We start from the raw sequence: 106,053 nt of genomic DNA on the forward strand, positions 1-106,053 counted from the left end.
TCGTGACGGACGGGCGGTACGCCTTCGCCCCGTACGTGCGGTGCGACTGGCTGGACTTCCAGGAGCTGTACCAGGAGGGCATGCACGCCCGGGGCGCCGCGGCCGACACCGCGCTGGCGCGGGCGCTCTCGCTGGTCCGGGGCACCCCGTTCGCGGGGACCAACCCGCGCAACTACCTGTGGGCGGACACCATGTTCCACGACATCGTGTCGTCGGTCGTGGACGTCGCCCACGAGCTGGCGGAGCGGTGCCTGGCGGCCGGTGACCTCACCGGCGCCGTCGCGGCGGCCACGCGCGGCCTGGTCGCGTCGCCGGAGAGCGAACTGCTCACCCGGGACCTCTTCCGGGCCCACGCGGCACGCGGCGACCGGTCCGCCGTCATCGAGGCGGCGGACCGGCTCAACCGGCTCAACGAGGAGCTGGGGACCGACGCGGAGGACGAGACGATCGACCTGCTCCGCGACATCCTGAAGGCCCTCCCCGACACGCCCGCCGTGGGGGCCACCTCGGCCGCCTAGAGCGGTTCGTACGTGAACCAGTCGAAGTGCACCGTGCCGCTCGCCGCGTACAGGCCGATCACCCGGCCCGTGAAGCCGCCGGTCACCTCCGTGGAGAGGTAGCGCCCGTCGAGGGAGCCGAGCGCGGTGAACGTGCCGTCCGGCTCCTCGACGCCCAGGGTCACCGTGTCCGGTCCCGTGCACGGGTCGAGCGGGGCCCGGGTGGGCACGATGTCGATCCCGAGCACCACCGGTCCGGCGGGCGCCGGGCGGGACGCGACGACCGTGCGGAGCGGGCCGATCCGGGCGATGAGCCGGATCTCGCCGCCGCCCGCCTCGACCGCGTAGTGATGCGCCTCGTCGAGCCGGACCGCGAGCCCGCCGTGCCCGTCCGCCGCGTCCACCGACGTGCGGGCACGGCAGGCCAGGTGCTGCTGGCGGCGGCCGGTGAACACCGCGTCCGGGTCGTCCAGCGTGCCGCCCCGCCCGTGCAGGGTCAGCCAGCCGGGGCGCTCCTTCGTCCCGGCCCGCCCGGCGGTCGAGCGGCGGGGCGAGATCCAGTACGGGCGCGGCTCGGCCTCCTCGAAGTCGTCCCGGGCCGGGGCGTCGGGTACGGGCGTCAACGCCCAGGGCAGCACGGGGAGTTCGAGGGACACCTCGCCGACGACGGGCCAGCCGTCCACCCAGGTCACCGGCGCGAGGAAGGTCTCCCGGCCGAGCACGTGCCAGCCGGGGGTGCCGCCGCCCGGCCGCACACCGAGGTGCACCAGCCACCAGGAGCCGTCCGGCCCCTGCACCAGGTCGCCGTGGCCGGTGTTCTGGACGGGGTGCTCGCGGCCCCGGTGGGTGAGCACGGGGTTGTCCGGGCACGGCTCGAACGGCCCGGCGGGCGAGGGCCCGCGCGCGACGGAGACGGCGTGCCCGCGCTCGGTGCCGCCCTCCGCGATGACCAGGTACCAGTGGTCGCCGATCCGGTAGAGGTGCGGAGCCTCCGGCGCCTTCGCCCCGGGCGCCCCGGACCAGATGCGGCGCGGTTCGCCGAAGGTCTCGCCGGTGTGCGGGTCGATGCGGACCTGGGAGACCCCGGCCACGGTGCACCAGCAGCTGCCGTCCTCGTCCCAGGCGAGGTCCGGGTCGATGCCGGGGACGCCGGGCAGCGGGACCGGGTCGGACCAGGGGCCGGCCGGGTCGGTGGTGGTGAACAGCAGGTTGCCCACCTCGACATTGGTGACGACGAGCCAGAACCGGCCGTCGTGGTGCCGGAGCGTCGGCGCGTAGATGCCGCCGGAAGCCCGGGTCCCCGGGGTCAGGTGCAACTGCTCGGGACGGTCGAGGACGTTGCCGATCTGCGTCCAGTGGACCAGGTCGCGGCTGTGGAAGAGCGGGATGCCCGGGAAGTACTCGAAGCTGGAGCACGCCAGGTAGTAGTCGTCGCCCACGCGGCAGACGCTGGGGTCGGGGTGGAACCCGGGGATCACCGGGTTGCTGACGGTGGTGCCCGTCTGGTTGCGGACTGGCATGGCATCCGTTCCTGTACGTCGCGCGTGCTGCCGGAGGGGGCGTCGAGGCGTGTCTGTCGAAGCGCTTCGACACCGAGGCGACCCTAATGACCGGGTGGGCGCGCGACAAGGGGTGCAGTGGGTCTACGCGGCTCCGCCGTTGCTCTTGAGCAGCTGGCCGTTGACCCACTGGCCCTGCGGTGAGCACAGGAAGTCCACCAGGTGCGCGGTGTCCTGCGGGGTGCCGAGCCGGCCCAGCGGGGTGCCCAGGCGCAGCTCCTCCGCCAGCTCCTCCGTCATCCACCCGGTGTCCACGGGCCCGGGGTTGATGACGTTGGCGGTGACCCCGAGGTGCGCCAGTTCGCGCGCGGCGGCCAGGGTGATGCGGTCCAGGGCGCCCTTGCTGGCCCCGTACGGCAGGTTGCCGACCGTGTGGTCGCTGGTGAGCGCGACGATCCGGCCGGTACCGGCGGGGGCGCGGAAGCGCAGCGCGTACTCCCGTATCAGCAACCAGGTGGCGCGGGCGTTCACCGCGAAGTGGCGGTCGAAACTGGCGAGGGTGGTGTCCAGGAGCCCGGAGTCCACGGATTCGGCGTGGCTCAGCACGAGCGCGGTGACCGGCCCGATCCGGCGCTCGGCCTCGTCGAAGATCCGGGTGGGCGCGTCCGGGTCGATCAGGTCCGCCTCGATCGCGGCGGTGCGGGCGCCGTGCGCGGCGAGCGACGCCTCGATGGCCGCGGTCGCCCCGCGCTCCTCGCCCCAGGTCATGCGGCGGTCGTAGGGCGTCCAGTAGGTGAACGCGATGTCCCAGCCGGACGAGGCGAGTTGCCGGGCGATCCCGGCACCGATGCCGACCGTGCGGCCGACCCCGGTGATCAGCGCGAGGGGGCGGGGCGGGACGGCGGGCGAGGGCGTTTCGGTGGTGGTCACGGGGTCCGATCCTGCTCGACAACCCGGGCCCCGGGCAATGGGATTCGGGGCCGTACCCCTGGCCGTCCGAGGGGCCCGTACGGGCAGTACGGACGGGCAGGCCCACGGACCATGCCGGGCCGGGCAGCCCGAAGAGGGAGCTGCCGGGGCGGCGGCGGGAGCGGCAGGCTGAAGGCATCGCACCGCTCCCCTTCCCTTCTGCTCCGAGGAGTCCTCCCATGGCACTGACCGCCGACCGGCCCACCGCGACGCAGGACACGACGGGCCCGCGGGCCACCGGCCGGCCGGACCTCGCCGTCCGCTCCCGGCTCGCCGCGCTCAACGCGTTCCTGATGAGCGGGCTCACCCTGTGGCTGGGCCTCGTCACGCTCAACAACCTCAACGACTTCGGCACCAACAAGGCGCTCATCGCCTCGATGCTGACCATGCGCGACCTGGTGAAGGACCCGATACGGGGCAACGGCCTGGAGTGGCGCGCGATGCCCGAGTCCATGGCCACGCCCGCGCTGATCGGCGTCATCGTCTACGAGCTGCTGATCGTGGCCCTGCTGGCCCGGGCGGCGTACGGGCTGTGGCGCAGGGCGCGCGGTCTGGAGACCGGGATCGTGGTGACGCAGCGCGCCAACATCGCGCTGGGCGCCTTCGCCGGGCTGTTCCTGCTGTTCCTCTCGGGCGGCATGTTCTTCGGCTACTGGATCTACATCGGCGCCGCCCAGCAGGTCCACTTCACCGGCCTCATCATCGGCCTGCTCGCCGCCCTGCTGGTCAACCTGCCCTCGGTGACGGGCGCCCAGCGAGAGAACTGACGCCACGTCAACTTGCTTGACTCCACTGCCCCGTCGGCGGTCCTTCCGATACGGCCCCTTCCCCAAAAGGGGTATCGGAACGCCCGCCGATGGGGCATGTGTGTGTCCGGGGCCCGTCATTAATGTCCCTGGTCATGGGGGCATACACCGCACAGATCAATTCCGGGACACCGACTTCCACCCTGCGGATCGCAGGTACGGCACGCGCCGCCGTCCTCTTCCTCGAAGAGGCGCGCGTCAGCGTGCAGATCGTCTTTCTGATGCGTTTCCTGGCCGCGGCCGCGGTCACCGCCGGGGGCGGGCTCGCGGGGGCGGCGCCCGGGCTGGTCGCCCCGGCGGTCAGCTGGGTCCTGGCGACCCTCTTCACGTACGGCATCAACGGGGTGTCGGACGTCCAGGAGGACCGGCTGAACCGGACCGGGCGGCCGATCGCCCGGGGCGACCTCTCGCCGACGGCGGCCGCCCGGCTGACCTGGCTCTCCGCGGCCGGATCGGTCATCATCGCGCTGGCCTGCAACAACATCCTGCTGATCACGTTCGTGCTGGCGTTCCTCTTCCTCGGTTACGCCTACTCCGCGGCGCCCTTCCAGCTCAAGCGCAGCGCCGCCGGCACCTCGGGGTCCGTCCTGCTGATGGGCCTGCTGACGTACGCGGCGGGCTGGACGGCCGCGGGGGAGGGCAGGCCGCCGGGCGCGATGCTCGTCCTGGCCGCCGCGATGTCGCTGTGGATGTGCGCGGTGGGCGCCGTGACCAAGGACTTCTCGCACGTCCGGGGCGACGCCGCGGCCGGCCGCCGTACGTCGGTGACCGCCTGGGGCGACACCACCGCCCGGCTGGTGGGCGGGGCGGGCGCCCTCCTGACCGGCGGGGGTTTCCTGGCCGCCGCGCTGACCGGCTGGCCGACGCTGCTGGGCCCGGCGGCCGCGGTCCTGGCGGGCGGGTCCCTGGTGGTGGCGGTGCTCTGCTGGTCGACGCGGGGCGACGCGGCCCGGGGCCGTACCCCGTACCGCGCCTTCATGGTGACGCAGCACCTGGTCCATCTCACCCTGTTCGCCGGGCTGTTCGTCACCGCCTGACCCTGCCGTCCGCACCCGCCCCGCACACGCCTCGTGTGCGGGGCCGAGCCGTTCTCAGAAGCGGCGGCGGGGCTGTTCGGGCTGGGGGAGCAGGCCGCGCTCCACGGCCTTGTTCACGGCGTCGATGCGGGAGACGGCGTCGAGCTTGGTGAAGATGTTCCGCATGTGCCGCTTGATGGTCCCCTCGGCGATGCCGAGCTTCACCGCGATCTGACGGTTGCTCATGGCCTGGGCCACCAGGGCCAGTACCTCCGCCTCGCGTTCGGAGAGGCCGCCCGCGCCGTCGGGTGCGGGCTGCGGGGCGCGCAGGCTGTCGGGCGAGACGGAGACGGTCACGGTGCGCAGCTCGCCGCCCTCGCGGGAGCGGACGGCGGAGATCAGGGTCTCGCGGCCGGTGCTCTTGTGCAGATAGCCGCTGATGCCGAGCTGCAGCAGCTCCTGCACCAGCTGCTGGCCGTCGTACATGCTCAGCACGATGATCCGGAGGCCCGGATCGCCCTGGAGCAGTCTGCGGACGGTGGCCGGGGGGTCGTTGCGCGGCATCTCGATGTCGAGCAGGACGACGTCGGGGCGGTGCGCGGCGGCGAGCCGGATCGCGTCCTCGCCGTTGCCGGCCTGGGCCACGATCTCGAAGCCGGGCTCGGAGCGCAGCAGGTCGCACAGGGCCTCGCGCAGCAGCGTGTGGTCGTCGGCGACGAGGATGCGGACGGATTCGGGGGCGGTCTCGTTCATCGGAGAGCCCGGTCCTCCTTGATCGGTATCCACATGGTGACGTGCGTGCCCCGCCCGGCCGACGAGCCGATGTGCAGGGTGCCGCCGAGCAGGTCGGTGCGTTCCTGGAGGCCGGTGAGGCCGTTGGTGCGGTCCCCGGCGAGGACCTGCTCCACGTCGAAGCCGAGGCCGTCGTCGATGATCTCGCTCTGGATCTCGTGCGGGGCGATGTCGATGTGGACGACGATGTTGCCCGCCTCCGCGTGCCGGAAGGCGTTGCGCAGGCACTCGCGGACCATGACGAAGACCTCCTCCGCCACGGGCGCCGGAATCCACTCGTCCAGGCCCCGCACCCACAGCTGTACGGGGACGCCCTCGTCCCCCATGGAGGCGACGAAGTCGGCGAGCGCCGCCTCCAGGCAGCCCGTGATGGCGGGGCGGCGCAGTTCGGTGACCAGTTCCCGGGTGTGCGCGAGGGTCTCCAGGATGGCGTCCTGGGCGGCCCGCACCTCCTTGGGCACATCGGCGTTCTGCCGGGCCACCTGGAGCTCGTACAGCTCCAGCTGGCGCATGGCGAGGCTGAGGGAGTTGCCGATCTGGTCGTGGATCTCGCGGGCCAGCTTGCGGTGGCCCTTGTCGTGCACCTCGCGGACCCGGGCGAGCATGAACGAGTCGTACGCGATCGAGCCGACCTCCAGGCGCCTGCCGATGCCCTGCTGCAGGGCCCGGATGGCGGCCGCGTAGGCCCGGTCGGCGCCCTCGACGCCCACGGTGCACTCCAGCAGGCGTTCCAGGACGGTGTCGAAGAGGATCACCCCGGCCCGCACCGAGTGCGTGAGGTGGACGCCCTGCTGGACCCGGGCGCTGCCGAGGTCCACGACCTCGGCGATGTGGCTGTCGGAGACCTCCGTCAGGCCGGCCTCCAGGCTGTCGGCGCAGTCACGGAAGACCCGGCGGCCCTGTAACTCGCACTGCGCCCAGACCTCGTCGTCGGCGGCGAGCGGACTGCTGATCCCGCGGAGCCGGGCGTGGTAGAGGGCGATGACCTCGTCCTCGTACGCCCTGAAGCGTTTCACGGGCGGGCCGCCCTGGCGGCTGCCGAGGCGGCTCTGCGCCGGTTCTCTCATCACGCTCTCCTCCCCCGGTGCTCAACTGCTTCTCTAGCGCTGAACCGGTGCAGGATAAGCCGATTTGCGGACTGCGTGGCGGTGATGGCTGGAATCAGCCATTGCCGCACGGCTCAGCCGCGGCGGCGCAGGACGGCGGCGCGGACCTTCAGGAGGTTCGGCACCAGCGTGTACACGACCGCCGGCACGACGATCCCGGTGATCACCAGGGTGCGCAGAAGCATCGGGAAGCCCTTGACGTACGGGCCGACGAGCAGCTGCACCACGGTCAGGGCGGAGAAGACCGCGATCCAGGTGAGCAGGGCACGCATGTGGACGGAGGGCAGCGCGGCCGGCTGGGCCGGGGCGGCGGAGCGGGGCTGATTCCGGTCGGCGGCGGAGGTGGCGGAAGCGGCGGCGGGGCGGGCGACGGTGGTCATGAGAAGTCCCATCCAGGTAGGTGTGCGGTGCGTACGGAAGGCGGTACGGGCAGTGCTGTCGCTGGTCCTGTCCTGGGGCCTGGGCGGTGGTGCTGCCCTCGGCGACGTGTTCCACTCTGCCAACCAACTAGTTGGATGTCAACCATCCAGTTGGTTGGCATCTGCGGGAAGCCGTTCTACGCTGGTGGCATGACCTCGGACACGACCCACACCAAGGAACGGCTCCTCGCTGCGGCGAAGGAGGAATTCGCAGCTCACGGCATTGCCGGGGCGCGCGTCGACCGCATCGCGGAGCTGGCCGGCGTGAACAAGGAACGGATCTACGGCTACTTCGGCAACAAGCAGAAGCTGTTCGACGCCGTCGTGGGACGCGCGCTGGACGAGCTGGCCGCGGCCGTCCCGCTGAAGGGCGGCGACGACCCCGCCGAGTACGTGGGCCGGGTGTACGACTTCCACCGTGACAACCCGGTCCTCGTCCGGCTCTTCTTCTGGGAGGGCCTGCACTACCGCGACGGCGTCCTGCCCAACGAGGAGGGCCGCCGCAGCCACTACGAGGAGAAGATCGCCGCCCTCGCGGAGAGCTTCGGGACCGAGGCGTCGCCGCAGGTCGCGGCCTGTCTGCTGAGCCTGATCGGGCTCGCCGCCTGGCCGAATGCGGTGCCGCAGCTGGCCCGCCTGATCATCGGCCCCGACGCGGAGGCGGCCGGCGGCCTCGACCTGCGCGCCCACGTCGTGGCCTTCGCCCGCCAGGCCCTCTCCGACGTCCCGCTCGCGGCCCCGGCGGCTTGAGGAGCAGCCCCCCAGCGGCCGGATACCCCCGAGGTATCCGGCTACTACTTTCGGTCCGCGGCCACCCGGACTAGGAGGCAGTGACGGCCTCCGCGGCCCTTCGCGCGTCTAGCGTTCCTTGCATACGGGTGGCCCCAGCGGTCACCGACAAGGACCCCTGGGGGTAAGGGCAATGTCGCAGAACCGCGCGGCTCTCGCAGTCGCCGCTCCGCCGGTACGTTCCACCTCGCCGCTGGTCCCGCAGCAGGCGACCGATGTCATCCTCTCCGTCCGCGACGACCTTCAGCGCTACGGCCTGGAGCGCATGCTCGGTGCCGTGGACGCGGTCGGGAGCTGCCGCGCCTTTCCGGAGCTTTCGGCGGCCGTGGACGCGGTCGGCGACCCGGCGACCGATGTGCTGCTCATCGTGCCGGAGCCGGCCGACCTGGACGGCGACTCCGTGCTGCACCGCGTCGCCGCGTACGGCGTGCGGGTGCTCCTGCTGCTGCCGGACACCCGGTCCTTCGACCTCGACCGGGTCGCCTCCGTGGCGGGCGCCTCGCTGCTGTTCTCCGACGGCCTCGACGCGGCGGCCCTCGGCGACGTGCTGGGCGCGATGCGGGCGGGCGAGGCGCGCATACCGGCCGCCCTGACCCGGCCCCTCCTCGAACTCGCCGGGCGCGGCGCCCGCGAGGTCCCGGCCGCGCCCCGGCTCACGCCGCGCGAACGCGAGGCCCTGACGCTCGTCGTGGACGGCCTCAGCAACAAGCAGATCGGGCGCCGGCTGCGGATCTCCGAGCACGGCGCGAAGCGGCTGGTCGCCAACATCCTGGCCAAGCTCAACTGCCCCAACCGCACGCTCGCCGCCGCCCGCGCCCTGCGCGAGGGCCTGTGCGGCCCCGCCCCGCAGGCCGCCGCCCACGCGCCGGCCTCCCCCTACGGAACCGGCTGGTGAACGACATGACGAATCCCGCGCACGCCACCCGCGCCGCCTTCTTCGACGTCGACGAGACGCTGATCAACACCAAGAGCATGTTCCACTTCCTGCGGTTCTGGATGGCCCGCCACGGCGACGACGGCTCAGGGCACGCCGCCGTGATGGCGGGCGTCCGCGAGGCCGCCGCCTCCGGCGTGCACCGCTCGGAGATCAACCGCCGCTACTACCGCCGGTTCGCCGGGGTCCCGATGGAGGAGCTGCGCACCGCCGGGCGGGAGTGGTACGAGGAGTACCGGCGCGGGCCCGCCGCCGTCACCGTCGCCACCTGGGCCGCCGCGAGCCGGCACCGGGAGGCGGGGGACCTGGTGGTGCTGGTCTCCGGCTCGTTCCGGGGCTGCCTGGACCCGCTCGCCGAGGACCTGGGCGCCGACCTCATCCTCTGCTCGGAGCCGGTCGTCGGCCCCGACGGACTGCTCACCGGTGAGGTGGAGCGCCCGATGATCGGCTCCGTGAAGGCCGACGCGGTCCGCGAGACCCTCGCCCGACTCGGCCTGGACGCCGGGGAGTCGAGCTGTTACGGGGACCACGCGAGCGACCTGGACATGCTCCTCGCGGTCGGCCGCCCCGTGGTCGTCGGCGGCACCGACCGGGTCCTGATGGAGCACGCCCAGCGCCTCGACTGGCCGGTCCTCCCGTCGGCCCCGGGCCAGTTGCGTACGGCGGGCGCCTGGGCGGCGGCGGAGCTGACGGGCCTCGCGGACCGGTCCACGCTCACCGCCGCCCTCACCGCCCCCGCCGCAGCGCGATCGCGGTGAGCACCAGCCCCTCGCGCACCGCCCAGTGGCCGGTGAACCAGCCCAGGCGGGCGCCGTCCACCACCGGCCCCGGCACCATCAGCCGGGCCCGGAAGGTGCCCGCCTCCGGGTCGAACGCGAGCCGGGCGTCCCGGAAGCCGAGCCAGCGCCCGGTGAGCGGGAACCACGTCTTGTAGACGGCCTCCTTCGCGCTGAACATCACCGTGGGCCAGTGCACTTCGGGCCTGGCCCGGGCCAGCGCGGCCAGGTGCTCGCGCTCGGCGTCCACGGAGATGTGCCGCACCATCCGCTCCTCCAGGGGCGCGTGGCGCTCCGCGTCGATCCCGACGCTGTGGAACCGGTCGCTGCGGGTCAGCGCCGCCGCCCGGTAGCCGTCGCAGTGGGTCATGCTGCCGGTCACCCCGGCCGGCCAGCGCGGTTCGCCCTTGGCGCCCGGGAGGACCGGGGCGGGGGCGACCCCGAGCGCCGACATGGCGCGGCGGGCGCAGTGCCGGGTGGTGGTGAACTCCCGGCGCCGCTGCTCCACGCACTTCGCGAGCAACGGCTCCTCCTCCGGCAGGACTTGGGCTCCCGGCAGGTCGGCGGTGGTGTCGGCGCAGGCGACGGCGGACGGCAGGATCTGCTGGATCACTTCTGCTCCTGGGGGCGAACGCGCCGGAGAACCGGCGCACCGGGGCCGGCCGGATTCGGCGGCCCGCTGCCATCCCAGGACAGGTCACGGCAGTCGTGCGTTACGCCTCCGAGCATGCGCCGTCGATGCCTCTTCCGCTACATGCCCTTTCGGCTACCCCGTACCCCTGCCCGAAGGGGCGCACCGAATGGCCACCCCGCACGACCGCCCCGTACGAGGGCTCATAAAAGCCATATTGAGCGGCGAATTGCCGCGTACTAGCTTCGAGTCATCGAGATCCGAAATCCTTCGAAATCCAGGAGAAAGCAATGCCTCACCCTTTTCTGGCCCGACTGGAATCCTTCCGGGATTCCGAGGCCGTCGCCTTCGAGGGCCGCAGTTACCGCTACGAGGACCTGCTGAGGCTCGTGGACGAGTGGCGCGGCTTCCTCGACCGCCACCAGGTCCGCCCCGGCGAGGTCGTGACGCTGGAGGGGGCGTACTCCCCGCAGGCGTGCGCCGGTCTGCTGGCGCTCATCGAGCGCGGGGTCGTCGTCGTCCCGCTCACCGTCCTGCCCGCCGCCAAGCGCGCCGAGTTCCTGGACGTGGCCGAGGTCGAGGTCGTCGTCCGGGTGGACGAGGGCGGCGTGCACCGCTGCGAGCGCACCGGCCGCCGCGCGGACCACGCCCTCTACGGCGAGCTGCGGGACGCCGGCCGGCCCGGCCTGGTGCTGTTCAGCTCGGGCACCACCGGCCGCAGCAAGGCGTCCGTGCTCGACTTCGACAAGGTCCTGGCCCGCTACGGCGAGCCGACCCGCCCCTCGCGCATCCTGTCCTTCCTCAGCCTGGACCACATCGGCGGCGTCAACACCCTGCTGCACACGCTCAGCCAGGGCGGCACCGTGGTGACCGTCGCGGAGCGCACCCCGGAGGCCGTCTTCGCGGCGATCGCCGAGCACCGGGTGCAGATCCTGCCGACCACGCCCACCTTCCTGAACATGGTGCTGATCTCCGGCGCCCACGAGCGGTACGCCACGGACTCGCTGAAGCTCGTCACGTACGGCACCGAGCCCATGCCGCTCCAGACGCTGCGGCGGCTCGGCGAGGCGCTGCCGGGCGTCCGGCTCAAGCAGACGTACGGGCTGTCCGAGCTGGGCATCCTGCCGACCCGGTCGCGCGGCGACGACACCCTGTGGGTGAAGCTCGGCACGGCCGGATTCGAGCACCGGATCATCGACAACATCCTGTGGATCCGCTCCGAGATGGCCATGCTCGGCTACCTCAACGCGCCCGCGCCCTTCGACGAGGACGGGTTCTTCAACACCCAGGACGTGGTCGAGGTCGACGGCGACTGGGTGCGCATCCTGGGCCGCAACTCCGAGATCATCAACGTCGGCGGCGAGAAGGTCTACCCCAGCGAGGTCGAGAGCGTCCTGCTGGAGGTCGAGAACATCGCGGAGGCCACCGTCAGCGGCCGCCCGAGCCCGGTCACCGGCATGGTCGTCAAGGCCACCGTGCAGCTGGTCGAGGACGAGGACCGGCGCTCCGTCACCCGCAGGGTCCGCGAGTACTGCGGCCGGCGCCTGGAGGCGTACAAGGTCCCGGTGCTCGTGGAGGTCTCCGCCGCCCCGCAGCACTCGGAGCGGTACAAGAAGATCCGGAGCGCGGCATGAGCGCCGGGGAGGCCCAGGAGGCCCCCGGGGAGGACCGGGTCGCCCTGGTCAGCGGCGGCAGCCGCGGGCTCGGCCGGCTCCTGGTCGAGCGGCTGCTCGCCGAGGGGTGGCGGGTCGCGACCTTCAGCCGGTCGGCCAACGACTTCGTCAAGGACCTCCAGGCCGAGCGGGGCGACCGCTTCCTCTGGGAGGCCGCCGACCTCGGGGACCCGGACGCGCTGCGCGGGGTCGTCCGCACGGTGGTCCGCCGCTTCGGCCGGGTCGACCTGCTCGTCAACAACGCGGCCGTGCTCCACCAGGAACTCTTCCTCACCACCTCCCGCAAGCAGACCGAGACGCTGATCGCGAGCAATCTGCTCGCCCCGATCACCCTCGCCCAGGCGTGCGCCCGCGCGATGACGCGCCAGGGCGGCGGCCAGATCCTCAACATCTCGTCCATCAACGCCATCCGCGGCTACCGGGGCGTGGCGGTCTACGCCGCCACCAAGGCCGGGCTCGACGGATTCAGCCGCAGCCTGGCCCGGGAACTCGGGGCCTTCAACATCCGGGTGAATTCGCTGGTGCCCGGATTCTTCGACAGTGACATGACCGAGGAAGTCACCGAGAAGAACCGGGAACGCATTCAGCGCCGCACCCCGCTCGGCCGGCTCGGCACCATGAACGAAATCGCCGACGCCGTTCTCTATCTCATTTCGCCCGCCTCTTCATTCATCACCGGACAGTCGATCGTCGTAGACGGAGGAATCACATGCTGATCGCAGCCGACATCACCGCCCTGGTCCACCAGGAGATCAACGCCCTGCTCGCCGAGGCCGAGCGCCCGACGCACCCCACGCTCACCGGCTCGGAGTTCCTGCACGAGCTGGGGCTCAACTCCCTGCTGCTGGCCCGCCTCGTCATCCAGCTGGAGATGGAGCTCGGCGTCGACCCCTTCGAGGAGGAGTACGTCATCTCCGACGTCCGCACGGTCGGCGCCCTGTCCGACGCGTACGTCCGCACCGTCGAGCAGCTGGCGGCCACCGCCGTCTGAAACGCACCGCACCCGCCCGCACCAGCCCCACATCCTGGAGGGATCGACATGTCGCACGAAGCACTCATCGCCGTCGGGGACCGTTTCGAGGACTTCCTCGCCAACCGGGGGACCGTCCCCGTCTCCGAGCTGATCGCCCGGCTGCGTGCCGGGGAGCTGGCCGAGAGCCTGTCGGTGAGCATCGGCCAGGGCCTCAGCGCCGGCCAGCTCGCCGAGATACGCGCCCTGGCCGAGGCGCACGGACCGGCCGTCTCGCTGGGCAAGGGCGGGGTCCCGGAACCGGCCGACCAGCGGCTCACCCACAAGCACGACGCCAAGAACGTCCTGATCGGCCCGGTCGGCCAGACCGGTGAGAAGCGCTTCGTCGCCGATCTCGTCATCGACGAGCGCGTCGAGGTCCTGGAGGACCACCTCACCGGGCAGCACATTCCGGCCATCACCCTGCTGGAAGCGGCCCGCCAGATGTGGACGGTCGTCACCGAGCAGTTCTTCGTCACCGGCCCGGAGAAGACCCGCTTCGTGATCGGCTCGGTCAACTCCGAGTTCCACAGCTTCGTCTTCCCGCTGCCCGCCACCGCCCAGTACGAGTTGCTCGAACACACCCGCAGTCCGGTCGGCTCGGTCTTCCGGTGCCGGATCGGCTTCCACCACGGCGAGAAGCTCGCCAGCGTGGTCGAGGCCGAGTACCGGGTCATCCCCGAGCGGTTCTCCGTCAAGCAGGAGAAGCTCGCCGCCCGCCAGGCCGTCGTCAGCGAACTGACCCGGCTCCGCGAGCAGTCGGCCCCCGCCATCAGCGCCGAACGCGCCGCCTGAGCGGGCCCCCCGCACGACCGACGGAAGGAGAAGGACATGTTGTGGGCGATCCACTGCCTGGACGCACCGGACACCGCGGAGCTGCGCGCCGCCCAGCGCCCGGCCCACTCGGCGCGGCTGCGGGAGGCGAGCGTACGACCCGTGCTGTACGGGCCGTTGACGGCCGCCGACGGCACCACCGCGGTCGGCAGCCTGATCGTGGTCGAGGCCGCCACCCGGGAGGAGGCGGAGGAGTTCGCCACCGGTGACCCGTTCGCCGTCTCCGGGGTCTGGGAGCGCATCGACGTCCAGGCGTTCGTGCCCTCGGAGCGGTCCCCGGTCCGGATCGGGGCAGGCACGCCGTGAAGGTCCGCCGGCTCCCGCCCGGGGTGGACGGCCGGGACTTCACCCGGGCCCTGGCCGCCTTCCGGGTGGCTCTGGGCCCGCGGTGGGTCCTGACCGAGGGCGCGGTCGGCCTCCCCGGCTACACCGACCCCCAACCCGTCCTGGAAGAGGGCCACTTCGGGGCCTCCGCCGCCCTGATGCCCGCCACCGTCGAGGACGTACGGGCGGTGGTGCGCATCGCCGGGGCGTTCGGGGTGCCGCTCTCGCCGGTGCTGCCCGGTCGGGACCCCAGCTTCGGCGGCCCGGCACCCCGGCTCCCGGGCGCGGTCGCGGTCGACCTCGCCCGGATGAACCGGGTGGTCGAGGTGGACCCGGCGGGCGGATACGCGGTCGTGGAGCCCGGGGTCACCTTCCACGACCTCGCGGGGCGCATCGCTGAACTCGGCCTGGACCAGCGGGTGGACCTCGAAGGCCCGCGCTGGGGCAGCGTCCTCGGCGAGGTCCTGGAACGCTCCACCGGCGGCCCCGGCTACGAGGGCGCCGACGCGGCCCCGTACGGCATGGAGGTCGTGCTCGCCGACGGGGAGGTGGTGCGCACCGGGGCGGCCGCCCTGACCGGCCCCGGGCCCTGGGCGCCCTACGGCTGCGGTCCGGCCCTCGGCGCGATGTTCGCCCGGTCCGCGTTCGGGATCGTCACCAAGCTCGGGGTGCGGCTGCGCCCCGAACCTGCGGCGCGCCGGGCCTACGCGGTCGCCGTCCCGGCCGAGGACGGCCTCGGGCCCCTGGTCGACGCCCTGCGCCCGCTGCTCAGGGACCGCACCGTCACCGGCACGCCGACCGTCCGCAGCGTGCTCCTCGACGCGGCGGCGGCCGGCAGCCGCGCCACGTACCACCAGGGCCCCGGGCCGGTCCCGGACAGCGTCGTCCGCACGCTGATGGCGGACCTCGGCATCGGCCGCTGGAACCTGTACGGGGAACTGGCCGGGGCGCCCGCCGTGATCGACGCCCAGTGGTCCGTCCTCCGGGACGCGCTCGCCGCCGTCCCCGGCGCCCGGTTCTCCCGCGCCGGGGCGGCGGGCGGCGAGGCGGGACACGTACGCCCGGCGGACGAGGCCGACGGCTGGCTGCCGTACGCGGGGCGCCTCGACCTCACCCCCGTGTCGCCGGTGACCGGCGCGGACGCCCTCGCGCAGTACGCGCTGGCCAGGGACCTCGCGCACGCCCACGGCACGGACTACCTGGGCGCCTTCGCGGTCGGGGCGCGGGCCCTGCACCACCGGGTCACCGCCGTCTTCGACACCCGGGACGCGGACGACCGGGCGCGCGCCCTGGCGCTGTGCGAGGCACTGGTCCGGGGCGCGGCGGAGGCCGGTTACGGCGTCCAGCGCGCCCATCCCGCGCTGATGGACCGGGTCGCCGCGACCTACGGCTTCAACGACCACGCCGTGCGCAGGCTCGGCGAACGCATCAAGGACGCACTCGACGCGGAGGGCATTCTCGCCCCCGGCAAGCACGGCATCTGGCCGCGCCGCTACCGCGGCCTCGGCCTCTGAAACGGCTGAGCAGACAAGGGAGTCGAACCGTGGAAACCCAGACACTGGCCGAGCTGGAGGAGGAGTTCGCGGCGCCCGCCGCGGTGCTCTCGCTCCGCACCCGCACCGCCGAACTGAACGGCCTGCACGCCACCGTGGCCACCGGGGACGCCGCCGCCACCGAACGCCAGCACGCCAAGGGCAAGCTCACCGCCCGCGAACGCATCGAGCTGCTGCTCGACCCGGGCACCTTCCAGGAGGTCGAGCAGCTGCGACGGCACCGCGCGACCGGCTTCGGCCTGGAGGACCGGCGCCCGCACACCGACGGCGTCGTCGGCGGCTGGGGCACCGTCGAGGGCCGCACGGTCTTCGTCTACGCCCACGACTTCCGGATCTTCGGCGGGGCGCTCGGTGAGGCGCACGCTGCGAAGATCCACAAGGTGATGGATCTGGCCCTCGCGGCCGGCGCCCCGCTCGTCTCGCTCAACGACGGCGCGGGCGCCCGCATCCAGGAGGGCGTCACCGCGCTCGCCGGATACGGCGGGATCTTCCAGCGCAACACCCGCGCCTCCGGGGTCATCCCGCAGATCAGCGTCATGCTCGGCCCCTGCGCGGGCGGCGCCGCCTACTCCCCGGCGCTCACCGACTTCGTGTTCATGGTCCGCGAGACCTCCCAGATGTTCATCACCGGCCCCGACGTCATCCAGGCCGTCACCGGCGAACAGGTCACGCAGAACGGCCTCGGCGGCGCCGACGTCCACGCGGGCACCTCGGGCGTCGCGCACTTCGCGTACGACGACGAGGAGACCTGCCTGGACGAGGTCCGCCACCTGATCACCCTGCTCCCGGCCAACAGCACCGAGGAACCGCCCGCCGCGCCCTGCGACGACCCGGCCGACCGCCCCGGCGACACCCTGCTCGACCTGGTCCCGGCCGACCCGCAACGCCCGTACGACATGCGCCAGGTGGTCCGCGAACTCCTGGACGACGAGGACCTGATGGAGGTCCACGAGCACTGGGCGGGCAACGTCATCTGCGCGCTCGGCCGGATCGACGGGCGCACGGTCGGCGTCGTCGCCAACCAGCCCATGGTGCTGGCCGGGGTGCTCGACATCCACGCCTCCGAGAAGGCCGCCCGCTTCGTGCAGCTCTGCGACGCCTTCAACATCCCGCTCGTCACGCTGGTCGACGTGCCCGGCTTCCTGCCCGGCGTGGACCAGGAGCACGGCGGCATCATCCGGCACGGCGCGAAGCTGCTGTACGCGTACTGCAACGCGACCGTGCCCCGCATCCAGGTCATCCTGCGCAAGGCGTACGGCGGCGCGTACATCGTCATGGACTCCCGGTCCATCGGCGCGGACCTCTCCTACGCCTGGCCCGCCAACGAGATCGCGGTCATGGGCGCGGAGGGCGCCGCCAACGTCGTCTTCCGCCGCCAGATCGCGGCGTCGGACGACCCGGAGGCCACCCGGCAGCAGCTCGTCAAGGAGTACAAGGCGGAGCTCATGCATCCGTACTACGCGGCCGAGCGCGGGCTCGTGGACGACGTCATCGACCCCGCGCACACCCGGGCCGTCCTCGCGGCCGGTCTCGCCATGCTCCGGACCAAGACGGTGGCCCTGCCGCACCGCAAGCACGGGAACCAGCCGGCATGACCATCCGCCTCCTGTCCGGAGACCCCACCCCCGAGGAACTGGCCGCCGTCCTCACCGTCCTGCACGCCTTGGCCTCCCACCGCGCCGAGGCCCTGCCCGCCGACGTGGTCCGCCCGGCCCCGTGGGCGCGCGCGGGCCGCCGCGTCCGGCCCGGCGGCCGCGGCGAGGCCGGCTGGGCGCGCAGGTCCGGAGGGGTCAGCCCCTGAGGTACGCGAGCACCGCGAGCACCCGGCGATTGGTGGTGTCGTCCACGGACAGGTCCAGCTTGCCGAGGATGGAGCCGAAGTGCTTGCTCACCGTGCCCTCGCTCACCGAAAGGGCCGCCGCGACCGAGGCGTTGGACTTGCCCTCCGCCATCAGGGCCAGCACCTCCAGCTCGCGCGCGCTCAGCCGGGACAGCGGGTCCCGGCGGTGCCGGATCAGCTGCCGGACCACCTCCGGGTCCACCACGGTGTCCCCGGCGGCGACCCGGGCGAGGGCGTCCACGAACTCCTCCACGTGGCCGATGCGTTCCTTGAGGAGATAGCCGACGCCCCGCCCGTCCGCCGAGTCGAGCAGATCCTCCGCGTAGGTGCGCTGCACGTACTGGCTGAGCACGAGCACCGGCAACCCGGGCTGCTTCGCGCGCAGTTCGAGCGCGGCACGCAGGCCCTCGTCGGAGAAGCCGGGCGGCATGCGGACATCGGTCACCACGATGTCCGGGCCGTGCTCGGCGACCGCTGCGATCAGCTCTTCCGCCGTCCCCGCGCCCGCCACCACCTGGTGGCCGAACCGTTCGAGGAGACCGACGAGCCCTTCGCGCAGGAGCACGCTGTCCTCGGCCAGTACGATCCGCACGCTCAGGGCCTCCCGCTCGCGCCCGGTACGGGGACTTCCAGGCGGAACACCGTGGGCCCGCCGGGGGGACTGGACAGTACCAAACGGCCGTCCAGCACCGAGAGACGGTCGGAGACGCCCTGGAGCCCCGTCCCGTCCCCGGCCGAGGCGCCGCCGTGCCCGTCGTCCGCCACCTCCACCACCAGCCGCCCGCGCGCCACCTGCCCGGACACCCGGACCCGCTCCGCCCCACTGTGTCTGGCCGCGTTCGCCAACGCCTCGCACACCGCGAAGTACACCCCGCTCTCCACGGCCCCCGGCAGCCGCTCCGGCAGTTCCAGCTCCACATCGACCGGTATCACCGAGCGGTCCGCGACGTCCTCCACGGCTGCTTCCAGCCCCCGGTCGGTGAGGACCTGGGGGTGGATGCCCCGGATCAGCTCCCGGATCTCCACCAGCGCGGTGTCCGCCTCGCCGTGCGCCTTGGCCAGCAGCCCGGCCAGCGGCTCCGGCGGGCCCTCCAGCCGGGCCAGTCCGAGCGTCATCGACAGGGCCACCAGCCGCTGCTGCGCCCCGTCGTGCAGATCGCGCTCGATGCGCCGCCGCTCCGCCTCGAAGGCGACCACCAGCCGGGTGCGCGACCGGTCCAGCTCCCGCAGCCGTGCCCCGGCTTCGGAGTCCGCGAGCAGCGCCCGGGCCAGCGTCGCGCGCCAGGCCGCCAGCACCCCCACCGGATACGCGAACACCGGGAGCAGCACCAGCCCGGCGAGCAGCGTCCCGAAGGCGGCCGGATAGGAGTGGACGATCCACAGCTTCAGCACCCGGGCCTCCTCGCCGCCGCTCACGGCCAGCACCACGGGCGCCGCGATCAGCCCGCCGCACACCGTGAGCGCCGCCCCCACGGTCACCGCTTCCAGCGGCCACAGGACGACCGCGGTGAGCAGCGCGTACCCCAGCTCCCGCCAGGTCGCCCGCTCCCGCAGCCGGGTCCGCAGCCAGGCGGTGAGCCCGGTGCCGTCCGGTTCGCCGTGGACCGGGGCGAGCCGGCGGGGGTCCACCAGCCGCAGCCTGCGTCGCTCCAGGGCGGCGAGCGGGATGCCGGAGAGGGCCAGGGTGAGCAGGAGCGGGAGGCCGACGAGGAGCACGGCGAGCGCGCCGCCCGCGACCGCGAGCAGCAGGAGGACGGCGAACGCCAGGACGCCGACGAGTGTGCCGGTCAGCAGGTAGAGCGCCGCCCGCCACGGCCAGGGGCCGCGCAGGTAGCGCCGCTGCCACAGGGCCTGGTGGAGGCCGGAGGACGAGGACATGGGGGAACCGTAGGCGCCGCCCACGGACCCGGACCACCCAGCGGTTTCCACTTCTGAGGTAGAGGTAGCTCCACCTCAGAAGTGGAAACCGCTGCGATGTGCCGGGCGGCCGACGGCGGTTGGCTGAAGGCATGAATCACGCAGCCGTCCGACTCCGCTCGGTCACCCGGTCCTACGCCGGGAAGTCCGGTGCCGTCACCGCGCTCGACGCGATCAGCCTGGACATCCCCCGGGGCTCCTTCACCGCCGTCATGGGCCCCTCCGGCTCCGGCAAGTCCACCCTGCTCCAGTGCACCGCCGGGCTCGACCGGCCCACCGCGGGGCAGGTGTTCCTCGGCGACACGGAGCTGACCGGGCTGAGCGAACGCCGGCTGACCCTCCTCCGCCGCAGCCGCATAGGCTTCGTCTTCCAGGCGTTCAACCTGCTCCCCGCCCTCACCGCCGAACAGAACGTCGCCCTCCCGCTGAGACTCGCGGGCCGCCGCCCGAAGCGCGCCGACGTCCTCGGCGTCCTGGACCGGGTGGGCCTCGGCGGGCGGGCCGGGCACCGCCCCGGTGAGCTGTCGGGCGGCCAGCAGCAGCGGGTGGCGCTCGCCCGCGCCCTGGTCACCCGGCCCGACGTCCTGTTCGGCGACGAGCCGACCGGCGCCCTGGACTCCACGACCGGCCGCGAGGTGCTGACGCTGCTCCGGACCATGGCGGACGACGGCCAGACCGTGATCATGGTGACCCACGACCCGGTCGCCGCCTCCTACGCGGACCGGGTGCTGTTCCTCGCGGACGGCAGGGTGCGCGACGAGCTGCACGCCCCGGCGGCCGAGGAGATCGCGGCCCGGATGACCCGGATGGGAGCCGTCCCGTGCTGAAGCTCGTCCTTCAGGGCATACGGACCCGCTGGGTCACCCTCGCCGGCTCCTTCCTCGCGCTGGCCCTCGGCGTGGGGATCATCGCCACGACGGGGCTGGCCCTCGCCGCCACCTTCGCCGGACCGGACCAGGCACCGGAGCGGTTCGCCGCCGCGCCGGTGGTGGTGCGGGGCGCGGACCAGGTGCGCGTACGCACCCCGATCGGCGTCCGTACGCAGAAGCTCACCCATCCCCGGCCCGTTCCGGCCGAGGTGGCCGAGCGGCTGGCGGGGCTGGGGCGGACCGCGGTGGACCGTACGTTCCCCGTGGCGGCGGGGGACGGGTCCGGCGAGGCGGCCGGGCACCCCTGGCCCGTCGCCGCTGCGGCCCCGTACCGGTTGCTCTGCGGCCGTCCGCCCGCCGCGTCCGGCGAGGTCGTGGTCGCGGCGGGGGAGGGGGCCGTGGGGGACCGGATCACCCTCACCACGCCGGCGGGCAAGGGGCGTTGGACGGTGACCGGGACCGTGCGCCCCGCCCCCGTCGAGCGCGCGGTGTTCTTCGGCGAGGCGGAGGCCGCCCGGCTCTCCCCGGACATCGACGCCGTCGTGGTGCACGCCGACCCGGCCGCCGTGCGCGCCGCCGTCGGCCCGGGCCTGGACGTCCTCACGGGCGACGACCGGCGCAGGGCCGACCCCGACCCGGACCGGGACGCCGAGGCCCTGGTCTCCGTGAACGCCCTGCTGGGCACCGCCGCCGGGATCACCGCCTTCGTCTCCGTGTTCGTCGTCGCCTCGACGTTCTCCTTCGCCGTGGCCCAGCGCCGCCGTGAGTTCGGCCTGCTGCGCATGGCGGGTGCGACGCCCGGGCAGGTGCGCCGCCTGGTGTACGCGGAGGCCGTGCTCGTCGGCGTCATCGCCTCGGCGGCGGGCTGCCGGCTGGGGCTCTCCGGGGCGCCCCGGCTCGCGTCCTGGATGGTCCAACAGGGCCTGGCTCCGGCCTGGTTCGCCATAGGGGATCAGAACTGGCCGCTGCACACCGCCTTCTGGACCGGCCTCGCCGTCGCCCTCGCCGGAGCGGTCGCCGCCGCGCACCGCGCCGGACGGGTCCGCCCGGCCGAGGCCCTGCGCGACGCCGCCGTGGACAGCGGCACGATGCCGCCGGTCCGTGTGGTGCTGGGCGCCGCCGTCCTGCTCACCGGGGCGGTGCTGGTGGTGCTCGGGCTCGTCCAGGACCCGGCGGGGCTCCTCAAGCGCAAGACGTACACCACGCAGCCGATGCTCCTGATCACCGGATGCGCCCTGTTCGCGCCCGTCCTGGTCCGTCCCGCGATCCGCCTCCTGGCCTCGCTGCCCGCCCGGCTGCCGGGCGCCACCGGCCTCCTGGTCCGGGAGAACGCCTCGGCCGGGCTGCGCCGGACGGCCGCCGTCGCCGCCCCCGTGCTCGTCACCGTCGCCCTGGCCGCCTCGCTGATGGGCACCAAGGCCACCATCGACGCGGCCAAGGCGGCGGAGGCGCGCGGCCAGGTCACGGCGGACTTCGTGGCTGTGGGCGAACGTGCCGGCATACCAAGGGAGTTCGTGGACCGGGTCCGGCGCGTCGAAGGCGCCCGGGTCAGCGCCTCGCGCACCACCTCCGTCACCGTCCTCGAAGAGGGCACCGCCCTCGTCCGCTCCGAAGCCCGGGCGGTGGACCCGGCCGACGAGGCCGCCGTGTCCGCGCTGCCCGTGGTCGCCGGACGGTTCGCCGACCTGGACGACCGCTCGATCGTCGTCAACGAGGAGTGGGCCGTCCACCGGGTCGGCGCCCGCGTCCGCGTCTGGCTCGGCGACGGCCGCGAGGTCACCCTGCGCATCGCGGCCGTGCTCGCCGTCGGCACCGGCGACAACGGCGTCTACCTCACCCCGCGCAACGCGGCGGGCGCCCCCGTCGACCGCGTCGGGACAGCCGTACGCGCCGGGGCCGACCGGCAGGCCGTCGAGCGCGGGCTGCGCGCGGCCGGGCGGGCCACCGGCACCGAGGTGCTGACGCGGGAGCAGTGGGCCGCGACCCTCGCCCCGGGCGGCGGCTCCACCCGGACCGGGCTGCTGATGATCCTCGCCATCGCCCTGGTCTACACGGGGATCGCCCTCGCCAACACCCAGGTCATGGCCACCGCGGACCGGGTTCGCGACTTCGCCGTGCTGCGCCTCGCCGGGGCGACGAAGGCCCAGGTGCTGCGGCTGGCCGGGGTGGAGGCGCTGGCCGTGGTCGCGGTGGGCGCGGGGCTCGGCGGGGCGGTGGCCGCGCTGAACCTGCTGGGCGTACGGGCAGCGCTCGGCCGGCTCGATGTCCCGGCGGTGGTCGTCGTGCCGTGGGAGGCGGTCGGGCTCGTGGTCGCGGTGAGTGCGGCGCTCGCGGTGGTCTTCGCCGTACTGCCCGCCCGGCTCGCCCTGCGTACCCGGCCGGTGGAGCTCGCCGGTGCGCGGGAGTAGGACGCGCTACCGGCCCGCCAGCGCGGTGACCAGGGCTGCCGCCTCGCCGATCCGGGCCTTCTCGGCCGGGCTCATCGTCGGGTTGAGGGTGCGCCGGGCGGCCGCGTCGGCGAGTTGGCGGGCGGGGATGCCGTCGTCGGCGGCCAGGCGCGGCACCAGCACGGTCACCAGCTCCCGGGCCCCGTCCGCCGCCGGGTGGCCGGGGTCCACCGCCACCTGCGCCAGGATCAGCGCCGACATGGCCCGGTCCAGGGCGGGCGGGCCCTCCTCGGTGTTGCTCCAGTCGATGACCACGGGTCCGTCCGCCGTCATCATCACGTTGTCCGGGTGCAGGTCCAGGTGGAGCACCCGGTCCTCGGGGTCGGGCGAGAGCCGGGCCGGGACGGTGTGCAGCTCGGCGAGGAGCCCGGTCAGCAGCTCCGCGCCCTCCTCGGCGCCGACCGCCCCGGACAGCAGGGACTCCAGCATCGTCGGCCCGTGCAGGCGCTGGAGGACCAGATCGCCGGGCCCGGCCGACGGGGGCTGCGGGCCCAGCCGGGGCACCGGGTAGCCGGAGGCGGACAGGTAGGACATGACGGGCAGTTCCCGGGAGGCGTCCATCCCGTCGCGGTAACGCCGCAGCACCCACGCCTCGTCCAGCTCGTACACGTCCGCGTTGCGTCCACTGCCCAGCAGTCGGCCTATTCGCATGAGGGGAACCTACTCGGGCGCCGTATACAAAGGGAGTTCGGGCCCGGACCGGGCGCCCCATAACGCGACGCGATGGGGCGGACGGGATCTCCTGGAGCTGACGTGTACGCGGCTACCTTGGCGGCGAATTCCCCCGCACCGCTTCCCCCGAAGCGATCCTCCCCCAAGCGATCCCCGAACAAGGAGAGTTCCGTGGAGAGATCCATGCTCCGCAGACGGGCCCTGGCCGCGTGTACCGCCACCGTGGCCGTCGGCGCGCTCGCACTCGCCGGTCTGACCGGCACCGCGTCCGCCGACCCCGCCTCCACCGCCCCCACCCCCGCGGCGGATTCCGCCCACCTCTCGCCCGGCCTGCTCAAGGCCATGCAGCGGGACCTCGGACTCACCGCCGCCGAGGCCCGCGTCCGCATCGCGGGCGAGTCACGTGCCGCCGCCCTCACCGCCGGGCTGCGGTACTCGCTCGGCGAACGGTTCGCCGGTGCCCGGGTCAGCGGTGACGACGCGGACCTGACAGTCGCTACCACCGACGCCTCGGACGCCGCCCGCATCACGATGGCGGGCGCCCGCGCCCAGGTCGTCGACCACAGCCTCGCCGAACTCGACGCCGCCAAGGCCGCGCTGGACGCGGTCGCGCTGCGCACCGCGCCGAAGGGCATACCCGCCTGGTACGTCGACGTACGGACCAACCGCGTCGTCGTCCAGGCCGGGAAGGCCTCCGCTGCCGACGCGTTCCTCGCGAAGGCCGGGGTCTCCGGCGACCTGGTGACGGTCGCCCCGTCCACCGAGCAGCCCCGCACCTTCACGGACCTGCGCGGCGGCGACGCGTACTACATGAACGGCTCGGGCCGCTGCTCCATCGGCTTCCCCGTCAAGCGCGGCACCCAGGGCGGCTTCGTCAGCGCCGGGCACTGCGGCACCCCGGGCGTCTCCACCAGCGGCTACAACCAGCAGGCCCAGGGCTCCTTCCAGGGCTCCACCTTCCCCGGCCGCGACTACTCCTGGGTCGCCACCAACACCAACTGGACCCCGCGCCCGCTGGTCAACGGCTACGGCAACGGCGACGTGACGGTCACCGGCTCCACCGAGGCGATCGAGGGCTCCTCGGTCTGCCGCTCCGGCTCCACCACCGGCTGGCACTGCGGCACGGTCCAGCAGCGCAACAGCAGCGTCACCTACCAGGAGGGCACCGTCTCCGGGGTGACCCGGACCAACGTCTGTGCCGAACCCGGCGACTCCGGCGGCTCGTTCATCTCCGGCAGCCAGGCCCAGGGCGTCACCTCCGGCGGCACCGGCAACTGCTCGCAGGGCGGGGTGACGTACTTTCAGCCGCTGAACCCGGCGCTCCAGGTGTACGGGCTGACCCTGGTCACCAACGGCTCCACCACCCCGCCGGACCCGACCGACCCGCCGACCAACCCCGGCGGCAGCTGGGCGGCCGGCACCACCTACGCGGCCGGTGACGTCGTGACGTACGGCTCGGCGAGCTACCGCTGCCTCCAGGGCCACCAGGCCCAGCCCGGCTGGACCCCGCCGAACGTCCCCGCGCTCTGGCAGGCCGTGTAACACCGCCCCGCACCACCACCCCCTCAGGCGATCGAGGAACGGCCCGGGGCGACCGACACCGCCCCGGGCCCCGCACCGCGCACGTGCCCCTTCCCCCACCATCCCGAGGAGTCCGTCAGCCATGCCCCCCGCATCCCCCGAGAGCAACGAGCCCGCCGCCCAGGCAGCAGGCGGTCCGGCGATCAGCCGCAAGTCCCTCCTCAAGGCGGCGCTCGTGGCCACCGCCGTCCCGCTGTTCGCGGGCGGCGGGGTGGCGCTGGCGCGCGACGCCGGGAACACCGGCCGGCCGCTCGCCCCGACCCCGGACTGCGACGACGGCGACGAGCCGACGCACGACCAGATCGAGGGCCCGTACTTCAAGCCCAACTCCCCGCTCCGCACCAGCCTGGTGACCTCGTCCACGCCCGGAGTCCCGCTCACCGTCAGCGGTTACGTCTTCGGGCGCGAGTGCCGCCCCATCCCCGGGGTGCTGCTCGACTTCTGGCAGGCCGACACCAACGGTGCGTACGACATGAGCGGATTCAACTTCCGTGGCCACCAGTTCACGGATCAGAACGGGGCGTTCACGCTCACCACGATCGTGCCCGGCCTCTACCCCGGCCGCACCCGGCACATCCATGTGAAGGCCCAGGCCCCCGGCTCGGGCATCCTCACCACCCAGCTCTACTTTCCGGGCGAGCCGCGCAACAGCACCGACATGCTGTACGACGCGGCGCTGCTGATGAACGTCCGGGCGGTCGGCTCCGGCAAGGAGGGCACCTTCGACTTCGTCCTCGACGTCGCCCAGGACCCCACGGACCCGACCGATCCGCCCACCGACCCGACCGACCCGCCGACCACCCCGGGCGGCACCTGGGCGGCCGGGACGGCCTACACCGCGGGAGACCGCGTCACATACGGCGGGGCCGCCTACCGCTGTCTGCAGGCTCACACCGCCCTGACCGGCTGGGAGCCGCCGAATGTCCCCGCGTTGTGGGAACGCGGGTAGACACGCAGACCGGCGGGGGCGGCCGTAACCGCCGCGCCCACGCGCCCCGGGCTCTCTCCCCGGGGCGCGTACGGCGCACGGCCCGGGCCGGAGGGGGTTCGGTCCCGGGCCGTTTCACCCGTTCATTTCGCGTCCGAGTAGCGCTCCACCACCGCCGTCGTGAACGGGAAGCGCACCGGTGTCTCCCCGAAGGCCGTACGGCCGGCCACCCCGGCCGCCTCCCGGAGCGCCGCCACGACCGCCTCCGTCTCCGCGAGCGGGCAGTGCACGATCACCTCGTCGTGCTGGAAGAAGACCAGCTCCGCCCGGAGCCCGGCGACGGCGACCGCCCGGCGCAGCGCCGCCAGGAGCAGCAGCGCCCACTCCGCCGCACTGCCCTGGACCACGAAGTTCCGCGTGAACCGGCCGCGCGCCCGCGCGTCGGACGAGGCGTAACCGGGTGTGAAGTCCGCGCGCCCCCCGTCCTCCTCCTGCGGGATCCCCGCCTCCTCGTCCTCCCCGTGCCCGGCCGCCGGCGGACTGGTCCGGCCCAGCCAGGTGCGTACGAGACGACCCTCCTCGCCCGCCTTCGCGGCGTCGTCCACATAGGCGACCGCGCGCGGGAACCTGCGGCGCAGGGCCGCCAGATTCTTCAGGCCGTCCCCGGAGGTCTGCCCGTAGACGGCACCGAGCAGCGCGAGCTTGGCGTGGTCGCGGTCGCCGTGGAAGGCGCGGTCGGACAGCGCGGTGTAGAGGTCGCCCTCATGACCCGCGACCTCCATCAGGCCCGGGTCCCGGGAGATCGCGGCCAGCACCCTCGGCTCCATCTGGGCGGCGTCCGCGACGACCAGGCGCCACCCCTCGTCCGCGACGACGGCCCGCCGGATCACCTTGGGGATCTGGAGCGCCCCGCCGCCGTTGGTCGTCCAGCGCCCGGAGACCGTGCCGCCCGGCTGGTACCCGGGGCGGAAGCGGCCGTCGCGCACCCAGTCCTGGAGCCAGCTCCAGCCGTGCGCGGTCCAGATCCGGTACAGCTTCTTGTACTGGACGAGCGGCGCGACCGCCGGGTGGTCCAGGGTCTCCAGCTCCCAGCGGCGCGTCGAGCGGACCTTGATCCCGGCCTGCGCGAACGCCCGCACCACATCGGCCGGGAGATCCGGGCGCACCCGGCGGCCGAAGGCGGCGGACACCTCATCGGCCAGCTCGGCGAGGCGGCGGGGCTCGCCGCCGCCCGCGTACCGCTCGCCGAGCAGTTCACGCAGCACCTCGCGGTGGACGTCGGCCCGCCAGGGCAGGCCCGCCCGGTTCATCTCGGCGGCGACCAGCATCCCCGCCGACTCGGCGGCCGTCAGCAGCCGCATCCGGTCCGGCCGGTCCGTCGCGTCGTGCCGCGCGAGCTGTGCCGCGTACACCTCGGTCAGCGCGTCGAACGGCAGCTCCGGGCCCGCGGGCGGGTCGAACAGGGAGGACTGGGAGCCGGGCTCCGCCGAGCGGGGCGGTGGATCGGGCGGCACCGGACCGCCGCGCAGCCGGGCGAGCGCGGCGGCGGCCGAGCGGGGCTCGCCGAGGCGGCCCTCGTGCCCGAGGAGCAGGGACTCGGCCGCCTCCACGTCGTAGGCCCGCTCGACCCGCACCCCGGCGGCCAGCAGCCGGGGGTAGACCTCGGCCGTCGAGCGCCACACCCAGCGGGTGACGTCCGGCCGGGAGCGGACCGCCTCCGCGAGGTCCGGCTCGGCCAGGACCGGGCCCGCCGGACGGCCGACGCGGTCCAGCGGGGCGAGGCGCGCGCCCCCGCCCTCCGTGACGGCCAGCGCCCAGCGTTCGGTCATACGGCCGAGTCTGGCACCCGGCACTGACAACGCCCCGGAGCCCGTGTTTCGTGCGCGCGTTCGATATCCACAGCCTGTGGAGACCGCTGTGGACAGGGCCTGCTTACGCTGACCTCATGGAATCGGTGATCGACCAGGCGTTCGCGGCCGCCCTCTACACGGAGGGCGACGCCGGTCTCGACACCGGCGCCTCGTTGCTCGCCGCCGCCCCGCAGGCCGACGCGGAGCTGGTGCGCCGGGGCGAGGAGTTCGTCCGCCGGGCCTGGCAGCGCGGCTGGCTCCCCGCCGACGTCGTCCGCCTCGTCCGCCGCGACCTGGACGAGCACGCGGCGGGCCTGGCCGCCGGGCTCATCGCCTCCGAGGTCCGCCGCTACGACGAGCTGCCGCCGCGCTGGCGGTCCCAGCTGGACGAGCTGCCCGCCGCACCGCCCGCGAACCGGCCCGACCGCTTCTCGTACGCCTCCGCGTTCCTCGCCCTCTGCCGACTGCTGCTCGCCCTCCCGGCCATCGAGCCCGTCGGGCCCCCGCCGGGCGCGGCGCGCGAGGCCCTGACCCGGCCGCCCGCCGCCGGGGAGCCCCGCATGCTCACCCGCATCCGCGCCCTGCTCGCGAAGGCGGAGGCGACCGGCTATCCGGAGGAGGCCGAGGCGCTGACCACCAAGGCGCAGGAGCTGATGGCCCGGCACAGCATCGACGAGGCCCTGCTCGCCGCCCGTACGCACGGCGACCGCGCCCCGGGCGCCTGCCGGATCGGCGTGGACGCCCCCTACGAGACGGCCAAGGCGATCCTGCTCGACGCGGTGGCCTCGGCGAACCGCTGCCAGGCCGTCTGGAACAGCGACCTCGGCTTCGCCACGGTCATCGGCTTCGAGGCGGACCTGGAGGCCGTCGAACTGCTCCACACCTCACTGCTCGTCCAGGGCACGGCCGCGATGACCCGCGCGGAGGCGGGCCAGCGGGCCGGCGGACGCAAACGGACCAAGACGTTCCGGCAGTCCTTCCTGATGGCCTACGCCCAGCGCCTGGGCAGCCGCCTCGCCGACGGCACCGCCCGCGCCACGGCCGAGGCGGAGAGCGACGCGGACGGCGGCGCGCCTGGAGGCACCGCGCCTGGAGGCGCCGCGCTGCTCCCCGTCCTCGCCGCCCGCGACCTGGCCGTCACCGAGGCCGCCGAGCAGATGTTCCCCCGCACCACGACCACCCGGGTCAGGGGCGCGACGGACCTGGACGGCTGGACGCACGGCACCCGGGCGGCGGACCGGGCCCGGATGGGCGGGGAGGCGCGGGGCATCGGGCGCTGAGCCCCGCCTTCAACTGGGCGCCCACCTTCAACTGAGCGTCCCGCCCTCAACCCCCACAACTCGGGCAAAACGGCGATTCCGGTTAGGCTCGGCACATGAGCTGGCTCCGGGCGCTGAAGGAGACCGCCCGCACCGGCCTGAAGATCGAGCGGCGGCGCCTCGAACCCCTGGTCGCGGTGCGCGGCGCGGCCGGGCTCGCCCTGGTCATCGGGGTGAGCCTGGCGCTGTTCGGTCCCGTGGTCGCCGCCAGCTCCGCGTTCGGCGCGTTCCAGGCCGCCATCGCCACCTTCCAGCGCAGCTGGCGCCCCCGCCCTTTCCTCGCCCTGGTCTCCGGCATCAGTCTCGGCCTGTCCACCTTCGTGGGCTATGTGACCGGCACCCATCTCCTGCTCTTCGTGGCCCTCCTGGTCGTCTGGACCTTCCTCGCCGGGCTCGCCTGGGCGGCGGGCCCGACCGGCGGGATCATCGCCGCGTCCAACGTCGCGATCATGCTGGTCACCATCACCCTGCCGACCTCCGTCGCCGAGGCGGCCCTGCACGGAGCGATGATCATGTTCGGCGGGGTCGTCCAGGCGGCGCTGATCGTGCTCTTCCCGATCCGCAGATGGGGCGCCCAGCGCGACGCGCTCGCCGACGCGCTGGCCGCCGAGGCCGACTACGCCCGGCGGCTGCGCCACGACCCGGTCGCCCACTTCGACCCGGAGCCGCTGATGGTCGCGCGCCGGGCCGCCGCCGTCACCGCCCGCGAGGCCCGCCGCCGCCCCGCCGAACTGCACGGCTCACGCGGGGTCGCCGAACGCATCAGGCCGGTCCTGGCCTCGCTCGCCGACCCGGCCATGGGCGTGCCCGCCGAGGGCCCCGAGCGCGACCGCGTCCGCGAGCTGCTGGCCGCCGCCGGATCGCTGCTCGACGCGGCCGCCCGGGCGATCCGCAAGGGCGACCCGGTCAAGCTGCCCGCCCCGGCCGTCGCCGCGCTGAAGACCCCCGACACCGGGGCCCTGCTCACCGGCCCGCCGCTGCGCGCCGCCGACCGGCTCGCCGCCCTGCTCTCCGACGTCATCGAGGCCGCCGAGGGCGACGGCACCAAGGAGGAGCGGGCCGGGGCCGAGGAGGCCGCCGACGCCATCAAGGAGAGCCGGCTCCCCGCCGAGCACCACCCGCGCCCCGGACTGCTGCGCCTCGCACCGGTCGTCATCGGGGCGATGCGTCGCGAGGCGCACCACGGCTCCCCGATCCTGCGGCACGCGATCAGGCTCGCCGCCGTCGCCGCGGTCGGCTACCTCCTGGGCCGCCTGCTGCCGCTCGGGCACGGCTACTGGGCGCCCCTGGCGGCGGTGATGGTGATGCGGCCGGAGTTCTCGCAGACGTACTCCCGCGCGGTCGCCCGGTTCGGCGGCACCCTCGTCGGCGTCTTCCTCGCCTCCGCGATCGTCCAGGCCGCGCACCCGGGCACCGGACCGCTCGCCGCCCTCGCCGTGGTCTGCGCCCTGCTGATGTACCTGCTGATGCGGACCGGCTACGCGGTCGCCCAGGCGTGCGTCGGCGCCTATGTCGTCTTCCTGCTCGGCATGGCCGGGGACGACCTGGGCCAGACGGTGTTCGAGCGGGTGCTCCTCACCCTGGCCGGCGGGCTCCTGGCGATGATCTCGTACGCCGTCTACCCGGCCTGGGAGACCCCGCGCCTGCGGACCCGGCTCGGCGACTGGCTGAAGGCGGACGGCCGGTACGCGGCGGCGGTCGTGGACCAGTACGCGGACCCGGCCGAACGCGGCCGGGGCGATGTGCGGCACGCCCTGCTCGCCACCCGCGAGGCCCGGGTCGCCTGGCAGGAGGCGGTGGCGACGGCCCGGCACGAACCGGTGCGCCACCGGGGCCTCTCGCACGCCGCCGCCGACGCCACCCAGCACTCCCTGGCCCAACTCGGCCGGGTCGCGATGCTCCTGGAGGCCCACATCCCGCGCCGCGGGGCCACGCCCGTGCCGGGGGCCGCCGCGCTGGCCGACGCGCTGCGCCGGGCCACGGACCGGGGTGCCAAGGCGGTGCGGGAGCGGCGGGTGCCGGACTGGACGCCGGTGCGGGAGGCGCTGGACCGCTGGGACGCGGAGTGGCGGGCGCGCGAGGAGGAGGCGGCGGAGGGCGGTGCGCCGCCCCCCGCCGGGGCCGGACTCGTACGCAACAACGTGGCCCTGCTCCTCGACGCGCTGGAGGACTTCTCGCGGGGCCTGACCTCCTAGGGCGTGCCCGGAAAGCCCCCTCGGCGTCACGGCGTCACGGCGTCGGCAGATCCGACATGCCGGGGATGTCGGGGATGCCCTCCAGTGCGTCCGAGTCGGTCTTCTTCAGCGTGTCCTTCGTTCCGCTGCCCCACGCGACCACGACGGTCTTGCCGTCGTTGGACTCGACCTCGCCCGTGATCCGGGTGGTGTCGCCGTCGGCGCACTTCAGCTCCAGCGCCGGCTTGCCCTCGCCCGAGACGGTGCCCGTGCAGACATGGGCGTCGGCGAGGACGACGGCCTGCCCGGCGGCCACGGACAGCACCACCGGCTGGCCGTCGTCGGTCTTGCCCGACCAGGCGCCCTCCAGCGCCTTCGCGTCACCGGCGGAGCCGCCCCCGGTGCCGCTGTCCGCGTCGCCGCCGCCGCCCGCCGTGGGGCTCGCGCTGGACCCGGAATCCTTGCCCGAGTCGTCCTTGTCGCCGTCGCTTCCGCAACTGGTGAGCACGAGCGCGGTCAGCAGACCGGTCGCGAGGACTGCGCCGGTACGTGCGATTTTGTACATGTGGAATTCCCCCTGGAAGACGAATGGCCATCCAAGCTACCAGTGGGTCGCAAGGGGCGCCGAGAAGTCAACTCCCGGAATCGGGAGCCTGAGAGGCCGTTCACGCGTCTCTGCCTGTGGGACCTGTAATCGCGGCGACACCCCGCGTGCACGTGCATCTGCTTGTGCATCCGCTCATGCACCAGAAATTGAACACAGCTATGATCCGGGACAGTTGACACTTGCACCTTGCAACTCGGGGAGCGTCCTGTGCACCACGTGTACAACGGCATGGCGGCCACAGAGCTTCGCGGAGTCGTCTGGCAGAAGAGCAGACACAGCAACTCCCAGGGGTCCTGCGTGGAGTTCGCGAAACTGCCCGACGGAGATGTGGCGATGCGCAATTCGCGCCACCCGGACGGGCCGGCGCTGGTCTATACGCCGGCCGAGATAGAGGCGCTGCTCCTCGGCGTGAAGGACGGCGAGTTCGACCACCTGGTGGGCTGACGGCCCGTACGCACCACAAAGGGCCGAACCCCGCTCGATCCAGCGGTGTCCGGCCCCAGGGCGGTGTGCCACGCGGTGCGCCGGCCGGTCGCACCGCCCCCGTTCACACCGGGTCGGTCAGTCTGAACAGAGCCCAGACGACCTTGCCTCGGGAAGCCGCCGTGCCCGGCGCGCTCTCGGCGGTCAGTACGGGGGAGGGGTGCCAGCCCCAGCAGTCGCTGAAGGACTCCACCAGGAACAGCCCCCGCCCCGACTCGGCGGAGTCCGCCGCCTCGGAGGCGACCGGGCTCGCCTGACTGGGATCGCGCACCGCGCACACCAGTCGCGACGTCCAGCGCATCAGGTGCAGCCGTACGGGCGGCTCCTGGGGCTCGCGCGGGGCGTCGGCCGGCAGGGCGTGCCGCAGGGCATTGGTGACCAGCTCGGAGACGACGAGGGCGACATCGTCGAAGCGCTCGCTCAGCCCCCATCCGCCCAGCGTGGACCGGGTGAACTGCCGCGCGCCGCCGACCGCTTCGTAGTGCGGTGGCAGGGTGCAGGTGGCCGACCCGGAGACGGCCGAGGGGTCGATGGGAGGAAGCCCCTGCCGTAACGGCTCGAGCATCGTCGATCCATTCGTCCCCATGCGAGGCACTCCCGGGAATCGCGGCTGGACCGGTACTCGGTACCGGCGACAGCGGCACAACACGAACGAGAACGCAGGTGCGCGGGCTCCATGGTTCCGAATGCGCACAGCAGATGCAAGGGCAGATGCACGTGCACGCGCCGGACCTGTCCGACGCCGTCCGGTTCTTGCTCATTTCTTCCCCGTCCCGGTTTCGGCGTCTTCCCAAGCTCTTCCCATTTCCGTAATCGAATGAGTACGGGGCGAAGCGTTTTGATGGCAGAATCCGGCACTTGGGGTTCAGGGGGAGCCCCGATGCCAGGAAGCGATGGGGAGGGTTGGGACCAGTGGCGGCAGGCGAGTCGAGTGGGTCCGTGGTGCGGCGCATCCTCCTGGGCTCTCAGCTCAGGAGACTGCGTGACTCGCGAGGCATCACGCGCGAGGCGGCCGGCTACTCGATCCGGGCCTCCGAATCGAAGATCAGCCGCATGGAGTTGGGACGGGTGAGCTTCAAGGCCAGGGACGTCGAGGATCTGCTCACGCTCTACGGCGTCACGGACGAGGCGGAGCGCGACTCCCTGCTCGCCCTGGCCCGCGAGGCCAACGTGGCGGGCTGGTGGCACAGTTTCGGGGACGTACTGCCCGGCTGGTTCCAGACGTACGTCGGCCTGGAGGGTGCGGCCTCGCTCATCAGGATCTACGAGGTCCAGTTCGTGCACGGGCTGTTGCAGACCGAGGACTACGCCCACGCGGTCGTCTCCCGGGGCATGCGCGGCGCCCCGCCCGCCGAGATCGACCGCCGTGTCGCCCTCCGTCTGGAACGGCAGAAGGTCCTCGTCTCCGAGCGGGCGCCCCGCTTCCACGCCGTACTGGACGAGGCGGCGCTGCGCCGCCCGTACGGCGGACGCGAAGTGATGCGGGCGCAATTGCGGCATCTGATCGATATGTCGGAACAGCCGAACATCACGCTCCAGGTGATGCCGTTCAGTTTCGGCGGGCACTCCGGCGAGAGCGGATCGTTCACCATGCTGCGATTCCCGGAATCCGATCTGTCGGACATCGTGTATTTGGAGCAGCTGACAAGCGCGCTCTATCTGGACAAGGACGAGGAAGTCGCCCAGTACGAAAAGGCGATGACGCGTCTCCACGAGGAGTGCCCGGACCCGGAGGAGAGTCGTGACCTGCTCCGAGGACTTCTCCAACTCTCCTGAATTTTCAGTACGATGACACTCCTACAGGAGTCTGCACCTGAGTTAAGGGATCGCATGTCCTTCTTCCAAGAGCTGGCCGGCCAGTACATCGACGGTGAATGGCGGACGGGCACCGGCTCCTGGGACATCATCGATTTCAATCCGTACAACGGCGAGAAGCTTGCCGCGATCACCGTCGCCACCGCCGCCGAGGTGGACAGCGCCTACCGCGCCGCCGAGCGCGCGCAGGGCGAGTGGGCGGCGGCCAGTCCGTACCGCCGCCGGGACGTCCTGGAGCGCGCGTTGCGGGTCACCGAGGAGCTGGCCGACGAGATCACCGACGCGATCATCGAGGAGCTGGGCGGCACCCGCACGAAGGCCGCGTACGAGCTGAGCCTCACCCAGGAGTTCCTGCGCGAGGCCGCCCGGCAGGCGCTCTCCCCGGAGGGCCGCATCCTGCCCTCCGCCGCGGACGGCCGGGAGAACCTGCTCTACCGGCTGCCCGTCGGGGTCGTCGGGGTCATCAGCCCCTTCAACTTCCCGCTCCTGGTGACGGTGAAGTCGGTCGCGCCGGCCCTCGCCCTGGGCAACGCGGTCGTCGTCAAGGCCAACCAGAACTCGCCCGTCGTCGGCGGCGGGCTCGTCGCGAGGATCTTCGAGGAGGCCGGGCTGCCGGCCGGGCTGCTCAACGTGGTCGTCACCGACATAGCCGAGATCGGCGACGCCTTCATCGAGCACCCCGTGCCGCAGGTGATCTCCTTCGCCGGATCGGACCGGGTCGGCCGCCATGTCGCCGCCACCGCGGGCGCCCTCTTCAAGCGGACCATCCTCGAACTCAGCGGCAACAGCGCCCTGGTGGTGCTGGACGACGCGGACATCGACTACGCGGTCGACGCCGCCGTCTTCAGCCGGTTCATCTACTCCGGCCAGGTCTGCATGGCCGCCAACCGCATCCTGGTGGACCGCCCGGTGGCCGCCGAGTTCACCGAGAAGTTCTGCGCCCGCGTCGCCGCCCTGAAGACCGGCGACCCGCGCGAGCCGGACACCAGCATCGGCCCGGTCATCAACACCTTCCACGCCGACTCGCTGGCCGCCCTGGTCGACCAGGCGATCGCCGAGGGCGCCGAGGCGCCGGTGCACGGACGGGTGCGCGGCAATCTGGTCGAGCCGACCGTGCTCACCGGGCTGCCCGAGGACTCCCCGCTGCTGCATCAGGAGATCTTCGGCCCGGTCGCGCTGCTGGTGCCCTTCGACGGCGAGGACGAGGCGGTGCGGATCGTCAACGACAGCCCGTACGGCCTCAGCGGCGCCGTGCACACCGCGCGCACCGGCCGGGGCGTCCGGTTCGCCCAGCGCATCCGCAGCGGCATGTTCCACGTCAACGACTCCACCGTGCACGACGACCCGGGCATCGCGTTCGGCGGCGAGAAGGACTCCGGTCTGGGCCGGATGAACGGGGACGCGGCGGTGGACGCGTTCACCACCCAGAAGTGGATCTCCGTCCAGCACGGCCGCAGCGTCTTCCCTTTCTGACCTCGCCCTACACCGCCCGCTAGGGCCTGTCTGACCATTCCCGTCGTCCGCCCGGAGGGCGGGCCGGGCGGCGTCAGGTGCGTGCTCTCGGCGTGCCGGCCCCAGACCCCTGTACTGGATGTACTGGGGTCTGGGGCCGGTGCGGCGAGAGTGCGTGCATGGCGTCGCCCGGCAGACGGGAATGGTCAGACAGGCCCTAGGCTGGTCGACGGGTTGACCAGAGAGGTGGAGGGCATGTCCGCGATCCGGCTGCTGGTCCTCGGCGCCGTGCGCCAGCACGGCCGGGCCCACGGCTACCAGGTCCGCAACGACCTGGAGTACTGGGGCGCCCACGAGTGGTCCAACGCCAAGCCCGGCTCCGTCTACCACGCGCTGAAGCAGCTCGCGAAGCAGGACATGCTCCTCGCCCACGAGGTGGCCCCGAGCACCGCGGGCGGCCCGCCGCGCATCGAGTACGAGATCACGGGGCGCGGCACCGAGGAGTACTTCGCCCTGCTGCGCGCCTCGCTCACCTCGTACGACCAGAAGATGGACGTCCTCTCGGCGGGCATCGGCTTCATCGTCGACCTGGAACGCGCCGAGGCGGTCGCCCTGCTCCGGGAGCGCCTGGAGAACCTCGCGGCCTGGCGCTCCGCCGTCACCGAGCACTACCTCCCCGAGGGCGGCCCGGAGCAGCTGGGCCACATCGGCGAGGTCATGAACTTCTGGGTCCACTCGGCGGACGCGGGCGCGGAGTGGACGCGCGGCCTGATCGCCCGGATCGAGGCCGGCGCCTATGTCTTCGCGGGCGAGGGCGACGCCTTCGTCGGCGTACTCGCGGAGGGCGAGGAGAACCCGTACGCGACGGGCTAGTTCAGTGGTGGAAGGACGTCGCCGCGTTCTGGTCCCGGGTCAGCGGGTGCGGCTGGGCGCGGAGTTCGGGCATCAGGAGGCGCAGGTCCTCCAGGAGCAGTTCCGCCAGGTCCGACGAGAAGCCGTTGCGGCACACGATCCGGAGCACCGCCAGGTCTTCCCGGTTGGCGGGGAAGGTGTACGCGGGCACCAGCCAGCCGCGTTCGCGCAGTCGCCGTGACACGTCGAAGACGTCGTACGCCGTCACCTCCGGCTTGGTGGTGAGCGCGAAGACGGGCAGTTGGTCGCCCCGGGTGAGCAGCCGGAAGTCGCCCAGCTCCTCGATCTGCGCGGCGAGCCCGGTCGCCACGTCCCGGGCCGCCTGCTGCACGGCCCGGTAGCCGTCCCGGCCCAGCCGCAGGAAGGTGTAGTACTGCGCGACGACCTGGGCACCGGGCCGGGAGAAGTTCAGCGCGAAGGTGGGCATGTCGCCGCCCAGGTAGTTCACCCGGAAGACCAGCTCCTCGGGCAGCTCCTCGGACGAGCGCCACAGCGCCCAGCCGACCCCCGGGTAGACCAGGCCGTACTTGTGGCCGGAGGTGTTGATGGAGGAGACCCGGGGGAGCCGGAAGTCCCACACCAGGTCCGGGTCGAGGAACGGCGCGACCATGCCGCCGGAGGCCCCGTCGACGTGGACGGGGATGTCGAGACCGGTGCGCTTCTGGAGGTCGTCCAGGGCCGCGCACAGCTCCGCGATCGGCTCGTAACTGCCGTCGAAGGTGGAGCCGAGGATGCCGACGACGCCGATGGTGTTCTCGTCGCACAGCTCCACGGCGGCCTGCGGGTCGAGGTGGAAGCGGTCGCCCTCCATGGGGACGAGGCGCGGCTCGACCTCCCAGAACGTGCAGAACTTCTCCCAGCACACCTGCACGTTCACCCCCATCACGAGGTTGGGCTTGGCTCTCGCCGGGTAGCGGTCGGCGTTCCTGGCCGACCAGCGGCGTTTGAGCGCCATCGCGGCGAGCATGCACGCCTCGCTGGACCCGGTCGTGGAACAGCCGACGGCCGCCGAGGGGTCGGGTGCGTGCCAGAGGTCGGCGAGCATCGACACACAGCGCCGCTCCAGCTCGGCGGTGCGCGGGTACTCGTCCTTGTCGATCATGTTCTTGTCGCGGCACTCGCCCATCAGCACCCCGGCCTGGGGTTCCATCCAGGTGGTGACGAAGGTGGCGAGGTTGAGCCGCGAGTTGCCGTCCAGCATCAGCTCGTCGTGGACGAGCCCGTACGCGGTGTGGGGCGGCAGCGGTCCGTCCGGCATCCGGTGCCGGGGCGGGGCCGCCTCCATTCCGGCGACCGGGTCGGCGACCCCGTAGAACGGGTTGAGCGCCAGTTTGCGCTGCTTGACCGACGGTTCGACCTCGTGCGCGGAGCCCCGGTGGAGCGGCATCACGGACCTGCCCTTCTCGGCTCGCGCCCGCGAGACCGGACGAATCCGACGATACGGACGGCTCCGGCGCCCGACACCCGGTGCTGGTCCGTCCGGCTCAGCGCAGCGGGGTGCCGTCCTTCCGCAGCTGCATCAGCGGCCGGCCGGTGACCAGCAGCCAGGCGGGCAGCGAGGCCACGCACAGCACCGGCAGCAGGGCCGTGTCGAAGCCCAGCACCGCCGCCGTGAACAGGCTCAGCCAGCCCTGCCGGGTGACGGCCAGCAGGACGCCCAGCACCCCGCACGTCGCCGCGAGCGCCACCGGCACCCCGTCCACGAGGGCGTGGGCGCACAGTCCGAGCGCGACGCCCGAGAACACCGCCGGGAAGATCCGGCCGCCCCGGAAGCCGCAGGTCGCGGCGATCACCAGGGCCGCCGTCTTCACCACCGCCATCGTCCCGAACTCGGCGGCCGACCAGCCGTCCGGATCGGCGGCGATCGTCTTCACCTCGTCCAGCCCCTTGAACAGCGTCAGGTGCCCGCCGAGCGCCCCGAGCAGGCCGAGCGCGAGGCCGCCCAGGGTCAGGGCGAGCACCGGATGCGGCAGGGCCCGGAAGAAGCGGTGGACCAGCGGGAACGCGTACACCGCCGCGAGGCCGAGGACCGCTCCGGCCGACGCGATGACGAGAGCGGCGAGCAGGTCGCCCCAGCCGGTGTGCGTGTACGGGGGCAGCGACAGGTCGAAGCTGGGGTGGGCGGCCAGCGACATGGTGAGGGAGCCCGCCGCCCCGGCCGCCAGCGGCCCGAACAGCTTGTCCCAGAGCGCACCGGGGGCGGGCGTGGCGGCCAGCGTCTCGGTGAGGATCAGGGCGGCGGCGACCGGGGTGCCGAAGAGGGCGCCGATGGTGCCGGCGGCGGCGAGCGCGAGCCACAGCTCACCGGGCGCGCCCGGGGCGATCCGGCGGCCGGCCCAGGCGGCCAGGGCGATGTTGGCCGCGGTGATCGGGTTCTCCGGGCCGAGGCTGACGCCGCCCGCCAGGGCGAGGACGGTGACCACGAGCAGACCGGGCACCACGTAGGGCGGCAGCGGAGGGTCGACCAGGCCCATGGTCGCCGGGTCCGGGCCGCCCCGGCCAGGTACGGCGCGCAGGACCAGGCCGGTCACCAGGCCCATGGCCGTGAGCATCACGATCATCCACAGCGAGGAGTACCGGCCCACGGACAGAGCGTCGGGCAGGGTCTCCCACAGCACGTCCTGGAGCTGCTCCGCGAGCAGGCTGACCCCGAGCAGGACCAGGGCCGAGGCCACGCCCACGGCCAGGGAGGGCACGATGAGCACGAGGAGCCGGCGGGCGGGGGCGGGCTCGGCGGCGGCGACGGAATCGGTCGGCATCGGCACACCATAGCGACGCGAAAGCCGTAAAACCGTTCAAAAGGTGCGGGCGGCAGGCGGGACTTGCACCTCACGCGGCGTGAGGGCCGAGGCTCGTACCCGTACCCACACAGGAAGGAGCGGGGAGCCATGGAGCACTCCGTGGGACAGGTCGCCGGTTTCGCCGGGGTCACGGTGCGCACCCTGCACCACTACGACACCATCGGCCTGCTCTCACCGGGCGGGCGCAGCCACGCGGGCCACCGGCGCTACGACGACGCCGACCTGGACCGGCTGCAGCAGATCCTCTTCTACCGGGAGCTCGGCTTCCCGCTGGACGAGATCGCGGACCTGCTCGACGACCCGGACGCGGACCCGCGGGAGCACCTGCGCCGCCAGCACGCGCTGCTGTCGCACCGGATCGAGGAGCTCCAGCGGATGGCCGCCGCCGTAGAGACAGCGATGGAGGCACGCAGGATGGGCATCAACCTCACCCCCGAGGAGAAGTTCGAGGTCTTCGGCGACAAGGACCCGGATCAGTACGCCGAGGAGACCGAGCGCCGCTGGGGCTCCACCGAGGCCTACGCCGAGTCGCAGCGCCGGACCGCCCGCTACAGCAAGGAGGACTGGCAGCGGATGAAGGCCGAGACCGACTCCTGGAGCGAGCGCTACACGGCGCTGATGGAGGCCGGCGAACCGGCCGACGGCGAGCGCGCCACAGACCTCGCGGAGGAGCACCGGCTCCAGATCTGCACCTGGTTCTACGCGTGCGACCACGAGTTCCACCGGTGCCTCGGCGGGATGTACGTCGCCGATCCGCGGTTCAAGGCGCACTACGACGCCATGCGGCCGGGCCTCGCCGAGCACCTGCGCGACGCGATCGAGGCGAACGCGCGCCGCCGGGCGTAAACGGTCACGGAGGCGGGTGGAACCCGGGGCCGCCCCAAGGCGTTGATAGCTTGGGGCGGCCACGCAGCCGCCCATCGACCTCATCCTGGAGCCCGGACCCTTGAATACGCTTGCGCTCGGACCGAGCTGGCTGGACCCGGACTATCTCATCGGACAGTTCGGCCTGGCCGGTGTGCTGGTCATCGTCTTCGCCGAGTCCGGGCTGCTCATCGGCTTCTTCCTGCCCGGTGACTCCCTGCTGTTCACCACGGGCCTGCTGGTCACGACCGACAAGCTGCACACCCCGCTCTGGCTGGTCTGCGTCCTGGTCGCGCTCGCCGCGATCATCGGCGACCAGGTGGGCTACCTCTTCGGCCGCAAGGTCGGCCCCTCGCTCTTCAGCCGGCCCGACTCCCGCCTCTTCAAGCAGGAGAACGTCGAGAAGGCCCACGAGTTCTTCGAGAAGCACGGCCCGAAGTCGCTGATCCTGGCCCGCTTCGTGCCGATCGTGCGGACCTTCACTCCGATCATCGCGGGCGTCAGCCGGATGAACTACCGCTCGTTCATCGTGTTCAACGTGATCGGCGGCGTCCTCTGGGGCGTCGGCGTGACGCTGCTCGGCGCCGCCCTCGGCAACGTCGAGTTCGTCCACAAGAACATCGAGGCGATGCTCGTCCTGATCGTGCTGATCTCGGTCGTCCCGATCGCCATCGAGTTCCTGCGCGCCCGGAGCAAGTCCAAGAAGGAGGGCCCCGCCGCCGAAAACGGCGAGGTGCCCCCGCAGGACCCGGCCGGCGGCCGCCGCGGCCGCCACGCCAAGCGCTGAGCGCCGTACGCCCCCCAGGGCCTGTCCGAGGTCAGAAGCCGCGCGTCCGCTTGGCCGCGCGGCGGTTCGCGCCGCCGACCGCGCCCGGCACCCGCATGAACAGCCGCGAGATCTCGCTCCCCAGGTTCACCCCGATGGCGATGGCCAGCGCCGTCGCCACCGCCGTGGACAGCGAGGCGAGGCCCCGGTCCAGCTCGTTCTGCGCGACGCCCAGCAGACCGAAGTACGTCGCCGAACCGGGCAGCAGCGGCCCGATCGCCGCCGTGATGTACGGCAGCGAGGACGTGTAGCGGTACCGCGAGAACAGCTGCCCGAACAGCCCGACGAGCCCCGCCGCCGCGGCCGTCGCGGCCACCGCCGACAACTTGCCCGTCTGGGCCATCGCCCCGTAGACGATCCAGGCCACGCCGCCGTTCAGGGTCACCGCGAGCACCGTCGCCCGCTCCTGCTGGAGCAGGATCGCGAACGCCAGGGTCAGCACCATCGACGCGACGGTCTGGATCACCGGCCGGTCGTGCGTGATGAACCGCGCCTCCGGGTCCAGCTCGGCCCCCAGCTGAAGCCCCCCGTACAGCGCCAGCAGCACCCCGGTGACGATCGCGATGAAGAAGTACAGGACCTCCAGGAGCCGTGCCGAGGCCGTGATGTAGTACCCGGTCAGACCGTCCTGCACGCCCGCCACCAGCGCCCGCCCCGGCAGCAGCGCGAACAGCCCACCGGTGATCACCGCCGACGGCCGTACGTCCGACCAGTGCGTCAGCGTCAGCGCCACGCCCATCGCGGCCGGCGGCATCGCCGCCACCACGAACTGGTAGAACTCCGGCAGCCCGCGCCCCGCGCACAGCCAGGCCAGCCGGTCACCGAGCATCGCCCCGAGCGCCGCGATCAGGAACACCAGCGGACCACCGCCGACCAGCACGGACGCCGCCCCGGCCAGCCCGCCGGCGGCCAGCGTGAGCACCCAGCCGGGATACGGGTGCCGGTTGCGCCGGATCTCCGCGAGCCGCCGGTACGCCTCCTCCAGCGACACCTCGTCGTCGGCCGTCGTGATGTCGTCGATCAGCCGGAAGACCGCCGCGAGCCGCGTGTAGTCGGTGCCCCGGCGGCGTACCGTACGGCTCGCCGTCACCGGGTCGTCCACCAGCGACGGCTGGTGCGAGATCGACAGCAGCGTGAACGTCACGGTCGGCTCGCAGCGGTCGAGCCCGTAGCTCCGCATCACCGCGAACATGGCCGCCTCGACGTCCTCGGCGCCCTCACCGCCCGCGAGCAGCAGCTCCCCGATACGCAGCGTCAGGTCGAGCACGCGCGGAACCGGGGGCCCGGCCTCCTCGTCGTGCCGCTGGACCGGCTCCGGGGCCGGGCGCTCGGCGACCGGCATCCGCAGCATCGTGCGCATCCGGTCCTGCCAGGGCGCCTCCTTGGTCAGCCGGACCATCGGCACCCCGTACGCCGGGGTGAACGCCGGCGGGGAGTCCCGGAAGCTGTACGTGCTCGGCGTGGCGAACGCCGAACCGGTCGTCTCGGACCCGGAAGCGGAACCCGTACCGGAACCGGAACCAGGGGCCGGCTGCTCCGGCGTCACGCCCTCCGGAAGGGCGAACTCCGACGTCGGGTGGTCCTCCTCGGGCGGCGCCACCGGTTCGGTCCCGGCCGGCCACGAGAAGGCGCTGTGCGCCTCATCGGACTGGGGCTTCTCGTCCTCGGGCCCGCCCGGTTCCGCCACCACTCGACCTCGCTCCTCCTCGGCTGCGCGTCCTCGGGCGCACTCCTGCCCAGTATGGCCACGCCCAAGGGAGGGCACACGGAACGGGCGGCACACCCGCGTGGGTGTACCGCCCGTTTCGTAGCCCGCTCACACGAAGCGGAACGTCAGTGCGCGCCGCCCTGCGCCTCAAGGCGCTTGCGGGAGGCGACGATCTCGGCCTCGGCCTCGGCGCGGCCGACCCAGTCGGCGCCCTCGACGGACTTGCCCGGCTCCAGGTCCTTGTAGACCTCGAAGAAGTGCTGGATCTCCAGGCGGTCGAACTCCGACACGTGCTGGATGTCCTGGAGGTGCTCCACCCGGGGGTCGGAGGCCGGGACGCACAGCAGCTTGTCGTCGCCGCCGGCCTCGTCGGTCATCCGGAACATGCCGATCGCGCGGCACTTGATGAGGCAGCCCGGGAACGTCGGCTCCTCCAGGATGACGAGCGCGTCCAGCGGGTCGCCGTCCTCACCGAGGGTGTCCTCGACGAAGCCGTAGTCCGCCGGGTAGCTGGTCGAGGTGAAGAGCCGACGGTCCAGACGAATCCGGCCGGTCTCGTGATCCACCTCGTACTTGTTGCGCGAACCCTTCGGGATCTCGATAACGACGTCGAACTCCACGGGTGGCTCCTCCATGATCAACACATACGACTGGTGGTTAAGTGTCCCTCACGCAGATGTGTGCTCGCGAAAGGGGCTGGTCAACGGTGGCCGAGCCGGTGGAAAGACCGTCGACGGAACCGCCCGGCACGCCCGGCGGCGGTATCGCGGCCCGTCTGGGCGTACGCGGCGGAGTGAACGACTGGCAGTTCACGGCCGTGTCCGCCGTCGTCGGACTGGCCCTCGCGGCCGGCGCCGTCCTCGCCGCCGGACCCTGGGACTCGGGTCAGCGTAAGGCCGAGCGGGACCGGGCGGTCGCCGCCGAAGGAACAGGTGGCGTACATCACGACGGCGGCGACCCGGAGGGCCCCGCCCCCGCTCCCAGCGCCCCCGCCGTCCTCGCCGCCCTGTCCGCCACGGGCACCGGCCCGAAGGACGCCCCGGCCGGTGCCACCCGCGACCTGCGCGCCGTCCTGGAACCGCTGCTGGAGAACGACGCGCTCGGCACCCGGCGCGCCGCCGTCGTCATCGACACCGCCACCGGCAAACGGCTCTACGGCAAGGGCGCCGACGCCCCCATGACGCCCGCCTCCACCGTCAAGATCGCCACCACCGTCGCCGCCCTCGGCGCCCTCGGCCCCGCCCACCGCATCCCCACCACCGTGCGCGCCTCCGACGACCTGCGCACCGTCACCCTCGTCGGCGGCGGCGACCCCACCCTCGACAAGGCCGCCCTGCGCGCCCTCGCCACCGAGACCGCCCGCGCCCTCAAGACCGGCAAGGCCCCCTCCGTACGGCTGCGCTACGACGCCTCCGCCTATTCGGGGCCCACGCACCACCCGATCGGCCCCAACGAGAACATCGCGCCCATGAGCGCCCTGATGCTCAACGAGGGCCGCCAGGACGACTCCACCAAGGGCCCCGCCACACGCACCGAGGACCCGGCGGGCGACGCCGCCCGCGCCTTCGCCGGATACCTGAAGGACGCCGGGGTCACCACCAAGGGCGCGCCCGCCCCCGGCCGCCCCGCCAAGACGTCCCGTACGGTCGCCACCCACCTCTCCGCCCCCCTCTCCGGCCTGGTCGAACGCGCCCTGACCAACAGCGACAACGACATCGCCGAGGCCCTGGCCCGGCAGACCGCCATCGCCGCCGGGCAGCCCGCCGACTTCACGGGCGGCCGACGGGCCGTCACCGCCGGTCTGAAGAAGCTCGGCCTGCCCCTCAAGGGCGTGAACATCGCCGACGGCAGCGGGCTCAACCGCGAGGACAAGGTGACCGCGGCCCTGCTCGCCGGGCTCCTCGCCCGGGCGGCCGACCCCGCCCACCCCGAACTGCGCGCCGTCCTCACCGGCCTCCCCGTGGCCGGATTCAGCGGCACGCTCAGCAGCCGCTACACCAGCGAGGCCGGCGGCACCGGCTTCATCCGCGCCAAGACCGGCACCCTCACCGGCGTCAACAGCCTCGCCGGGACCGTCGTGGACACCCAGGGACGACTGCTCTCCTTCGCCTTCCTCGCCTCCGGCACCACCGCCCCCACCGAGGCCCAGAAGGCCCTCGACAAACTCGCCACCGCACTCGGCGCCGGGAAGCGATGAGCGCGTCAACACCGCACCGCATCAAGGGGCGAGCACGTACGGTTGACGCATGACGAGCATCGGTGGTGCAGGGATGGTCGACTGGAACCTCGCGGTCGCGACCGCGACCCGGCTTGTGCGGCCGGGTCCCGAGATCAGCCGCGAGGAGGCCCGCGAGGTCGTCGCGGAGCTGCGCAGGCACGCGAAGGCGGCGGAGGAGCACGTCCGCGCCTTCACCCTGATGATCCCCGAGGGAACAGAGCCGGAGGACACCCCCGTCCTCGTCGTGGACCGCACCGGCTGGATCAGGGCCAACGTCGCCGGATTCCGCGAACTGCTGCGCCCCCTCCTGGAGAAGATGGAGGAACGGCGCTCCGGCGGCGCGGGCGGCGCCGTGCTCGGCGCGGTCGGCTCCAAGGTCACCGGCGTCGAGGTCGGCATGCTGCTGTCCTTCCTCGCCTCCCGCGTCCTCGGCCAGTACGAGACCTTCGCCCCCGCCTCCCGCGAGCTCCCCGCCTCCGCCGACGGCGGCGGACGCCTCCTGCTCGTCGCGCCGAACATCGTCCACGTGGAACGCGAGCTGGACGCGGACCCGCACGACTTCCGGCTCTGGGTCGCCCTCCACGAGGAGACCCACCGCACCCAGTTCACCGCGGTGCCCTGGCTCCGCGACCACCTCCAGGGCGAGATCCAGTCCTTCCTGGACGAGACCGACGTCGACCCGATGACCTTCCTGGAGCGGCTGCGCGAGGCCGCCCAGTCCCTCGCCGGCGGCCGGCCCGAGGGCGAGGAGGGTGAGGACGGCGGCCGCAGCCTGGTCGAGCTCGTCCAGACCCCCGCCCAGCGCGAGATCCTCGGCCGCCTCACCGCAGTCATGTCCCTCCTGGAAGGACACGCCGACTACGTCATGGACGGCGTCGGCCCCGAGGTGGTCTCCTCCGTCGCCGAGATCCGCGAGAAGTTCCAGCAGCGCCGCGCCCAGGGCGCCGGACGCCTCGACCAGGCCCTGCGCAAGCTGCTCGGCCTCGACGCCAAGCTGCGCCAGTACCGGGACGGCGAACGCTTCGTGCGCGCCGTCGTGGACGAGGTCGGCATGGACGGCTTCAACCGGGTGTGGACCTCGCCCAACACCCTCCCCACCAAGGCGGAGATCGCCCGCCCCGCGGACTGGATCGCGAGGGTGCACCGTAAGGCAGAGTCGTGATCAAGGTCCCCGGTACGAAGGCAACGCGCCGGTAATCACCCATCCGAGGGACCGTAGGGGCATGGGAAGGCGTGCAATGCTCGATGAACGGCATTGCTCTGTCACCATCGACGCACTCTGAGTGACGGCACTCCTTCCCGTCCCGGCACTCCGAGACACCCCTCAAGCTCCTCACGAAGGGCACCGGACATGGGTCCCCATCCTGCGGTCGCGGCGATACGCCTGGCGGTCCGCCGCGTACTCCACGACGTCATCGCCGAACACGCCGAACAGACCGAACGCGCCGGGCACGCCCCGCACCCCGAGCTAGCCGGGGCCGGCGGGGGCAGCCGCCTCGGCACGCTCCCCGACCGCCCCGACACCCCCCTGGTGCTCGTGGCCTGCTCCGGCGGCGCCGACTCCATGGCGCTCGCCTCCGCCCTCGCCTTCGAGGCCCGCAAACTCCCCGTCCGAGCCGGCGGCATCACCGTCGACCACGGCCTCCAGGACGGCTCCGACCTCCGCGCCGCCGAGGTCGCCGCCCGGCTCGCCGCCATGGACCTCGGCCCCGCCGAGGCCGTCGCCGTCCACGTCGGCCGCGACGGCGGACCCGAGGCCGCCGCCCGCGACGCCCGCTACGCCGCGCTCGACGCCGCCGCCGAACGCCACGGCGCCGCCGCGGTCCTCCTCGGCCACACCCGCGACGACCAGGCCGAGACCGTCCTGCTGGGCCTCGCCCGCGGCTCCGGCATCCGCTCCCTGTCCGGCATGGCCGCCGCCTCCGGCCCGGCCGGCCGCTACCGCCGCCCCTTCCTCCAGCTCGACCGGCAGACCGCCCGCACCGCCTGCCTCGCCCAGTCCCTGCCCGTCTGGGACGACCCCCACAACATCGACCCCGCCTACACCCGCTCCCGGCTGCGCCACGAGGGCCTGCCCGCCCTGGAGAAGGCCCTCGGCAAGGGCGTGGTCGAAGCCCTCGCCCGTACGGCCCAGCTCTCCCGCGACGACGCGGACGCCCTCGACACCTGGGCCGCCGCCGCCGACCGTGACGTACGCGACGACGCGGGGCGGCTCGAATGCTCCAAGCTCTACGCGCTGCCGCCCGCCGTACGCCGCCGGGTGCTGCGCCGGGCGGCCATAGAGGCGGGTTCCCCGGCCGGTTCGCTCTTCGCCCGGCACATCGAGGAAGTCGACCGCCTGGTCACCGGCTGGCGCGGCCAGCAGGCCATCAACCTCCCCGGCCGCGTCGAAGCCCTGCGGCAGGGTGGCAGACTGGTCATCCGGCAGAGCTGACGCACGAGCGGCTGACACGCAGGGCGAGCGGCCGCGCAGGTCCGGGACTCCACCCCCGGACCCGGCAGGCACAGAAAGAGACGCGGGTGAACGAGAAGGACATGGGCACCGACCTCCAGTCGGTGCTCCTCACCAAGGAAGAGATCGACGCGAAGCTCGTGGAGCTGGCCGCGAAGATCGACGCGGAGTACGCCGGCAAGGACCTGCTCCTCGTCGGGGTCCTCAAGGGCGCCGTCATGGTCATGGCGGACCTGGCGCGTGCGCTGTCCACCCCCGTCACCATGGACTGGATGGCCGTCTCCTCGTACGGCGCGGGCACCCAGTCCTCCGGTGTCGTCCGGATCCTCAAGGACCTGGACACCGACATCAAGGGCAAGCACGTCCTGATCGTCGAGGACATCATCGACTCCGGCCTGACGCTGTCCTGGCTGATGTCGAACCTGGGCTCGCGCGAGCCCGCCTCGCTGGAGATCTGCACCCTCCTGCGCAAGCCGGACGCGGCCAAGGTCGCGCTCGACTGCAAGTGGGTCGGCTTCGACATTCCCAACGAGTTCGTCGTCGGCTACGGCCTCGACTACGCCGAGAAGTACCGCAACCTCCCCTTCGTCGGGACCCTCGCCCCGCACGTATACGGAGGCTGAGGGCCCGCGGACCCGCCGCAGGGCCCGCCGGGAACCCTCACGGGCCGCCCGCCGTTGAGCCTTCGAGGCGCGATTGCCGGACGTCCGAGGCGGACGCCGGTGACCATGCTGGGGTACCGTCCGAAGAACAGTCTTTACTCACAGCAGCATTTACCTACGGGCAGGAGGGACGGGGCGTCTTCGCCTCGTATGGATGGACGTGAAGCGATACTTCCGTGGGCCGGTCATGTGGATCGTGCTGGCCGTCCTCGCCGTGGTCGTGTTGATGAATGTCGTCGGCTCGGGCGGCGGCTACAAGACGGTGGACACCGGACAGGTGATCCAGGCGATCAGCAAGAACCAGGTGGACCAGGCCAAGCTCACCACCGGTGACGATCACATCATCAAGGTCGAACTGAAGGACGGTCAGAAGCTGTCCGGCGAGTCCGGCAGCAAGTTCCAGGCGAGCTACATCGGCAACCAGGGCGTCCAGCTCGCCGACATGCTCCAGAAGAAGTACGAGAGCGGCGACATCAAGGACGGGTACACCGTCTCGCCCTCGAAGCAGTCCCCGTTCGTCTCGATCCTCTTCTCGCTGCTGCCGTTCGTCCTCATCGTGGTCGTCTTCCTGTTCCTGATGAATCAGATGCAGGGTGGCGGCTCCAAGGTCATGCAGTTCGGCAAGTCCAAGGCCAAGCTGATCACCAAGGACACCCCGAAGACGACGTTCGCCGACGTGGCGGGCTCGGACGAGGCGGTCGAGGAGCTCCACGAGATCAAGGAGTTCCTCCAGGAGCCGGCCAAGTTCCAGGCCGTCGGCGCCAAGATCCCCAAGGGTGTCCTGCTCTACGGGCCTCCCGGTACGGGCAAGACCCTGCTCGCGCGCGCCGTCGCGGGCGAGGCGGGCGTCCCGTTCTACTCGATCTCCGGCTCCGACTTCGTGGAGATGTTCGTCGGTGTCGGCGCCTCCCGGGTCCGCGACCTCTTCGAGCAGGCCAAGGCGAACGCCCCGGCGATCGTCTTCGTGGACGAGATCGACGCCGTCGGCCGCCACCGCGGCGCCGGTATGGGCGGCGGTCACGACGAGCGCGAGCAGACGCTCAACCAGCTCCTCGTGGAGATGGACGGCTTCGACGTGAAGGGCGGCGTCATCCTGATCGCCGCCACGAACCGCCCGGACATCCTCGACCCGGCGCTGCTGCGCCCGGGCCGCTTCGACCGGCAGATCGCGGTCGACCGGCCGGACATGCAGGGCCGCCTGGAGATCCTGAAGGTCCACCAGAAGGGCAAGCCGGTCGCCCCGGACGTCGACCTCGGCGCCGTCGCCCGGCGCACGCCCGGCTTCACCGGTGCCGACCTGTCGAACGTGCTGAACGAGGCCGCGCTCCTGACGGCGCGCAGCAACCAGAAGCTCATCGACAACGCGATGCTGGACGAGGCCATCGACCGTGTCGTGGCGGGCCCGCAGAAGCGGACCCGGATCATGTCCGAGAAGGAGAAGAAGATCACCGCGTACCACGAGGGCGGACACGCCCTGGTCGCGGCGGCTTCCCCCCAGTCGGACCCGGTCCACAAGATCACGATCCTCTCCCGCGGCCGCGCCCTCGGTTACACGATGGTGCTCCCGGAGGAGGACAAGTACTCCACGACGCGCAACGAGATGCTCGACCAGCTGGCCTACATGCTGGGCGGGCGCGCGGCCGAGGAGCTGGTCTTCCACGACCCGACCACCGGCGCCGCGAACGACATCGAGAAGGCCACGGCGACGGCCCGCGCGATGGTCACGCAGTACGGCATGACCGAGCGGCTCGGCGCGATCAAGTTCGGCGGCGACAACACCGAACCGTTCGTGGGCCGCGAGATGGGCCACCAGCGCGACTACTCGGAAGAGGTCGCCGCGCTGGTGGACGAAGAGGTCAAGAAGCTCATCGAGACCGCGCACAACGACGCGTGGGAGATCCTCGTAGAGAATCGCGACGTGCTCGACACCCTGGTGCTCCGCCTTCTGGAGAAGGAGACCCTGGGCAAGGAGGAGATCGCCGAGATCTTCGCCCCGATCGTCAAGCGCCCGGCCCGCCCCGCGTGGACCGGCTCCGCCCGCCGCACCCCGTCCACCCGCCCGCCGGTCCTCTCCCCGAAGGAGCTCGCCCTCACCAACGGCGCGAGCACGGCCGCCGCCCCCGTCACGGACGCCGTGCCGGGCACGGAGGCCCTCCCCGAGGAGCGTCCCGAGAGCTAGTCACCGACCCGGTGTGTCCCCCGTCACGGGGCTCCCACCAGGCCCGGAATGGATGCCGCGTCCCCCAGGTTCTAGCCTGTTGGGGGCGCGGCTTTTCCGTACACCTGCGCGGATGCCCCCGCAGCGACAGCTCAAGGAACGAGGCACACATGACCGACCCGGTGACGCTGGACCCCCAGGGGCCGATCGGCGAGTTCGACGAGAAACGTGCCGAGGCCGCCGTCCGGGAGCTGCTGCTGGCCGTGGGCGAGGACCCCGACCGCGAGGGCCTGAAGGAGACGCCGGGGCGGGTGGCGCGGGCGTACAAGGAGATATTCGCCGGGCTCTACCAGCAGCCCGAGGACGTCCTGACGACCACGTTCGACCTGGGCCACGACGAGATGGTGCTCGTCAAGGACATCGAGGTGTTCAGTACGTGCGAACACCACCTGGTCCCGTTCCGCGGGGTGGCGCACGTCGGGTACATTCCGGCCACCAGCGGCAAGATCACCGGCCTGTCGAAGCTGGCCCGGCTGGTGGACGTCTACGCCCGCCGGCCGCAGGTGCAGGAGCGGCTGACCACGCAGATCGCCGAGTCCCTGATGGAGATCCTGGAGCCGCGTGGCGTCATCGTCGTCATCGAGTGCGAGCACATGTGCATGTCGATGCGCGGCATCCGCAAGCCTGGGGCGAAGACGCTGACCTCCGCGGTCCGCGGACAGCTGCGCGACCCCGCGACGCGCGCCGAGGCCATGAGCCTCATCATGGCGCGCTGACCCCGCTCCCCGCCCGTCCCCGAGCCAGACCCGGAAGCGGCGTTACGCAGCCGCCGCGTCCGGCTTGTTGTCGTCCTTGTCGTCCGGGAGCTTGCAGACGTGTTCCAGGAAGAGGGCGGCGGCGATGACCGCGATGCCGGCCAGGACCGCGAAGGCGGCGTAGATGGCCTGGTCGCGGCGGGGCGGGTTGTCCAGGGAGCCGAGCAGGAAGACGGCCGTGCCGCCGTACATGCCGGAGACCAGGGCGACGACCAGGGCGCTCGCCTGGGCGAAGACCAGGGCGCGGGCGGCCATCATGGGCTCGACGCCCTTCGCGTCCGGGCGCCGTTCGCGCTGGGCGCGCAGGCGGGCGCGGAGGGACAGCGCCGTGGCCAGCAGGACGACGGCGATCAGCGCGAGGACGATGGGCGCGAAGAGCGGGACGCTGGGCAGCGTGCCCAGGGAGTCCCAGAGGCGGGCGGCGCCCCAGGACAGGACTCCGGCGGCGGCGAAGAGGCCGGCCAGGACTCCGAGCCGTAGTGGCTTCACCCCGTGCGCCGCCCTTCGCCGCCTGTGTCCGTCGTGCTGTGTTCTGTGAGCCTAACGACTACTCGGGCAGCCGGAGTTCCAGGTCGGCCCGGGGGAGCACGCCGTCGCGCCCGACACCGGTCAGCAGATCGGCGACCGGGCCCGCGCCGGGCAGCTGGGCCTCGGGGTCCACGTCGTGCCAGGGGGCGAGCACGAAGGCGCGCTCGCGGGCCCGGGGGTGGGGAAGGGTGAGCACCGGGTCGTCGGAGACGACATCCGCGTACGACACGATGTCGACGTCGATGGTGCGCGGACCCCAGCGCTCCTCGCGGACCCGTTCGAAGGCTTCCTCGATGGCCTGGCCGCGCTCCAGGAGCGAGGACGGGGGCAGCGTCGTCTTCACGACGATCACCGCGTTGAAGTACGAGGGCTGGGAGCCCGGGTCGACGCCCCAGGGCTCCGTCTCGTACACCGGGGAGACCGCCTTGACCCGGAGGCCGGGCGTGTCCTCCAGGGCGTCGATGGCGCCCTGGAGCGTCTCCAGGCGGTTGCCCAGGTTGGCGCCGAGCGAGAGCACGGCCATTTTGGGGTTGGAAAGGGTGATGTCCGCGGCGTCCACCTGCTCGACCACGGAGGCGGGCACCGGCTGTACGGTCGGGTCGCTCTGCCCTTCGGTGGAAAATGCAGTCATGCTCGGCTCCGGGTGATGGTGATGGTGACGTCGTCGAACGGGACGGTGATGGGCGCGTCCGGCTTGTGCACCACGACCTCCACCTCCTCGACGCCGTCGTGCTTGAGGCACTGCTGGGCGATGCGCTCGGCGAGCGTCTCGATCAGGTCGACCGGCTCGCCCTGGACCACCGAGACGACCTCCTCCGCGACCACGCCGTAGTGCACGGTCTTCGTCAGGTCGTCGGTGGCTGCCGCGGGGCGGGTGTCGAGGCCGAGCACCAGGTCCACGATGAACGTCTGTCCCTCTTCCCGTTCCCGGGGGAAGACGCCATGGTGCCCGCGGGCCTTGAGGCCGCGCAGCGCGACACGATCCACGCGAATCACTCCTGCTGTCGTTGGTCCGGGGGCACGGGGCCGCGTGCGGGCGGCCGGGTGCCCGATTTCGAATCTACCTGCGAGCACCGACAGCCCTTCCCCGTGGGGGCCGGGCCTGCGGGCGCGGAACAGATAGCCGCTGATACCCCGATGTGGCGGGGTCCAATCACCCGGGACGGGCTTTCGTGCCCGAAAGAGGGTCGGACCGGCTCAGGACGTGGGGTCTTCGTCCTCTTCCTCACCGGTTTCGGCCAGTACGGGCGAACCGTGGTGCGACCAGAGCTTCCAGCCGTCCGGAGTGCGGCGGAACACATTCGTGGCGACGACGAGCTGCCCGACGAGCGGGCCGAGCGAGGCACCCTCCTCGGCGGGGCCGCCGCTGAGGATGTTCTCGGTGCAGGTCACCAGCGCGGTGTCGGCGGTCATGGAGACGCTGACGTCGGTCAGGAAGAACTGGATGTACTCGGTGTTCGCCATGATCAGCGCGTAGCTGCGCAGCACCTCGCGCCGCCCGCTGAGCACCGGCCACCCGGGGTGCACGCAGGAGACCGTCAGCTCCTCGTCCGGCAGCCAGGCCGAGGTCAGCGCGTCCAGGTCGCCGCGCTCCACCGCCTCGTAGTACGCGGTGTTGGCCTGCTCGACGGCCGCGATGTCGGCGGCGGCGTCCGCGTGCTCGTCGCCGCGCCCGGCCAGCTCGTCGCCCGGCCCGGTCACGCGGCTCCCTCGATCGCGCGGGCGACCCGGACGGCGTCGGCGGTGGCCCGGACCTCGTGGACGCGGACCGCCCAGGCGCCGGCCCGGGCGGAGAGGGCGGAGACGGCGGCGGTGGCGGCGTCGCGCTCGCGGGCGGGCGGCGGTGCGGCGCCCTCGCGGGCCAGGACGTGGCCCAGGAACCGCTTGCGGGACGCGGCGACCAGCAGGGGACGGCCGAGGGCGTGCAGCGCGTCCAGCCCGGCCAGCAGCGCCAGGTCGTGCGGGGCGTCCTTGGCGAAGCCGAGCCCGGGGTCGATGACGAGGCGTTCCGGGGCGATGCCGCCGGCCACCACCGCGTCCATCCGGGCGCGCAGCTCGTCGGTGACCTCGGCGACCACGTCCCCGTACACCGCCCGGCTGTTCATCGACTCGCTGAAGCCGCGCCAGTGCATGACGACGAACGGCGCGCCGGCGGCGGCGACCACGGGGACCATGTCCGGGTCGGCCTGGCCGCCGCTGACGTCGTTGACGAGGACCGCCCCGGCGGCGACGGCCTGCTCGGCGACGCGGGCGCGCATGGTGTCGACGGAGACCGTGACGCCCTCCGAGACCAGGCCCCGGACGACCGGGATCACCCGGCGCAGCTCCTCGGACTCGTCCACCCGGCTGGCGCCGGGGCGGGTGGACTCGCCGCCGACGTCCACGAGGTCGGCGCCCTCGGCGACCAGGTCGAGGCCGTGCTTGACGGCCTTCGTGGTGTCGAACCAGCGGCCCCCGTCGGAGAAGGAGTCGGGCGTCACGTTGACGACGCCCATGACCGCGCAGCGGTCCCACTCCGGCAGACCCTGGACCGTTCCACGCAACGTACTCATATGACCAGCCTAGGCCCGTATCGCGAGGCTCTATGCCGTACGGGCGTCCTGGTCGCCCGCCTGGGGGCGTGCGTGGGCGCAGGGGCGGCGCGGGGCGAACCGGAGGGGGCGGGGGAGCGCCAGGTGCACGAAGCCCTCGGCCTGCATCGCGGCGAAGGAGATGCGGGGCAGGTCGCGGGCGGTGCGGTAGACCACGAAGCGGGGCTCCCAGCGCGGCCGGAACTTGGCGTTGAACTTGTACAGCGACTCGATCTGGAACCAGCGCGAGAGGAAGATCAGCAGCCCGCGCCAGACCCGCAGGACGGGCCCCGCGCCCAGCTTCTCGCCCCGGGCGAGCGCGGAGCGGAACATCGCGAAGTTCAGCGAGACGCGGCTGATGCCGAGCCGGGGCGCGGCCTGGAGGGACGCGACGATCAGCAGTTCGTTCATGCCGGGGTCGGCCGAGCGGTCGCGGCGCATGAGGTCGAGGGACATGCCGTCGCGGCCCCAGGGCACGAAGTGGAGCACGGCCTTCAGGTCGCCGTACGGGGAGCCTTCGGCGTGCTCGTCCGCCTTGTGGGCGGTGGCGACGAAGCAGTCCTGGTCGGAGGCGTCGCCGATCCGGCCGAGCGCCATGGAGAAGCCGCGTTCGGTGTCGGTGCCGCGCCAGTCGGCGGCGGCCCGGCGGATGCGGGCGAGTTCGGTCTCGCCGATGTCGGCCACGCGCCGGACGCGGGTCTCGTAGCCGCCCCGCTCAATACGCTTCACCATCTGGCGTACGTTGCGCATCGCGCGTCCGGCGAGGGAGAAATCCGCGACGTCGACCACCGCCTCGTCGCCCAGCTCCAGGGCGGTGAGTCCGGTCTCGCGGGTCCAGACCTCGCCGCCGGTCTCGCCGCATCCCATGACGGCGGGGGCCCAGGAGTGGGCCCGGGCCTCGTCCATGAAGCGTTCGATGGCGCCGGGCCACGCCTCCACGTCGCCGATCGGGTCGCCGCTGGCGAGCATCACGCCGGAGACCACGCGGTAGCAGACGGCGGCCTTGCCGCTGGGCGAGAAGACGACGGCCTTGTCGCGGCGGAGCGCGAAGTGGCCGAGGGAGTCGCGTCCGCCGTGCCGTTCCAGCAGGGCGCGCAGCCGGGCCTCGTCGTCCTCGGTGAGCCGGGCGGCCGGGTGCTCGGGGCGGAAGGCCAGGTAGATGGTGGTGACGGCGGTCAGCAGGCCGAGGGCGCCGAGTGAGCAGCCGACGGTCCAGGAGGTGTCCCCGGAGTAGTCGACGGGCCCCTCGAAGCCGACCAGGCCGTACAGCACGTGCTGGAGGCGGTCGGCGATGCTGGGGCTGCCGACCATGCGGCGGGGGTGGGCGCTGACGATGACCAGGCCGAGGCCGAGCGAACCGGCGCCGAGCAGGACGAAGTTGGCCAGGGCACGCCAGCGGCTGCGCGGGTCGGGCAGGGCGGCGAACTCGCTCCGGTGGCGCACCAGCAGGTAACACAGCGTCAGCGAGACCAGGGCGCCCAGGATCGAGTGCCGGTAGCTGAACTGGGCCAGCGCGCCCGCCGGGAGCAGGACGACCGCGGCCCGCCAGGCCCGGCGCTTGTGCCGCTTGAGGCCGTGGGCCAGGAGCAGCAGCAGGACCCCGGCGCTGAGCGAGAGCGCGGCCGCGAACGGGCCGAGGGCCCCGGGAAGGACCTCGGCCAGACTGTGCATGCGGCTGTGCCGGAAGCGCGGGAAGACCCCGGCCGCGACGTCGATCAGTCCGACGGCGGTGCAGGCCGTGCCGACGAGCGCGGGCACGGCCTCCGGCCGGGGGCCGCGCACGAACGCACGTGCGCGAACCGGAACCGATCCTGATTTATCCCCATCTACCGTGACAGACATCGCTTCCCGTGGTTCCGCGAGAGATTCCTGGAGTCCGGCGGCCGGAGCCCTGCGGACGATGTGCGACCTCTAGGACGATCCTTCCGGGCCGCGGGTTCACCCGCTGCCCGGAAATTTCCTGACAGAAAGTTCACCGGTCATGGGCCTTACGGGCAAGCCTCTGCTGATCCTCGCGATCGTGGTGGCCGTCGTGCTGTTCACCCTCACCGTCTGGTGCTGGCCGAGGCTCGCCCGGCGCAGTGCGCCCGCGGTGGCCGGCCGGGTGGGCATGCTGCTCGCGACCCAGGTGGCGGTGTTCGCCACGGTCGGCCTGCTGGCCAACAACAGCTTCCTCTTCTACGGCTCCTGGGCCGACCTGTTCGGCCGCAAGCAGGAGCTGGGCGTGGTCACCGACCATGCCGCCGGGACGCTGGCCGCGAAGAACATCGTCCGGGTGGGCACGCAGCGGCCCGACGTGCCGGGCGGGGCGCTGCCGAGGATGGGCGGCCGGATCGACAAGGTCGTGATCGCGGGGAAGCACTCGGGCATCGAGAGTTCGGCGTACGTCTATCTGCCGCCGGAGTACTTCCAGCCGGCGTTCGCCCGGCGGAAGTTCCCGGCGGTGGTGGTGCTCACCGGCTACCCGGGCACCTCGGAGAACCTGATCAAGGGGCTGCGCTATCCGCGTACGGCACACGAACGGGTGAAGGCCGGACGGGCGCAGCCGATGGTCCTGGTGATGCTGCGTCCGACCGTGGCGCCGCCCCGGGACACCGAGTGCGTGGACATAAAGGGCGGCCCCAAGACGGAGACGTTCTTCGCGGAGGACGTGCCCCGGGCGGTGTCGGCCGGGTACCGGGTCGGCAAGCGGGCACGTAACTGGGGCATCATCGGCAACTCGACGGGCGGCTACTGCGCGTTGAAGATCGGGCTGCACCACCCGGGCCGGTACGCCGCGAGCGCGGGGCTCTCCGCGTACTACAAGGCGGCCGAGGACCCGACGACCGGTGACCTCTTCCACGGCGACCGGGCGGCGCGGCACCGGGCGGACCTGCTGTGGACGCTGGACAACCGGCCGCAGCCGGACTCCTCGTTCCTGGTGACGACCTCGCGCCACGGTGAGGCGAACTACGCCGACACGCAGAAGTTCGTCGCCAAGGTGAAGCAGCCCGCGCAGGTCTCCTCGATCGTGCTGGACAGCGGCGGGCACAACTTCAACACCTGGCGCCGGGAGATCCCGGCGGCGCTGGAGTGGCTGAGCAGTCGGCTGAGCGAGAGTTGAGCGTACGGCCCCGCCTTCTCAGAGCCCGGCCGCGCCCGCCACGCTCTCGACCTCGACCTCCGCGCGGGGGACCGCGCGGCCGTCCGCGCCGACCGAGCGGCGCAGCGCCTCGTGCAGCCGGGCCGGGGTGAGCACGCCCAGGAAGCGGCCCTCACCCGCCTCGTCGATGACGGCGATCCAGCCGGCGTCGTGCTGGAGCATGGTGGCGAAGGCCTGTTTGAGCGGGGCGCCGAGGGGGAGCCACGCCTCCATGCGGCGGGCGTGGTCGCGGACGGTGCCCTTGGCGGTGCGCGCGTCGTCGGCGGGGATCCAGCCGTGCAGGTGCTCGTCGCCGTCCAGGACGACGGCCCAGCGGGCGCCCTCCGCGCGGAGGCGTTCGGTCGCGGTGGACAGCGGGTCGTCCAGGTGGACGACGGGCGGGCGGTCGAGGTCGCTCTCCTCGACGGGGGTGACCGAGAGCCGCTTGAGGCCCCGGTCGGCGCCCACGAAGTCGGCGACATAGGCGTTGGCGGGGGCGCCGAGCACGGTCGCGGGGGTGTCGAACTGCTCGATCGAGCCCTGCCCGTAAACGGCGATGCGGTCGCCGAGACGGACCGCTTCCTCGATGTCGTGGGTGACGAACAGGACGGTTTTGCGGACCTGTTCCTGAAGCTTCAGGAATTCGTTCTGAAGGTGCTCGCGGACCACGGGGTCGACCGCGCCGAACGGCTCGTCCATCAGCAGGACCGGCGGGTCGGCGGCCAGCGCCCGTGCGACGCCGACGCGTTGGCGCTGGCCGCCGGAGAGCTGTTCGGGATAGCGGTCGCCATAAACGGAAGGATCGAGTCCGACGAGGTCGAGGAGTTCCGCGGCGCGGGCGCGGCCCTTTTGGCGTTTCCAGCCGAGGAGATGGGGAACGGTGGCGGTGTTCTCCAGGACCGTCTTGTGCGGGAAGAGGCCTACTTGCTGGATCACATAGCCGATGCGGCGGCGCAGTTGCACGGGGTCGATGGCGGATATGTCGTCCCCGTCGAGGAATATCCGGCCCTCGGTCGGTTCGATCAGCCGGTTGACCATCTTCATGGTGGTCGTCTTGCCGCATCCCGACGGTCCGACGAGCGTGACCAGTTCACCCTCGGCGACCTCGAAGGAAAGGTCGTCGACGGCGGTGGTGCCGTCCGCATACCGCTTGGTGACGTGCTCGAAACGGATCATGGTTCCCCATTGTCGCGGGTGTTCTGTGAAGGACATGTTGCTGGAACACAACGGCTCCGGCGATTGTCAGTGGTCGAGGATAGGCTCGCCGGACATCAGTACGAGAAAGCGAACGGGAGGTGGGGGGACGGATGGCCGGACAGAACTGCCTGGTGACGAACGACTGGATCTGCGGGGAGTATCTCCGTTCCCGGAGCCAGGAGTTGACGGACGCCACCGTCCAGCACATCTGGATCACCGCCGTCTCGGTCGTGATCGGTGTGGCCGTCGCCTTCCCGCTGGCGCTCCTCGCACGCAGGGGCCGCGGATTCGCCGGGCCGGTCCTCGGGCTGACGACGGTGCTCTACACGGTGCCGTCGCTCGCGATGTTCTCGCTGCTGCTGCCCTTCTTCGGGCTGTCCGCCGCCCTGGTGGTCACCGGGCTCGTGCTGTATTCGCTGACCATCCTCGTACGCAACATCCTGGCGGGCCTGGAAGCGGTGCCCGAGGAGGCGAAGGAGGCCGCGCACGGCATGGGCTACGGGCCGGTCCGCCTGCTGTGGGAGGTGGAGCTGCCGCTCGCGCTGCCCGCGCTGATGGCGGGGATACGGATCGCCACGGTGTCCACGATCGCGCTGACCACGGTCGGTTCCATCGTCGGCCGGGGCGGCCTGGGCAATCTCATCGAGGACGCGCTGCCGAGCTTCTTCAAGGCCCAGGTGCTGGCCGCCTCGGTGCTCTGCGTGCTGCTCGCGGTCGTCGCGGACCTGCTGCTGCTCGGGGTGCAGCGGCTGCTGACGCCCTGGACGCGCATACGTGCCGCCGCATCCGGCCCGGCGAAGGCGGAGGCGGTCTGACATGGGAGTTCTCGGGGACGCCTGGACCTGGCTCACCACCGGTGCCAACTGGTCGGGGGAGAGCGGGGCCGGCCACCGGCTGAGCGAGCATCTGTACGTCAGCGGGGTCGCCCTCGCCCTGGCCTGCGCCATCGCCCTGCCCCTCGCGCTGTACCTGGGCCACATCAGGAAGGGCGGCGCCCTCGCGGTCAACCTGGCCAACGTGGGGCGCGCGGTGCCGGTCTTCGCGGTGCTGGCCCTCTTCATGGTCTCGCCCCTGCGCAACGCGGGGTACATACCGACGATCATCGCCCTGGTGCTGTTCGCCGTGCCGCCGCTGCTGACCAACGCCTACGTGGGGATGACCGAGGTGGACCGCTCGGTGGCGGAGGCGGCGCGCGGGATGGGCATGTCGGGCGGCCAGCTCTTCCTGCGCGTCGAGCTCCCCCTCGCCTACCCGCTGATCATGACCGGGCTGCGGTCGGCCGCCGTCCAGGTGGTGGCCACGGCGACCATCGCGGCCATGGTCGGCCAGGGCGGCCTCGGCCGCATCATCACCGCCGGTTTCAACACGTACGACACCGCGCAGGTGGTGGCGGGGGCCCTGCTGGTCGCCGTGCTCGCCCTGCTCGTGGAGGCGGTCCTGGTGGCCGTCGACCGCCTGCTGTCCCCGCTGCGCCGCCGCCGGACCGCGTAGGGACAGCGGCTCGCCCCACCCGTAAATCCTGTCGCATACGCACCACTTGTCACATACGGCCTCGCCGCCGTGGACGGAGAAGAACATGACCAGCACCTCACGCATGGCCGGCGCCGTCATCGGCATCCTCGCGCTGGCGGGCTCGCTCGCCGCGTGCGGCGGGGACAGCCTGGAGAAGGACAAGGGCGCCCCGGCCGGAGGCCAGGACTCCGGCAAGAAGGGCTCGCTGGTCGTCGGCGCCGCCGCCTTCACCGAGTCCAAGGTGCTCGCCGAGCTGTACGCGCAGGTCCTCGGGGACGCCGGATACAGCACCTCGGTCACCACCGTGAAGAACCGCGAGCTGTACGAACCCTCCCTGGAGAAGGGCGAGATCGACGTCGTACCGGAATACGCGGCGACGATCGCGGAATTCCTCAACGCGAAGGTGAACGGGGCGAAGGCCGCCGAGTCGAAGCCCGTCGCCTCGGGCGACACCGCCGCCACCGTCGCCGCCCTGAAGAAGCTCGCCGAGCCGCGCGGACTGAAGGTCCTTCCGGCCGGGAAGGCCGTCGACCAGAACGCGTTCGCGGTGACCAAGGAATTCGCCGACAAGCACAAGCTGAAGACCCTTTCGGATCTCGGCGCGGCGAAGATCGGCGTCAAGGTCGCGGCGGGCGACGAGTGCGAGGTGCGGCCCTTCTGCGCACCCGGCCTGAAGAAGACGTACGGCATCGACGTCACCGGAATCGACCCGAAGGGCGTCGGCACCCCGCAGTCCAAGCAGGCGGTGAAGGACGGCAAGGACCAGCTCGTCCTGACCACCACCACCGACGCCGTGCTCGACACCTACGACCTGGTGTTCCTGGACGACGACAAGAAGCTCCAGAACGCGGACAACGTCCTGCCCGTCCTGAACGCGAAGGACGCCGGCGACCAGGAGATAGCCGACGCCCTCGGCAAGCTCACCGGCGCACTCACCACCGACGACCTCGCACAACTGAACCGCAAGGTCGACGCGGAGCGCGCCAAGCCGGCCGATGTGGCCCGCGAATATCTCCAGTCGAAGGGCCTGATCAAGAAGTAGAAAGGCCCCCGGGGAGGCGCCCGGAGATCGGGCAGCGGGAGCCGCCGGGTAACTTGCCGGGCACAGATTGCCGGGCGGCTCCCCAAGTACGCCGCGTACACGGTAAATTTCGGGCCATGCCCCGTGGACGCCATCGCCATTCGCCACCACTGCACAGAATCCTTCCGCCTTCGGCCGTCGCCGGAGCGGCGGTGGCCTGTGGAGCGGGGGCCTGGCTGCTGACCGAAACCATGGTCCTGCGCGCGCTGGTCGCGGCCGCCGCTGCGGCCGCCGTCACCGGCGCCGTCCTCATGCGCGGCTGGGACCGCGAGGCGGGCCGTCGCGTCGCCGAGCTGGAGCGCGCCCGGGCGAGCGACGAGTGGCGCGCCGAGGAGCGCGCGGCGGAGCTCGAAGCGGACCTGGAGGAGGCGCGGGAGATCCGCGCCCGCCTGGAGACGAAGCTGCGCCGCAAGCGCGTCGAGCTGGCCGGGCTGCGGGGCGAACACGCCGCGCTGCTGCGCCGGTACGCCAACGCGGAGACCGAGCGCGCCAGCGTCCTGGAGAGCCGGCGGCAGCTCGCGATCGAGGCGTCCGCGCCCGCCCGCGCCCTGCCCCCCGCCCGCTCCACGCCCACCCCGGACTCCTACGCCCGCGCCGCCCAGGCACTGGCCGACCTCCCGCGCAACGCGGCGCTCCAGAAGGCCCGCCGGATCGCGGACCAGGCGCAGCGGGACCTCGCGGAGCGCGCCCGGGAGGAGAAGCAGGCGCAGGACGCCCTGCCCGCCGCCCGGCCCGCCGTTCAGCCGCCCGCGATGCGCCCGGTGCCGGCCGCCAGCGCGGTCGTCCCGTACGCGGGGTCGCGCCGCCAGCCGGTGCCGCAGGGCAACTTCGACTTCTTCGGTACGCAGAAGGCCGTGCCCGCCGCGGCCGAGCGCGCCGCCATCGAGTCCGTGCAGAACGAGGACCTGGCCGACGTGGTCGGCGAGGAGGTCCTGGCCGCGCACCGCCCGGACGCGCCGGAGGACCGCGCCGTCGGCAAGGTCATCGACCTCACCGCGCACGACGAGACGGAGCAGCTGGACGTCGCACAGCTGCGCAGCGCGATCTCGTAACGCGGGGGCGCCCGTTACGTGGCGGTGGCGCCCTACTTGTCGATGTCGCCGACGACGAAGAACAGCGAGCCCAGGATCGCGACCATGTCGGCGACCAGCGTGCCCGGCAGCAGTTCGGTGAGCGCCTGGATGTTGTTGAACGACGCCGAGCGCAGCTTCAGCCGGTACGGGGTCTTCTCGCCCTTGGACACCAGGTAGTAGCCGTTGACGCCGAGCGGGTTCTCGGTCCAGGCGTACGTGTGGCCCTCGGGGGCCTTGAGGACCTTCGGCAGCCGCTGGTTGACGGGCCCCGGCGCGAGGTCCGCCATCCGGTCGAGGCAGGCGTCGGCGAGGTCCAGGGCGTTGTGCGTCTGCTCCAGCAGGCATTCGAACCGGGCCAGGCAGTCGCCCTCGGTCCGGGTGACGACCTTCAGGGTGTCCCGCAGCTCCCCGTACGCGAGATACGGCTCGTCGCGCCTCAGGTCGAAGTCGACGCCCGAGGCACGGGCGATCGGCCCGGACACCCCGTACGCGTGCACCGCCTCGGCGGACAGCACGCCGACGCCCCGGGTGCGGCCCCGGAAGATCTCGTTGCCGAGGACCAGTCCGTCGTACACGTCCATCCGGGAGCGGACCGAGGCGACGGCGTCCCGGGCGCGGCCGAGCCAGCCCGCCGGCAGGTCCTCCTTGAGGCCGCCGACCCGGTTGAACATGTAGTGCATCCGGCCGCCGGAGACCTCCTCCATCACCGCCTGAAGCTCCTCGCGCTCCCGGAACGCGTGGAACACGGGGGTGATGCCGCCGAGTTCCAGCGGGTACGAGCCGAGGAACATCAGGTGGTTGAGGACCCGGTTCAGCTCGGCGAGCAGAGTGCGGGTCCAGACCGCGCGCTCGGGGACCTCCATGCCGAGCATCCGCTCGACGGCCATCACGACGCCCAGCTCGTTGGAGAACGCGGAGAGCCAGTCGTGGCGGTTGGCGAGCATGATGATCTGGCGGTAGTCGCGGGCCTCGAACAGTTTCTCCGCGCCGCGGTGCATGTAGCCGACGACCGGTTCGGCGTGCTGGACGCGTTCGCCGTCCAGGACGATGCGGAGGCGGAGCACGCCGTGGGTGGAGGGGTGCTGGGGGCCGATGTTGAGCACCATGTCGGTGCTTTCGGCTGCGCCGCCGATGCCGATGGTCGTCTCCGTCATGGGGCGATTATTGCGTGCCGCGCCGTTGCTCGGGGCGCTGCCCCGGACCCCGCTCCTCGATCGCCGGGGGCTCAGAATTTCCGCTGCTCCAGCCAGCCGAAGTCGCCCAGGCCGCCCCTTGCCGTCAGTTCCGCTGCCTCGCCCGCCGTGGACAGGGCGCGGAGGTACGCCGTCGGGTCGGTCGACGCCAGGGCCAGAGGCGGGCGTCCGCCCGTGATGCCCAGGGCGGACAGGGCCTCGCGCTGGGTGCGTACGGTCGCGTCCGGGGCGGCCGCCGCGCACGCGTCCAGGGCCACGTGGGCGGTGAGGTCGCAGCTCCCGTCCGGGACCGGCCGGACCTCGCGGCCCGCGCGGAAGCCGGTGAGCGTGCCGAAGGGCGGGCGTTCCCCGCGTACGTGCGCGTAGTCCACCGCCACCGCGAGCCCGGCGGACAGCGTGGAGACCGCCGCCGCCCACGCCTCGTCGCGCGGGCGGCCGATCTCCGCCCGGCTGCCCGGTCCCGCCGACGGCCACCAGCGGCGCAGCCACTCCGCGTCCGCCCCGGTCACCGGAGCGCCCAGCCGCTCCGCGCCGTCGGAGGCGCGCACCTCGACGTACCGTTCGACGCCCTCGGCATCGGTCTCCGCGACGGGGAGCGGCACATTGTCCAGCCACTCGTTGGCGAAGAGCAGCCCGCGCGCCCCCGGCGGCGGTGCCGCGCACCACTCCACCCGGGGATCCAGGCCCTCGGGGCGGGCGGCGAGCTCCACCGCGTACGCGCGCACCGCGAGATCCGCCCCGCCCTCGGCCGGGAGCGCGGCGAGGACGCCGGTGACGAGTTCCCCGCGCCCGGCGCCCATGTCGACCAGGTCCACCCGGGCGGTGCCGAGCTCCGCCGCCGTACGGACCAGGAGCCGGGCGACGGCGGCGGCGAACAGGGGGGAGGCGTGCACAGAGGTACGGAAGTGGCCCGCGGGGCCCTCGGGGCGCCGGTAGAAGCCCTCGTCGCCGTAGAGAGCGGTCTCCGCCGCCTCCTGCCACCCACGCCACGCATCCGTCACGGGCCCAGTCTCCACCTTGGGGAGTACGGTCCGGGGACCCGGATCGGCCCTCCGGTTGACCCGGCGGCCTCCGGCCTTCTTTACGCTGGGTTACGTGCAACGCCTCTACGATTTCATCCGCAGACACCCGACGGGCGTCGACAGCTTCTGGGCTGTCTTCCTCCTCGGGCTCTCCGGCATGACCATCGTGGTGGGCGACGTCGGGCACGGCGGCCGTCTCGAACGGATCGCGATCGTGCCGGTCGTCCTGGGGCTCTGTCTCGTCGTCGCGCTGCGCCGCCGTGCGCCGGAGAAGATGCTGCTGCTCGCCATCGCGATGGGCGTTCTCCAGCTGATCTGCGGCGTCCGGCCGAACGTCGCGAACTTCGCGATGCTCGTCATCACCTTCACCGTGGCGACCGTCGGTGAGCGCTGGGCCTCCCGGCTCGCCCTGGCGTGCAGCCTGACCGCGGCCGCGATGTCCCAGCTCCGCTGGCCGAACGAGGAGGGCGACCCGCGCAACTGGGCCCAGACGATCTTCGTCGTCGTCGTGCTCACGGTGCCCTTCGTGCTGGCCTGGGTGCTCGGCGACTCGATGCGGACCCGGCGGGCCTACTTCGACCAACTGGAGGAGCGGGCGGCCCGCCTGGAGCGGGAGCGCGAGGCCCAGTCGAAGGTCGCGGTGGCCGCCGAGCGGGCCCGTATCGCCCGCGAACTGCACGATGTCGTCGCGCACAACGTCTCCGTGATGGTGGTCCAGGCCGACGGCGCCGCCTACGTCATGGACGCGGCGCCCGACCAGGCCCGGCAGGCACTGGAGACCATCTCCAGCACCGGCCGCCAGGCGCTCGCGGAGATGCGGCGGCTGCTCGGGGTGCTGCGGACGGGCGACGCGCAGGAGAGCGGGGAGTACGTCCCGCAGCCCGACGTCGAGCAGATCGAGGAGCTGATCGACCAGGTCCGCAAGGCCGGCCTGGCGGTGGACTTCAAGGTCGAGGGGACCGCCCGCCCGCTGCCCAGCGGCGTCGAGCTGACCGCGTACCGCATCGTGCAGGAGGCCCTGACCAACACCCGCAAGCACGGCGGCCCGCATGCCGGGGCCAGTGTGCGGCTGGTCTACTTCGACGACGGGCTCGGCCTGCTGGTCGAGGACGACGGCCGGGGCGCCGCGCACGAGCTGTACGAGGACGGGGGCGCCGACGGCGCCGGCCACGGCATGATCGGCATGCGGGAGCGGGTCGGCATGGTCGGCGGCACACTGGACGCCGGGCCGCGCCCCGGCGGAGGATTCCGGATCAGCGCGCTGCTGCCCCTCAAGGCCGCCGACCGCTGAACGAACGAGGAGAGAACAGCCCCCATGGCGATCCGCGTGATGCTCGTCGACGACCAGGTGCTGCTGCGCACCGGCTTCCGGATGGTGCTCGCCGCCCAGCCCGACATGGAGGTGGTCGCCGAGGCCGGTGACGGTGCCGAGGCGATCGACATCCTGCGCGCCACCGCCGTGGACGTGGTGCTGATGGACGTCCGCATGCCGCGGCTGGACGGCGTCGAGGCCACCAGCCGCATCTGCGCCCAGCCCGACCCGCCGAAGGTGCTGATCCTGACCACGTTCGACCTGGACGAGTACGCGTTCTCCGGGCTGAAGGCCGGGGCCAGCGGCTTCATGCTGAAGGACGTGCCGCCGGGCGAACTGCTCGCCGCGATCCGCTCCGTGCACAGCGGGGACGCGGTCGTCGCCCCGTCCACCACCCGCCGGCTGCTCGACCGGTTCTCGCCGATGCTGCCCAGCGGCACCCCGGAACCGCAGCACAAGGACATCGCCAAGCTGACCGAACGCGAGCGCGAGGTGATGCTGCTCGTCGCGCAGGGCCTGTCGAACGGCGAGATCGCGGGGCGCCTGGTGCTCTCCGAGGCGACCGTGAAGACGCACGTCGGCCGCATCCTCACCAAGCTGTCGCTGCGCGACCGGGTGCAGGTCGTCGTCCTCGCGTACGAGACGGGCCTGGTCCGCGCCGGCGGCGGCGCGGGCTGAGCAAGCAGCCCTAGCGCAGGATCCCTTCCAGGAAGTCGCTGCCGAGCCGGGCCACCACGGTCAGGTCCAGCTGGTGCAGCACGTACCGGCCCCGGCGCCGGGTCGTGACCAGACCGGCCTTCTTGAGCACGGAAAGATGGCGGGAGACCTCGGGCGCGGTGATCCCGTTCGTGTCGGCGAGTTCACCGGTGGTGTACGGGGAACGCGCGATGTTCCGGCACAGCCGCATCCGCATCGGGTGCGCCAGCGCCTCCAGCCGCAGCTGGAGCAGCTCCACCGACGCGGGCGCGGGCAGCTCCGGCCGGTGCACCGGGTAGTGGATCACCGGACGCCAGCCCGGGGCGTGCAGCACCATCAGATGCGGCCAGCCGAAGCTGGTCGGGATGAACGTGAGCCCGGGGCCGATGGCGGGGTCCGTCGCGGTGGTCGCCCCCTCGGCCAGCTTGTCGACGCTGATCCGGCCGCCGTCCGCGTCGAGCGAGAGCGCGGGGGAGACCGCCCGTATCGCCTCGGCGAGCCCCTTGCGCCGCAGCAGGTCCGTCTTGTGCCGCGCGTCCGCCACCAGCTGGACGCGCGTCCGCTCCCAGGTGTCCGCGAAGAACGCCTGGTCGCAGTCCTCGAACAGGCGGCGCAGCCAGCGGCGTACGGGAGCCGGGTCGGCCAGCAGCCGCTCGGTGAAGTCCACCTGGCGCGGGCCGCGCGCCGCCGCCATCTCCAGCGCCCGGCCGCGCGCGTCGGTGTTGCGCAGCGGGGAGGCCGCGCCGGTCCCGTAGAACGCGGCGCAGGTGAACTCCAGGGCGGCGGAGACGAACCGGTCGTCGTCGAGCCGGTCCAGGATGTCCAGCTCGGCGGCGAGGCTGTCGCCCGGCAGGCCGTCGCCCCCGACGACCCCGGCGGACGGCATGAAGATGTCCGAGAAGGTGTTCCGCCACAGGAACTCCGCCTCGTGCAGCCGGTCGGCGAGATCCGGCTCCAGGGCCGTGGCGGTGGCCGTGGCCCAGCCGTGCAGGCCCGGGTGGTGGCCCGGCTCGGAGAGGGCGTGCAGCGCGACGCCCAGCTCCACGAGCGGGGAGGTCCGGAAGACGATGCGCTCGGGGTCGAGCCCCGCGATGCCGATGGTGACGCTCACCGCTCCATGGTGCCTTCCAGCCGCTCCAGGAACGCGGCCACCGCGTCCCGTACCTCGTCCGCGCTCCACTCCAGCCCGGCCTCCGTCACCGTGACCTCCGTGAACGCCACCCCCGGCGCCCCCGCGTCCGGGGTGAACCAGCGGCGGAAGAGCACCGTGCCCGTCTCCTCCGCCTGCCGCACCGATGCCTCCGTCAGCACGTCCGCGTCGTACGGCAGCCACACCTGGAACTGGTGCGTGTGCGGCACCTCCGGATGCACCCGGAACCAGCCCGCGCCGGCCGCCTCGAACCCCTCGGCCAGCGCCCCGGCGACCACCTTCGCGTGCGCCACGTACGACGGCAGCTTCGGCAGCTCCCGGTCGAGCCCGGCCAGGGCCGCGACCGCCGCCGGGAACTGCTGGAAGAGCTGACCCCCGTACCGGTGCCGCCAGAGGCGGGCCTCCTCGACCAGCGAGGCGGAACCGGCGAGCACGGCCCCGGAGATCCCGCCCAGGGACTTGTAGAACGACACGTACACGCTGTCCGCGAGCGCCGCGATCTCCGGCAGCCCGCGCCCGAAGCGCGTCGCGCACTCCCACAGCCGGGCCCCGTCGAAGTGGACGACGGCGTCCCGCTCCCGGGCGGCGGCCACCACGGCCTCCAGCTCCTCCCAGGTGGGCAGCAGGAATCCGGCGTCCCGCAGCGGCAGCTCCAGCATCAGGGTGCCGAAGGGCTCCGGGAAGTCGCGGACCTCCTCGGCGGTCGGTAGCCTCGGGTCGGTCGTCGGGTGGACCGTGCGCAGCCCGCTCACCGTCCCCAGGGCGCCGCTCTCGTGCACCTCCGGGTGGGCGAGCGGGTGCAGGGCGACGACGGGGTTGCCGGTGCGGGCGGCCCAGCAGCGCAGCGCCACCTGCTGGGCCATGGTCCCGGTCGGGAAGAACACGGCGGCCTCCGTGCCCAGCAGCCCGGCGACCCGCTGCTCCAGCTCGCCGACGACCCCGTCCCCGTAGATGTCCGCGGGGAGCCCCGGGTCGGTGACCGTCCCGGCGTCCGCCGCCAGGGCGGCCAGCTGCTCGCCGAGCGTGCGGTCCTGCGGGAGACGGGACAGGGCGCGCCCGGCTCGCCGCCATGCGGTGAGCCTGCGCAGCCGCGCCGCCTCCTCGCTGTCCGGCTCCGCCGTCCCGTCCGTCACCTGCGTGTTCATGTCTGCCATGGGACGATCATCACGCAGAACGCCGGACCTGCCCACCGCGTTTCCAGGGGCCGCCCGGAGCGGTATCCACAGGCTGTGGACAAGCCGGGAGGGCGGGGCGGCCGCTGGCGTAGCATGCAAGGGAATCGTCCGGTACCCCCCGCGGACTGGAACGGAAGGCCCGCAGTGTGAACGCAACAGCTCCCAAGGACCCGCTCGACGCCAGGGACCGCCCCGCCCGGCTGACCGTCGGCGTGGTGGGGGCGGGCCGTGTCGGCCCCGCCCTGGCCGCCTCCCTCGCCCTCGCCGGGCACCGCCCGGTCGCCGTCTCCGGAGTCTCCGACGCCTCGCGACGGCGCGCCGCCGACCTCCTCCCCGACGTCCCGCTCGTGACGCCCGCCGACGTCTTCGCGCGCGCCGAGCTCGTCCTGCTGACCGTCCCCGACGACGCCCTCCCCGGGCTGGTCGAGGGCCTGGCCGAGACCGGGGCGGTCCGCCCCGGACAGCTCCTCGTGCACACCTCCGGGCGGTACGGGACGAAGGTGCTGGACCCCGCGCGCCGGGCCGGCGCCCTGCCGCTCGCGCTGCACCCCGCGATGACGTTCACCGGCACCTCCGTGGACGTCCAGCGGCTGGCCGGCTGCTCCTTCGGGGTCACCGCCCCCGACGAGCTGCGGCTCGCCGCCGAGGCGCTGGTCATCGAGATGGGCGGCGAACCGGAGTGGATCGCGGAGGAGTCCCGTCCGCTCTACCACGCGGCCCTCGCCCTCGGCGCGAACCACCTGGTCACCCTGGTCGCCCAGTCGATGGAGCTGCTGCGCACCGCCGGGGTCACCGCCCCCGACCGGATGCTCGGCCCCCTGCTCGGCGCCGCCCTGGACAACGCCCTGCGCTCCGGCGACGCGGCGCTCACAGGACCGGTCGCGCGCGGCGACGCCGGCACGGTCACCGCACACCTGGGCGAGCTGCGCGCCCACGCCCCGCAGACGGTCGCCGGTTACGTGGCGATGGCCCGCGCCACGGCGGACCGCGCCCTCGCCCACGGCCTGCTCAAGCCGGAGCTGGCCGAGGACCTGCTCGACGCCCTGGCGGACGGCGCGTCCGGCCCGTCGCGGCCCGGCTCCCACGGCAGCGGACCGGAGGAGTCCTGATGACCGTCACCACATCCACCCCGGCCGTGCTGCACACCGCAGCCGAGCTGCACGCGTACGCCCCCGAGGGGCGGCGGGCCGTCGTCATGACGATGGGCGCCCTGCACGAGGGCCACGCCTCGCTCATCCGCGCCGCCCGCGCCCACGCGGGCCCCGCCGGGCAGGTCGTCGTCACCGTCTTCGTCAACCCGCTCCAGTTCGGCGAGGCGGCCGACCTCGACCGCTACCCGCGCACGCTCGACGCCGACCTCGCGGTGGCCGGCGCGGCCGGCGCCGACGTGGTCTTCGCGCCGTCCGTGGACGAGGTCTATCCGGGCGGCGAGCCGCAGGTCCGGATCTCGGCGGGCCCGATGGGCGAGCGGCTGGAGGGGGCCTCGCGCCCCGGCCACTTCGACGGCATGCTCACCGTCGTCGCCAAGCTGCTCCACCTCACCCGCCCGGACACCGCGTTCTTCGGGCAGAAGGACGCCCAGCAGCTCGCCCTGATCCGGCGCATGGTGCGGGACCTCAACTTCCCGGTCGAGATCAACGGCGTCGAGACGGTCCGGGAGCCGGACGGCCTCGCGCTGTCCAGCCGCAACCGCTTCCTCGACACCCATGAGCGCCGCACCGCGCTGGCCTTGTCCCGGGCCCTGTTCGCGGCCCGCGACCGGCTCGCCGCCCAGACCGCCCTGCACGCCCGCGCACAGGCCACCGGCGCCACCGAGGACCGGGCCGCCGGGCTCAACCGGCTCGGCGAGGCCCGCCTCGCGGCCGACGCCCAGGCGGTGGCCCGGGCCCGCCCGGACGCCGGACCGGCCGCCGTGCGCGCCGCCGCCCGCACGGTCCTGGAGGAGGCGGAGGCCGCGAGCCCGCCGCTCGCCCTGGACTACGTGGCGCTCGTGGACCCGGCCGACTTCACCGAGATCCCCGACGACCGCGCGGCCGGTGAGGCCATCCTCGCCGTCGCCGCCCGGGTCGGCGCCACCCGCCTCATCGACAACATCCCCCTCACCTTCGGAGTGACCCCGTGACCGGAATACGGCTGACAGCCCCCGCACCCGGCTGGTCCATCGACGCCGACGTGGTGGTCGTCGGCTCCGGCGTCGCCGGGCTCACCACCGCCCTGCGCTGCGCCGCCGCGGGCCTCGCCACCGTCGTGGTGACCAAGGCCCGCCTGGACGCCGGTTCCACCCGCTGGGCCCAGGGCGGCATCGCGGCGGCACTCGGCGAGGGCGACACCCCCGAACAGCACCTGGACGACACCCTGGTCGCCGGCGTCGGCCTCTGCGACGAGTCCGCGGTGCGGGCCCTGGTCACCGACGGCCCGGGCGCGGTGCGCCGCCTGATGGAGACCGGCGCCCGCTTCGACACCGTCGAGGACGGCTCCGTCGCCCTCACCCGCGAGGGCGGCCACCACCGCCGCCGCATCGTCCACGCGGGCGGCGACGCGACCGGCGCCGAGGTCTCCCGCGCCCTGGTGGAGGCGGTCCGCACGGCCGCCCTGCACACCATCGAGAACGCCCTCGTGCTCGACCTCCTCACCGACGCCGAAGGCCGTACCGCCGGGGTCACCCTGCACGTCATGGGCGAGGGCCAGCACGACGGCGTCGGCGCGGTCAACGCCCCGGCCGTGGTCCTGGCCACCGGCGGCATGGGCCAGGTCTTCGCCGCCACCACCAACCCCTCGGTCTCCACCGCCGACGGCGTGGCGCTCGCGCTGCGGGCCGGCGCGGAGGTCTCGGACGTGGAGTTCGTCCAGTTCCACCCCACCGTGCTCTTCCTCGGCGCCGGCTCCGAGGGCCAGCAGCCGCTGGTCTCCGAAGCCGTACGCGGCGAGGGCGCCCACCTGGTCGACGCCTCCGGTACGCGCTTCATGCTCGGGCAGCACGAACTGGCGGAGCTGGCCCCGCGCGACATCGTCGCCAAGGGCATCACGCGCCAGATGCAGCTCAACGGCACCGACCACATGTACCTCGACGGCCGCCACTTCGGCGCCGAGATGTGGGAGAACCGCTTCCCGACGATCCTGGCCGCCTGCCGGTCCCACGGCATCGACCCGGTCACCGAGCCCATCCCCATCGCGCCCGCCGCGCACTACGCGTCCGGCGGCGTCCGCACCGACCTGCGGGGCCGTACGACCGTCCCCGGCCTGTACGCCTGCGGCGAGGTCGCCTGCACCGGGGTGCACGGCGCGAACCGGCTGGCGTCCAACTCGCTGCTCGAAGGACTCGTCTTCGCCGAGCGCATCGCCGCCGACATCGTCGGCGACCGCCCCCGCTCCGGCGAGGCCGTCGGACCCGACGGGACGCCCGCCCCGCTCCTCGCCCCCGAGACCCGGCTCACGATCCAGCGCGCCATGAGCAGGGGCGCCGGGGTGCTGCGCTCCGCCGAGAGCCTGGCCACCGCCGCCGCCGAGCTGGAGGAGCTGCGGCTCGGCGCCCGCGCGACCGGGGCGGCCGAGGCGAAGCCCGCGGTGCCCGGCGTCGAGGCGTGGGAGGCCACCAACCTGCTGCTCGTCGCCCGGGCCCTGGTCGCCGCCGCCCGCGCCCGCGAGGAGACCCGAGGCTGCCACTGGCGCGAGGACCGGCCCGAGCGCGACGACGCGAACTGGCACCGCCACCTCGTCGTACGGCTCGGTCCGGACGGCGGTCTCGTCCTCCGTCGGACGGATACCGAGGCATTCGGGCCCGTGGACGCGCCCGGGGCACCAGACTGCGCAGCGACGAGCACCACCCACCCCACTCCCGAGGAGCCGTAACCGTGAGCACGCCCGAAGAGAATCCGCGCCCCACTCCCGTGGACGTACCGCTGATCCGGGTCGGTGCGCCCGCCCCCGCCGCGGGCGGCTGCGGGGACGGCTGCGGCTGCGGCGGCGACGAGGAGTACGAGGAGTGCGGGCTCGACCCCGCGCTCGCCCAGCTCCTCGCCGAATCCGGCCTGGACCCGATCCAGGTCGAGGACATCGCGCACCTCGCCATCGCCGAGGACCTGGACGGCGGGGTGGACGTCACGACCGTCGCCACCGTCGCCGAGGACGCCATGGCCACCGGTGACTTCACCGCCCGCGAGGCCGGTGTGGTGGCCGGGCTGCGCGTGGCGGAGGCGGTCCTGTCGATCGTCTGCACCTCCGAGTTCGAGGTCGAGCGGCATGTCGAGGACGGCGACCGCGTCGCCCCCGGCCAGAAGCTGCTGACCGTCACCACCCGCACCCGCGACCTCCTCACCGGCGAGCGCAGCGCCCTCAACCTCCTCTGCCGCCTCTCCGGCATCGCCACCGCCACCCGCGCCTGGGCCGATGTGCTGGAGGGCACCAAGGCCGAGGTCCGGGACACCCGCAAGACGACTCCGGGGCTGCGCGCCCTGGAGAAGTACGCGGTGCGCTGCGGCGGCGGCGTCAACCACCGGTTCTCGCTGTCCGACGCCGCGCTGGTCAAGGACAACCACGTCATCGCGGCGGGCGGGGTCGCCGAGGCGTTCAAGCGGGTCAGGGAGGAGTTCCCGGAGCTGCCGATCGAGGTCGAGGTCGACACGATGGACCAGGTCGCCGAGGTCCTGGAGGCGGGCGCCGACCTGATCCTGCTGGACAACTTCACCCCGTCCGAGACCGCCGAGGCGGTCGCCCTGACCGGCGGCCGCGCCTTCCTGGAGTCCTCCGGCCGGCTCACCCTCGACTCGGCCCGCGCCTACGCGGAGGCCGGGGTCGACTACCTGGCCGTGGGCGCGCTGACCCACTCCTCGCCGATCCTGGACATCGGCCTGGACTTCCGCGACACCGACGGGGCCGGCGCCTGATGCTGCTCACCATCGACGTCGGGAACACCCACACCGTCCTCGGCCTGTTCGACGGCGAGGAGATCGTCGAGCACTGGCGGATCTCCACGGACGCCCGCCGCACCGCCGACGAGCTCGCCGTACTGCTCCAGGGCCTCATGGGCATGCACCCGCTGCTCGGCATGGAGCTGGGCGACGGCATCGAGGGCATCGCGATCTGCTCCACGGTCCCGGCCGTGCTGCACGAGCTGCGCGAGGTGACCCGCCGCTACTACGGCGACGTCCCCGCCGTGCTCGTGGAGCCGGGCATCAAGACCGGGGTGCCGATCCTGATGGACAACCCGAAGGAGGTCGGCGCGGACCGCATCATCAACGCGGTCGCCGCCGTCGACCTGTACGGCGGTCCGGCGATCGTGGTCGACTTCGGCACGGCCACCACCTTCGACGCGGTCTCGGCCCGGGGCGAGTACACCGGCGGTGTCATCGCGCCCGGCATCGAGATCTCCGTCGAGGCGCTGGGCGTCAAGGGCGCCCAGCTCCGCAAGATCGAGCTGGCCCGGCCGCGCAGCGTCATCGGCAAGAACACCGTCGAGGCCATGCAGGCGGGCATCATCTACGGCTTCGCCGGCCAGGTCGACGGGGTCGTGGAGCGGATGAAGAAGGAGCTGGCGGCCGACCCGGACGACGTCACCGTCATCGCGACGGGCGGCCTTGCTCCGATGGTGCTGGGCGAGTCCTCCGTCATCGACGAGCACGAGCCCTGGCTGACCCTCATCGGGCTCCGCCTGGTGTACGAGCGCAACGTGTCCCGGCTGTAGCGAAGGGCCTCTGACCGGCGGCTCCGGGGGTGACGACGCTCCGGGGCCGCCGCGCCACCGACGACCAGTTAAGCCGATTTTGTCCCTTTAGCACGTATTGTCGCGTCATGCCCACGCCCTACGGATCACGCGGCGGTATGGCCTTCAGCGCGGACGAGCTGCGAGTGCTCCGACGCGCCCTCGCCTTCGCGCTGCACCCCGCGCCCCTGCCCGACGAGGATGTCCAGGACTGCCTGCGGCTGGCGGGCAGCGTGGACGAGGCCGTCGCCGAGGCCGGACGGCTGCGCGCCTTCCTCCTCGCCGACCTCGTCCGCTACCGCGACGCCCTTCCCGGCTCCCTCACCGGCTATCTGGAGCTCCTCCAGGACGCCCTGGCCGCCGGATACGACCCGCTCCCCGAGGACCTGGCCGCGCTGCGCGCCCTGCGCGGCGGCCCGGTCGCCGCGGCCCTCCTGGAGCGCTGCCAGATGATCGCGGAGCGCTCGGTGCGCGCCCGGCTCGCCGGACGCGCCGTGCACGCGACCGCCCCGGCGCCCCGCAGCAGGCTGCTCGCCCTGCCCGGCGGGCGCGCCGCCGAGCCGGACAAGCCGAAGGCGCCGCCGGCCCCGGCCCGCCCCGTGCCGCCGTCCGAGCGCCCGGCGCCGAAGCCCTCCGAGGTCTTCCCGCCGCGCCGCCCGGTGCCCCAGCCGCCGCAGCGCCGCGCGGGGTAGGGCCTCTCCGGAGGCCGGGAGGCGGCTCGCTACTCTGGAGGGCATGGACTACGTATCCGCGCTCGTGCCCCCCGTGGTGATGGCCGCCTTCTTCATCGGCCTGGTCGTGACGATCGTCAAGAGCCAGGGCGGCCCCAACAAGGCCAAGGAGGACGCGGCCGTGGACGCGGCGATCAGCCGCGCCGAGTCGGTTCAGCAGACCCCGCGCACCGAAGGGGCCTGACCCCTCCGGGGTGCGCCAGGCGCCCCCGTATACGAAAAGGCGTACGACTCCCGAGGAGTCGTACGCCTTTTTGCTGTGTGAATAGCTACGCATTCCAGACATCTGGCACTAAGGTGACGCTGTGCCCCGTCAATTGGGAGAGCTCGAAGACGCCGTGATGACACGGGTCTGGGAATGGAACCGTCCGGTCACTGTGCGGGAAGTCCTGGAGGACCTTCAGCAGGAGCGGTCCATCGCCTACACCACCGTCATGACGGTAATGGACAATCTCCATCAGAAGGGCTGGGTCCGCCGCGAAGTGGAGGGCCGCGCATATCGATATACGGCCGTCTCCACCCGCGCCGCATACGCCGCCGCCCTGATGAACGAAGCCTGGTCGCTCAGCGACAACCCGGCGGCCGCGCTCGTCGCGTTCTTCGGGATGATGTCGGCCGAGCAGCGCGAGGCTCTGCGCGACGCGATGCGGATCGTTCTGCCCGCTCTTCCCGAGGACGGCGCGGCAGCCGCGGACGAAGCCGGGGAGGGCGAAGCCCGTGAAGCGGGCGATGACGCGGAGCCGGAGACCGGGCGATAGCGTCTGCGTATGTCCTCAGAGCTTCCGCAAACCGATTACCGGACCGAACCGTCGGTTATAAACGTGGCCATCACCGTCCGGCGTGCACGGACGAGCGATGTGCCCGCCGTCCGTCGTCTCCTCGACGGCTACGTGCAGGAAGGCATCCTCCTCGACAAAGCCACGGTGACGCTTTACGAGGACATCCAGGAGTTCTGGATCGCCGAACGCGACGAGGACGCCTCGGTCGTCGGCTGCGGTGCGCTGCACGTCATGTGGGAAGACCTCGCCGAAGTCCGCACGCTCGCCGTCGACCACGGCCTCAAGGGCGCCGGAGTGGGCCACCAGGTCCTCGACAAGCTGCTGCGGACCGCCCGCTGGCTGGGCGTCCGCCGGGTTTTCTGTCTCACCTTCGAAGTCGACTTCTTCGCGAAGCACGGCTTCGTGGAGATCGGAGAGACGCCCGTCGACGGAGATGTCTACAGCGAGCTGCTGCGTTCCTATGACGAGGGAGTCGCGGAGTTCCTCGGTCTCGAACGAGTGAAGCCGAACACCTTGGGCAACAGCCGGATGCTTCTGCACCTGTGACCGCGCGAAGAGCCGGAAGAGGGGGCCGAGCCCCTATGTCCGAATCGCGCATGTTTCCCGTCTCCTTGAGCTGCTGAACCTCTCCCGGGGGTTTGTGTTTTCCGAGGAAAAGCGGTTTCCTTTCCGCGTACTCCATTTTCGATGAAAGGAAATCCGGTGGCACAGAAGGTTCAGGTCCTTCTTGTTGACGACCTCGACGGTGGCGAGGCGGACGAGACGGTGACGTTCGCGCTGGATGGCAAGACGTACGAGATCGACCTCACCACCAGCAACGCGGACAAGCTGCGTTCCCTTCTCGAGCCCTACGCGAAGAACGGCCGGCGTACCGGTGGCCGTGCGGCGTCGGGTCGTGGCAAGGGCCGCGCCGTCTCCGGTGGCAACAAGGACACCGCCGAGATCCGTAAGTGGGCCCGCGAGAACGGCCACAATGTGAATGACCGCGGCCGCGTTCCCGCCGAGATCCGCGAGGCTTACGAGAAGGCCAACGGCTGAGCCACGGGCTCATCGTGGAACAAGCCGGCCCGGGCACGTGCCAGTCGGGCCCGGTGGCATTCCGTCGCCACGGCGTCCACGAGCCGGACGAGGTCGGGGGCATCGGTACGCCTGCTCCCGAAGCCGGAGAATGCCGGGAGCACCGGCGCTTCGTCCAGTTCCCGTGACGGCCTGGGGGGCCGCAGCCAGGAGGCGGCCCCCGGCTCCGCCGGACGCCCCGGCGGCGGCGGAGCGGTGATCCGCCCGCCCGCGCCCAGCCCGGTCAGCGACAGCGCGACCCCGCCCCACTCCAGCCAGTCGAGCAGCCCCGGCAGCTCCTCCGCGCTTCCCGGCGCCACCAGCAGGCTCATCCGCAGCCCCATGAGCGCCACCGGCCCCGTCGGGCCCACCCGCCGCAGTGCCGCGTGTCCGGCCACGGCGGGGACGACGAGCACGTCGAACCGCAGCCCGGTCAGCAGCCGCACCGGAGCACCGCCCGCGGTGGCCCAGCCCAACTCCCGCTCGTACCACCCGGCCCAGCCGTCGCACGGCTCGCCCCGGGCATCACCGCCCAGCTCGACGGCGGGCGGGACACGGGGCGGCGGGACGGTGAGGGTCATGACGGAACAACCCCCGACCGGCCCACCAGGTTACGTAGCGCGTACGCGCGACCGCGTAGGGTGTCCGGGTTGGGGGCGTACGGGCGCATTCAGGAGTACGAAGATGTTCGCCCGTAGCGGAGGGAACCCGCGTACGCCGCATGGACTGTCTGTAATTGCGGGTAAGACATCCCTAGTGGGGAGGGGCGACACGCACGCCATGCACGTCTCACGTTCGCCATCGGCGTACTGGCGACTGGGGTATTGGCCTGGCCTGCGGGAACATCGTCTCGCACCATCGGGTTGGAGCAGTTGTCGGCGTTCGGGGCGGGCGATCCCCCGGGAAGCAGGGCCGGGTGTCGGCAGTTGAAATGAGCGGTCCCCGCTTGCGGGACTAAGCTGCGGAAGGACAGGGAGGGGACCGACCCCTTACTGCCTGACCGCTCTGAGGAGCGATTAACGATGTTCGAGAGGTTCACCGACCGCGCGCGGCGGGTTGTCGTCCTGGCTCAGGAAGAAGCCCGGATGCTCAACCACAACTACATCGGCACCGAGCACATCCTCCTGGGCCTGATCCACGAGGGTGAGGGTGTCGCCGCTAAGGCCCTGGAGAGCCTCGGGATTTCGCTCGAGGCGGTCCGCCAGCAGGTGGAGGAGATCATCGGCCAGGGCCAGCAGGCCCCGTCCGGCCACATCCCCTTCACGCCCCGAGCCAAGAAGGTCCTGGAGCTGTCGCTCCGCGAGGCCCTCCAGCTCGGCCACAACTACATCGGCACGGAGCACATCCTGCTCGGCCTGATCCGCGAGGGCGAGGGCGTCGCCGCCCAGGTCCTCGTGAAGCTCGGCGCCGACCTGAACCGGGTGCGCCAGCAGGTCATCCAGCTGCTGTCCGGGTACTCCGGCGGCAAGGAGGCGGCCACCGCAGGCGGCCCCGCGGAGGGCACGCCCTCCACGTCGCTGGTGCTCGACCAGTTCGGCCGCAACCTCACGCAGGCCGCCCGCGAATCCAAGCTCGACCCGGTCATCGGGCGCGAGAAGGAGATCGAGCGGGTCATGCAGGTGCTCTCCCGCCGCACCAAGAACAACCCGGTGCTCATCGGCGAGCCCGGCGTCGGCAAGACCGCGGTGGTCGAGGGCCTGGCCCAGGCCATCGTCAAGGGCGAGGTGCCCGAGACCCTCAAGGACAAGCACCTCTACACCCTCGACCTCGGCGCGCTGGTCGCCGGCTCCCGCTACCGCGGTGACTTCGAGGAGCGCCTGAAGAAGGTCCTCAAGGAGATCCGCACCCGCGGCGACATCATCCTGTTCATCGACGAGCTCCACACCCTGGTGGGTGCGGGTGCCGCCGAGGGCGCGATCGACGCCGCGAGCATCCTCAAGCCCATGCTGGCGCGAGGCGAGCTGCAGACCATCGGCGCGACCACGCTGGACGAGTACCGCAAGCACCTGGAGAAGGACGCCGCTCTCGAGCGCCGCTTCCAGCCGATCCAGGTCGCGGAGCCGTCGCTGCCGCACACCATCGAGATCCTCAAGGGTCTGCGCGACCGCTACGAGGCCCACCACCGCGTGTCCATCACGGACGAGGCGCTGGTCCAGGCCGCGACGCTGGCCGACCGGTACATCTCGGACCGCTTCCTGCCGGACAAGGCGATCGACCTGATCGACGAGGCCGGTTCCCGGATGCGCATCCGCCGGATGACCGCGCCGCCGGACCTCCGCGAGTTCGACGAGAAGATCGCGGGCGTGCGCCGCGACAAGGAGTCGGCCATCGACTCCCAGGACTTCGAGAAGGCGGCCTCTCTCCGCGACAAGGAGAAGCAGCTGCTGGCGGCGAAGGCCAAGCGCGAGAAGGAGTGGAAGGCCGGCGACATGGACGTCGTGGCCGAGGTCGACGGCGAGCTCATCGCCGAGGTCCTCGCCACCGCCACCGGCATCCCGGTCTTCAAGCTGACCGAGGAGGAGTCCTCCCGGCTGCTGCGCATGGAGGACGAGCTCCACAAGCGCGTCATCGGGCAGAAGGACGCCATCAAGGCGCTCTCGCAGGCGATCCGCCGTACGCGGGCCGGCCTGAAGGACCCGAAGCGCCCCGGTGGCTCGTTCATCTTCGCCGGTCCGTCCGGTGTCGGTAAGACCGAGCTGTCCAAGACGCTCGCCGAGTTCCTGTTCGGCGACGAGGACGCGCTGATCTCCCTCGACATGTCGGAGTTCAGCGAGAAGCACACGGTCTCGCGTCTCTTCGGTTCGCCCCCCGGCTACGTGGGCTACGAGGAGGGCGGCCAGCTCACCGAGAAGGTGCGCCGCAAGCCGTTCTCCGTCGTCCTCTTCGACGAGGTCGAGAAGGCCCACCCCGACATCTTCAACTCCCTGCTCCAGATCCTGGAGGACGGTCGCCTGACCGACTCCCAGGGCCGGGTCGTGGACTTCAAGAACACGGTCATCATCATGACGACCAACCTCGGGACCCGGGACATCTCGAAGGGCTTCAACCTGGGCTTCGCCGCCCAGGGCGACGTCAAGACGAACTACGAGCGGATGAAGGTCAAGGTCAACGAAGAGCTCAAGCAGCACTTCCGGCCCGAGTTCCTCAACCGTGTCGATGACACCGTCGTCTTCCACCAGCTCAGCCAGGAAGACATCATCGAGATCGTCGACCTGATGATCGCGAAGGTGGACGAGCGGCTCAAGGACCGTGACATGGGCATCGAGCTCAGCACGGAGGCCAAGAAGCTGCTCGCCAAGAAGGGCTACGACCCCGTGATGGGCGCCCGGCCGCTGCGCCGGACGATCCAGCGCGAGATCGAGGACGTCCTCTCGGAGAAGATCCTCTTCGGCGAGCTGCGCCCCGGCCACATCGTGGTCGTCGGCAGCGAGGGCGAGGGTGACGACGAGAAGTTCACCTTCCGCGGCGAGGAGAAGTCGGCTCTGCCCGACGTCCCGCCGATCGAGCAGGCGGCGGGCGGCGGCCCGAACATGACGAAGGAAGCGTGACAGGCGCCTTCTGCCCCTTCCGGCAGTAGCGTCCGAGCGTCCAAAAGGGGCGGCCCCGACCGGTTTCGACCGGCCGGGGCCGCCCCTTTTCGCGTCGCGGACACGGTGACAGCGGCGTCACAGGAACGTTCCGGTCGCGTTCGCTACGCGCATGGAGCGAAAATCGCTCGTTAGTCTGGCCCCGCTTCGGGCGGTCGGCCCGAGTGGGGCTTTTCGATTGCGAACGAGGAGCCCGGGATCGCGTCAATGAACGAGGGGGACGGGCACGCCATGGGCAGAGGCGAAGTGTCGCGCAGGCGGATGATCAAGCTGGCCGGAGCCGGGGCGGGGCTGGCCCTGCTGGGCGCCGGGACCGCGGCCTGCGGCCCGGTCGAGGAGCCGGTCGAGGGCGGCGGCTCCGGTTCGCCGAAGCCGGGGGAGTCCGCGAAGCCCGGGGGCGACGTCCCCAGGCCGGGCGGGACGCCGAAGCCGGCCTGGCAGCACACCACCACGTACGACGGTCTGGCCTGGATCTCCGCGGTCGCCGTGGTCGACAACGTGGTGCTGGTCTCCGGTGACCCGCTGGTGGCCCGCGACCTGACCACCGGCAAGGAGATCTGGTCGCGCGCCGAGGTGACCACCCCGGGCGCGAGCATGCTGATCGCCGACGGGACGCTCTACCTGGCCAGCGCCCACTACGACGGCAACATCATCGGGCTCGACCCCAAGACCGGCAAGGACACCTGGCGCAGCCGCCTCGGCGACAAGGAGTACTCCCAGCCCCGGGTCATCGCCGCCGACGCCGACCACGTCTACGTCGTCGCCGGGATCCTGGACAAGGACTTCCGCACCCCGGACAACGTGATCGCCGCCATCGACACCTCCTCGGGCAAGGTCGTCTGGCGCGAGCAGCGCGACCACGGCACCGAGGCCAACGGCCTCACCGCGCGGGTCTCCGGCAGGCGCCTCGTCTACACCGACTTCCGCGAGAACCTCACGGTCCGCGACACCGCGACCGGCCACCAGGTCTGGACGAAGAAGATCGGCCGCAGCAGCAACCGCGGCTTCGAGGTCCACGAGGGCCTGGTCATCATCGCGACCGGCGAGCAGATGCGCGCCTTCGACCTGGAAACGGGCGCCGAGCGCTGGTCCTTCGCGACCGAGAAGTACAGCCGGTTCAACGACCCGGCCGTTCTGGACGGCGTCCTCTACGCCTCGGACACCGTGCACGGCCTGTGGGCGGTCGATCCGGCGACCGGAAAGCGGCGCTGGCACAACCCGGAGAGCCTGGACATCGACGCCCCCTGGCAGTTCGCCAAGGTGGGCGGCGTCCTCTACGGGGCCACCCAGTTCGACAAGAACGGCGGCATCCACGCCTTCGACCCGGCCGACGGCAAGCTGCTCTGGACGTACAACGACGGCTCCGGCGACATCGACCGCTGGTATCTGGCCGCGGGCGCCGAGCACGTGGTCGCCGTGCACGCCAAGAAGGTGACGGCGCTGCCCGTCGCATAGCGATCGGCACCGGGTCGAAGGTCCCGAAACGGACGGCCTTCGGTCCCACCGCCGGTGACAAGGCGCACAGGCCATTCGAGGCCTACTAGCCGCCTTAGGAGCAACGGGCCCGATCCGTCGGGGGCCTTTCGGCCCTGCGGCGGACGGGCCCTCGGCGTATGCGGGGGTGTATGCCCACACAGAGGGCGTATGTCCGTTTGGGGCGGTTTGGAACTGGGCCTAAACCTGTTCCGGGGAGGACTTTCGAGGGTCTTCCGGAGGGGGTCGGGCGGGGGTCCGCCGGGCGAATTCCCGGGGCGCTTTCTACGGCTTTTGATCGTAGATGGGGTGTTTGAGCGCCGGCGGGGGTGCGGGTTACCAAGGTATGGCCAGCCCGGCACACCGCCGGGTCCAGTCATCTCCGGAGGATTTCCGCTTATGTCGAAGCGCGTTACGTTCCAGTCCCGCCGCCCGTCCGTGTCCCGTATGCGTGGCGCCGTGGTGGCAGCCGGTCTGGGGACATCGATGGTTCTCGGTGCGGGTGCTGCGTTCGCGGCCGGCACTGCGGACGCCCCCCAGGCCCCGGCCCTGGCCTCCTCGGCCACCGCCGAGTCGGTCGCCCAGCAGGCGACCGCGCAGGGCAAGGCCGCGGCCAAGCACGCGGCCGAGAAGAAGGCCGACGCGGCGAAGAAGAAGGAAGCCGCGAAGAAGAAGGCCGCGGCCAAGAAGAAGGCCATCGCCAAGCTTCCGTGGGAGACCCCGGTCAGCAAGTACGAGCTGAGCGCGAGCTTCGGCAACGACGGCAGCCGCTGGGCGCACAAGCACTCCGGCCAGGACTTCGCCGTGCCGATCGGCACCAAGGTCGAGGCCGCCCACAGCGGCACGATCGTGAAGGCCGGCCCGAACGGCGGCGGCGACGGCCCCGCGTACGGCAACGCCATCGTGATCTCGCACGGCAACGGCACGTACTCGCAGTACGCGCACCTGTCCAAGATCGACGTGCACATCGGCCAGCACGTGAAGAAGGGCGAGAAGATCGCCCTGTCCGGCAACACCGGCAACTCCAGCGGCCCGCACCTGCACTTCGAGATCCGGACCACCCCGAACTACGGTTCGGCGGTCAACCCGGTCAACTTCCTGCACAAGCACGGCATCAACGTCTGATCCGCCCTGTGCCCCCGGCCCCCCGGCCCCTGCTCCCGAGCAGGGCTACCGGGGGGTTTCCGGGTCGTGGGCCCGGGTGACCAGCTCGACGGCGACCTCCAGAGCGGCCTTGCGCTTCTCCTCGGGGTCGCCTTCGACGTCCCTGAGCGCGAGCATCCCGGCGTGCAGGGTGAAGAGCGCGCTGAAGCACCGCACCTGGTCGGTGAGCGGGGCGTCCGGTTCCTTGATCAGGTCGACCAGGCCCAGGACCCGGTGCTTGATCGTGTCGCCGATGCTCAGATCGCGGACCGTCGCCTGGTTCTCCTGCATGAAGCGGAAGAGCGGGGCGGCGTCGGCCATCGCGTCGCTGTAGCGGCGGAGCAGCTCCGTCTTGGTCTCCAGGGTGCGCGGCTGCGTCTCGCCCCAGGCGATCAGCTCTTCCACCGGCCGGTTCAGGTCGTCGAAGATGCTGACGAGGATGTCTTCCTTCGTCTTGAAGTGGTAGTAGAGCGCCGCCTTGGTGACGTCCAGCTTCTCGGCGATCTCCCGCAGCGAGGTCTTCTCGTACCCCTGCTCGGCGAAGAGGCCCAGGGCGACGTCCTGGATGCGCTGGCGAGTGTTGCCCCGGCGCGGCTGCGACGTGCTGCCCATGCTGCTCTCCCAATTAACTTACTTGACGCCCGGCTAGTTACGGGGCTACCTTCCTCCAGTGTAAGCAACTAGCCGGGCGGCAAGTAAGGGCCCGGTGGCAGGGTGACTGGGGAGTTGGGGAAGATGGCGGACCTGATCAAGACGGCGGACGGGAAGGCGGACGGACCACCGGCCACGAAGGCGGAGCCGTCGGCTCCGCCGCAGCGCAGCGTCCGGGTGGTGGTGCTCGCCCTGATGATCGCCATGCTCCTCGCGATGCTCGACAACCTGATCGTCGGCACCGCGATGCCGACGATCGTGGGTGACCTCGGCGGTCTCGAACACCTCTCGTGGGTCGTCACGGCCTACACCCTGGCCACCGCCGCCTCCACGCCCATCTGGGGCAAGCTCGGCGACATGTACGGACGCAAGGGCATCTTCCTCACGTCCATCGTGATCTTCCTGATCGGCTCGGTCCTCAGCGGCATGGCCCAGGACATGGGCCAGCTCATCGGCTTCCGGGCCGTCCAGGGACTCGGCGCCGGCGGTCTGATGGTCGGCGTCATGGCGATCATCGGCGACCTCGTGCCGCCCCGCGAGCGCGGCAAGTACCAGGGCATGATGGCCGGTGTGATGGCCATCGCCATGATCGGCGGACCGCTGGTCGGCGGCACCATCACCGACCACCTCGGCTGGCGCTGGAGCTTCTACATCAACCTGCCGCTCGGCGCCGTCGCACTGATCATGATCACCGCGGTCCTGCACCTGCCCAAGCGGGAGCGCACCAAGCGGAACGTCGACTACCTCGGTGCCGCGCTGCTCACCATCGGCATCACCGCGATCGTGCTGGTCACCACCTGGGGCGGTTCCGAGTACGACTGGAACTCCGCGGTCATCATGGAGCTCATCGCGATCGGCGTTGCCGCGCTGGCCGGCTTCCTCTTCGTGGAGACGAAGGCCGCCGAGCCGATCATCCCGCTCCACATCTTCCGCAACCGCAACTTCACGCTCATGTCCGTGGTCGGCTTCATGGCCGGGTTCGTGATGTTCGGCGCGGTGCTGTTCCTGCCGCTCTACCAGCAGTCCGTGCAGCACGCCTCCGCGACCAACTCGGGGCTGCTGCTCCTGCCGATGCTGCTGTCCATGATGGTCGTCTCGCTGGTCGTGGGCCGGGTCACCACCAGCACCGGCAAGTACAAGATCTTCCCCATCGTGGGCTCGGTCCTCATGGTCGTCGGCCTCTTCCTGCTCGCGCAGATGGACACCGGCACCAGCCGCTTCACCTCCGGGCTCTACATGGCGGTGCTCGGCGCCGGCATGGGCTTCCTGATGCAGATCACGATGCTCGTCGCGCAGAACAGCGTCGAGCTGAAGGACATGGGCGTCGCCTCCTCCTCGACCACCCTGTTCCGTACGCTCGGCAGCTCCTTCGGCGTCGCCATCATGGGCGCGCTGTTCACCGGCAAGGTCCAGGACGAGATGGCGGCCCACGGCGGCGGCGCGGCCACCGCGCACTCCGCCCAGCTGGACGCGGCGAGCCTGGCCAAGCTGCCGGTGCCGGTGCGCGAGGCGTACGAGTTCGCGGTGTCGTCCGGCACCCACGTCGCGTTCCTCGTCGGCGCCTCGGTCGGCCTGATCGCGGTCGTCGCCTCCCTGTTCGTCAAGGAGGTCCCGCTGCGGGGCGCCGGCCCCGAGGCCAAGCCCGCCCCGGCGGTCGCGGAGATCTGACCGGCACGGCTGTACGCGGAGGGCCCCGGGAGCACACGCCCCCGGGGCCCTCTCCCGTGTCAGCTCCCCGGCTCCGGGCTGCGCTGCTCCGCGAACTGGAGCATCGGATAGCTGCCCGTGGCCGTCGGCGCGTGCTCCGGCAGCCACAGCACCGCGACCGCCCCGCCGCTGCCCTCCGCCGCCCCCTCCGGCGCCGCGTTCCGGAAGGTCAGCCGGGCCCCGAGCACCCGGGCCTGGCCCGCCGCGATCGTCAGCCCGAGACCGTGCCCGTGCCCGGCCCGGTCGGTCGAACCGGTACGGAACCGGCTCGGCCCCTCCCGCAGCAGCGCCGCCGGGAACCCGGGCCCGTGGTCGCGGACCCGGACCACCCGGCCCTCGACCGTGACCTGCACCGGGGTCGACCCGTGCTTGGCCGCGTTGCCCAGCAGGTTGCCGAGGATGCGCTCCAGGCGGCGCGGGTCCGTGTTGACCCAGGAGTCGTGGACGACCTGCACCCGGACCTCCGGGTCCAGCAGCGCCACCCGCCGGCTGACGAACTCGCCGAGCGCGATCTCCTGGAGCTCGGCCCGCTCCGACGCGCTGTCCAGCCGGGCCACCTCGAGGACGTCCTCGACCAGCGTGCGCATCGCCTGCGCCCGGTCGCGCACCAGCTCCGTCGGGCGGCCCGGCGGCAGCAGCTCGGCCGCCGTCAGCAGCCCGGTCACCGGCGTACGCAGCTCGTGCGCGATGTCCGCGGTGACCCGGCGCTCCGCCTCGATCCGCCCGTTCAGCGCGTCGGTCAGCGCGTCCACCGCACCGGCCAGCTCGTCCGTCTCGTCGCGCACGACACCGCCGACCGCGTCCCTGACCCGGACGTCGGTGTTGCCCTGGGCGACCTTCCCCGCCGCCGCGGCCGCCTTGCGCAGCCGCCGCGAGAGCTGGCCGCCGATCAGCACGCCCAGCGCGGAGCCGCCGAGGACCACCGAGACCGAACCGATGATCAGGGCCCGGTCCAGATCGCCCATGATCGTGGTCGAGCGGTCCGCGAACCGGGTGTGCAGCGACAGCACGTTCCCGTTGCCGACCGGCACGGCGGCCCAGACGTCGGGCACCCCGCCGGAGTCGTCCACATGCGTGGCGCGGCGGTTGCGCCGGATCTCCTCGCGCAGGCTCTGCGGCATGGTCGGGTCGTTGAGCTTCGCCCCGAACCGGGGGTCGGCCTTCTTCGTCTTCTTCGCCTCGTACAGCAGCTGCGCGTAGGTCAGCCGCTCCAGCTGGACCTCGCGGGCGTTCTCCAGCATCGAGACGCGGGCCGCGTTGTGCACCACCAGGCTCAGCGCGATCGCGATCAGCGCGCCGACCGCCGCGATCGCGATGCTGATCTTCCAGCGGACGCCCGTCCGCAGGGAGGGCCGCCTCATGCCCGGAGCTTGTAGCCGAAGCCGCGGACCGTCTCGATCCGGTCCTGGCCGATCTTCGTGCGCAGCCGCTGCACATGGACGTCCACGACCCGGGTGTCCCCGCCCCAGCCGTAGTCCCAGACCCGTTCGAGCAGCTTGTCGCGGGAGAGCACGGTGCCGGGCGCCGAGGAGAACTCCAGCAGCAGCCGCATCTCGGTCGGCGTCAGCCCCACCTGCGCACCGCCCCTGCGGACCTCCATGCCCTCGGTGTCGACCTCCAGGTCCCCGAAGACCAGCACCCCGCCGACGGCCTCCGGCTCCGGCTGCCCGCCCCCGGCCCGGCCGCCCGACGCATGGCCGAAGCGGCGCAGCACCGCCCTGATCCGGGCCACCAGGACCGCCCCGTCGAAGGGCTTGGTGACGTAGTCGTCCGCACCGGCCTCCAGGCCGAGGACGACATCGATCGAGTCGGCCCGCGCCGACAGCATGATCACGGGGACCGTCGACTCGTCCCGGATGCGGCGGCACAGGCTGACGCCGTCCAGACCGGGGACCATGACGTCGAGCAGCGCGATGTCGGGCCGGTCCGCCCGGAACGCTTCGAGGCCGGCCAGCCCGTCGGGCACCGCGGTGACCGCGAAGCCGTCCCGCTCCAGCGCGAGCTGGGTGGCCTCGCGGATGACGTCGTCGTCCTCGACGAACAGCACATGGGTCTCGGCCATCGGAAAGCTCTCAGTTCCTGGGCGGTTCCGAGGGCTCGGGAAGGTCCCCGTCGCCCGCGCCCACGGCTCGGTTGAAGTCGTTGCGCACCCGGTCCTCCTCGTTGAACCGGCCGCTCGCCCAGTGGTACGTGATCACCTCGTCGCCCGAGGGATAGGCCACCGAGTCCTTCTTCTCGTACACCTGGGTCGTCACGACCAGGTCGCCCCGGTCGATGGTGCCGTAGACGGCGGGCTGCTCGACGGCGAAGACGTTCTCGTACGTGCCGTCGGTGCGCGGCCGGTACACATAGGTGCCGACCCCCACCGAATCGCCGCAGGTCATCACGTTCACCACGACGTCGGCGGACGGGCCGCCGGTGATCCTGCCGTACGAGGTGTCCACCGGATACTCGTCGCCGCTGCACGCCTTCAGGTCCATCCGGACCCGCCCGCTCACCTTCGGGTCGGCCTTCAGCAGCGCCACGGCGTCCACCCGGGGCGCGGGCTTCGCGGTGGCGGCGGCCGTCGTGCTCGGGGTGACCTGGACAACCGGCTCGGCGCCCGCCGGGCCCTCGTCCCGGGTGCCCGTGCCGCCGGTGGAGCAGCTGACGGCGAACAGCCCGAAGGCGGCGAGGCCGGCCAGTGCCGCGCTGCTCGCCGCCCAGCCGGTCAGCAGGCGTCTGCTCGTGCCCGCCCGTCCCCCGCCGGTCGTGCCGATGACCGTGTCGTCGTCACCGCTGCCTGTCAGGCCGCGCACCGCTCCCGCCCCCGCTTCTCGGCGAGCCGGGCCTCCTGGCTCGCCGCTTCCCTGTTCTCCAGCTCCTGGCGCAGTCGTGCCAGCGCACGGTGCAGCGTGCTCTTCACCGTACCGGCCGACATGCCGAGCGCCGCGGCCGTCTCCTCCGTGCTCATCTGCTCCCAGTGTCGCAGGACGACGACACTGCGCTGCTTGGGAGCGAGCACGCCCAGGATGTCCATCAGCAGGGCGCGGTCGGCGCGCTGCTCGGTGCCGTCCTCGATGCTGGCGTCGGGCAGCTGCTCGGTCGGCACCTCGTCGAGCTTGCGGGCCCGCCACCACTCGGTGCGGGTGTTGATCATGACGCGGCGCAGATAGGCGTCGGCGAGGGACTTGTCCTCGATGCGGTCCCAGCGGCCGTAGGTCCGGGCCAGCGCGGTCTGGAGCAGGTCCTGCGCGTCCACCGGGTCCGGGACGAGCCGGCGCGCACTGCGCAGCAGCGCCTCCTGCCGGGTCCGTACGTACTCCTCGAAGCCGAGCACCTCGCCCTGCGCCATCACAACCGCCTCCATCCCCGTGGATCCCCGTGGACCGCTCGTACCGCTGTCCGCCGGTGGTCGTTCCGGCTGACGTCGCAGACGCTACGGAGCGGTTGTCACGAGGCTGTGCGGGGCAGCCGTACGCGGGCGCACGGCTGTCCATCGGTTGTGTAACAGCGCGGGGAGGAGACCGGACAAACGATCCCGCGCCGGACGCGCGAAGGGCCCGCCCGCCCCGTCATTGTCACGGGGCGGACAGGCCCTGCCCGCCGTTGTTACGAAGGCGGGCGACCGCTGTTACGCGGGTGGGACGGCCCGGTCGCTCAGGTCAGCGGCAGCCGGTAGCGGCCGCCGGCCAGCGGCTCGACCAGACCGTCGGCCACCAGCCCGTCCAGCGAACGGGCCCGCTGCACCGGCTCGTCCCACACCGCGTCGAGCGCCGCCTGCGGCACCGGGCCGACCGCGTCGCGCAGCACGGCGAGGAGCCGGCCGCGCACCTGCCGGTCCGTGCCGGCGTAGGTCTGGCCCCGGCGCGGCGGCCCCTGGTGCGCGGGCTTCCCGGCCAGCCGCCAGGCGCACTGCTCCGCGATCGGGCAGCGCGAGCAGTCCTCGTTCTTCGCGGTGCAGACGAGGGCGCCCAGCTCCATCGTGGCCGCCGCCCAGCGGGCCGCCCGCTCGTCCTCGTCGGGCAGCAGCTCCCGGGCGAGCCTGCGCTCGGCGGCGGTCGTCGCGTTCGGCGGGTACTGGATGCCGGTCGCGGCCCGTGCGAAGACCCGGCGGACGTTGGTGTCGAGGACGGCGTGACGCTGCCGGTACGCGAACGAGGCCACGGCCGCCGCCGTGTACTCGCCGATGCCGGGCAGGGCGAGGAGCTGGGCGTGCTCACTCGGTACGTCTCCGCCATGGCGTTCCGTTATCGCCTGGGCGGCCCCGTGCAGGCGCAGCGCGCGGCGCGGGTAGCCGAGCCGGCCCCAGGCGCGGACCGCCTCGCCGGGCGGCTCGGCCGCGAGGTCGGCGGGGCGCGGCCAGCGGGCGAGCCACTGCTCGTACACCGGGAGGACCCGGTTCACGGGGGTCTGCTGCAGCATGAACTCGCTCACCATCACGCCCCAGGCACCCGCTTCGGGGCGGCGCCAGGGCAGATCGCGGGCGTGCTGGTCGAACCAACCGATCACGGGGGCGTGGAGGGAGGCGGGGGGCGTCTGTGTCGCAGTCGTGGCAGTCATCGCACCATCGATCCTGACACGGCGTTCCGCTTGGAGGCCCCACGCCCCGCGAGCCGTTGCGGCAACTGGCCGATGGGCCGATTTCCGCCCGGCCGGAGGTGTTGACCATGCGCAAACGTTTCGTCGCGCACGGTCACCTCGCGCGCTTCCGGCGCCCGAACTGCCCCTCGCAGGATGATGATCCGCAAAACTTGGGGATCAAGGCGGCGGGTGGGGCGGGAGTTGGGCCGGATCTCTCGTACAGTTTGGGCCGTGGGATCTCTGCGCAATCCGATCGGTCCGCTACCCTCCAGCATCTACTGGCGACGGAGGGCGGTCGCGGCGGCCCTGGCCGTGCTGATCGCGCTGCTGATCGCCTGGGCCGTCACCTCCGGTGGCGGCAGCGGGGATCACCACGACGACTCCAAACCGCCCGGCTCCGGACCCGCCGGCTCGATCACGCCCGGACCTTCCGGTTCCGGCCCCGCGATCAGTGAACAGCCCGGCGGCAGCGGCGGATCGGACGGCTCCGGCGGCAGCAGCGGTGACGAGGACGGCAGTTCGGGCGGCGGCTCCGCCGGTACGGGCGGCTCCTCGGGCTCCTCGGACGCCAACGGCGGTGGCCAGGACACCGGTTCGGGTTCCGCTTCCGGTTCCACCGGCTCCGGAACGGGTGAAGGGGCCGAGGCCGCGCGCCCGGTCCCGGCCGGCTCCTCGCTCGCCGACTGCGCCGCGGGCGCGATCCGGATCGGCCTGAAGACCGAACTCAGCTACGCCCCCGACGAGAAGCCGAAGTTCCGGCTGTTCGTCACGAACAACTCGTCCACCGCCTGCAAGGCCGACTTCGGGCCGAAGAGCGCGGTGCTCACCGTCACCGAGGCGGGCGGGGACGACGACGAGGTGTGGTCGTCCAAGGACTGCCCGCGCAACCCGAAGCCCGTCCTGATCGAGGTGCCCGCCGGGAAGACCGTCGTGCACACCGTGGAGTGGGACCGCGACCGGAGCGCCCCCAAGTGCGCGACGCCGCCCGCGGGCAAGGCCAAGCCGGGCACGTACCTCGTGGAGGCCAAGGCGCCGGGCCAGCCCGTGCAGCGCGCCTCGTTCGTCCTCGCGAAGGACTGAGCGCGGGGGCGGGCGCCCCGGGGGAGTGCCGGGGGCTTACACGTACCGTTCGAGGATGGACGACTCGGCCAGCCGGGACAGGCCCTCGCGCACACTGCGCGCCCGGGCCTCGCCGACCCCGTCGACCGTCTGGAGGTCGTCCACGCTCGCCGCGAGCAGCTTCTGCAGACCGCCGAAGTGCTCCACGAGCCGGTCGATGATCGCGCCGGGCAGCCGCGGCACCTTCGCCAGCAGCCGGAAACCGCGCGGCGACACCGCCGAGTCCAGCGTCTCGGGCGAGCCGCTGTAGCCCAGCGCCCGCGCCACCACCGGAAGTTCGAGCAGCTCGGTGTGGGTCAGCGAGTCCAGCTCGGTCAGCGCCTCCGCCACCGTGCGCGAACGCTTCGCGGTCGGCTCCGGCACGTAGTCCCGCACGACCAGCTCGCGCTCCGGCTCCACGCCCGCGATCAGCTCGTCCAGCTGGAGCGACAGCAGCCGCCCGTCGGTGCCGAGCTCCACCACGTACTCCGCGATCTCCGTCGCGATCCGGCGGACCATCTCCAGGCGCTGGGCCACCGCCGTCACGTCCCGGACGGTCACCAGGTCCTCGATCTCCAGCGCGGAGAGCGTCCCGGCGACCTCGTCCAGCCGCAGCTTGTACCGCTCCAGCGTGGCGAGGGCCTGGTTGGCGCGGGACAGGATCGCCGCCGACTCCTCCAGGACCCGCCGCTCCCCGTTCACGTACAGCGCGATCAGGCGCATCGACTGGGAGACCGAGACGACCGGGAAATTGCACTGCTTGGAGACCCGGTCCGCGGTGCGGTGCCGGGTGCCGGTCTCCTCGGTGGGGATCGACGCGTCCGGGACCAGCTGCACCCCGGCGCGCAGGATCTTCGTCATGTCCTTGTCGAGGATCAGGGCGCCGTCCAGCTTGGCCAGCTCCCGCAGCCGGGTCGCGGTGAACTCCACGTCCAGCACGAAGCCGCCCGTGCACATCGACTCGACGGTCTTGTCCATGCCGAGCACGATCAGACCCCCGGTGTTGCCGCGGAGAATGCGCTCCAGGCCGTCCCGCAGGGCCATTCCGGGCGCGACGGCGCTCAACGAGGCGCGCATCAGCGCCTCGTTGCCCGTGGTTTGGCCGGACTTTCCGGGCGATGCTGCCCGGTCGCTGGCTGCCACTGCACTCCTCCGGTCACAGGTTGCGGTGCCCTCGTGGCCTGTCGGTCGGAAACAGGCCGGATCCGATCGAAGGACCCAGGGGGTGTCTGACGCACCCCCTGGTCCCCCGTACCGTTCGTACGGACGGGCGAGACCAGGGCAAAGTCTACCGGCGTGCGTCGTCCTCCCGGGGGGCCTGTGCGCGGGTCCGGCGCGGGAGCGCCCTGAGCGCGTCGCCCATGTCGGCCACTTCCGTCACCTTCATACCGGCCGGGACCTTGCCCGGATCGGTCGGGACCAGGGCGTGCGTGAACCCCAGCCGGTGCGCCTCGGACAGCCGGCGCTGCACCCCCGTGACCCGTCTGACCTCGCCCGCGAGCCCCACCTCGCCGATCGCCACCAGGTTCTTCGGCAGCGGTGTGTCGCTCGCCGCGCTCGCCAGCGCCAGCGCGATCGCCAGGTCGGCGGCCGGCTCGGACAGCTTCACCCCGCCCACCGTCGCGCTGTAGATGTCCCGCTTGCCCAGCGAGCTGATCCGGCCGCGCTGCTCCAGGACCGCGAGCATCATCGAAACCCGGGACGTCTCCAGGCCCGACGTGGTCCGCCGCGGGGACGGGATCTGCGAGTCCACCGTCAGCGCCTGCACCTCCGCGACCAGGGGCCGCTTCCCCTCCAGCGTCACGGTCAGGCAGGTGCCCGGCACCGGCTCGTCGCGCCGCGTGAGGAACAGGCCGGACGGATCGGCGAGCCCGGTGATCCCCTCGTCGTGCAGTTCGAAGCAGCCGACCTCGTCGGTCGCCCCGTACCGGTTCTTGACGCCGCGCACCAGGCGCAGCCGGGCATGGCGGTCGCCCTCGAACGACAGCACCACGTCCACCAAGTGCTCCAGGAGCCTGGGCCCCGCGATCGCGCCCTCCTTGGTGACGTGGCCCACGAGCAGCGTCGACATCGCGCGCTCCTTGGAGGCCCGGATCAGCGCCCCGGCCACCTCGCGGACCTGCGCCATCCCGCCCGGCGCGCCCTCGATCTCCGGCGAGGCCACGGTCTGCACCGAGTCCAGGATCAGCAGCGAGGGCTTGACCGCGTCGAGGTGGGCGAGCACCGCCGACAGATCGGTCTCCGCCGCCAGATACAGGTGGTCGCTGATCGCGTGGATGCGGTCGGCCCGCATCCGGACCTGGGACGCGGACTCCTCGCCCGTCACATACAGCGTGCGGTGCTCGTCGGTCGCCGCCTTGGCCGCGACGTCGAGCAGCAGCGTGGACTTGCCGACGCCCGGTTCGCCCGCGAGCAGCACGACGGCCCCGGGCACCAGACCACCGCCCAGCACCCGGTCCAGCTCGCCGACGCCGGTCGGCCGGGCGGTGGCCTGCCGGCTGTCCACCTGGCCGATGGGCAGCGCGGCGGTGGAGACCCGCCCCGCGGCCGTGGTCCGGACGGCGGGGGCGCCGCCGAACTCCTCGACCGTCCCCCACGCCTGGCACTCGGGGCAGCGCCCGAGCCACTTCGCGGTGGTCCAGCCGCATTCGGTGCAGCGGTAGGACGGCCGGTCCTTCGCGGATTTCGTACGGGCAGCCATGGCGCCACCGTATCGGTGGGGTCTGACAGCGCGGCCGGGAACGCCCGCCCTTTATCGCGTCATACGTTCACCCGTAAGGGTTAAATCTACTCAAGCGGCGCGAGCGGGTGAGGCGTCGCGCCTACGGTCGCAAGGTGACGAGCAGCAGGCTGGAGACTCCGACGAACACCCCCGGCGCGCACCGGGGACAGCATCGCGCGCCCCACTCCTCGCACGCCGCCCCGAAGAAGCCGCCCGCCCGTTACGAGCCGCATCTCGACGGCCTCTTCACCTACTGCCTCTCCGTCCTCTGCGACCACGACGCCGCCACCGAGGCGCTGGGCGGTGTCCTGGCCCTCGCCGAGCGCCAGGGCTCCCGCTGCCCGGCCGACGAGGAGGAACGTAAAACCTGGCTGTACGCGCTGGCCAGGTGGACGTGTCTGCGCCGCCTCACCGAGCAGAAGCGGGGCCGCCGCGCCCACCGCCGCCCCGACCCGGCCCGCCCGCCGCACCGCAGGCCCCCCGACGAGGACCGGCACGCCCCGGCGGCCGCCCGCCCCACCCGCCGCGCGACGCGCCCCGCGTCGTCGCCGTCACCCGCCCCGCACACCGCCGCACCGGCCTCCGTATCCGCCGCACCGGCATCCGCCCCCACGCCCGCCCCGCCGCAGAGCCCCGCCGCACCGGAGAGCGCCCCCGCCGCCGAGGCGCACCGCCGGGAGCTGGCGCAGCTGGCCTGGCCCGAGGCCGCGGGCACCACGCCGGAGCAGCGCGAGGCCCTGGAGCTCGCCGTCCGGCACGGGCTGACCCCGCGCGCCGTCGCCGCCGTCCTCGGCCTCGACCGCACGGCCGCCCGCGAGCTGCTGGCCGGCGCCGCCTGCGAGGTCGAGCGCACCCGGGCCGCCCTCGCCGTGGTGGAGACCGGCAACTGCCCCACGGCCGGCCGGCTCACCGGCGACCACCGCGCGTTGCTCTCGCCCACCCTCCGCCGCGAGCTCGTCCGGCACGTGGACGACTGCCCGCGCTGCCGCCGCGCCGCCGAGCGCGCCGGGGCCGACGGGCCGTGGCCCGGGAAGACGGTGGCCCCGGCCGCCGTGCTGCCGGTCGTGGAGGCCCCGAGGCCGTCCGCGTACGTGGCCATGCTGCACGCGCAGAAGCATCAGAAGAATCGGTCCGCCACACCGCGCTTCGACCGCACCGGCTTCCCCATGGACCCCAAGGACCACGCCGCGCGCCGCGATCGGCTGCGCTCCCGGGTCATGACGACGACGGTCGTCGCCACGGTCGTCGCCGCCCCGGTCATCGCCCTGTGGTCCGCCTACCGGGGCGCGCCCCTCACCGGCGAGGGCCACGACGGCCCGGCGGTCAGCGCGGCCGACAAGGAGACCGGCGGCGCCGAGACCCCGTACGCCCCCTACGAGAACGCCGGGAACGCCCGCCCGGACGGTTCCCGCTTCACCGGCAAGGACTCCCTGCCGGAGGTCTCCGCGGAGATCATCAGCAAGGGCGCCGACCCCTCCGGCAACCCCGCCGCGCACGGCGAGGGCCGGCTCACCGTGCGGACCTCCGCCGCCGGTTCCGCGACCCTGATCACCCTCACCGCCTCGCAGGCCGGACCGGTCTCCTGGTCCGCCGCGACCGACCGGTCCTGGGTGAGCCTGAGCCGTACCTCGGGGAAGCTCCCGGCCGGTGGCAGCGTCACGATCCGCGCCTTCGTGGACCACGCGCGGCAGCCGGCGGGCCCCTGGACCGCCCACCTCACCGTCGCCCCCTCGGGCGCGGTCGTTGCGCTGCACGGCTACGGGGCCAAGGCGCCCACCCCCGGCGCCACGCCGCGCGGGCTCCACCCGCGCCCGGCCGGGCCGAGTGCCGGTGCGCCGGACCCGACGCCCACGCCGGACCCGTCCACGCCGACGCCGGACCCGACGGACCCCACGCCCACGCCCACGCCGACGGAGACGGACCCGAGCCCGACCCCGGACCCGACCGGCTCATCGGAGCCGCCCGCCCCGCCGAAGGGCCCGAGCACCCCGCCCCGTGCCGACTGACCTACGCCGGGTCCGCCGGGTGCGGGGCCATCGGCAGCAGCGAGGCGAGCCGCTGCTCGCACAGCTCGGTCAGCGTGGCGTACGCCTCCTTGCCCATCAGCTCGATGAGCTCCGGCCGGTACGACACGTACACCGGCTCACCGGCCCCGTGCGCGGAGGTCGCCGACGTGCACCACCAGTGCAGGTCGTGGCCGCCCGGGCCCCAGCCCCGCCGGTCGTACTCACCGATCGACACCTGGAGCACCCGCGTGTCGTCGGGCCGGTCGATCCACTCGTACGTACGCCGCACGGGCAGCTGCCAGCACACGTCCGGCTTGGTCTCCAGCGGCTCCCGGCCCTCCCGCAGCGCCAGGATGTGCAGCGAGCAGCCCGCCCCCGCGGGGAAGCCCGGCCGGTTCTGGAAGATGCACGAGCCCTGCCAGCGCCGCGTCTGGCGGTCCCCGTCGTCGTCGGTCTGGGTCCAGCCCGTCTCCGTACCCACGTCGTGGAACTGCCACAGGTCCGGAGTGAGGCGCGCGACATGACCGGCCACGCGCTTCTCGTCGTCCTCGTCCGAGAAATGGGCGCCCAGCGTGCAGCAGCCGTCGTCGGCGCGGCCCGCCTGGATGCCCTGGCAGCCGCTGCCGAAGATGCATGTCCACCTGGACGTCAGCCAGGTCAGGTCGCAGCGGAAGACCTGCTCGTCGTCGGCGGGGTCGGGGAACTCCACCCAGGCGCGCGGGAAGTCCAGCTCCGTCTCGTCGGAGGGATCCGGCTCCGCCGCCGGGGTGTGCATCTCCACCTTCTCCACGTGCTTGATGTCCTGCGGGGTCTCCGCCCCGATGTCCCGCTGCTTCGTGGCTTTGCCCGGCTTCGCCTTTTTCGTCTTTGGCACGCGCCCAGAGTAAGGCCGACCGTCAACTGGAGGGCGGGTCAAGGAGCGGGGCTGGGTGCGTGCAGCTGCAAGGCGGAGGATTGAGGCATGGCGGAGCCATGGTGATTGACGACAACGCCGCAGATGTGCGTGCCCAGCCCCGCGACGCCGCCCTCCAGTTGACGGTCGGCCTGAGTCCGCCACCCGCAGTAGCGTTCGCGGTATGAGACTCGGAGTCCTCGACGTGGGGTCGAACACGGTTCATCTGCTGGTGGTGGACGCCCATCCCGGCGCCCGCCCGCTGCCCGCGCACTCGCACAAGGCCGAGCTGCGCCTCGCCGAACTCCTCGACGAGGACGGCGCGATCGGCCCGCTCGGCGTGGACCGGCTGGTCGGGACGATCGCGGGGGCGCTCGAAGCCGCCGAGGACAAGGGCTGCGAGGACGTCCTCGCCTTCGCCACCTCCGCGGTACGCGACGCGAGCAACGCCGACCAGGTGCTGGAGCGGGTACGGGAGGAGACGGGCGTCGCCCTCACGGTCCTCAGCGGTACGGAGGAGGCCCGGCTCACCTTCCTCGCCGCCCGCCGCTGGTACGGCTGGTCCGCGGGCAAGCTGCTGGTCCTCGACATCGGCGGCGGCTCGCTGGAGATCGCGTACGGCATGGACGAGGAACCGGCCGCCGCGGTCTCGCTGCCGCTGGGTGCCGGGCGCCTCACCGCGGGCTGGCTGCCGGGCGACCCGCCGGACCCGGCCGAGGTCAAGGCGCTGCGCCGGCACGTACGGGCGCGCATCGCCCGCAGCGTCGGCGACTTCACCCGCATCGGCCGCCCGGACCATGTGGTGGCCACCTCCAAGACGTTCAAGCAGCTGGCCAGGATCGCGGGCGCGGCGCGCTCCGCCGAGGGCCAGTACGTGCCGCGCACCCTCAGCCGCAAGGCGGTCGAGGAGTGGGTGCCGAAGCTGGCCGCGATGACCGCCGAGGAGCGCGGGACCCTGCCCGGCGTGTCCGAGGGCCGGGCCGCGCAGCTGCTGGCCGGGGCGCTGGTCGCGGAGGGCGCGATGGACCTGCTCGACGTGGACGAGCTGGAGATCTGCCCGTGGGCGCTGCGCGAGGGCGTCATCCTGCGCCGCCTGGACCACCTGCCGTCGGGCGGGGAAGCGGCGCTGGACTGAGGGCCGGGAGCCGGTGGTGCGGCCCTTCTCACTTTCCGCCGCTCTCCCTCGGCGGGGCGCACCACTGCCCGTACGCTGTCTGCGTGGCAGAACCAGTGGTGCGCGTCCCGGATGCGAAGGTCGCCCTGTCGACGGCCTCGGTCTATCCGGAGTCGACGGCGACGGCCTTCGAGATCGCCGCGCGCCTCGGCTACGACGGCGTCGAGGTCATGGTCTGGACCGACCCGGTCAGCCAGGACATCGAGGCGCTGCGCCGGCTCTCCGACTACCACCAGGTGCCGATACTCGCCGTGCACGCGCCGTGTCTGCTGATCACCCAGCGGGTCTGGTCGACCGATCCGTGGGTCAAGCTCCAGCGGGCGCGCGCCGCCGCCGAGAAGCTGGGCGCGTCGACGGTCGTCGTGCACCCCCCGTTCCGGTGGCAGCGCAATTACGCCCGCGACTTCGTCAGCGGAATCTGGCGGATGGCCGACGAGACGGACGTCCGGTTCGCCGTCGAGAACATGTACCCCTGGCGCTACCGGGACCGCGAGATGCTCGCGTACGCCCCCGACTGGGACGTCACCAACGACGACTACCGGCACTTCACGGTGGACCTGTCGCACACCGCCACCGCGCGCACGGACGGCCTGGCCATGGTGGACCGGATGGGCGACCGGCTGGCCCACGTCCACCTGGCCGACGGCAAGGGTTCCAACAAGGACGAGCACCTGGTGCCCGGCCGGGGCGACCAGCCCTGCGCGGAGCTCCTTGAGCGGCTGGCCGGTTCCGGCTTCGACGGGCACGTGGTCATCGAGGTCAACACCCGCCGCGCGATGTCCACCGCCGAACGCGAGGCCGACCTCGCGGAGGCGCTGGCCTTCACCCGGCTCCACCTCGCCGCGTCCACCGAGCGCGCTCCGCGCTCATGACGCCCGACGCACCGGGCCCCAGGCGCCGGGGCCGCCCCGCCCGCGCCGCGTCGGACACCGGCCCGGACGCGCGCACCCGCATCCTGGAGGCCGCCCGCACGGAGTTCGCCGAGCGCGGGTACGACAAGACCTCGGTCCGGGGCATCGCCCGTGCGGCCGGCGTCGACTCCGCGCTGGTCCACCACTACTTCGGTACGAAGGACGAGGTCTTCGCCGCCGCGATCGAGCTGTCCTTCGAGCCCGCCCTGCTCGTCCCGGCCGTCCTCGAAGGCGACACGGATGACGTGGGGGAACGCCTGGCCCGCGCCTTCATCGGCATCTGGGAGAACCCGACGACCCGGGCCCCCCTCCTCGCGGTCCTCCGCTCCGCCCTCACCCACGAGGCCGCCGCGAAGGTCCTCCGAAGCTTCGTCCTGCGCCGCCTGCTGGAACGCGTGGCGGCGAGCCTGGACATCCCGGACGCGACGTTCCGCGCGGAGCTTGCGGCTTCGCACATGGTGGGCATCGCGATCGTGCGGTACGTACTGAAGGCCGAGCCACTGGCGTCCGCTCCGCCGGAGAAGATCGTCGCGATGGTGGCCCCGACGCTCCAGCGGTATCTGGCGGAGCCGTCCGCGTAACCCTTGCTCATAGCCCCGCCGGCGTTTGAGGCGCGGGGTCCGGGGCGGAGCCCCGGTTTCGGGAAGCACCCCCGCCCACCCCAAGGCTTCCGCATAGCGGACACCCGGTCCACATCCTGGCACCGACGGCGTACGCTCAAGAGCAGTCTTCAACGCAGAAGGAGCGAAAAGACGATGCCCACGCTGAGGTCCCGCACAGTCACCCACGGCCGCAACATGGCGGGCGCCCGCGCCCTTATGCGCGCCTCCGGGGTACCCGGCGCGGACATCGGCCGGAAGCCGATCATCGCCGTCGCCAACAGCTTCACGGAGTTCGTGCCGGGCCACACGCACCTGGCCCCCGTCGGCCGGATCGTCAGCGAGGCGGTCGTCGCCGCCGGAGGCATCCCGCGCGAGTTCAACACGATCGCCGTGGACGACGGCATCGCCATGGGCCACGGCGGCATGCTCTACAGCCTCCCCTCCCGCGACCTCATCGCGGACAGCGTGGAGTACATGGTCGAGGCGCACTGCGCCGACGCCCTGATCTGCATCTCCAACTGCGACAAGATCACCCCGGGCATGCTCAACGCGGCCCTGCGCCTGAACATCCCGACCGTCTTCGTCTCCGGCGGCCCGATGGAGTCGGGCCGCGCCACGCTGGTCGACGGCACGGTGCGCACGCTCGACCTGGTCGACGCGATGTCGGAGGCGGTCAACGACAAGATCTCCGACGAGGACATCCTCCGCATCGAGGAGAACGCCTGTCCCACCTGCGGGTCCTGTTCCGGCATGTTCACCGCCAACTCGATGAACTGCCTGACCGAGGCCATCGGCCTCTCCCTCCCCGGCAACGGATCGGTCCTGGCCACCCACACCGCGCGCAAGGCGCTGTACGAGGACGCCGCCCGCACGGTGCTGGACCTGACCCGCCGCTACTACGAGCAGGACGACGAGTCGGTCCTGCCCCGCAACATCGCCACGGCCGCCGCCTTCGGGAACGCCATGGCGCTCGACATCGCGATGGGCGGCTCCACCAACACGATCCTGCACCTCCTGGCCGCCGCCCAGGAGGCGGGCGTCCCGTACGGCCTGACCGAGATGGACGCCCTGTCGCGCCGCGTTCCGTGCCTGGCCAAGGTCGCCCCCAACGTCGGCAAGAACCGCACGTACTACATGGAGGACGTGCACCGCGCCGGCGGCATCCCGGCCCTCCTCGGCGAACTGCACCGCGCGGGCCTGCTCAACGAGGACGTGCACTCCGTGCACAGCCCGTCGCTGGCCGACTGGCTGAAGACCTGGGACGTGCGCGGCGGCTCCCCGGCCCCGGAGGCGGTCGAGCTGTGGCACGCCGCCCCCGGCTGCGTGCGCTCGGCGGAGGCGTTCTCCCAGTCCGAGCGCTGGGACAGCCTGGACGAGGACGCCGAGAGCGGCTGCATCCGCTCCGTGGAGCACGCCTACTCCAAGGACGGCGGCCTCGCGGTCCTGCGCGGCAATCTGGCCGTGGACGGCTGCGTCGTGAAGACGGCGGGCGTCGACGAGTCCATCTGGACCTTCGAGGGCCCGGCCGTCGTCTGCGAGTCGCAGGAGGAGGCCGTCCAGAAGATCCTCACCCAGCAGGTCAACGAGGGCGACGTCGTCGTCATCCGTTACGAGGGCCCCAAGGGCGGCCCCGGCATGCAGGAGATGCTCTACCCGACCTCGTACCTGAAGGGCCGCGGCCTCGGCAAGACCTGCGCCCTGATCACGGACGGCCGGTTCTCCGGCGGCACGTCGGGCCTGTCCATCGGCCACGCCTCGCCCGAGGCCGCGTCCGGCGGCGCGATCGCGCTGGTCGAGGACGGCGACCGCATCCGGATCGACATCCCGAACCGCTCGATCGACCTCCTGGTCCCCGACGAGGAGCTGGCCACTCGCCGCGAGGCCCTGAACGGCGTGTACGCCCCGAAGAACCGCGACCGCAAGGTCTCGGCCGCCCTTCGCGCGTACGCCGCGATGGCGACCAGCGCCGACCGGGGCGCCGTCCGCGACGTCTCGAAGCTGGGCTGACCCGAGCAGCACCGGGGGGCCGCAGACACGGCCCCCCGGCCGCTCCGGAACCTGCGGGATAATCGACCCCGTGAGCGAGAACAGCGAGACCCCCGAAGGCGCGGCCCCCGGCCCGTCCGAGCCCGCGACCCCGCAGGGCCCGCAGCCCGAGCCCCTCCGCTTCTTCGGCACCACCTGGGTCGCCCACGACGGCCACTACGGACTGCGCCGCGTTGGAGCAGCCGTCGGCTCCCTCCTCGCCGCGGCCGCCGCCTGCCTCGTCCTGCGCTTCGCGTACCAGGGCCTGGAGATCGCCGACGTCGGCGGTTTCGTCGGCGTGCTGGTGGTCGCGATGTTCGCCATCTGCAGCGCGATCGCCTTCCGCAAGACCTGGGAGGGCTTCAGCAGCCGCCCGGCCGACCCGGCCCGTGAGGAGAACCTGCGCGGCCTGAAGGCCATCGGCTTCGTCGGCTCGCTGCTCGCGTACTTCTTCCGTACGTTCACCGAGGCGCCCGGCGAGAAGCTGCGGCGTACGGAGTACGAGGAGGCCGTCGCCCGGTACGCGAAGCGCCGCGCCTCCCGCACCGGCAACCCGGCCGCCCGCAAGAAGAAGGGCCGCCGCGGCTGACGCGTGCGCCCACCGGGCACGATGGCCGCATGACCACGACACACTCACCGGACGCCGTTCCGGGCCCCTCGCGCGCCCTCTCCTTCGACCGGGCCGCCGCCCAGTACGCCGCCGCCCGCCCCAGCTACCCGGACGCGCTGTTCGACGCCGTCGAGGACATCGCGGGACGCCCCCTGCGAGGTGCCCGCGCCCTGGACGTGGGCGCGGGCACCGGCATCGCGACCCGCCGCCTCCTCGACCGGGGCGCCCGCGTCGTCGCCGTCGAACCCGGACCCGGCATGGCCGCCCAGCTGCGCCGGGACCTCCCGGACGCCCCGCTCGTACAGGGCGACGGCAACCGCCTCCCCTTCGCGACCGCCTCCGCCGACCTGATCACGTACGCCCAGTCCTGGCACTGGACCGACCCCGCCCGCGCGGGCGCCGAGGCCCGGCGCGTCCTGCGTCCCGGCGGCGCGCTCGCCCTCTGGTGGAACGTCACCGACAACACGGTCCCGTGGCTCGCCGCCCAGGAGGAACGGCTCGTCCGGTTCTTCGGCGTCGGCGTGGAACAGCTGGGTGCCAGGCGCGCGGCCGCCCAGGACCGCGCCCTGCCGCCGGACCTCGACTTCACGTACCGCCGCGTCCCGTGGACCCGGCGCGTCCCCCTCGCCACCCACCTCGACAACCTCGGCAGCCACTCCGCGTTCCTGACCATCGACGACGAGGCGGCCCGGGGCTTCCTCGCCGAGGAGCGGGAACGGCTCCTCGCGGAGTTCCCGGACGGCACGGTGGAGGAGGCGTACGTCGTGGAGCTGCACGCGGCCGTGCGCTGAGCCCTCGGTCCCGCCCCGTCCCTTGACGGCGATGCCCCGTCGGAGCCAATATTCATCACATGATGAATTCTTCGGGCGTCGCCGTCGAGGCCCGTGGCCTCACCGTCCAACGAGGCAGCCGCACGGTCCTCAAGGGCCTCGACTTCACCGTCGAACCCGGCAGGATCACCGGCCTCCTCGGCCCCTCCGGCTGCGGCAAATCCACCCTCATGCGCGCCGTCGTGGGCACCCAGGCCAAGGTCACCGGCACCCTCCAGGTCCTCGGCAGCCCCGCAGGACACCCCTCCCTCCGCCCCCGCGTCGGGTACGTCACCCAGGCGCCGTCCGTCTACACCGACCTCACCGTCCGCCAGAACCTCGACTACTTCGCGGCGATCCTCCAGCCGGGCCGCGCCCACCGCGACGCCCGCCACGAGGCCGTCACCCGCGCGCTCACCGAGGTCGACCTGACCAGCCACGAGGACGCCCTCGCCGGCAACCTGTCCGGCGGCCAGCGCACCCGCGTCTCGCTCGCCGTCGCCCTCCTCGGCACTCCCGACCTGCTCGTCCTGGACGAACCGACCGTCGGCCTCGACCCGGTCCTGCGCCGCGACCTGTGGCAGCTCTTCCACACCCTCGCCGCCGGACGCGGCACCGCGCTCCTCATCTCCTCCCACGTCATGGACGAGGCCGAACGCTGCCACCGCCTCCTCCTCATGCGCGAGGGCGAGATCCTCGCCGACGACACCCCGGACGCCCTGCGCACCGCCGCCGGCACCGACACCGTCGAAGCGGCCTTCCTCCACCTGGTCGACGCGGCCGCCACCCGCAAGGAGAACGCCCGATGAGCACCACGGCCCCCACCACCACCGGCACCGCACCGCTGAGCCCGGCCCGCACCCTCGCCACCGCCGCCCGCGTCCTGCGCCAGCTCGCTCACGACCCCCGTACGGTCGCGCTGCTCCTGCTGATCCCGGTCGTCCTGATCACGCTGCTGCGGTTCGTCTTCGACGGCAGCCCGCAGACCTTCGACTCGACCGGCGCCTCCCTGCTCGGGATCTTCCCGCTGATCACGATGTTCCTGGTGACCTCGATCGCCACCCTGCGCGAACGCACCTCCGGCACCCTGGAACGCCTGCTCTCGATGCCCCTCGGCAAGGGCGACCTCATCGCGGGTTACGCGCTCGCCTTCGGCGCCGTCGCCGTCCTCCAGTCGCTCCTGGCCACCGGCCTGTCGGTGTGGGCCCTCGGCCTGGACGTCATGGGGTCGCCGTGGCTGCTGCTCCTGGTGGCCCTGCTCGACGCGCTGCTCGGCACGGCACTCGGGCTGTTCGTCTCGGCGTTCGCGGCCTCCGAGTTCCAGGCCGTGCAGTTCATGCCCGCGGTGATCTTCCCGCAGCTGCTCCTCTGCGGCCTCTTCATCCCGCGCGACCAGATGGCGCCGGCCCTGGAGGGCGTCTCGGACGTGCTGCCGATGTCGTACGCCGTGGACGGGATGAACCAGGTGCTCCACCACACCGACGTCACCGGCGACTTCGTCCGCGACATCCTCATCGTGGCGGGCTGCGCCCTGCTCGTCCTGGCCCTGGGCGCGGCCACCCTCCGCCGCCGCACCGCCTGACGGGGCGGTGCGAAGATGGCGCCGACGAGCACTGAGCACCGCGCACATCGAGCACCGCCCGGAGGGTGAACGGCATGACCCAGACAGTTGCAGTCCTCGGTACCGGCAAGATCGGCGAGGCCCTGCTCAGCGGGATGATCCGGGCCGGCTGGCGCCCGTCGAACCTCCTGGTCACCACCCGCCGCTCGGACCGGGCCGCCGAACTGCGCGACCGCTACGGCGTGGACGCGGTCACCAACGCGGAGGCCGCCAAGCGGGCCGACATCCTCATCCTCGCGGTCAAGCCCCAGGACATGGGTCGCCTCCTGGACGAGCTGGCCCCGCACCTCACCGCGGACCGCCTGGTCATCAGCGCGGCGGCCGGCATCACGACCGCGTTCATCGAGGACCGCCTCACCGCCGGCACCCCGGTCGTCCGCGTCATGCCGAACACCCCCGTCCTGGTGGACGAGGGCATGTCCGTCATCTCGGGGGGCAGCCACGCCACGGGGGACCACCTCGCCTCGACGGACGCGATCTTCAAGGGCGTGGGCAAGACCCTGCGCGTCCCGGAGTCCCAGCAGGACGCGGCCACCGCCCTGTCCGGCTCGGGCCCGGCGTACTTCTACTTCCTGGTCGAAGCGATGACGGACGCCGGCATCCTGCTCGGCCTGCCGCGCGCCCAGGCCCACGACCTCATCGTCCAGGCCGCGATCGGCGCCGCCGTGATGCTCCGGGACAGCGGCGAGCACCCGGTCAAGCTCCGCGAGGCCGTCACCAGCCCGGCCGGCACGACCATCAGCGCCATCCGGGAGCTGGAGAACCACGGCGTACGCGCGGCCCTCATCGCCGCACTCGAAGCGGCCCGCGACCGCAGCCGCGAACTGGCCTCCGGCAACGGCTGACACCCACGCGTCGGCCCCGGTCAACCCCGGGGTTGACACGCCCCCTCCCGATCCGTAGTGTGCTCCGAGTTGTCCGACGTGAGCGCCGACCCCGGTCGGTCCCCGGACAGCCATTCCGCAAGAAACACAACGAGCACGCGACGGCTGTCGCATGTCTTGGCGTGCGCTTATGCGAAATGAGGAATCCGCGTTCGAAAGGGCGCGACCCCGATTGGCGTCGGGGCCCAGGATTCCGCTAATGTCTCACTCGTCGGAACGGCCCAACGGCCGGGAAGACAAGCCCCGCTGACTGGGAATCAGGCCCGAAAGGATCTGATAGAGTCGGACTCGCCGGAAAGGGAAACGCGAAAGCGAAGAACTGGAAAGCGAAAATCGCTTGACCCGCTTCGACCGGGAATCGGACACGAAAGAGTCTGATAGAGTCGGAAACGCAAGACCGAAGGGAAGCGCCCGGAGGAAAGCCCCAGAAAATGTTCTGTGGGTGAGTACAAAGGAAGCGTCCGTTCCTTGAGAACTCAACAGCGTGCCAAAAGTCAACGCCAGATATGTTGATACCCCGGCCTGCTTCGGCAGGTTGGTGGTTCCTTTGAAAGCCCTGCACGGTCCCTTGGGGATCGGGTAGGCAAAACACAGCGAGGACGCAGTGGACGACGGGTCATATTCCGACCTTGTCGTTCCGCTCTCGTGATGTGTCTCCCGATGACGGGAAAACATTCACGGAGA

The 106,053-nt window shown here is 72.5% G+C and carries 101 protein-coding genes (1 of these 101 running past the window's edge); 64 read left to right on the forward strand and 37 right to left on the reverse strand.

Annotated elements, in window-relative coordinates; genetic code table 11:
* On the forward strand, nucleotides 1-518 hold the 3' portion of the coding sequence (locus AMK18_RS22175) for a BTAD domain-containing putative transcriptional regulator (protein WP_073864116.1). The gene continues 2,719 nt to the left of window position 1, outside the view; the window shows 518 of its 3,237 coding nt (coding positions 2,720-3,237); the start codon falls outside the window, past its left edge; the stop codon is at nucleotides 516-518.
* Here AMK18_RS22175 and AMK18_RS22180 read toward each other — a convergent pair.
* Both AMK18_RS22180 and AMK18_RS22185 read right to left on the reverse strand, forming a co-directional pair.
* Nucleotides 515-2,017 (reverse strand): glycoside hydrolase family 43 protein, encoded by a 1,503-nt coding sequence (locus AMK18_RS22180; RefSeq protein ID WP_073864118.1) that lies wholly within the window; start codon nucleotides 2,015-2,017, stop codon nucleotides 515-517. The two genes, AMK18_RS22175 and AMK18_RS22180, sit on opposite strands and share 4 nt — an antisense overlap.
* A 123-nt stretch (nucleotides 2,018-2,140) precedes the next feature.
* Nucleotides 2,141-2,926 (reverse strand): SDR family oxidoreductase, encoded by a 786-nt coding sequence (locus tag AMK18_RS22185; RefSeq protein ID WP_073864120.1) that lies wholly within the window; start codon nucleotides 2,924-2,926, stop codon nucleotides 2,141-2,143.
* Between the two features lie 218 nt (nucleotides 2,927-3,144).
* Here AMK18_RS22185 and AMK18_RS22190 point away from each other — a divergent pair, with 218 nt between their 5' ends.
* A complete protein-coding gene (locus tag AMK18_RS22190; protein ID WP_018102199.1) occupies nucleotides 3,145-3,732 on the forward strand; it encodes a DUF2165 family protein in 588 nt (195 codons plus the stop codon).
* A gap of 134 nt (nucleotides 3,733-3,866) precedes the next feature.
* On the forward strand, nucleotides 3,867-4,808 hold the full coding sequence (locus AMK18_RS22195) for a UbiA family prenyltransferase (RefSeq protein WP_241836621.1): 942 nt from the start codon (nucleotides 3,867-3,869) through the stop codon (nucleotides 4,806-4,808).
* A gap of 54 nt (nucleotides 4,809-4,862) precedes the next feature.
* Here the strand turns inward: AMK18_RS22195 and AMK18_RS22200 are convergent, their stop codons facing one another.
* The 3 genes from AMK18_RS22200 to AMK18_RS22210 all read right to left on the reverse strand — a co-directional run bounded on the left by AMK18_RS22200 (nucleotide 4,863) and on the right by AMK18_RS22210 (nucleotide 7,077).
* Nucleotides 4,863-5,540: a response regulator gene (locus tag AMK18_RS22200; RefSeq protein WP_018102201.1), complete on the reverse strand. Its 678-nt coding sequence runs from the start codon at nucleotides 5,538-5,540 to the stop codon at nucleotides 4,863-4,865.
* The gene (locus AMK18_RS22205; RefSeq protein WP_018102202.1) at nucleotides 5,537-6,646 is read right to left on the reverse strand and encodes a sensor histidine kinase; all 1,110 of its coding nucleotides are present in this window, start codon (nucleotides 6,644-6,646) and stop codon (nucleotides 5,537-5,539) included. Before AMK18_RS22205 ends, AMK18_RS22200 begins: the two co-directional genes overlap by 4 nt.
* Nucleotides 6,647-6,759: 113 nt before the next feature.
* Entirely contained in the window at nucleotides 6,760-7,077 is a 318-nt protein-coding gene (locus AMK18_RS22210) for a hypothetical protein (protein ID WP_234011806.1), read from the reverse strand.
* Nucleotides 7,078-7,254: 177 nt separating this feature from the next.
* Here AMK18_RS22210 and AMK18_RS22215 point away from each other — a divergent pair, with 177 nt between their 5' ends.
* The 3 genes from AMK18_RS22215 to AMK18_RS22225 all read left to right on the forward strand — a co-directional run bounded on the left by AMK18_RS22215 (nucleotide 7,255) and on the right by AMK18_RS22225 (nucleotide 9,585).
* Nucleotides 7,255-7,854 (forward strand): TetR family transcriptional regulator, encoded by a 600-nt coding sequence (locus AMK18_RS22215; protein WP_018102204.1) that lies wholly within the window; start codon nucleotides 7,255-7,257, stop codon nucleotides 7,852-7,854.
* 172 nt (nucleotides 7,855-8,026) lie between these two features.
* On the forward strand, nucleotides 8,027-8,788 hold the full coding sequence (locus AMK18_RS22220) for a helix-turn-helix transcriptional regulator (RefSeq protein WP_073864122.1): 762 nt from the start codon (nucleotides 8,027-8,029) through the stop codon (nucleotides 8,786-8,788).
* Nucleotides 8,789-8,793: 5 nt separating this feature from the next.
* A complete protein-coding gene (locus AMK18_RS22225) occupies nucleotides 8,794-9,585 on the forward strand; it encodes an HAD family hydrolase (protein WP_073864228.1) in 792 nt (263 codons plus the stop codon).
* Here the strand turns inward: AMK18_RS22225 and AMK18_RS22230 are convergent.
* The gene (locus tag AMK18_RS22230) at nucleotides 9,554-10,216 is read right to left on the reverse strand and encodes a 4'-phosphopantetheinyl transferase family protein (protein ID WP_073864124.1); all 663 of its coding nucleotides are present in this window, start codon (nucleotides 10,214-10,216) and stop codon (nucleotides 9,554-9,556) included. The genes AMK18_RS22225 and AMK18_RS22230 overlap by 32 nt on opposite strands.
* Before the next feature lie 308 nt (nucleotides 10,217-10,524).
* Between AMK18_RS22230 and AMK18_RS22235 the strand changes: the two genes are divergently transcribed.
* From AMK18_RS22235 to AMK18_RS22270, 8 genes are read left to right on the forward strand one after another with little or no spacing between them, the layout of a single operon-like run.
* Nucleotides 10,525-11,868: an ANL family adenylate-forming protein gene (locus tag AMK18_RS22235; protein WP_018102208.1), complete on the forward strand. Its 1,344-nt coding sequence runs from the start codon at nucleotides 10,525-10,527 to the stop codon at nucleotides 11,866-11,868.
* Nucleotides 11,865-12,623: an SDR family NAD(P)-dependent oxidoreductase gene (locus AMK18_RS22240; RefSeq protein ID WP_073864126.1), complete on the forward strand. Its 759-nt coding sequence runs from the start codon at nucleotides 11,865-11,867 to the stop codon at nucleotides 12,621-12,623. Before AMK18_RS22235 ends, AMK18_RS22240 begins: the two co-directional genes overlap by 4 nt.
* Entirely contained in the window at nucleotides 12,617-12,898 is a 282-nt protein-coding gene (locus tag AMK18_RS22245) for a phosphopantetheine-binding protein (RefSeq protein WP_018102210.1), read from the forward strand. The genes AMK18_RS22240 and AMK18_RS22245 overlap by 7 nt, the downstream gene beginning before the upstream one ends.
* 48 nt (nucleotides 12,899-12,946) lie before the next feature.
* The gene (locus AMK18_RS22250; protein ID WP_018102211.1) at nucleotides 12,947-13,711 is read left to right on the forward strand and encodes an AfsA-related hotdog domain-containing protein; all 765 of its coding nucleotides are present in this window, start codon (nucleotides 12,947-12,949) and stop codon (nucleotides 13,709-13,711) included.
* A 36-nt stretch (nucleotides 13,712-13,747) separates the two neighbouring features.
* Nucleotides 13,748-14,056 carry a YciI family protein gene (locus AMK18_RS22255; RefSeq protein WP_018102212.1) on the forward strand — a complete coding sequence of 103 codons (309 nt, stop codon included), beginning with the start codon at nucleotides 13,748-13,750 and terminating at the stop codon, nucleotides 14,054-14,056.
* Complete coding sequence (locus AMK18_RS22260; protein WP_073864127.1) at nucleotides 14,053-15,588, forward strand: FAD-binding oxidoreductase; 1,536 nt, start codon at nucleotides 14,053-14,055, stop codon at nucleotides 15,586-15,588. Before AMK18_RS22255 ends, AMK18_RS22260 begins: the two co-directional genes overlap by 4 nt.
* A 53-nt stretch (nucleotides 15,589-15,641) precedes the next feature.
* The gene (locus tag AMK18_RS22265; protein ID WP_073864230.1) at nucleotides 15,642-17,222 is read left to right on the forward strand and encodes an acyl-CoA carboxylase subunit beta; all 1,581 of its coding nucleotides are present in this window, start codon (nucleotides 15,642-15,644) and stop codon (nucleotides 17,220-17,222) included.
* On the forward strand, nucleotides 17,219-17,428 hold the full coding sequence (locus AMK18_RS22270; RefSeq protein ID WP_018102215.1) for an acyl-CoA carboxylase epsilon subunit: 210 nt from the start codon (nucleotides 17,219-17,221) through the stop codon (nucleotides 17,426-17,428). Before AMK18_RS22265 ends, AMK18_RS22270 begins: the two co-directional genes overlap by 4 nt.
* Here the strand turns inward: AMK18_RS22270 and AMK18_RS22275 are convergent.
* Both AMK18_RS22275 and AMK18_RS22280 read right to left on the reverse strand, forming a co-directional pair.
* The gene (locus AMK18_RS22275; protein ID WP_018102216.1) at nucleotides 17,418-18,059 is read right to left on the reverse strand and encodes a response regulator transcription factor; all 642 of its coding nucleotides are present in this window, start codon (nucleotides 18,057-18,059) and stop codon (nucleotides 17,418-17,420) included. The two genes, AMK18_RS22270 and AMK18_RS22275, sit on opposite strands and share 11 nt — an antisense overlap.
* 2 nt (nucleotides 18,060-18,061) lie before the next feature.
* Nucleotides 18,062-19,345: a sensor histidine kinase gene (locus tag AMK18_RS22280; protein ID WP_241836622.1), complete on the reverse strand. Its 1,284-nt coding sequence runs from the start codon at nucleotides 19,343-19,345 to the stop codon at nucleotides 18,062-18,064.
* A 131-nt stretch (nucleotides 19,346-19,476) separates the two neighbouring features.
* On the opposite strand from AMK18_RS22280, the gene AMK18_RS22285 reads away from it, so the two are divergent.
* Nucleotides 19,477-20,211, forward strand: a complete 735-nt coding sequence (locus tag AMK18_RS22285; RefSeq protein ID WP_073864130.1) for an ABC transporter ATP-binding protein — start codon at nucleotides 19,477-19,479, stop codon at nucleotides 20,209-20,211.
* On the forward strand, nucleotides 20,205-22,661 hold the full coding sequence (locus AMK18_RS22290; RefSeq protein ID WP_073864132.1) for an FtsX-like permease family protein: 2,457 nt from the start codon (nucleotides 20,205-20,207) through the stop codon (nucleotides 22,659-22,661). The genes AMK18_RS22285 and AMK18_RS22290 overlap by 7 nt, the downstream gene beginning before the upstream one ends.
* A 6-nt stretch (nucleotides 22,662-22,667) precedes the next feature.
* Here the strand turns inward: AMK18_RS22290 and AMK18_RS22295 are convergent, their stop codons facing one another.
* Nucleotides 22,668-23,351, reverse strand: coding sequence for a phosphotransferase (locus AMK18_RS22295; protein ID WP_073864133.1), 684 nt, complete (start codon nucleotides 23,349-23,351; stop codon nucleotides 22,668-22,670).
* Nucleotides 23,352-23,555: 204 nt separating this feature from the next.
* On the opposite strand from AMK18_RS22295, the gene AMK18_RS22300 reads away from it, so the two are divergent.
* Both AMK18_RS22300 and AMK18_RS22305 read left to right on the forward strand, forming a co-directional pair.
* Nucleotides 23,556-24,914 carry an alpha-lytic protease prodomain-containing protein gene (locus tag AMK18_RS22300; protein ID WP_073864135.1) on the forward strand — a complete coding sequence of 453 codons (1,359 nt, stop codon included), beginning with the start codon at nucleotides 23,556-23,558 and terminating at the stop codon, nucleotides 24,912-24,914.
* 121 nt (nucleotides 24,915-25,035) lie between these two features.
* Complete coding sequence (locus AMK18_RS22305) at nucleotides 25,036-25,902, forward strand: dioxygenase family protein (protein WP_018102222.1); 867 nt, start codon at nucleotides 25,036-25,038, stop codon at nucleotides 25,900-25,902.
* A gap of 122 nt (nucleotides 25,903-26,024) precedes the next feature.
* Here the strand turns inward: AMK18_RS22305 and AMK18_RS22310 are convergent, their stop codons facing one another.
* A complete protein-coding gene (locus AMK18_RS22310; RefSeq protein WP_073864137.1) occupies nucleotides 26,025-27,710 on the reverse strand; it encodes a bifunctional 3'-5' exonuclease/DNA polymerase in 1,686 nt (561 codons plus the stop codon).
* 116 nt (nucleotides 27,711-27,826) lie between these two features.
* Here AMK18_RS22310 and AMK18_RS22315 point away from each other — a divergent pair, with 116 nt between their 5' ends.
* Both AMK18_RS22315 and AMK18_RS22320 read left to right on the forward strand, forming a co-directional pair.
* On the forward strand, nucleotides 27,827-29,011 hold the full coding sequence (locus AMK18_RS22315) for a DUF2786 domain-containing protein (RefSeq protein WP_073864139.1): 1,185 nt from the start codon (nucleotides 27,827-27,829) through the stop codon (nucleotides 29,009-29,011).
* 95 nt (nucleotides 29,012-29,106) lie between these two features.
* The gene (locus AMK18_RS22320; protein WP_073864141.1) at nucleotides 29,107-31,245 is read left to right on the forward strand and encodes an FUSC family protein; all 2,139 of its coding nucleotides are present in this window, start codon (nucleotides 29,107-29,109) and stop codon (nucleotides 31,243-31,245) included.
* A gap of 34 nt (nucleotides 31,246-31,279) precedes the next feature.
* On the opposite strand, the gene AMK18_RS22325 is transcribed toward AMK18_RS22320, so the two are convergent.
* Entirely contained in the window at nucleotides 31,280-31,789 is a 510-nt protein-coding gene (locus AMK18_RS22325) for a hypothetical protein (RefSeq protein WP_073864142.1), read from the reverse strand.
* 249 nt (nucleotides 31,790-32,038) lie between these two features.
* Between AMK18_RS22325 and AMK18_RS22330 the strand changes: the two genes are divergently transcribed.
* Nucleotides 32,039-32,275 carry a DUF397 domain-containing protein gene (locus AMK18_RS22330; RefSeq protein ID WP_018102227.1) on the forward strand — a complete coding sequence of 79 codons (237 nt, stop codon included), beginning with the start codon at nucleotides 32,039-32,041 and terminating at the stop codon, nucleotides 32,273-32,275.
* 103 nt (nucleotides 32,276-32,378) lie between these two features.
* On the opposite strand, the gene AMK18_RS22335 is transcribed toward AMK18_RS22330, so the two are convergent.
* Nucleotides 32,379-32,879 carry an ATP-binding protein gene (locus AMK18_RS22335; RefSeq protein ID WP_018102228.1) on the reverse strand — a complete coding sequence of 167 codons (501 nt, stop codon included), beginning with the start codon at nucleotides 32,877-32,879 and terminating at the stop codon, nucleotides 32,379-32,381.
* Between the two features lie 347 nt (nucleotides 32,880-33,226).
* Here AMK18_RS22335 and AMK18_RS22340 point away from each other — a divergent pair, with 347 nt between their 5' ends.
* The 3 genes from AMK18_RS22340 to AMK18_RS22350 all read left to right on the forward strand — a co-directional run bounded on the left by AMK18_RS22340 (nucleotide 33,227) and on the right by AMK18_RS22350 (nucleotide 36,454).
* The gene (locus tag AMK18_RS22340) at nucleotides 33,227-34,090 is read left to right on the forward strand and encodes a helix-turn-helix domain-containing protein (protein WP_018102229.1); all 864 of its coding nucleotides are present in this window, start codon (nucleotides 33,227-33,229) and stop codon (nucleotides 34,088-34,090) included.
* A gap of 54 nt (nucleotides 34,091-34,144) precedes the next feature.
* A complete protein-coding gene (locus AMK18_RS22345) occupies nucleotides 34,145-35,602 on the forward strand; it encodes an aldehyde dehydrogenase family protein (protein ID WP_073864144.1) in 1,458 nt (485 codons plus the stop codon).
* A 234-nt stretch (nucleotides 35,603-35,836) separates the two neighbouring features.
* The gene (locus AMK18_RS22350; protein ID WP_018102231.1) at nucleotides 35,837-36,454 is read left to right on the forward strand and encodes a PadR family transcriptional regulator; all 618 of its coding nucleotides are present in this window, start codon (nucleotides 35,837-35,839) and stop codon (nucleotides 36,452-36,454) included.
* A 1-nt stretch (nucleotide 36,455) separates the two neighbouring features.
* Here AMK18_RS22350 and AMK18_RS22355 read toward each other — a convergent pair whose 3' ends face one another.
* Both AMK18_RS22355 and AMK18_RS22360 read right to left on the reverse strand, forming a co-directional pair.
* Nucleotides 36,456-37,880: a glutamate decarboxylase gene (locus AMK18_RS22355; protein WP_073864146.1), complete on the reverse strand. Its 1,425-nt coding sequence runs from the start codon at nucleotides 37,878-37,880 to the stop codon at nucleotides 36,456-36,458.
* A gap of 97 nt (nucleotides 37,881-37,977) precedes the next feature.
* Nucleotides 37,978-39,252, reverse strand: coding sequence for an ion channel protein (locus AMK18_RS22360; RefSeq protein WP_073864147.1), 1,275 nt, complete (start codon nucleotides 39,250-39,252; stop codon nucleotides 37,978-37,980).
* Between the two features lie 129 nt (nucleotides 39,253-39,381).
* On the opposite strand from AMK18_RS22360, the gene AMK18_RS22365 reads away from it, so the two are divergent.
* Both AMK18_RS22365 and AMK18_RS22370 read left to right on the forward strand, forming a co-directional pair.
* Complete coding sequence (locus AMK18_RS22365) at nucleotides 39,382-40,140, forward strand: MerR family transcriptional regulator (RefSeq protein WP_073864148.1); 759 nt, start codon at nucleotides 39,382-39,384, stop codon at nucleotides 40,138-40,140.
* Between the two features lie 100 nt (nucleotides 40,141-40,240).
* Complete coding sequence (locus tag AMK18_RS22370) at nucleotides 40,241-40,945, forward strand: DedA family protein (protein WP_018102235.1); 705 nt, start codon at nucleotides 40,241-40,243, stop codon at nucleotides 40,943-40,945.
* Nucleotides 40,946-40,976: 31 nt separating this feature from the next.
* Here AMK18_RS22370 and AMK18_RS22375 read toward each other — a convergent pair whose 3' ends face one another.
* Together AMK18_RS22375 and AMK18_RS22380 are read right to left on the reverse strand one after the other, a co-directional pair.
* Nucleotides 40,977-42,674, reverse strand: a complete 1,698-nt coding sequence (locus tag AMK18_RS22375) for a threonine/serine exporter family protein (RefSeq protein WP_073864150.1) — start codon at nucleotides 42,672-42,674, stop codon at nucleotides 40,977-40,979.
* A gap of 143 nt (nucleotides 42,675-42,817) precedes the next feature.
* Entirely contained in the window at nucleotides 42,818-43,312 is a 495-nt protein-coding gene (locus AMK18_RS22380) for an inorganic diphosphatase (RefSeq protein WP_018520452.1), read from the reverse strand.
* Between the two features lie 86 nt (nucleotides 43,313-43,398).
* Here AMK18_RS22380 and dacB point away from each other — a divergent pair, with 86 nt between their 5' ends.
* From dacB to folE, 6 genes are all read left to right on the forward strand, one after another.
* Nucleotides 43,399-44,889, forward strand: coding sequence for a D-alanyl-D-alanine carboxypeptidase/D-alanyl-D-alanine endopeptidase (gene dacB / locus AMK18_RS22385; protein WP_073864152.1), 1,491 nt, complete (start codon nucleotides 43,399-43,401; stop codon nucleotides 44,887-44,889).
* A 49-nt stretch (nucleotides 44,890-44,938) separates the two neighbouring features.
* Nucleotides 44,939-46,072 (forward strand): zinc-dependent metalloprotease, encoded by a 1,134-nt coding sequence (locus tag AMK18_RS22390; RefSeq protein ID WP_073864153.1) that lies wholly within the window; start codon nucleotides 44,939-44,941, stop codon nucleotides 46,070-46,072.
* Nucleotides 46,073-46,261: 189 nt separating this feature from the next.
* Nucleotides 46,262-47,344, forward strand: coding sequence for a tRNA lysidine(34) synthetase TilS (gene tilS, locus AMK18_RS22395; protein ID WP_018102240.1), 1,083 nt, complete (start codon nucleotides 46,262-46,264; stop codon nucleotides 47,342-47,344).
* A gap of 101 nt (nucleotides 47,345-47,445) precedes the next feature.
* Nucleotides 47,446-47,985 carry a hypoxanthine phosphoribosyltransferase gene (hpt, locus tag AMK18_RS22400; RefSeq protein WP_037777945.1) on the forward strand — a complete coding sequence of 180 codons (540 nt, stop codon included), beginning with the start codon at nucleotides 47,446-47,448 and terminating at the stop codon, nucleotides 47,983-47,985.
* A 193-nt stretch (nucleotides 47,986-48,178) separates the two neighbouring features.
* Nucleotides 48,179-50,203 carry an ATP-dependent zinc metalloprotease FtsH gene (gene ftsH / locus AMK18_RS22405; protein ID WP_018102242.1) on the forward strand — a complete coding sequence of 675 codons (2,025 nt, stop codon included), beginning with the start codon at nucleotides 48,179-48,181 and terminating at the stop codon, nucleotides 50,201-50,203.
* Nucleotides 50,204-50,352: 149 nt separating this feature from the next.
* Nucleotides 50,353-50,958, forward strand: a complete 606-nt coding sequence (gene folE, locus AMK18_RS22410; protein WP_073864155.1) for a GTP cyclohydrolase I FolE — start codon at nucleotides 50,353-50,355, stop codon at nucleotides 50,956-50,958.
* Between the two features lie 42 nt (nucleotides 50,959-51,000).
* Here the strand turns inward: folE and AMK18_RS22415 are convergent, their stop codons facing one another.
* The 6 genes from AMK18_RS22415 to AMK18_RS22440 all read right to left on the reverse strand — a co-directional run bounded on the left by AMK18_RS22415 (nucleotide 51,001) and on the right by AMK18_RS22440 (nucleotide 55,937).
* Nucleotides 51,001-51,486, reverse strand: coding sequence for a DUF3180 domain-containing protein (locus AMK18_RS22415; RefSeq protein ID WP_073864157.1), 486 nt, complete (start codon nucleotides 51,484-51,486; stop codon nucleotides 51,001-51,003).
* A 58-nt stretch (nucleotides 51,487-51,544) separates the two neighbouring features.
* Nucleotides 51,545-52,156: a 2-amino-4-hydroxy-6-hydroxymethyldihydropteridine diphosphokinase gene (folK, locus tag AMK18_RS22420; protein ID WP_026171402.1), complete on the reverse strand. Its 612-nt coding sequence runs from the start codon at nucleotides 52,154-52,156 to the stop codon at nucleotides 51,545-51,547.
* A complete protein-coding gene (folB, locus tag AMK18_RS22425) occupies nucleotides 52,153-52,512 on the reverse strand; it encodes a dihydroneopterin aldolase (RefSeq protein WP_018102247.1) in 360 nt (119 codons plus the stop codon). The genes folK and folB overlap by 4 nt, the downstream gene beginning before the upstream one ends.
* 210 nt (nucleotides 52,513-52,722) lie before the next feature.
* The gene (locus tag AMK18_RS22430; RefSeq protein ID WP_376456831.1) at nucleotides 52,723-53,226 is read right to left on the reverse strand and encodes a nuclear transport factor 2 family protein; all 504 of its coding nucleotides are present in this window, start codon (nucleotides 53,224-53,226) and stop codon (nucleotides 52,723-52,725) included.
* Entirely contained in the window at nucleotides 53,223-54,077 is an 855-nt protein-coding gene (folP, locus tag AMK18_RS22435) for a dihydropteroate synthase (RefSeq protein ID WP_073864158.1), read from the reverse strand. Before folP ends, AMK18_RS22430 begins: the two co-directional genes overlap by 4 nt.
* Nucleotides 54,078-54,107: 30 nt before the next feature.
* A complete protein-coding gene (locus AMK18_RS22440) occupies nucleotides 54,108-55,937 on the reverse strand; it encodes a phosphatidylglycerol lysyltransferase domain-containing protein (RefSeq protein ID WP_198957057.1) in 1,830 nt (609 codons plus the stop codon).
* A 139-nt stretch (nucleotides 55,938-56,076) separates the two neighbouring features.
* Between AMK18_RS22440 and AMK18_RS22445 the strand changes: the two genes are divergently transcribed.
* On the forward strand, nucleotides 56,077-57,198 hold the full coding sequence (locus tag AMK18_RS22445) for an alpha/beta hydrolase (RefSeq protein ID WP_073864161.1): 1,122 nt from the start codon (nucleotides 56,077-56,079) through the stop codon (nucleotides 57,196-57,198).
* Between the two features lie 18 nt (nucleotides 57,199-57,216).
* Here the strand turns inward: AMK18_RS22445 and AMK18_RS22450 are convergent, their stop codons facing one another.
* Nucleotides 57,217-58,392, reverse strand: a complete 1,176-nt coding sequence (locus tag AMK18_RS22450; RefSeq protein ID WP_073864162.1) for a betaine/proline/choline family ABC transporter ATP-binding protein — start codon at nucleotides 58,390-58,392, stop codon at nucleotides 57,217-57,219.
* 131 nt (nucleotides 58,393-58,523) lie between these two features.
* On the opposite strand from AMK18_RS22450, the gene AMK18_RS22455 reads away from it, so the two are divergent.
* The 4 genes from AMK18_RS22455 (at nucleotide 58,524) to AMK18_RS22470 (ending at nucleotide 62,058) form a co-directional block, all read left to right on the forward strand.
* Nucleotides 58,524-59,228 carry an ABC transporter permease gene (locus tag AMK18_RS22455; protein ID WP_073864164.1) on the forward strand — a complete coding sequence of 235 codons (705 nt, stop codon included), beginning with the start codon at nucleotides 58,524-58,526 and terminating at the stop codon, nucleotides 59,226-59,228.
* Nucleotide 59,229: 1 nt separating this feature from the next.
* Nucleotides 59,230-59,904, forward strand: coding sequence for an ABC transporter permease (locus tag AMK18_RS22460; RefSeq protein ID WP_073864166.1), 675 nt, complete (start codon nucleotides 59,230-59,232; stop codon nucleotides 59,902-59,904).
* 85 nt (nucleotides 59,905-59,989) lie between these two features.
* Entirely contained in the window at nucleotides 59,990-60,967 is a 978-nt protein-coding gene (locus AMK18_RS22465; protein WP_018102255.1) for an ABC transporter substrate-binding protein, read from the forward strand.
* Between the two features lie 116 nt (nucleotides 60,968-61,083).
* Nucleotides 61,084-62,058 carry a hypothetical protein gene (locus tag AMK18_RS22470; RefSeq protein ID WP_026171404.1) on the forward strand — a complete coding sequence of 325 codons (975 nt, stop codon included), beginning with the start codon at nucleotides 61,084-61,086 and terminating at the stop codon, nucleotides 62,056-62,058.
* A gap of 32 nt (nucleotides 62,059-62,090) precedes the next feature.
* Here the strand turns inward: AMK18_RS22470 and AMK18_RS22475 are convergent, their stop codons facing one another.
* Complete coding sequence (locus AMK18_RS22475) at nucleotides 62,091-63,233, reverse strand: NADH-quinone oxidoreductase subunit D (protein WP_018102257.1); 1,143 nt, start codon at nucleotides 63,231-63,233, stop codon at nucleotides 62,091-62,093.
* A gap of 71 nt (nucleotides 63,234-63,304) precedes the next feature.
* Nucleotides 63,305-64,273: an SAM-dependent methyltransferase gene (locus AMK18_RS22480; RefSeq protein ID WP_073864167.1), complete on the reverse strand. Its 969-nt coding sequence runs from the start codon at nucleotides 64,271-64,273 to the stop codon at nucleotides 63,305-63,307.
* A 94-nt stretch (nucleotides 64,274-64,367) separates the two neighbouring features.
* Between AMK18_RS22480 and AMK18_RS22485 the strand changes: the two genes are divergently transcribed.
* Complete coding sequence (locus AMK18_RS22485; RefSeq protein WP_026171405.1) at nucleotides 64,368-65,585, forward strand: sensor histidine kinase; 1,218 nt, start codon at nucleotides 64,368-64,370, stop codon at nucleotides 65,583-65,585.
* A 24-nt stretch (nucleotides 65,586-65,609) separates the two neighbouring features.
* Complete coding sequence (locus AMK18_RS22490) at nucleotides 65,610-66,284, forward strand: response regulator (protein ID WP_018102260.1); 675 nt, start codon at nucleotides 65,610-65,612, stop codon at nucleotides 66,282-66,284.
* Between the two features lie 10 nt (nucleotides 66,285-66,294).
* Here the strand turns inward: AMK18_RS22490 and AMK18_RS22495 are convergent, their stop codons facing one another.
* Together AMK18_RS22495 and AMK18_RS22500 are read right to left on the reverse strand one after the other, a co-directional pair.
* Entirely contained in the window at nucleotides 66,295-67,413 is a 1,119-nt protein-coding gene (locus AMK18_RS22495; protein ID WP_073864169.1) for a DUF5937 family protein, read from the reverse strand.
* Nucleotides 67,410-68,606 carry a threonine aldolase family protein gene (locus AMK18_RS22500; protein WP_018102262.1) on the reverse strand — a complete coding sequence of 399 codons (1,197 nt, stop codon included), beginning with the start codon at nucleotides 68,604-68,606 and terminating at the stop codon, nucleotides 67,410-67,412. Before AMK18_RS22500 ends, AMK18_RS22495 begins: the two co-directional genes overlap by 4 nt.
* Nucleotides 68,607-68,773: 167 nt before the next feature.
* Between AMK18_RS22500 and AMK18_RS22505 the strand changes: the two genes are divergently transcribed.
* From AMK18_RS22505 to AMK18_RS22550, 10 genes are all read left to right on the forward strand, one after another.
* Entirely contained in the window at nucleotides 68,774-69,736 is a 963-nt protein-coding gene (locus tag AMK18_RS22505) for a Rossmann-like and DUF2520 domain-containing protein (RefSeq protein WP_018102263.1), read from the forward strand.
* Entirely contained in the window at nucleotides 69,736-70,749 is a 1,014-nt protein-coding gene (panC, locus tag AMK18_RS22510; protein WP_073864170.1) for a pantoate--beta-alanine ligase, read from the forward strand. Before AMK18_RS22505 ends, panC begins: the two co-directional genes overlap by 1 nt.
* Entirely contained in the window at nucleotides 70,746-72,476 is a 1,731-nt protein-coding gene (locus tag AMK18_RS22515; RefSeq protein WP_073864172.1) for an L-aspartate oxidase, read from the forward strand. The genes panC and AMK18_RS22515 overlap by 4 nt, the downstream gene beginning before the upstream one ends.
* A 2-nt stretch (nucleotides 72,477-72,478) precedes the next feature.
* The gene (gene nadC, locus AMK18_RS22520) at nucleotides 72,479-73,510 is read left to right on the forward strand and encodes a carboxylating nicotinate-nucleotide diphosphorylase (protein WP_037785817.1); all 1,032 of its coding nucleotides are present in this window, start codon (nucleotides 72,479-72,481) and stop codon (nucleotides 73,508-73,510) included.
* Complete coding sequence (locus tag AMK18_RS22525) at nucleotides 73,510-74,307, forward strand: type III pantothenate kinase (protein WP_018102267.1); 798 nt, start codon at nucleotides 73,510-73,512, stop codon at nucleotides 74,305-74,307. The genes nadC and AMK18_RS22525 overlap by 1 nt, the downstream gene beginning before the upstream one ends.
* 137 nt (nucleotides 74,308-74,444) lie before the next feature.
* Complete coding sequence (locus tag AMK18_RS22530; protein ID WP_018102268.1) at nucleotides 74,445-75,017, forward strand: hypothetical protein; 573 nt, start codon at nucleotides 74,445-74,447, stop codon at nucleotides 75,015-75,017.
* 43 nt (nucleotides 75,018-75,060) lie between these two features.
* Entirely contained in the window at nucleotides 75,061-75,240 is a 180-nt protein-coding gene (locus tag AMK18_RS22535; RefSeq protein WP_018102269.1) for a hypothetical protein, read from the forward strand.
* 121 nt (nucleotides 75,241-75,361) lie between these two features.
* Entirely contained in the window at nucleotides 75,362-75,814 is a 453-nt protein-coding gene (locus tag AMK18_RS22540) for a BlaI/MecI/CopY family transcriptional regulator (protein WP_018102270.1), read from the forward strand.
* Between the two features lie 9 nt (nucleotides 75,815-75,823).
* Nucleotides 75,824-76,381 (forward strand): amino-acid N-acetyltransferase, encoded by a 558-nt coding sequence (locus AMK18_RS22545; protein WP_026171407.1) that lies wholly within the window; start codon nucleotides 75,824-75,826, stop codon nucleotides 76,379-76,381.
* 156 nt (nucleotides 76,382-76,537) lie between these two features.
* Nucleotides 76,538-76,873, forward strand: a complete 336-nt coding sequence (locus AMK18_RS22550; RefSeq protein ID WP_018102272.1) for a histone-like nucleoid-structuring protein Lsr2 — start codon at nucleotides 76,538-76,540, stop codon at nucleotides 76,871-76,873.
* Here the strand turns inward: AMK18_RS22550 and AMK18_RS22555 are convergent.
* Nucleotides 76,852-77,472 carry an SCO3374 family protein gene (locus tag AMK18_RS22555; protein WP_073864174.1) on the reverse strand — a complete coding sequence of 207 codons (621 nt, stop codon included), beginning with the start codon at nucleotides 77,470-77,472 and terminating at the stop codon, nucleotides 76,852-76,854. The two genes, AMK18_RS22550 and AMK18_RS22555, sit on opposite strands and share 22 nt — an antisense overlap.
* A 441-nt stretch (nucleotides 77,473-77,913) precedes the next feature.
* On the opposite strand from AMK18_RS22555, the gene AMK18_RS22565 reads away from it, so the two are divergent.
* The 3 genes from AMK18_RS22565 to AMK18_RS22575 all read left to right on the forward strand — a co-directional run bounded on the left by AMK18_RS22565 (nucleotide 77,914) and on the right by AMK18_RS22575 (nucleotide 83,076).
* The gene (locus tag AMK18_RS22565) at nucleotides 77,914-80,439 is read left to right on the forward strand and encodes an ATP-dependent Clp protease ATP-binding subunit (protein WP_018102274.1); all 2,526 of its coding nucleotides are present in this window, start codon (nucleotides 77,914-77,916) and stop codon (nucleotides 80,437-80,439) included.
* 246 nt (nucleotides 80,440-80,685) lie between these two features.
* The gene (locus tag AMK18_RS22570) at nucleotides 80,686-81,933 is read left to right on the forward strand and encodes a PQQ-binding-like beta-propeller repeat protein (RefSeq protein WP_073864176.1); all 1,248 of its coding nucleotides are present in this window, start codon (nucleotides 80,686-80,688) and stop codon (nucleotides 81,931-81,933) included.
* 417 nt (nucleotides 81,934-82,350) lie between these two features.
* Nucleotides 82,351-83,076, forward strand: a complete 726-nt coding sequence (locus AMK18_RS22575) for a M23 family metallopeptidase (RefSeq protein WP_026171408.1) — start codon at nucleotides 82,351-82,353, stop codon at nucleotides 83,074-83,076.
* A gap of 45 nt (nucleotides 83,077-83,121) precedes the next feature.
* On the opposite strand, the gene AMK18_RS22580 is transcribed toward AMK18_RS22575, so the two are convergent.
* Nucleotides 83,122-83,706 (reverse strand): TetR/AcrR family transcriptional regulator, encoded by a 585-nt coding sequence (locus tag AMK18_RS22580; RefSeq protein ID WP_018102277.1) that lies wholly within the window; start codon nucleotides 83,704-83,706, stop codon nucleotides 83,122-83,124.
* A gap of 123 nt (nucleotides 83,707-83,829) precedes the next feature.
* Between AMK18_RS22580 and AMK18_RS22585 the strand changes: the two genes are divergently transcribed.
* Nucleotides 83,830-85,413, forward strand: a complete 1,584-nt coding sequence (locus tag AMK18_RS22585) for an MDR family MFS transporter (RefSeq protein WP_018102278.1) — start codon at nucleotides 83,830-83,832, stop codon at nucleotides 85,411-85,413.
* Between the two features lie 59 nt (nucleotides 85,414-85,472).
* On the opposite strand, the gene cseC is transcribed toward AMK18_RS22585, so the two are convergent.
* The 5 genes from cseC to AMK18_RS22610 form a co-directional block, all read right to left on the reverse strand.
* Nucleotides 85,473-86,813: a two-component system sensor histidine kinase CseC gene (gene cseC / locus AMK18_RS22590; RefSeq protein ID WP_018102279.1), complete on the reverse strand. Its 1,341-nt coding sequence runs from the start codon at nucleotides 86,811-86,813 to the stop codon at nucleotides 85,473-85,475.
* Nucleotides 86,810-87,514 (reverse strand): two-component system response regulator CseB, encoded by a 705-nt coding sequence (cseB, locus tag AMK18_RS22595; protein WP_073864177.1) that lies wholly within the window; start codon nucleotides 87,512-87,514, stop codon nucleotides 86,810-86,812. The genes cseC and cseB overlap by 4 nt, the downstream gene beginning before the upstream one ends.
* Before the next feature lie 10 nt (nucleotides 87,515-87,524).
* On the reverse strand, nucleotides 87,525-88,250 hold the full coding sequence (locus AMK18_RS22600) for a hypothetical protein (RefSeq protein WP_018102281.1): 726 nt from the start codon (nucleotides 88,248-88,250) through the stop codon (nucleotides 87,525-87,527).
* Nucleotides 88,238-88,786 carry a SigE family RNA polymerase sigma factor gene (locus AMK18_RS22605; RefSeq protein WP_073864179.1) on the reverse strand — a complete coding sequence of 183 codons (549 nt, stop codon included), beginning with the start codon at nucleotides 88,784-88,786 and terminating at the stop codon, nucleotides 88,238-88,240. The genes AMK18_RS22600 and AMK18_RS22605 overlap by 13 nt, the downstream gene beginning before the upstream one ends.
* Nucleotides 88,787-89,091: 305 nt before the next feature.
* Entirely contained in the window at nucleotides 89,092-89,994 is a 903-nt protein-coding gene (locus tag AMK18_RS22610; RefSeq protein WP_018102283.1) for an A/G-specific adenine glycosylase, read from the reverse strand.
* A 333-nt stretch (nucleotides 89,995-90,327) separates the two neighbouring features.
* Between AMK18_RS22610 and AMK18_RS22615 the strand changes: the two genes are divergently transcribed.
* A complete protein-coding gene (locus tag AMK18_RS22615) occupies nucleotides 90,328-91,095 on the forward strand; it encodes a hypothetical protein (protein ID WP_073864180.1) in 768 nt (255 codons plus the stop codon).
* Between the two features lie 36 nt (nucleotides 91,096-91,131).
* On the opposite strand, the gene disA is transcribed toward AMK18_RS22615, so the two are convergent.
* Together disA and radA are read right to left on the reverse strand one after the other, a co-directional pair.
* Nucleotides 91,132-92,256, reverse strand: coding sequence for a DNA integrity scanning diadenylate cyclase DisA (gene disA / locus AMK18_RS22620; protein ID WP_026171409.1), 1,125 nt, complete (start codon nucleotides 92,254-92,256; stop codon nucleotides 91,132-91,134).
* Nucleotides 92,257-92,401: 145 nt separating this feature from the next.
* Nucleotides 92,402-93,814 carry a DNA repair protein RadA gene (radA, locus tag AMK18_RS22625; protein ID WP_073864182.1) on the reverse strand — a complete coding sequence of 471 codons (1,413 nt, stop codon included), beginning with the start codon at nucleotides 93,812-93,814 and terminating at the stop codon, nucleotides 92,402-92,404.
* Between the two features lie 134 nt (nucleotides 93,815-93,948).
* Here radA and AMK18_RS22630 point away from each other — a divergent pair, with 134 nt between their 5' ends.
* Nucleotides 93,949-95,841 (forward strand): hypothetical protein, encoded by a 1,893-nt coding sequence (locus tag AMK18_RS22630; protein WP_073864184.1) that lies wholly within the window; start codon nucleotides 93,949-93,951, stop codon nucleotides 95,839-95,841.
* A gap of 1 nt (nucleotide 95,842) precedes the next feature.
* On the opposite strand, the gene AMK18_RS22635 is transcribed toward AMK18_RS22630, so the two are convergent.
* Entirely contained in the window at nucleotides 95,843-96,616 is a 774-nt protein-coding gene (locus AMK18_RS22635; RefSeq protein WP_376457571.1) for a hypothetical protein, read from the reverse strand.
* A gap of 301 nt (nucleotides 96,617-96,917) precedes the next feature.
* Here AMK18_RS22635 and AMK18_RS22640 point away from each other — a divergent pair, with 301 nt between their 5' ends.
* The 9 genes from AMK18_RS22640 to proC all read left to right on the forward strand — a co-directional run bounded on the left by AMK18_RS22640 (nucleotide 96,918) and on the right by proC (nucleotide 105,330).
* On the forward strand, nucleotides 96,918-97,868 hold the full coding sequence (locus AMK18_RS22640; protein ID WP_073864187.1) for a Ppx/GppA phosphatase family protein: 951 nt from the start codon (nucleotides 96,918-96,920) through the stop codon (nucleotides 97,866-97,868).
* Nucleotides 97,869-97,963: 95 nt separating this feature from the next.
* On the forward strand, nucleotides 97,964-98,779 hold the full coding sequence (locus tag AMK18_RS22645; RefSeq protein ID WP_037785822.1) for a sugar phosphate isomerase/epimerase family protein: 816 nt from the start codon (nucleotides 97,964-97,966) through the stop codon (nucleotides 98,777-98,779).
* Nucleotides 98,776-99,399, forward strand: a complete 624-nt coding sequence (locus tag AMK18_RS22650; protein WP_073864188.1) for a TetR/AcrR family transcriptional regulator — start codon at nucleotides 98,776-98,778, stop codon at nucleotides 99,397-99,399. The genes AMK18_RS22645 and AMK18_RS22650 overlap by 4 nt, the downstream gene beginning before the upstream one ends.
* Nucleotides 99,400-99,573: 174 nt before the next feature.
* Nucleotides 99,574-101,427 carry a dihydroxy-acid dehydratase gene (gene ilvD, locus AMK18_RS22655; RefSeq protein ID WP_073864190.1) on the forward strand — a complete coding sequence of 618 codons (1,854 nt, stop codon included), beginning with the start codon at nucleotides 99,574-99,576 and terminating at the stop codon, nucleotides 101,425-101,427.
* A gap of 70 nt (nucleotides 101,428-101,497) precedes the next feature.
* On the forward strand, nucleotides 101,498-102,034 hold the full coding sequence (locus AMK18_RS22660; protein WP_073864192.1) for a hypothetical protein: 537 nt from the start codon (nucleotides 101,498-101,500) through the stop codon (nucleotides 102,032-102,034).
* Nucleotides 102,035-102,063: 29 nt separating this feature from the next.
* Complete coding sequence (locus tag AMK18_RS22665; protein WP_073864193.1) at nucleotides 102,064-102,846, forward strand: class I SAM-dependent methyltransferase; 783 nt, start codon at nucleotides 102,064-102,066, stop codon at nucleotides 102,844-102,846.
* A gap of 59 nt (nucleotides 102,847-102,905) precedes the next feature.
* The gene (locus AMK18_RS22670; protein WP_018102295.1) at nucleotides 102,906-103,673 is read left to right on the forward strand and encodes an ABC transporter ATP-binding protein; all 768 of its coding nucleotides are present in this window, start codon (nucleotides 102,906-102,908) and stop codon (nucleotides 103,671-103,673) included.
* Nucleotides 103,670-104,446: an ABC transporter permease gene (locus tag AMK18_RS22675; protein ID WP_073864195.1), complete on the forward strand. Its 777-nt coding sequence runs from the start codon at nucleotides 103,670-103,672 to the stop codon at nucleotides 104,444-104,446. Before AMK18_RS22670 ends, AMK18_RS22675 begins: the two co-directional genes overlap by 4 nt.
* 74 nt (nucleotides 104,447-104,520) lie before the next feature.
* The gene (gene proC / locus AMK18_RS22680) at nucleotides 104,521-105,330 is read left to right on the forward strand and encodes a pyrroline-5-carboxylate reductase (RefSeq protein WP_018102297.1); all 810 of its coding nucleotides are present in this window, start codon (nucleotides 104,521-104,523) and stop codon (nucleotides 105,328-105,330) included.
* Nucleotides 105,331-106,053 lie beyond the last annotated feature (723 nt).

It is taken from the genome of Streptomyces sp. CB01249 (assembly GCF_001905735.1).
Taxonomy (GTDB): domain Bacteria; phylum Actinomycetota; class Actinomycetes; order Streptomycetales; family Streptomycetaceae; genus Streptomyces.

Coding starts and splice junctions, on each gene's coding strand:
- AMK18_RS22675 (WP_073864195.1), top strand. CDS start 103,670: ATGAGCACCACGGCCCCCACCACCACCGGCACCGCACCGCTGAGCCCG.
- AMK18_RS22575 (WP_026171408.1), top strand. CDS start 82,351: ATGTCGAAGCGCGTTACGTTCCAGTCCCGCCGCCCGTCCGTGTCCCGT.
- radA (WP_073864182.1), bottom strand. CDS start 93,814: ATGGCTGCCCGTACGAAATCCGCGAAGGACCGGCCGTCCTACCGCTGC.
- AMK18_RS22535 (WP_018102269.1), top strand. CDS start 75,061: ATGGACTACGTATCCGCGCTCGTGCCCCCCGTGGTGATGGCCGCCTTC.
- AMK18_RS22300 (WP_073864135.1), top strand. CDS start 23,556: ATGCTCCGCAGACGGGCCCTGGCCGCGTGTACCGCCACCGTGGCCGTC.
- AMK18_RS22200 (WP_018102201.1), bottom strand. CDS start 5,540: ATGAACGAGACCGCCCCCGAATCCGTCCGCATCCTCGTCGCCGACGAC.
- AMK18_RS22585 (WP_018102278.1), top strand. CDS start 83,830: ATGGCGGACCTGATCAAGACGGCGGACGGGAAGGCGGACGGACCACCG.
- AMK18_RS22565 (WP_018102274.1), top strand. CDS start 77,914: ATGTTCGAGAGGTTCACCGACCGCGCGCGGCGGGTTGTCGTCCTGGCT.
- AMK18_RS22255 (WP_018102212.1), top strand. CDS start 13,748: ATGTTGTGGGCGATCCACTGCCTGGACGCACCGGACACCGCGGAGCTG.
- AMK18_RS22570 (WP_073864176.1), top strand. CDS start 80,686: ATGAACGAGGGGGACGGGCACGCCATGGGCAGAGGCGAAGTGTCGCGC.
- AMK18_RS22220 (WP_073864122.1), top strand. CDS start 8,027: ATGTCGCAGAACCGCGCGGCTCTCGCAGTCGCCGCTCCGCCGGTACGT.
- AMK18_RS22245 (WP_018102210.1), top strand. CDS start 12,617: ATGCTGATCGCAGCCGACATCACCGCCCTGGTCCACCAGGAGATCAAC.
- AMK18_RS22475 (WP_018102257.1), bottom strand. CDS start 63,233: ATGACGGAGACGACCATCGGCATCGGCGGCGCAGCCGAAAGCACCGAC.
- hpt (WP_037777945.1), top strand. CDS start 47,446: ATGGGCACCGACCTCCAGTCGGTGCTCCTCACCAAGGAAGAGATCGAC.
- AMK18_RS22490 (WP_018102260.1), top strand. CDS start 65,610: ATGGCGATCCGCGTGATGCTCGTCGACGACCAGGTGCTGCTGCGCACC.
- AMK18_RS22355 (WP_073864146.1), bottom strand. CDS start 37,880: ATGCCGCTCCACCGGGGCTCCGCGCACGAGGTCGAACCGTCGGTCAAG.
- AMK18_RS22315 (WP_073864139.1), top strand. CDS start 27,827: ATGGAATCGGTGATCGACCAGGCGTTCGCGGCCGCCCTCTACACGGAG.
- AMK18_RS22365 (WP_073864148.1), top strand. CDS start 39,382: ATGGAGCACTCCGTGGGACAGGTCGCCGGTTTCGCCGGGGTCACGGTG.
- ftsH (WP_018102242.1), top strand. CDS start 48,179: ATGGACGTGAAGCGATACTTCCGTGGGCCGGTCATGTGGATCGTGCTG.
- proC (WP_018102297.1), top strand. CDS start 104,521: ATGACCCAGACAGTTGCAGTCCTCGGTACCGGCAAGATCGGCGAGGCC.
- AMK18_RS22310 (WP_073864137.1), bottom strand. CDS start 27,710: ATGACCGAACGCTGGGCGCTGGCCGTCACGGAGGGCGGGGGCGCGCGC.
- AMK18_RS22335 (WP_018102228.1), bottom strand. CDS start 32,879: ATGCTCGAGCCGTTACGGCAGGGGCTTCCTCCCATCGACCCCTCGGCC.
- AMK18_RS22545 (WP_026171407.1), top strand. CDS start 75,824: ATGTCCTCAGAGCTTCCGCAAACCGATTACCGGACCGAACCGTCGGTT.
- AMK18_RS22190 (WP_018102199.1), top strand. CDS start 3,145: ATGGCACTGACCGCCGACCGGCCCACCGCGACGCAGGACACGACGGGC.
- AMK18_RS22240 (WP_073864126.1), top strand. CDS start 11,865: ATGAGCGCCGGGGAGGCCCAGGAGGCCCCCGGGGAGGACCGGGTCGCC.
- AMK18_RS22360 (WP_073864147.1), bottom strand. CDS start 39,252: ATGCCGACCGATTCCGTCGCCGCCGCCGAGCCCGCCCCCGCCCGCCGG.
- panC (WP_073864170.1), top strand. CDS start 69,736: ATGACCGTCACCACATCCACCCCGGCCGTGCTGCACACCGCAGCCGAG.
- AMK18_RS22580 (WP_018102277.1), bottom strand. CDS start 83,706: ATGGGCAGCACGTCGCAGCCGCGCCGGGGCAACACTCGCCAGCGCATC.
- AMK18_RS22650 (WP_073864188.1), top strand. CDS start 98,776: ATGACGCCCGACGCACCGGGCCCCAGGCGCCGGGGCCGCCCCGCCCGC.
- AMK18_RS22180 (WP_073864118.1), bottom strand. CDS start 2,017: ATGCCAGTCCGCAACCAGACGGGCACCACCGTCAGCAACCCGGTGATC.
- AMK18_RS22195 (WP_241836621.1), top strand. CDS start 3,867: ATGGGGGCATACACCGCACAGATCAATTCCGGGACACCGACTTCCACC.
- cseC (WP_018102279.1), bottom strand. CDS start 86,813: ATGAGGCGGCCCTCCCTGCGGACGGGCGTCCGCTGGAAGATCAGCATC.
- folE (WP_073864155.1), top strand. CDS start 50,353: ATGACCGACCCGGTGACGCTGGACCCCCAGGGGCCGATCGGCGAGTTC.
- AMK18_RS22530 (WP_018102268.1), top strand. CDS start 74,445: ATGGCCTTCAGCGCGGACGAGCTGCGAGTGCTCCGACGCGCCCTCGCC.
- AMK18_RS22285 (WP_073864130.1), top strand. CDS start 19,477: ATGAATCACGCAGCCGTCCGACTCCGCTCGGTCACCCGGTCCTACGCC.
- AMK18_RS22320 (WP_073864141.1), top strand. CDS start 29,107: ATGAGCTGGCTCCGGGCGCTGAAGGAGACCGCCCGCACCGGCCTGAAG.
- AMK18_RS22270 (WP_018102215.1), top strand. CDS start 17,219: ATGACCATCCGCCTCCTGTCCGGAGACCCCACCCCCGAGGAACTGGCC.
- AMK18_RS22305 (WP_018102222.1), top strand. CDS start 25,036: ATGCCCCCCGCATCCCCCGAGAGCAACGAGCCCGCCGCCCAGGCAGCA.
- ilvD (WP_073864190.1), top strand. CDS start 99,574: ATGCCCACGCTGAGGTCCCGCACAGTCACCCACGGCCGCAACATGGCG.
- AMK18_RS22455 (WP_073864164.1), top strand. CDS start 58,524: ATGGCCGGACAGAACTGCCTGGTGACGAACGACTGGATCTGCGGGGAG.
- AMK18_RS22610 (WP_018102283.1), bottom strand. CDS start 89,994: ATGACTGCCACGACTGCGACACAGACGCCCCCCGCCTCCCTCCACGCC.
- AMK18_RS22470 (WP_026171404.1), top strand. CDS start 61,084: ATGCCCCGTGGACGCCATCGCCATTCGCCACCACTGCACAGAATCCTT.
- AMK18_RS22280 (WP_241836622.1), bottom strand. CDS start 19,345: ATGTCCTCGTCCTCCGGCCTCCACCAGGCCCTGTGGCAGCGGCGCTAC.
- AMK18_RS22225 (WP_073864228.1), top strand. CDS start 8,794: ATGACGAATCCCGCGCACGCCACCCGCGCCGCCTTCTTCGACGTCGAC.
- AMK18_RS22205 (WP_018102202.1), bottom strand. CDS start 6,646: ATGAGAGAACCGGCGCAGAGCCGCCTCGGCAGCCGCCAGGGCGGCCCG.
- AMK18_RS22555 (WP_073864174.1), bottom strand. CDS start 77,472: ATGACCCTCACCGTCCCGCCGCCCCGTGTCCCGCCCGCCGTCGAGCTG.
- AMK18_RS22390 (WP_073864153.1), top strand. CDS start 44,939: ATGACGAGCATCGGTGGTGCAGGGATGGTCGACTGGAACCTCGCGGTC.
- AMK18_RS22445 (WP_073864161.1), top strand. CDS start 56,077: ATGGGCCTTACGGGCAAGCCTCTGCTGATCCTCGCGATCGTGGTGGCC.
- folP (WP_073864158.1), bottom strand. CDS start 54,077: ATGAGTACGTTGCGTGGAACGGTCCAGGGTCTGCCGGAGTGGGACCGC.
- folK (WP_026171402.1), bottom strand. CDS start 52,156: ATGACTGCATTTTCCACCGAAGGGCAGAGCGACCCGACCGTACAGCCG.
- AMK18_RS22325 (WP_073864142.1), bottom strand. CDS start 31,789: ATGTACAAAATCGCACGTACCGGCGCAGTCCTCGCGACCGGTCTGCTG.
- cseB (WP_073864177.1), bottom strand. CDS start 87,514: ATGGCCGAGACCCATGTGCTGTTCGTCGAGGACGACGACGTCATCCGC.
- AMK18_RS22605 (WP_073864179.1), bottom strand. CDS start 88,786: ATGGCGCAGGGCGAGGTGCTCGGCTTCGAGGAGTACGTACGGACCCGG.
- AMK18_RS22465 (WP_018102255.1), top strand. CDS start 59,990: ATGACCAGCACCTCACGCATGGCCGGCGCCGTCATCGGCATCCTCGCG.
- AMK18_RS22460 (WP_073864166.1), top strand. CDS start 59,230: ATGGGAGTTCTCGGGGACGCCTGGACCTGGCTCACCACCGGTGCCAAC.
- AMK18_RS22525 (WP_018102267.1), top strand. CDS start 73,510: ATGCTGCTCACCATCGACGTCGGGAACACCCACACCGTCCTCGGCCTG.
- AMK18_RS22440 (WP_198957057.1), bottom strand. CDS start 55,937: ATGTCTGTCACGGTAGATGGGGATAAATCAGGATCGGTTCCGGTTCGC.
- AMK18_RS22250 (WP_018102211.1), top strand. CDS start 12,947: ATGTCGCACGAAGCACTCATCGCCGTCGGGGACCGTTTCGAGGACTTC.
- AMK18_RS22215 (WP_018102204.1), top strand. CDS start 7,255: ATGACCTCGGACACGACCCACACCAAGGAACGGCTCCTCGCTGCGGCG.
- AMK18_RS22235 (WP_018102208.1), top strand. CDS start 10,525: ATGCCTCACCCTTTTCTGGCCCGACTGGAATCCTTCCGGGATTCCGAG.
- AMK18_RS22500 (WP_018102262.1), bottom strand. CDS start 68,606: ATGGCAGACATGAACACGCAGGTGACGGACGGGACGGCGGAGCCGGAC.
- AMK18_RS22635 (WP_376457571.1), bottom strand. CDS start 96,616: ATGCACACCCCGGCGGCGGAGCCGGATCCCTCCGACGAGACGGAGCTG.
- AMK18_RS22350 (WP_018102231.1), top strand. CDS start 35,837: ATGTCCGCGATCCGGCTGCTGGTCCTCGGCGCCGTGCGCCAGCACGGC.
- AMK18_RS22450 (WP_073864162.1), bottom strand. CDS start 58,392: ATGATCCGTTTCGAGCACGTCACCAAGCGGTATGCGGACGGCACCACC.
- AMK18_RS22670 (WP_018102295.1), top strand. CDS start 102,906: ATGATGAATTCTTCGGGCGTCGCCGTCGAGGCCCGTGGCCTCACCGTC.
- AMK18_RS22295 (WP_073864133.1), bottom strand. CDS start 23,351: ATGCGAATAGGCCGACTGCTGGGCAGTGGACGCAACGCGGACGTGTAC.
- AMK18_RS22665 (WP_073864193.1), top strand. CDS start 102,064: ATGACCACGACACACTCACCGGACGCCGTTCCGGGCCCCTCGCGCGCC.
- AMK18_RS22345 (WP_073864144.1), top strand. CDS start 34,145: ATGTCCTTCTTCCAAGAGCTGGCCGGCCAGTACATCGACGGTGAATGG.
- AMK18_RS22210 (WP_234011806.1), bottom strand. CDS start 7,077: ATGGGACTTCTCATGACCACCGTCGCCCGCCCCGCCGCCGCTTCCGCC.
- tilS (WP_018102240.1), top strand. CDS start 46,262: ATGGGTCCCCATCCTGCGGTCGCGGCGATACGCCTGGCGGTCCGCCGC.
- AMK18_RS22640 (WP_073864187.1), top strand. CDS start 96,918: ATGAGACTCGGAGTCCTCGACGTGGGGTCGAACACGGTTCATCTGCTG.